The organism is Caballeronia sp. AZ10_KS36, assembly GCF_023631105.1.
GTDB lineage: Bacteria > Pseudomonadota > Gammaproteobacteria > Burkholderiales > Burkholderiaceae > Caballeronia.
Window position 1 is genome coordinate 1 of record NZ_JALQDQ010000014.1, and the last position, 113,311, is coordinate 113,311.

A 113,311-nucleotide genomic window follows, 5' to 3' on the forward strand; every position below is an offset into this window, starting at 1 on the left:
TCGCTGGTGGACTACGACTACACGCAGTCCGTCGTGAAGCTCACCGCGCAGCGCACGCAGCACAGCGAGAGCACGCAGGACAACGCCGAAGAGTACGCATGGGGCGACTACGCGCAACCGCTCGCGACGCCGCTCGGTGTCTCGGGCCGCCCCAACGATGCGATATTCGAAGCCGAGCATCTGGCGCAGGTCAAAGTCGAGGCGCATCGCGCGCAAAGTCGACTCGCGAGTGGCTCCGGCAATCTGCGCGGGCTGATGACGGGCTACAAGTTCCGGCTCGAAGGCTATCCGCTCACGCCCGGCGATGGCGAGTATCTGGTCGTCTCGACGGAGTTGGAAATCGTCAACAACGATACGGTCACCCATCGCGGCGCGCTCGAGCGCCGCTATCAGTGCCACACGCACTTCACGGCCGTGCCCGCCGACACCTTCTATCGCACGCCGCAGACGGCGGTCAAGCCGCGCGCCTTCGGCGAAATGGCGGTCGTGGTCGGCTTTGACGATCAGGACAAGATCCTCACCGACCCGTATGGGCGCGTGAAGGTGCATTTCGTCTGGGACCGCGTGAGTCCGCTCAACGACACGGCGAGTTGCTGGCTGCAAGTGGCCTCGCCCTGGCAAGGACCCGGCTACGGCGCGTTGTGGACGCCGCGCGTGGGGCAGATGGTGCAGATCGGCTATTTCGATAGCGATCCGGACCGGCCCTTCGTGATGGCGGCGCACAGTACGGAGAACCATCAACTGCCGTGGGAGTTGCCGCGCAATAGCGTGCTCTCAGGCTGGCGCAGCCGCGATCTAAACGGTCAGTCGACCAACAGCGTGCTCACCGACGATACGCCGGGCAAGCTTCAGGTTCAGGTGGCGAGCGATCACGCGCAGTCGCGGCTGGTGCTCGGGTCCAATACGCGCATCGACGGGCATAAGGGGCGCAGCGAGGCGCGCGGAGATGGCTTCGAACTGGCCACCGAGGCGCATGGTGTGCTGAGGGCCAACGCAGGTCTCTTGATGACGACCGAGGCGCGCGCCGGTGCGACATCGCCCGTCAAGGACATGGGCGAGACCGTGGCGCGGCTGACGCAGGCGCGCGGGCAGCATGAGGAATTGGGGCGGCTTGCCCAGCAGCATCTGGCGCAGACCGCCGATATAAGCCAGGCCGACGCGGCGCAAGCCATCAAGACACAGAACGAGGCGATCAAAGGCGGCGCGAAGGCGCACGACAATCCGTCGCCGGAGATGACGCGGCCGGATGCGGTGCTCGCGAGCAGCGCGGGGATCGCGACCACTGCGGCCGAGAGCACGCATCAGGCGAGCGGTCAGGATCATGCGATCACCGCTGGGCGAGACATGAGCGTGTCGCTCGGGCGCTCGTTGTTCGCGTCCGTGCGTGGAGCGATTTCGATGTTTGCATATCAGCTTGGGATGAAGTTGATTGCAGCGAAAGGCAAGGTCGAGATTCAGGCGCAAAGCGATCAGATGGCGCTCGCGACGCTCAAGGACGTCACGATTAGCAGCACGGACGGGAGAGTCGTGATTACCGCGTCGAAAGAGGTATGGATTGGCGCGGGGGGATCGTATGTGCAGATCAACGGCAGCGGGATCGTCAATGGATCACCTGGACCGATCTTGGAGAAAGGGGCGTCGTGGGACGTGCCGGGGCCGGATGCGAAGCTGGAGCCGGCTCCAGCCATGCCCCAAGGCAATTTGAGAACAACAGACATCTATCATCATTCGCGCTAAGCCATGATCATCAGCCCCCCCTTTCTACCGCAGTCCGCGCTTAATGCCCGGAACAATGCCGACCCCGATGCGATGATGACCGCAGTGGAAGCATATGAGGCGGCATATCACGGCTGCTTTCCGGTGACAGTCGACCGCCGCTGGCATTGCGGCATCCATCTTGTGCCTGCGTCGCAGTCAGAGCCGGTTCGAGCCATCGCAGACGGAGAGGTCGTCGCCTACCGTATCAGTCAAAACCCGATTTCCGATGGTCACGTCGACCAAACGACAGGACGCCAGGTGCCGAACACGAATACAGGATTCGTGCTTCTTCGCCACGTCACCGAGACGGGAGACGAACGCAAGCTCACGTTTTACTCGCTATATATGCACCTGCTCGATCTCACCGCGCAACGTGCGTTGATCTCACCGCAGGTCGGGAACCCGCCCGAAAAGACCTCGCCGACTGCACTTTCGTCTTGGTTGCTCGAGGCTGGGGACAATGTCAAGCCAGGAAACGGAAAGAAGGTGTGTCGAAAGGATATCCTCGGGTATCAAGGGCAGTCGCAAGGACTGCGGCACTTGCATTTCGAGATATTCATGACCGAAGAGGATTTCACCGCTTGGTTTCAGAAAACTGGTCACGAAGTGCAGTTGGGCGAAAAGAACCCTAGACAGCCGACATCGGACGATTGGTGGGGACATGCATACTTCGTCATTCCGGCGTCGGTTCAATTCGTCGATCGCCCCGGGACGCAACACGACGATGCCTGGTTTCCCAGGTTGGCCGCCGGTCGGTTGCCGAACGAAAGAAGTAAGCTCTACGTCGAGGCATATTTTCACTTCGGCCAACGCTATACACGTGCGTGGTTGGATGAACATGGTGATGGCAATTGCGTGCTACTCACCCATGATCCGATCAAGGATCGGTGCGACGACTACGAATACAAACTGTATGAGCGCGCTGTGGCCCTCTATCCAAAATGCGCGAGCGACGGCTACGAGCTACTACGGTTCGGGCGCATCCTTTCGCAAGCTCCCACGCTAACTTCCGCCGCCGATACAGCGACGTGGGTTGCGGTGCCGTTCGGTGCCGACGGCAGTCAGGGCTACGTGAATCTGGCTCAAACATCGATCGTCAAGCTGTCGGATGCTGACTTCCCGTTCTTCACTGGCTGGCAGAGAATCGACTCCGCAAATGCGCCCGTAGGCTCGGATGGCTTATTCGATTACCACAAGCTCTGCCGACTTCTTGACAATACACCTCGACCGGCAATCGCGGCGTCTGGGGCGTCCGATCCAAGGGCTCTTGATCGACAAGTCTCGAACTACGTACAAGGCACCGACGGTGTGCGAAGCGCAATGTCCAGGTTTGTATGTCACACGAAGAGCGAGTGGGACCCTGCCAACAACGCGGCCCGGTATCAAGATTTGAACAAACCTGACGGCTATTTCGGCCAGCGAAAGGCAACGGACCCGGACGGCTATGACAAATTCATTAGCTTCCTCAAGAAGCTTCAGTTTTTGGATCAGGTTCCGCAGTTGGCTGGCGGGAAGAAGTTTTGGTTTTTTCATCCGCTCTCTTTCATTCGGCATTTCAGGAAGTGTAAATGGGTTGGGCGGCAGGAAGCCGGGCAACTAATGCCGGCTCGCGCATGGTTCTCACAAGACGGGACGTTCCGAAAGCCGCTAGCCAATTCGATGACTTGGAGCCAGGTTGTCGAGCGCCTATCGCCGTACATGCGTAGCCTAAACGAAACTGTGCGAAAGTACGCACTGGACTGTTCTTCCGAGAGAATTGCCACCTTTCTGGCGCAGACATACATCGAGACTGATCGCTGGAAGACGCTGAGAGAGTACGGAAAGGGTGCACCGAACGACGCCATTCCCATGGCCAAGTATTATGCTGCTTTCTATGGCAGAGGGATCATGCAACTTACGTGGGCTGCGAACTATGAAGCCTACGGTGACTTCAAAGCGATCGCTAACATCTCAGGTGAATATTCAGGGGAGGGCAGGATTACTCAAACCTCGCTCCACTATTGGGATGACCCGACTAAGAGAGATGCGCGGGGAAAGGTTATCGGCGTCACAGGCATCCCCAGGAAATGGGCACCAAGGTATAACCCTGACCTGCTTGCAACCGATGCATCAATAGGATGTGACAGCGGCGGCTTCTATTGGGTCTGGAAGCATCACAGCGGGGCAAGGAATATCAGCAGGGTGGCTGATGACGGCATTCAAGAAAGAACGATCGACAAGGTCAATAAACTGGTCAATGGTGGATCGTTCGGATATTTCGAGAGGTTCGCTTTCTCTTGGTACACGAAGAACGTATTCACGGATTGGGTGCCGCCAGCGAACAAAATAACCATCACAACACCGAAAGCCGTTGTCGTGGAGATCGACTTAACTAAGCCTGCTTAAAGGGACATCTCATGAATCATCTCCTTCGAATTCCTTTGTTTCTTCTCATTGCAGGCATATGTCTCACCACGTTTGCAAGGCCATCAGACGTTGACATCTTTCAGGACTGTATGCACCGGACCGAACATAGTCGCCTGGCTTGCCAGGCAGGATGCGGGATGATAGTCCAACAGTGCTATGACGAAACGGTCGCCGACGCGGAGAATAGGATCAGTGTCATCTTGTCGAGCCTAGAAAGAACGAACGGTGGTCCATGTGCTGATTTGGCCAAACAATACGTAGACGACGCATCGCGCATGGAACAGCGGACTGCTAACGTTGCAGACCGTCTTCCAGGTTGGATCAGTAGCGACATGAAGTTGAATCTTGTGAAGCAACGACTAATCAACGTTCAACTGATAGCCGCTCGTTGTAATCGCTAGACCCGAGAGTCGGCCATCGGGTCCGTTTGACGCATTTGCCGCGACGCCATTTGACACTGGCCGCTAGCGACGGGCTGCCGTAGGTTTCCGCTCACCGCGAACGTCCACGCCCATTTGCCCCAAGGTCGTACCTCGAAATACCCCCCCGGACAATGAAACGCTTTGCAGGGTTGACCGTTGCCACTTTGTTTTTCCTTCCACCTGCTTGGGCCTTGGATGGCTTGATGAGTGTCGGTCTCACGCCGGCTATCGGGAACACTTCGCCGGGGTTGAAAAAAGCACTCCGCTCGCTAACCAGTCGCACAGAGTCCGACGGGCGGGAATGCCTCGACATTGCGCGAAATATGGAAACCAAAGGGAACTACGATGGGTCTCTAACCAAGATGGTCGACAACGAGAAGATACTTGGTCTTCAAGTCTCCGGGTCGAAGATGTGCGACGGAGTGCATTCCTCCACATACCGGTACGGCGTCGCTTTTGAGAAGGCAAGCGGAAAGCCGGTCGATTTAGCGCCGGTCTATCAGATTGCGATCCGCAAAGATAATTACTTGTTCCTTCGGCCCGAGCTTGTCGATTCCACAGCAGAGGTCTACAGACAAGTGAACGCCGGCAACCCGTCCTGCCTTGACAATCCAGATTTACTAGAAGGATTAGCGAACTTTTCCGCTGACATTCGCGCCGGAGTCAGATGGGTCAGTAGCTCTCTACTATTCTGCGCCGATGTCTCTACACAATGTTTCCCAATTCTTCACTTGCATGGGGCAAAGATAAAACGCTTCCGCGATGCCCTTAAGGCCGCCCGCTATGGCCTTCCATGAACCCCTGCAATAAAGCGAACTCGGAGATAAAGAAGAATCCACCTCCTTAGCTGGAGATTGGCCGCCCCTTGCCTGGAAAACTGAAAGTCACTGAATGATCCTATCGGTAGCACTGGGTCATGCGGATAACCATTCTTCGCCTATACCTATCCGGCTTCGCATTGAACGACGAGGTCAAGCCCAGTCCCGACTTCCTACCGACGTTGTGAGGATATATGAAACATGTATTGCTTTTCGCCGTGACTGTTATGCTGTCTCTCGGAAAGGCTGTAGCCGGCGAGCCGCAACGGATCACGCGAGCTGATTGTCGCCTGTCTTTCTCTGTTCCGGCAGAACTCAGTTACATCGAGGTAGCGGGAGCCCAGGTCTCGAATGACGAACTTTGTTATATAGCGTTCGACTATGCTTCATCTGCCGGAAACAAGCATTCCCAGAACCTTCCTCCAATTCCGGATGATTGGCGTACTCAGGTCGACTTCTGGGTAACAATCAAGAAAGTTCCGTTGGACAAGCAGATCGAAGCGATTGAATCAGCGGGCGGTGGAAGCCAAGGTGGCATCTTTAGCTTGGACTCGAAAGTTCGCGCGAACCCTGTCCGGGGCGATGGCTACGTTTTTACTTACTCCTATGTCAAGCCAACGGCGTCCATGCTCCAGCTTAAACAGTCGCGCGAGGTCGTCTTTGCTGTTGGCGACAGGTGGCACTCTGCCGTTTACTATCTATATCCCGTGGGAGCAGACAGCAAACAAAGAACAGAATTGTCGGTCCTCAAACGTTTGTTTTCATCCTTCGCTTTCGATACCGCAGGCTGATAAGGATTGGCTACGATCTTGCGGTACGTGCCTAGTTGATCGGAGCGTGCTCTCACGGAAGTGCGTGCGAAACTGGACGGAGCGGCATATATTTTCGCCACCCGAGAAGCTATCGCTCGTACAAAGGGCCGGGACATATTGCGACGCAGCCGGGAAACCTTACGAATACGTCGAGACGTATAGCAGCGGAAAGAGAGTCTCTTATACCGTGAGGCCTGCCCGGGGTGTCATCCGAGAGTCTGAAAGAACGCTTTAAGACGACTAACGGCCACTTCGTAGAAAGTGACAATCGAAAGTCATAGACTTCGATGCGCACTCTTGGCTTTCCGATCCGACGCGGATCCCGTAAATTCTGCCAAATGATCAATCTAATCAAGACAGCGGTATTCATTGTCCTCGGAGGAACCACTGTGGCGGTGCTGTCGAAGCCACCGGATTCGGACACCTTCCGAGAATGTGTACATCGGACCGAACAAAGTCGCTTCGCTTGCCGGGCAGGGTGCGGGATGATACTCGAACAGTGTTATGACGAAGCGGTCGCCGACGTGGACAGCAAGATCAGTATCATCTTATCGAGGCTACAGCAAACGAACGGTGGTCCGTGTGTTGATCTGGCCAGAAATTATCTAAAGAACGCTTCGCGCATGGAACAGCACACTGCTGACGTTGCAGACCGTCTGCCAGGCTGGATCGGTAGCGACATGAAGTTGAATTTTGTGAAGCAACGACTAATCAACGTTCAATTAATAGCCGCCCGTTGCAATCGCTAGACCGGAGAGTCGGCAACCTAGTCCGTTCGACGCATTTGGCGACGCCATTTGACATCGACGGCTCACGAAGGGCTGCCATAGGTCTTCCATTTCCTCTTTGCCCCGAGGCAGCGGCTTTGAGTCGCCACGTTTGCGTTCCTACCGGAAGCGAAACGACGTGCCCGATCGCGCCAGTACGGCGCGAGTGCGAGGGCCGGGTACACATAGCGCTTGCGCTATCGAATCAGTCCGCGAGCATATCGGAAGCGTTCGCTCGGTCCAATACGATGACGCAGACGTAGTTGCACCGAATCTGAAGGCAGCAACGCGTGTACTTTCTTGATGATGGAACGGCTAGCGGCGATTCAAGGGAGCGCGGCTTGGGGATCGGCATGTAATATCCACGCTCCAAAAGAGAACGCTTACCGAGCCGCAACCGCCTTCCTCACCGGCCCCCCCAGCGCCCGCAAAGTCTCCTTAACAGTAGCGATCCGCACAGCCAAATCCGGACTACGCGTCTCGATCCGCAACTTATCCTGCCCCGCAAGCTTGATGTGCTTGTTCTTCTGCACCATCTCGATGATCTTCATCGCATCGACGGGCGGATTCGGCACGAACTGCAACGCGATGGAAAGCTCGGCCGCGTCGATCTTGGAAATGCCGAGCGGTTTCGCGGCCAATCGCAGCCGATGCGTCTCCACAAGCGCATGCGCCTGCGGCGGCAGCTTGCCGAAGCGGTCAACCAACTCTTCGAGAATGCCGTCGATCGCATCGCTCGATTCGCAGTTCGCAAGCCGCTTATAGAGCGACAGACGCTCCTGCACGTCGCCGCAGTAATCGGCGGGCAGAATGGCCGGCGCGTGCAGATTGATCTCGGTCGTCGCGGCGAGCGGCGCGTTGAGGTCCGGCTCACGACCGTCCTTCAGCGCGCGCACCGCGTCGTTGAGCATGTCGGTGTAAAGCTGGAAGCCGATCTCGTGAATCTCGCCCGATTGCTTGTCGCCGAGCACTTCGCCGGTACCGCGAATTTCGAGGTCGTGCATCGCGAGATAGAAGCCGGAGCCGAGTTCCTCCATCTGCTGAATGGCTTCGAGCCGGCGCTGCGCCTGCTTCGTCAGCGACTGCGGATCATGCACGAGTAAATACGCGTACGCCTGATGATGCGAGCGCCCGACGCGTCCGCGCAGCTGATGCAATTGCGCAAGGCCGAACTTGTCCGCGCGATGCATGATGATCGTGTTCGCGCTCGGCACGTCGATGCCCGTTTCGATGATCGTCGTGCACAGCAGCACGTTCGCGCGCTGGCCGACGAAATCGCGCATCACGCGTTCGAGCTCGCGCTCATGCATCTGCCCGTGCGCAACCGCGATGCGCGCTTCGGGCACAAGCGCCTCCAGCATCGCACGGCGGTTGTCGATCGTCTCCACTTCGTTGTGCAGGAAGTACACCTGGCCGCCGCGCTTGAGTTCGCGCAACATCGCCTCGCGAATCACGCCGTCTTCCTCGCGGCGCACGAAGGTCTTGATCGCGAGACGCTTCTGCGGCGCGGTCGCGATCACCGAGAAATCGCGCAGGCCTTCGAGCGCCATGCCGAGCGTGCGCGGAATCGGCGTCGCCGTGAGCGTGAGGACATCGACCTCGGCGCGCAGCGCCTTGAGCGCCTCTTTTTGCCGCACGCCGAAGCGGTGTTCCTCGTCGATGATGACGAGCCCGAGCCGCTTGAACTTCACATCGCTCGATAAGAGCTTGTGCGTGCCGATCACGATATCGACCGAGCCTTCGTTGATCTGCTGCACCGACTGCGATACTTCCTTCGTGCTCTTGAAGCGCGACAACTCCGCGATGCGCACCGGCCAGTCCGCGAAGCGGTCCGTGAAGGTCTGCGTGTGCTGTTCGGCGAGCAGCGTCGTCGGCGAAAGAATCGCCACCTGCTTGCCCGCCATCACCGCGATGAACGCGGCGCGCAGCGCGACTTCCGTCTTGCCGAAGCCGACGTCGCCGCACACGAGGCGGTCCATCGGCTTGCCGCTCGTCATGTCCGCAATCACGGATGCGATCGCCGCCGCCTGATCTGGCGTCTCCTCGAAGCCGAAGCTCTCCGCGAACTTCGTGTAGTCGCGCGGATCGAGCTTGAACGCAAAGCCTTCGCGCGCGGCGCGGCGGGCGTACAGGTTCAGCAACTCGGCGGCGGTATCGCGAATCTGCTGCGCGGCCTTGCGCTTGGCCTTCTCCCACTGGCCGGAGCCGAGCGTGTGAAGCGGCGCGCTTTCCGGGTCCGCGCCGCTGTAGCGCGAAATCACATGCAACTGCGCGACCGGCACGTACAGCTTCGATTCATTCTGATATTCGAGGTGCAGAAACTCGGTCTCGCCTTCGCCGAGGTCCATCGACACGAGGCCCATGTATCGGCCGATGCCATGCTGCGCATGCACGACCGGATCGCCGACCTTCAGTTCGGCGAGATCGCGCACCATCGAATCGACGTTGCTCGCCTGTTCCTGACGCCGCCGCCCGGCGCGGCGCGCAAGCGGGCCGTACAGTTCGGTCTCCGTGATGATCGAAAGCTCTTCGGCGGGCAGCGCGAAGCCGTTTGCGAGCGGCGCGATGCCGAGCGTGAACTTCGCGTCGCTCGTGAGCCATTCCTGGAACGTGTCGTGCAACTCGCCGCGCAATCCGTTGTCCGCGAGCAATTGCTGAATGGTCTCGCGCCGGCCCGCCGATTCTGCGACGAGCATCACGCGGTTCGGTGTCTGCTCCAGATAGTGACGCAGCGCGAGCAGCGGCTCGTCCGCGTGACGGTCGATGGCAAGGCCCGGCAGCGGCACGGCCCAGCCGCCTTCGGGCGTCGGCGGAAACTTCAGTTGCGCGAACGGTTTGGCGAACGTGAAGAAGTCGTCGTCGGTCAGGAAAAGACGGCGCGGCTCCAAGAGCGGACGCTCGCGGTCGTGCGAGAGGAATTCGTAGCGCTGCTTCGTGTCGTGCGTGAAGCGCTTGATCGCGGCGTCGAGATCGCCGATGAACGCGAGCTGCGAGCCTTGCGGCAAGTAGTGAAAGAGCGTCGCGGTTTCATCGAAGAAGAGCGGCAGATAGTATTCGATGCCCGCCGACGGCACGCCGTTGCCGATGTCCTTGTAGATCTGCGAGCGGCTCGGATCGCCCTCGAACACTTCACGCCAGCGGCTGCGAAACGCAGTGCGCGCGGCTTCGTCGAACGGGAACTCGCGGCCCGGCAAGAGGCGCACGTCGCGCACCGGATAAAGACTGCGCTGCGTGTCGGGATCGAACGCGCGAATCGAATCCACCTGATCGTCGAACAGGTCGATGCGATACGGCAGCGGCGAGCCCATCGGATACAGGTCGATCAGCGAGCCGCGCACGCAGTATTCGCCCGGCCGCACGACCTGGCTCACGTGCTCGTAGCCCGCGAGCGTCAATTGCGCCTTGAGCTTGGCCTCGTCGAGACGTTCGCCTTGGGTGAACGAGAACGTGTAGGCCGCGAGAAAGGACGCGGGCGGCATGCGATACAGCGCCGTCGTCGCCGGCACGATGAGAATGTCGCAGCGTCCTTCGCCGAGATCGTGCAGCGTCGCGAGCCGCTCGGAGACGAGGTCCTGATGCGGCGAGAACGTGTCGTAGGGCAGCGTTTCCCAGTCGGGCAAGAGGCGCACGCGGGCGTCCGGCGCAAAGTAGGGCAACTCGGCCGCGAGGCGCTGCGCGTCGACGGCGCTCGCGCAAACCACCGTCAGAAGCGGCACCGCCTCGCGATGCGCCGCGAGGTAACGCGCGATGGCGAGCGCATCGGCGGAGCCGGAAGCGCCGTCGAAGACGAAACGCTGACCTGCCTTGACGAGCGCGATGGGGGAAGTGGATTGCGCGTTGACGGCTTTCGAAGACATAAGGTGTGCATTGAACCGCCCGCGCGCTGCCACTGAAAAGCCGCGCGCCGGACGTGGTCGCGAAAGACCTATTATAAAATCCGGGCTTCACTTTGACTCGGCCACATGATTCTCTCGTGACTTCGCCCGCCGCCCCGTCTACCACTGCGCGTCTTTTCGCGCTCATTCCCTGCGCCGGAACCGGCAGCCGCTCCGGCGCGCCGATGCCCAAGCAATACCAGACGGTCGCGGGACGGCCGATGCTCGGCTACACGCTCGCCGCATTCGACGCGTGCCCCGAATTCTCGCAGACACTCGTCGTCCTCGCACCGGACGATCATCACTTCGACGCGCGCCGCTTCGCCGGCCTGCGCTTCGTGGTGCAGCGCCGGGGCGGGGCGTCGCGGCAGGCGTCGGTTTATAACGGCCTCGTCGCGCTCGCGGAATTCGGCGCGCGCGACGACGACTGGGTGCTCGTGCACGACGCCGCGCGCCCCGGCATCACGCCCGAGCTGATTCGCAAGCTCGTCGCCGAAGTGCGCGACGATCCCGTCGGCGGCATTCTCGCGCTGCCGGTCGCGGATACGTTAAAGCGCGTCGCACCGACCATGCCCGATGCGCCGACAGGCGGCGCCCGCATCGCGCGGACCGAATCGCGCGACGGCTTGTGGCAGGCGCAGACGCCGCAGATGTTCCGGCTCGGCATGTTGCGCGAAGCGATCGATCGTGCGCGCCGCGACGGCCACGATCTCACGGACGAAGCCAGCGCCATCGAATGGCTCGGCCACTCGCCGAAGCTCGTGCAGGGCAGCCTGCGCAACTTCAAGGTGACTTATCCGGAAGACTTCGGTCTCGCCAGCGCGATCCTCTCGGCGCGCGCCTGACGGACCGCTCACTCTCTACTGCTAGGTGGCATCGATGGATTTCAGAATCGGACAAGGATACGACGTGCATCAGCTCGTCGAAGGGCGCGAGCTCATCATCGGCGGCGTGACGATTCCGTACGAACGCGGGCTGCTCGGCCATTCGGATGCCGACGTGCTGCTGCACGCGATCACCGACGCGCTGTTCGGCGCCGCGGCGCTCGGCGATATCGGCCGGCATTTTCCGGATACGGCCACCGAGTTCGCCGGCGCGAACAGCCGCGTGCTGCTGCGCGAGGCGGCCAAGCGCGTGTCGGAGGCAGGCTTCGCGATTGCGAACGTGGACAGCACCGTGATCGCGCAGGCGCCGAAGCTGAGTCCGCATATCGAAGCGATGCGCGAGAACATCGCCGCCGATCTCGATCTTCCGGTCGATCGCGTCAACGTGAAGGCGAAGACCAACGAGAAGCTCGGCTATCTCGGCCGCAAGGAAGGCATCGAAGCGCAGGCGGCCGTGCTGTTGCGGCGCACGTCGATCGACCACTGAGCGAGCGACGCCACGTTCGAGCGACGTGGCGTCTGCCCGCGTTTATCAGCGTTACTTCCCTTCGGCTTCGATCGTGAGCGCGACCGCGCCGATCACGGCGGCGATGCGGCCGACATCGCGCAGTTGCGTCGTCGACATGCCTTCGGTCACGAGATTCTCGTAGTGCGACTTCACGCAGAAATGGCACTTGCCGATGATCGACGCCGCAAGCGCATACATCTCGAAGCGCCGCTTGTCCACGCCGCCATGCGACGCGTACGCGTTCATGCGTAGTCCGGCGGGCTGCGTCTTCAGGTCGGCGTTGTCGGCCATCTCCAGATACGGATACCAGACGTTGTTCATGCCCATCAGCGCAGCCGCCGTGAGCGCCGCGTTCGTCTCTTCGGGGGAGAGCACGCCGGCATTGCGAATGATCGACACGAGCTTCGTCGCCTTGGCCGCGTAAGCCGCAGCGAGCGCGACGCCCACCGCGTCATTGCCTTCCAGCGACGAACGGGCGATCGTGCCGTCGACGTTCAGGCGAATGTCTTTCGCGTAATCGGGAACCAGCTCCTTGATCGACGACAGGAATTCCATTGATTTCTCCTATTCGATGGCGTTGAAAAAGCCCGCCGGCTCCCGAGTTTGCACTCGAAAGAAGGCGGGCTCACGCATGCGCTCGTGTGCCTTTGCTTTAGAGCGTCGCGCCGCCGACCGCGCGGTTGCACGGGCACAGCTCGTCGGTTTGCAGGCCGTCCAGAATACGTAGCACTTCTTCCGGATTGCGGCCCACGTTCAGGTTATTGACCGACACGTGCTGAATGACGTTGTCCGGATCGACGATGAACGTGGCGCGCAAAGCGACGCCCGCTTCCTTGTCCCGCACGCCGAGCTGGTCGATAAGTTCGCCCTTCACGTCGCCGAACGAATAGTGGTTCAGCTTGTTCAGGTCCTTGTGCTCGCGGCGCCACGCGAGCTTGACGAATTCGTTGTCGACGCTGCCGCCCATCAGCACGGCGTCGCGGTCTTCGAAGTCCTTCGCGAGTTTGCCGAACTCGACGATTTCCGTCGGGCACACGAACGTGAAGTCCTTCGGATAGAAGTAGATGATCTTCCACTTGCCCGGAAACGACTGCTCGGTGATTTCCTCGAAGGCGGACTGGCCGTTTTCCTCGTGGTTGTTGAAGCCGGGTTTTGCAGCGGTGACGGTGAATGCTTCGACTTTATCGCCAACGGTCTTCATGCAACGCTCCTGTGTTCGTTGAAAGGACAACTCAAGCCAAACTACCGGAAAGCGGTAACGCGCGCACGACAGCATGGCCGTGGATGCCGCGCGTCGAATCGGATCATCATAACCCCATGGCAGAACCGCTTCAAAAGGTTTGCCCAATGACGCGGATAGCTTTTTTCGAACGTGCGAGCGAGTCGCGGGCTGAACGCGCAGGTGAATACGTGGGCTAGTCGCGCGGGCCGTCGAAGCGCGCGCCCTTCATCTGCGGGAAGTCGATGGTCACTTCGAAGCCCGGCAGCGGCGTGCGATTGCGCAGCCTGAGCGCGCCGCGCTGCCGCGTGACGAGCCGCTGCACGATCGCCATGCCGAGGCCCGTGCCGTTGGCCTGCGTGCGCGCCGCGTCCACGCGATAGAAGGGCCGCGTGATGAGCGCCACCTGATCGTCGGGGATGCCGAGGCCTTCGTCCATCACGGACAGCTCGACGCGGCCATGCGCCACGCGCGTTTGCAGCGTGATGCGGGCGATATCGTCGCGCTCGCTGCGGCCGTATTTACGCGCGTTTTCGAGCAGATTGCCGACGACGCGCCGCGCATCGGTCGGATCGCCTTCGATGATCGCGCCCGGCGCGAGGTCCGTACGCATCACGACGCCTTCGTCCGCCTGGAAGCGCGCGGCCAGTTCGCTCGCGATCATCGAGAGATCGACGGCTTCGGGCATGCGCTGCATCGGCCGCGCGTAGTCCAGAAAGCGCCCGATGATCATGTCCATCTGCTCGATGTCGTCGATCATCGCGAGCTTGGTGGCTTCGTCCGACGGACTCATTTCCGTTTCGAGCCGCAGGCGGGCGAGCGGGGTGCGCAGATCGTGCGAGATGCCGGCGAGCATCAGCGCGCGGTCCGCTTCGAGCTGTTCGAGGTCCTGCACCATCTGGTTGAAGCTGCGGTTGGTTTCGGCGGCGACGCCCATGCCGCGTTCCGGCAGCGGTTCGGGCGACTGACCGGAACCGACCTTGCGCGCTGCGAGCGCGAGCCGCGCGAACGGCCGGTTCACGAGACTCGTGATGAACGCCGCGCCGAAGAGCGACAGCGCGAGCGCGAACACGCCCCAGCCGGCCCATTGCAGGCCCGTCACGGTGTCGAGTTGATCGCGGTCGAGCGCCACCCAGTAGTCGTCATCATCGATCTTGAAGCTGATCCAGACGCCCGGAATGTCGTTGACCGACTGCGCGATGATCGTATCGTTGCCGAGCCGCCCGCGCACGTCGCGCTCAATCAGCCGGTTGAGCGATTCGTCAGGCTGGAGCTTGTACTTGTCCGTGGTCTCGCGCGGATACACGCGCACGCCTTCGTTGCTTTCCAGGTCCTGGAGCAGCGCGCGGCGCAGATCGGGATCGGAATAGAGAAGGGCGGTGCGCGTGAGCTTCACGACAGCGACGAGCTGAAGCGCCACGCGCTGCGCGCGCGGCTCGCGTTCGATCACGCGAAAGCTCTGAAACCAGGCGGTGAGGCTGACCGCGATGAGCAGCGCGATCAGCGCGAAAGTTCGCCAGAACAGGCCGCCGAACGCAAGCGCCAGTAGCCGCCTGTCGATGCGCATGGGTCTATCGGGTTCCGCTCGGTGAAGGGGATAAAGCGTATCGGACTCGCTTGAAGTGCGTGGGACTAGGCGGCGCGACGTGCTTTAAGCTGCGCCGTCGGGAATGAAGACGTAGCCGAGGCCCCACACCGTCTGAATGAAGCGCGGACTGCTCGGATCCGGCTCGATCAGCTTGCGCAGACGCGAAATCTGCACGTCGAGGCTGCGATCGAACACTTCGTATTCACGGCCGCGCGCGAGTTCCATCAGCTTTTCGCGCGACAGCGGCTGGCGCGGATGACGCGCGAATACCTTGAGCACCGAGAACTCGCCGGTGGTCAGCGGAATCTCCTGGCCGTTCTTGGTCAGCGTGCGCGTGGCGAGATTCAGCGCGAATTCGCCGAACTCGAATACTTCCGTCGTCTCGGACGGCGCGCCGGGCAGCTCCGACGGCGTCTGACGCCGCAGCACGGCATGAATGCGGGCGACGAGTTCGCGCGGATTGAAGGGCTTCGGCAGATAATCGTCCGCGCCCATTTCCAGACCGACGATGCGGTCCACGTCTTCGCCCTTTGCCGTGAGCATGATGATGGGCGTGCGGTCGTTGCTGCCGCGCAGACGCCGGCAGATGGAAAGGCCGTCTTCGCCCGGAAGCATGAGATCCAGCACGAGCAGATCGAAACGCTCGCGCACCCAAAGCTTATTCATCGACGGGGCGTTTTCCGCGACATACACGTTGAAGCCCTGCTCGCCGAGATAACGCCGAAGCAGATCGCGCAGGCGCGGATCGTCATCGACTACCAGAATTTTCGAAGGATTTTTGGTTTCCATGGCGGCATCTTAGCGCGTTTGTTCAAACGCCGAGTTTGTAACAAAACCGAGTGTAACAGTTAGTTACAAAATTTACGGAGCCTGTGGCACGGCCCCTGACTTCTCTGCGTACACTGCTTTACCTAAGCCCGCCATTCGGTAGATACTCCATTAGACCAGCGGCCCCGTGCGGCGCGACCAGGCCGCGTGAGACGCATGAAAAGAATGAGGCTGTCCGGTTGTCGAGCAACGAAGGGAACAACATGAAGGGAGCGCGGCGGCGCGGACCTGTGCGCACCGAGCGCATTTTCAGAAAGACGTTAGTGGCAAGTGCGCTGTACGCTGTACTGAGCGCACAGCATGCCTATGCGCAACCTTCCCGACTCGCTGCGTTTCCGTCCTCGTCGGCGCCATCCAACGAGTTCGACCGCTCCGTTCACATGCCCGCCGGTCGCTACGACGGCCGCATGATCCGCGCGCAGGATCGCACCGGCCGAGGCTCGAACAAGCGCGAGCGCGACACCAAGCCCGCCGCGCTGCAACCCGTGCAGCAAGTCGACGACACACCGCCCGCGCGCCCACCGCGCCACACCGTCATGACGGCCGACGAGCGGCGGCTCTTGCGTCAGCACATCGAAGAAGCGGTACGGGACCTTTACAAACGCTGATTCACACAGGGACGAACGCGATGAACAGACGTGAGTTCCTGTCGATCGCAAGCGTCGTCGCCGTGCAGCCGGTCGCGCTCTGCCGCGCATCCGAAGCGCGCCGCTCGTCGACGCGGGCGCTCGTTCTCGTCGACTTCAACGGCGGCAACGACGGACTCAACACGGTCATTCCCATCGCCGATCCGCGCTACTACGCGCTGCGGCCCACGCTCGCCATATCGCGGGATCACGCCTTGCGCATCGACGAGCGCACCGGCCTGCATCCGTCGCTGTGTGCTCTGATGCCCGCGTGGCATGCGGGCGAATGCGCCATCGTGCAGGGCGTCGGTTATGCGCGGCCGAACCGCTCGCACTATCGCGCGCAGCAGATCTGGCACACGGCATCCGAGGCGGACGAATATCGCCGCGACGCGTGGCTCGCGCGCGTGCAGGTGCCGCAAACCGCGATGGTTCATCCGGCAAGCACGCCGTTCGACACGCGATCCTTCACGGCATCCTGTGAGGCGGCTGCGCACGTCATCGCGGCGAATCGCGCGCAGGGCGGCGTCGCGCTGATCAGACTCACGCTCGATGGCTTCGACACGCACCAGCATCAGGCGGCGCGACATGCGGCGCTGCTCGCGCAGTTCGCGGACGGGATTGCTTCACTGCGGGCCGCGTTGCTCGCGACAGACGATTGGCGCAGCACGCTCGTAATGACTCGTTCGGAGTTCGGACGATCGGCGCGCGAAAACGACACACGCGGCACGGATCATGGCGCGGCCGCGCCGCAGTTCGTGCTGGGTGGCGCGGTGCGCGGCGGTCTTTTCGGCGAAGCGCCGCGACTCGACGCACTGGACAAGGAGGGCGGGCTGACGGCCGCCGTGGACTTCAGGCGGCTTTGCGCCACGGCGCTCGACGCATGCTGGAACGCGAACGCCGCCGATGTTCTCGGGCGGCCGTTCGCGCCGTTGGCGGTTATGCGGGGGTGAGGTTCTCCTCAGCGCGTGCGCCAATTTTGAGCGGCCCTTCGCGCCGCTGCCATTGTCCGGGCGTGAGATTCATGCTCGCCAAGTTCGCCAATGTTCGCGAGCGGCCCTTCGCGCCGCTGCCGGTCGTGTGCGTGCGCATCGCACTTGGCGCGTGCGCCAAGCCTTTCGGCAGTAGTTGACGCCGCTGGTGATCATCTGCGCGGTTCGATGCTGACCGCGTGCGCAACGGTTGCTGGCCGGACGTTCGCGCAGCCGCTGCGCATGCGCGCATGAGGTTCTCGCTTAGCGCGTGCGCCGTTTTTGAGCGGCCGTTCGCGCCGCTGCCGTTATCCGCGCGTTCGATTCATGCTCACCAAGATCGCCAATGTTCGCAAGCGGTGGCCGCGCCGCTGCCGGTCGGGCACGCATGAGCATCCCACTCAGCGCGTGCGCCACGTGATCCAGAGCTTGCGGATCGGCGTGAGCGTAATGCGCTGGTGCAACACTTTGAAGCCTTCGCGCTCGATCTCGTCGAAGCGGGCCAGCGACAGCGCCGCCTGTGCCCGCAACGCGCGCTGCGAGGCACGCTCGGCGGGCGGGATGGCGGCAAGCGCCTCGTCGAGCGAGCGGCGCGCGCGCTCGGTCTGAAAGCGCATCAGTTCGGTGAAAGCGTCACTGTACTTGCGGTTGATGATATCCGCCGCCGTGACATTGAACCGCTGCAACTCGTCGATGGGCACGTAGACGCGGCCGTTGCGCGCGTCGTCGCCGATTTCCTGCACGCGTTCGGCAAGCAGCAGCGCTGAGCCGAGCGGCGCGGCCCACGACGACACGTCGTCACGCGCGGTCGGACGCGCGGTGGCACGCGCGACGGCGGTCGCGAACGCGCCGCCCGTCTGGTCCAGATAGCGCCGCAGGCCCGGCCAGTCCAGATAGCGCGCCTGATCCAGGTCCATCGAGAAACCGTCGACGAGCATCGCCAGCGCGGCGCGGCCTTCTTCGTCGAGCACGCCGCTCCCATCGGCATGAGCTTGCAGCGCCTTCGTGACCGGATGCGTCGGCTCGCCGAGATAGAGCCGCTCGAGTTCGCTCTGCCACCACACATGTTTGGTGCGGCCGATGGTCGGATCGCTCGTCTCCTTCACCGTTTCCTCCAGTTCGCGATAGAGCGCGTAGAGGGCGGTGAGAAGCGGCTGACGCGCGGCCGGGGCCCGGCGCAGCGCGTAGTAGGTGCCTGAGCCTTCGGGAGCGGCCTTTTGCTGGCAATAGTCGTCGAAATTCACGGACGGGAAGCTTGTGGTGGGGAAGGCGATAGGTTGTTCTGTGCTCGCGGTTTCACAAGGCGTCGAGCGAGGCGGGCGCTCATTTTATCGCGGCGCGCCATTAGCGGCCGCCCGCGCCGCGCTGCCATCGCGTGTGCGCCGACCCACCGACGCGGCGAACGGCCCGCGCAACACTGCGCGAAACACGCACAAGCGCGAGACCAACGGAGACAGCAGCCATGCCGCTCAGCAAAACGGAAAACAAACAGTTCGGAGACAAGTGCCTGCCGCTCATCGTGAGGAGCGTGGCAACGGGCCTCGGCTTCGATTTTCGCGTATGCCCGCGTCAGATGAGCGTCTCGCCGACGCCCGGGCTGCACATCACGGCGGCGCGTCGCGCGGACGCGAAAGCGTCGTATCCGCTCAACGTGTTCGTGTACTTGCCGCCGTCGAGCGTGCGCCAGTTTCTATCGAACCTTGACCGGCCGATTGCCGCGGCGCGTGCCAGCGAGCGCGTGCCGGAAGAGATCAGGAAGCTGATGAATCAGACGGGCGTGGACTTCGCGGGACGATCGCAGGAGAAGGGCGAAGTGATGATGGTCGAACTGAGCGACATCGCGCTGTAGGCGCTCTGAACGAGCGGTGGGGGGAGTGGTGCGAGGAGGGGGACTCGAACCCCCTCGGTGCCTTGCTGTGCTTGGGTTTACGCGGGATGGCTGGCGCTATGCTGTCATTCTGTCAGCACGCAATCTGCTGCTCGTACTTGGCGATTGCGTCGTCGACGGCCTTGTCGTAATCATCGGCGCGTTGCGCTTGCTGGGTGCGAAGCCACCGATACCGCGCGGCGTCTCGGTCTTGCTCCGCGCTCACAGCGGCGACAATTTGTCGAACGACATCGACCGGAACGGCGGTTCCTACCTGCTCGGTCCACTCGGACGTTCTGTTGATCCATTCGTCGATCTGCTCATCAGTCATCGTCTACTCCTATCCAGTCTTCCCGAGTTTCCCATTATCGCCCGCCGAGAACATGGCGACCGCTTTCCCGCCTGCATCCGGGTTCGACGACGGAATCCAGCGCCCGTAATTGCGCATGATCGACGTTGTATCGGAGTGCCCCATCTGCCGCGCGACCCACATCGGATGTTCGCCCGCCGACAGCATCATCGATGCGAACGTGTGCCGCGTCTGGTACGGGTTCCGATAGCGCACGCCCGCGCGTTTGAGCGTCGTACGCCACGCTTCCCATATCTGATCGTCGCCTTTCCATCGGCCCGACTCGCCGCCGCGCCAACCGGGATTGTGAAAGACCGCACCGTTCGCGAGCAGCGTGTGCGCCTTCTGCGCTTCGAGCGCGGCGAGCGCCGGCCCGAGTAGCTTCACGTCGCGGCGCCCGGCGAGCGTCTTTGTGTCCTCGGCCGTACCCTTCGCCGCGCGCGTCATCGCCTTTCGCACGCGCACGGTGCCGCGCTGCCAGTCGACGTCGGACCAGTCGAGCGCGATGAGTTCGCTCGTGCGCATGCCGGTCCAGAAGGCGAATCGAAACAGGTTCGCGATCTGCGGATCGCGCGCTGCGGCGATGACGGCCGCCTGCTCGTCGGCGTCGAGCGGATCAGCGTGATCCTGCTCGCGCGGCGCTTCGTTGCGCTCGAACGTGAACCCGGCGAGTGGATTGACGTCGAGGATTTCGTCGGCGACCGCGTCGGAAAGCGCGCTGCGCAGGCAGCTTTGAATATTCGCGAGGCGCTTGTTCGTCACCTTCTTTTTCTGCTGGTCGTCGATCGTCGCGAGCCATTCCTTCAGGTGCGCGCGGCGCAGCTCGGCGAGGCGCATCTTCCCGAACCGGGGGATGACCTGGCCGAATATGATGCTGTGATAACTGCGGTGCGTGCTGGCGGCGATCTGTGTCTTTTTGATTTCGAGCCAGCGTTCGAGATAGGCGGCGACGGTTTCGGCGGTCTGGCCGGCGAGTTCGGTCGTTGCTGCGCGCGGCGAGTTGGGAAAGACTTGCGCGTAATCGAATGTGCCGCGCGAGATTTCGTAAAGGATGGCGGCCCGGTGATGCTCGGCGCGCTTCAGGTTAGCGGCTGTAGGCGGCAGCGGGATTCGCTCCCGGCAGCGCTTTCCTTTGTAGATGAACGTGATTTCGATACTCGACTTCGAGATCGGTTTAACACCCCTCCCGTCACGACCCATTTATCGTATGCCTCTGTGTCAATAAGAATCCGGCCGTCGGGCGCTTTGTGCCAAACCACGCCTTCAGGCCAGATCCCGTCGTTGCATTTTTTATAAATGGCCCCCACGGTGTACCCCGTATCGGCCGCCATTTTATCTACGGTCACATGTCGAACCATGTGTGCTAACCCTCTTTAGTCGGCGCTTTCTCCTGCGCGGCGATTGCGGCGTCGATGTGCGAGTCCAGTTCTTCCCACGATCCCGCGTGAACCGTGATGAAGTGCTCTTTCCACAGTGACGCGCCGTGGCCGACGCTCTCGACCTTCTGGTTATAGCTGTGGTGCGCGAATGCCTTCAGCGCGCGATACCGCGCCGCGTCCCGCGCATCGCTCGACGTCGCAGCAGGTGGGACCGGCGCGAAGTCCTCGATAGCGTCGATCACTCCAGAACCGTAGATCTTTCTCGACGGCGCAGCAGGCGATGCTTGCGCCGAACGTGCGGCGAGAACGGCGCGGGCGAACGACAGAAAATCTCCGCAGTCGTCAAAGTTTTTGACGAACAGTTCTTTGATCTGCGCGTCAGTCAGCGCGCTCGGCTCTGCGCTCGGGGTGGCGGCTTCTACCGGCGATCGCAGGTAAAGCGCGCGCTGGCCTTCGTCGCTCAACGGGTCAATCTCTGCACCCGCGTCGAGAGCGGAGGATGCGAGAAGCGCGCGGGCGAAGCCGGCAATATCTGCGCGCTCGTCGTCAGCGTTGAACCCGGTAACTTGGAGCCACAATGCTTCGATCTCTTTGTCGGTCATGTTCTCTCCTATATCGTCTCTGGCGATCACGAGGCGGCACGCATGGCTTGCACAGCGCGCACAAGCGGCTCAAGACGCATCTTCGACACTTTGATTTCGCCGTTTGCAACCTTCAGGTATTCCGCTTCGAGTTCATCGGCCGCTTTCGAAAGATCAACCGTTGCGGAAGGCGCCGGCAACGCAGAAATCGCAACGTAGTTCCCATCGTCCACGAGGCAGGGCGCGCCGCATTCAGGACATTCACATTCGATGTGTTCTTGGCTCATGTTCTCTCGCAATAACAGTCTGTCCAATCATCACGCTGCACCGCTCGCCTGTTACCTGCGCGATCACCTCGGCGAACGAGGCTGATGCGCGATGGATAAGCGGTGTCGTGGCGGTCTGCGCTTTGCCGAGCGCGGCAAGGGAATCGAGCAGCGCGCGGAATGGGGAAAGGTGGCGGATCACCTAGTAGCTCGCCTTGCGCGACTCGAAAAGTTTTTTCCCGGCGGCCGTCATGCTGATGCCGGCCGGGTTGTACCAGCGTTGCGCGCCGCTCTGCCATAAGACGACGATGTTCGGCTCGTTGTACGAGTAGCAGCCGAATGCCGTCGGGCGACCGGCCGAGTCGACGATCACGCTCGTCAAGCCTTCTCGGCCGGCCAGTTGCGGGATGCCGTCGAGTTTGCTGCACGGCATGTCGGAGAATTGGATCGTCCCGCCGGCTTCGTTTTGCGTGTACATCAGGATCGTCGCGTGCGCGCTTGTCGCAAGCAGGGCGGCGCATGCCGCGAGAAAGAGGCGTTTCATTTTGTTGCTCCTGGGAGCGGCGCGCGCGGCGCCGCGGTGTGGATTACGCGCCGAGCAACACTTCGCGGCGGTCTTCGTATGCCTGTTCGAGCTTTGCGAGCTCGTTCGGCGGCAGGTCGCGTGCGCTATCCATCACGAGATCGAGCGAGTCGACCGTGTTCGCCTTCTGCACGAGCGCCAGCATGTCGGCATAGGTGATCGTCATCTCTTGCTGCTGCGCGCGCTGGTCGGTGATCTCGCCGGTCTGCTGGTCGACCGTCTCGCCTGCGAACCCGTCGGCATCGTCGCTCGGCGTGATGTAACCCTCGCCGTCGAGCACCGTGTCGAGCGCCTGCGACGTGCCGCGCGCGCCGACGTCATCGATCGCTGCGGCGGTCGCCAGTTCGATGCTGACCGGCAGATACTTGAACAGGCGGCGCAGCACCGTCTTGCGGCCCATTTCCTCGTAGTGCTGGCCCCACACCGTTTTCTCTTTGTCGCGCGCGAACTTGTAGTTCTGGCTCGCGTCGCGGATCTCGTTCACCTGCTCGGCGCTCATGACTTCGAACGCATGGCCGCCGCCGACGAGTTTCGCCACTGCATAGAACGCGATCACGCGGCCTCGGTTCGTCATGGCCGGCTTGTGTTCGAGCTTTTCGTCGAGGCCGTACGCGTAGTCGAACGTGTCGCCTTCGTGTACGGCATGCGCGGCGATGCTCACGACTTGGCCCGATCGGCGCGCGAGATCGATCAATCCCTTGTACCCGATCACGATCTGCGTCTCGACCTTGTCCGTGACCCACTGATTGCCCGACTTCTTCTTCTTCTCGAACGGGATCAGATAGGCGTGACCGAGCGGCGTGTTCGGTTCGAGGCCGAGCTGCGAGCACTGCACGACTGCGCCCATCAGAGACTCGACCGTGCATTCCATCAGTTTCGGCGTCGTGCGCAGCGCGCCGAGCGCGATCTTCAGCATCCGGTCGGGGCTGACATGCTTCGGCAGGACGGCCGCGAGCGTCGCCTTCTGCGACTCGAAAAACGTCTTGACGTTGCTGATTCCGGCGTCGCGCGCGACCATCTTCGACGTCTGCTTCAGGCTTGCAATGCTGGTTGTGTTTGCCACGTTTTTATTCCTCGTTGGTTAGCGCCCACTGAGGGAGCCGGATTAGAGTTATGCCGTCGGAAAAGCCCGGCCATGTGTTCGTTTTGACGCACTCGGCATAGGTGCGCAGGTTGCGCTTGTAGTGCCGACGTCCGGCTTCGAGACTGTCCTCGTCGAGCATCATCGCGGCGGCGGCATACGGCCATTCGTTACCGACCGCGAGAAAGATGAACCCACGCACCGTTTTGCCGCTCGCCTTCTCGTAACCGTCTGTGTATAGCGCCGCCTGCTTCGCGTACGCCTTGCGCCCGCATTGCCGCGCGAACTCGTTCGGGCTCGGGTCGGAAAAGGTCTTGACGTCGAGCAAGATGACCGAGTCGCTGGTCGCGTCATGCACGAAATCGGGACGACAGCGGCATTCGGCGCCGGTTTCCTCGTCGACCCAAAACGCCGACACTTCAGGCTGACCGCTCGCGAGCACGTCACCGATCTCGGGCAGCGCGCGCACTGATGCAGCCTGACGAATCGCCGCCTCGTACTGGTCATGCTGGATCGCGATGCGCTCGGGGTTCGCCGCGACGAACGCCTTCCATTCCTTCGTGTTGCGGTTGAGCGTCGGACCGATGACGTACCGCTTCTCGAACTCCTCCGGTTCGAGGATCGCGCAGTGCGCGAGGTGGCCTTCGAGTTGTCCGCTCTTTTCGCGCGACGGCGGCCGGTTCGGATCAAGGTGCCGCGCGTAGTAGATCGCGGGAGACAGGTCAATCGAGTCGAGGCCCGACTTACTGATCGCGGGCATCGCGTGGTACTCGTCGATATTGAGGCCGTGCACGATGCCGGGAATGAATTCGCGCTTCATGCGAATGCCCCACGCGCGAACGCCATGACGAAAACGGCGCTCAGAATCCAGACGATCAGAATTGCGCTCATACTGCTTGTCTCCCTGCTGTCATAAAAATCATGGGGTCGCGGAACGGTTGAATTTGTGCGGCGAGGTGTTGCAAGCGCTTGCGCTCGACATATTCCTCGTGCGTCATGTTTGCCGGCCGCCTCAGGCGTTTCACGGCGCTCGGCGCGCGGCGCGGACTCGGGCTCGGCGCGTCCGGCGCGTCGCCGATGCCGTACAGGCGATGCGGCTTGGTCTGTCCGATCTGCACGTATCCGGTGATGCGGATACCTTTCTTCTCCTGGCGGAACGTGCGCAGATGGTTGTCGATTCGCTTGTCGCTGATGCCGAACTCGTCGGCGATCTGGCGAGAAGTCATCGGCCCGCGCGCTTTCAGAAGCGCGATGATCTGTTCGATGCGTCCGCTCATCACGCCCTCGCCAGAACTGCGACGTACCAAATGACGCCGATCGCGACGCCGTATGCGATCGCCCACAGAACGGGCGCGATGCGCGAGCGGCGCGACGGAATGCTGATGACCGAATACGGTCCGAACTTCGACGTCTGGAGCGAACGCGGCGCCATACGGTAGTGGGCGGAATCTCGTGAGAACATGGGTTATCCCCGCAGGATGAAAACGGTAAGGAACGTCGTGAGGAGTGCGAAACCGCAAAGCGCGGCGTACATCAGCAGCGCGCGCATGTGGCCTACGAAAAGAATGCGGCGATCACGCCGACGAGGAACGCGGCGCCAGCGCAGGCCGCGAGATACGCGCCGAATGCGTGCGCGTCGTTCAGTTCTTGATCGGTGACGGTTCGCATCAGTGGCGCTCCCGGCTCGGCGATTCAGACTCCATTGCGCGCGCTTCGGTGACGGCGATCTCCATGCTGTTCCAGAGGAGCGCAGCGTCTACCATCGCTTTCAGCGTGAACGCGAGTTGCGTGTCTTCCGCGTACGTCATTCGCTGAAGGGTCGCGACCTGATCCCGGACCGTCGAGATGATTTCGAGCGCGAGAATGAAGTCTTCGGTGGTGATGTTTTGCATCCGGCGCTCGTGGATTTCGGCAGAGCGTTCGTTGATATATTTCTGCACCCGGATTTGCCGCGCTTCTTCAGCGTCCATCTCGGCGAGTCCGCGGTCGATCGCATAGTCGCCCATGCTCATGGTTCGGTTTAGGTTCATGGTCAGCACCAGCAGATGTCTTCGAGGTGGATGGTAAAAAAGGCTTCGTGAATTCTGTGTCCGTTCGTACAGACGAAGTCGACGCTGTGCAGAATCCCGTAACGAAGGTTCACGTAGGTATGCGTGCGCATGGCTTGTCCTGCGTGGGTGGCCCGGCGAACCGGGCGCGATTTTAGAAAACGCCGTATTTATCTTCGTGATGCTTTCGCACCTCATCAGCAGAAACAGCGCGCAAGCAGGAGCCGTTCGCGCTGTATCGCTTGACCATCGCATCGGCATCAAGCACTGAGTGGAAGCCTGCGGCCACTTGCCAGGTTTCTTCGTTGATTACGTAATATGGAAATTCCATGCTTTTCCTCGTTTCACGTCGTTCAGAAGTACCACCGAAGCAGGCGGTCGTTTTCGCTAATGTCGTCGCGTTTCGTGTAGCCCTGGACGAAAGCGATTGCATGGGAAAGGCGGATCGTTTCATGCACCTTTCTCCCGCTGACCTTGACAATGAATTTCTCAGCGCGAGCGTTGTATGCGACCTCGATTTTTCGCTTGCGTACCATTTTTCTTCTCTCCGGTTGGTGCGCGTCGTTCAGCGCGCCGTTTCGACGTGTCTCAATGGAGCGTCGACCCGCGGCGCTCTAGTGAAACTGCTTTCGGCTCTGTCGCGTCGCTGGCTCCGATTTCGCCAGGTCATCCGGTCGGCACCGATTGCAGCTCGGGCTAGGCATTCCCGACTCACGTTGCCGGGCTATCCGACGACCGCTGCGTTTGCTGCGACCGTGACTGAACGATACACAAGAAATACTTGCACTGCAAGACAAACTTGCATCGAAGGACGAAAAAAAACCCGCCGTAGCGGGTTATCCGACTTAGGAGCGAATCACTTCCGTTTTGGTGATTCAGGTAAGGGCACCGCAGCTCCGGCAAAAGTCCATGCGCCGTGACGAGCGATAGTAGTGGCGCCGACCACCTCGATCAGGGACATCGCAGGCCATTGTTCATTACGTCGGACTGAAATTACCTTGTATCTCGTATTGGGGTTGCTTATTACGCAGTCTGCGTCAGGGGATCCTGATTCCGCGAGCATTGCATCTGCTTTCGTGTCCTCGCCTTTAGCAAGACTGAGGGTTATGTCGTGAAGGCCTTCCAGGGATAGGCATATGGGTACCGCTTGGGCAAACTGGACCAGCGTCCCGGGCTCGATGTCCGCCGGATTTGCTTGGGATTGCGCAAGCGCAGGTAGGCACGCCAGGGCCGTTGCAGCAAATAGAGCGCTATTTCTCACTGTCTATCTCTTAATTTTTTTCGATGGGACTGGATGAGCGACATAGAACATCCAGCTGATCTCTTCCTCGGCGTGCAGGGTGGTCCCAGGTTCACTGTAGGCAGAGAGTTGCACTCCGCCGCGGCGCGACACGAGTCGTTTCAGCAATGTCTCTCCCGTTTTCAGTCGAACCAAGACGTCATCCTCTAGGTCGACCTCGATCGCAGGCTCGACGAGTGCAAACTCGCCAGGGTTGAACCTAGGAACCATCGACGTATCGACGATCGGTATCAAAAAGGCTCGCGGGTCAGACGTCGCGAGTACGGCAAATTGTTCTGTGGCTCCCACCAGTGTTTCCCCGTCCCATAGTCTCTCAGGCATTCCCTCCGGCGGCCGCTCGATGACGTAGACAGGACGGAATTCGTTTTTGTCTAGTGAATATTGAGGAATGTTCGAGACATTGCCTGTCTCGTTCTTGCCGCCTACGGCAATAGTATCTGCGGCTTGGGCAACATTTGAAGTCCCGAAGAGAAGGTATTCGACGCTCGTGTTCAGCGCTTTGGCCACGTCATCCACGCGCTTGCGGCTCGGCGCAGTTTTCCCTTTCTCCCACTGCTGGACTGTCTGGTACGAGACGCCAACGATCTCGCCTAGCGCTTCTTGCGACAGGCGCGACGCCGTACGCAACTGATAGATACGGTCATGGATTGTCATGCCCATGATGGTATTCGCAAGTTTCGCTTGCGCAAATGCAAGATCGACTTGCACTGCAAGAACTTCTTGCATAGAATCGGGCTCATGGACCAAATCATGACCACCGCCAACGAAGCCCTTGAGCGAGCCATCTCTCGCTTCGCTTCCCTGTCCGCAATGGCTGATGCCATTGGGGTTTCTGGTTACCAAGTCATCCAAGACTGGCGCAAGCGGGGCCGTGTTCCTCCCGCTCACTGCAAGGTCATTGAGCAGCTCACTGGTGAGCGTAGCGAACTGCTCAATGGGGATGTCGATTGGGCGTTCTATCGGAAGACCGGTGCTGTCGTTGATTCCGAGGCGGCGCCTGTTTGACATCGCCTGCCGAACACGCTTTTGAGTGAGCTTCATTTTTCTATTTTTGGACGGGCCGCGCAGTTGGATGGCAAGCCGGTGTCGATTTCGACGTGTTGGCGAAGTCTTTCCCTCTTAATGGCCTTCGCCTGATTCCCCGCAGGCGCTGACTCTGGAACTGATTATTCCTTACTGCGCCGCAACAAAACACGTTTGTTTGGAGCAGACATTGAACATCCTCGACACCGCCCATGCCGTCGCACACGAATACGACGGTGGTTGCGAGTCTCTGGCGCCGCGCATGGGTGTCAGTGCTCAGGTTCTTCGAAACAAGGTCAACCCGAATATCTCGACACATCACCTGACGCTTGTCGAGGCGGTTCGAATGGCCGATCTCGCCAATGACTATCGCGTGCTCGAAGCATGGGCGAAGCAGGCCGGAATGGCGCTCGTGAAGATCCCAATGCCTGAGGATTGCGCCGACCAAGAGGTTTGCGAGTTGATGGCGAAATCGCTAGCGACACATGGTGATGTAGGCGCTGAGATCGTCAAGACACTAGCGGATGGCCGCGTCGAGCCGCACGAGGCGAAGAAGGTAAACGACCGCGCCTTCGCACACATCACGACAGTTGTTTCGCTCACGAGCCGCATTGCTGGCATGGCCGAGAAGTGAGACGACCATGAACTTCTACGACAAGCACGTTGGCGACTGGATCAAAGACACGGTCAGTCTCTCGATGCTGGAAGACGGCGCTTATAACCGCCTGATCGATCAGTACTACCAGACCGAGCGCCCGCTGCCGGCCGACAAAAAGCTCGTGTACCGGCTTGCTCGCGCGATGAGCACAGCCGAGCGGAAAGCCGTGGACTTTGTTCTGGAGACGTTCTTCGTAGAAGGGCCGGACGGCTTTCGTCAGAAGCGCGCAGATGCAGAGATCGAACGCGTGAAAGAGAAGCAACGCAAGGCACAAGCATCTGCGAATGCACGGTGGGCGAAGACCGAACGCAATGCTAATTCCGATGCGAACGCATATGCGAACGCATCCGAAACGCATGCCTCCGAGCAATGCGAACGGAATGCTACCCAGTATCCATTACCCATAACCCAAGAAAAAACAAATACACAGGAACGCGGGCGCGAAGAAACGACGCCTGCAAGCGTCTCGGTCGTTATGCGTCGGTACTCGATCCCGGCGACGCCGAGCAATCCGAGCGTGATCGCTCTGGCGCAGCAGGGCATTGATCTCGCCACGCTTGAGGCTGCTTGCGCAGAGACGCGTGAGGCCAAGCCGAACGAAGCGATCGCCGTGAACTACATCGTCAAGAAACTTGAGAGTTGGGCGAAGCAAGCCAGCGCCGTTCAGGTGCGCGGTGCGCAGCGTCCTTCTCTCGTCCGAACCAATGGCGCAGGCAACAAGCAAGAGGCGCTTGAGCGCAGAAATCTCGAAATCGCAAACGAACTCGCGAAGGAGTACGCACATGGAGCAGGCTGATATCTCCCGTTTCACCGAAATGCTGTCGAACGTGTATGCGTTCTACCAGCGCGATTTCTCGCCGTTTGCCGGGCGTGTGTGGATTGAGGCAATGCGGCCGTTCGATTTCACCGCTGTGGCGGGCGCTATCAATCGCCACGTCGTGAATCCCGACTCGGGGCAGTTTCTGCCCAAGCCTGCCGACATCGTGAAGATGCTTCAAGGCTCGACGCAGGATTCCGGATTGGTGGCGTGGACGGAAGTCGACCGTGCTGTTCGGTGCAGCGGCCCGTATGGTGCGCCGAAGTTTGCAGACCCGATCATCGCGAGCGTCATTCTCGACATGGGCGGATGGGTAAGTCTCAACGAGAAGACCGAAGACGAGTGGCCGTTTATCCGAAACGAGTTCGTCAATCGCTACCGCGGCTACAAGCTGCGCAACGACTTCCCGAGCCGCGCGCCTCAATTAACGGGCATCGCCGACCATCACAACCGCCTCGAAGGCTTCCTAGCTGATGACGACAGGCCTCTGCTTGACCGAAAGATCGATCCGGACGAGCCGTGCCCGTTCGAGATCGCTGAGTCTGTCATCAAGCGCATTGGAGAAAAAGCATGATTCCCGCCGATTTCGACCCGTTCTACATCGTGACCGGCGTGAAGCGCCGCGATTGGACCAAGCCGGTGCAGCCGGCGAAGGTGCCGCAATGAGAAAAGAAATCATCGGCGACGCGACGCTGTATCTCGGCGATTGCTGTGAAATCCTGCCGACGCTTGATCGCGTCGACGCCGTTATCACCGACCCGCCGTATGGGATCAGCATCACAAAGAGCAACCGAATCAGCAAAGAGCGCGGCTTTGCGGCCGATAGTTGGGATGACGAGCCTATCGGCGAAGAGCACTTATCGCTGATGCAGGCAGCCGGCGCGAAACACTTGTACTGGGGTGGAAACTACTTTCAGCTCCCGCCAGCGCGCTGTTTCCTGATTTGGGACAAGCAGAACGAAGGCCGGGACTTTGCCGATTGCGAACTTGCATGGACCGACTTCGATGCAGTCGCACGCATCTTCCGCATGCGCCCGCAGAACATGGACGGCGGCAAGGTTCATCCGACTCAAAAGCCAATTGCGCTTATGGAGTGGTGCATCCAGATTGCCGGCATGCCTGAATCGATTCTCGACCCTTTCATGGGATCGGGAACGACCGGCGTCGCTGCCGCACGCCTCGGTCGGTCGTTCATTGGTATCGAGCGCGAGCCGAAGTATTTCGACATCGCCTGCAAGCGCATCAGTGACGCGCAGCGTCAGACGTCGCTATTCGAACCCGAAGCGCCGAAGGTCGAACAACTCTCGCTCATGGAGATGCCGCAATGAGATCGACGAATGTGCTGCCCGGCCAACTCGCCTACATCAACCGCGCGCCGGGCGTGCCGTTCGCGCTCGGGCTCGCGGTGCTCGTGTGTCATCGATCGAAAGACGTCGAAGGAAAAATCGCATGGGCGGTGCGCGTGAGCAAGCGCCTAACGGTCAGGGATGGAAAGACGGGTCAGCCGTGCCAGTACGTGAACGTCCCCGACGAGTGGATGACGACGATCGCTTATGTGGGAGTGAAAAACGATGCGTAACTGCATATGCAAAGCGTGCGGTGTGTCGTTCTCTTACCCGACCCGTCGCGCGTATTGCAATGACCATCGCGCCGAAGCGAGAGCGTCGCAGATCAGTTTCATAAAGGACGGTCGGCAACCGGTCGGCGCGAACGTAGTGAAGAAGTGCGGCCATTGCGGCGCGGATTTCAGTTCGTTCAGATCCGCGGATCGCAAGTATTGCAGCTACAGGTGTCACCTCGATTCGGGTGGCGCATTCAGATCAGGAAAAGCGGCGGGGAGTATGACCAGGAAATACGGTGCGAAGAAAGACGCGAACCATGCGGAATTGGTTAGCGCATTCAAACGTCTTGGCGTAGGGGTCATGGATCTGTCCGTGCTGGGCAGCGGCGTGCCAGATCTTCTCATCTGGTGCGCGAAAAGGTATTTGCTCGTCGACATCAAGAACCGCGGCACCGGATACGGACGGCGCGGACTCAATCAGAACCAAAAGGATTGGGCCGACGGATGGCGGGGCGGTCCGGTCTATCTGGTCTATGACCTCGACGACGTTGTCGCCCTTGCAAATGGTCACCTCGATTTCGTAAAGCGTTACCCAGAAGACCGCGCACATCCGGAGGAAGTTACGGACATTCCGGACGGCGTCGTTTATATCCGCATGGTTCAAAAGGAGGACGGCACTTTTTCGAAAGAACAGTTTGACCCGTTTGTTAAATCAAAAACTGCAACTCAAACCAAAAAGGATGAATTGTCATGACGCTCTTTTTCAATGCCTCGACGAAGATCATCACGGCGGGCGACGTCGCGCCCGATGGCGCGCATGAAATCTCGGCAGACGAGGTCGATACACTGAAGGCGGGTGGCGCGACCGTCGACGCGAGCGCGGATGCGGAGTTGGGAAACGTCACCGCTGCTGGTGGTGTCTCCGCCGATACTTCGGTGGCCGACATCTCTGCGCCCGATGCGACGCCGACGGCCGCGGATGACGCGGGAAACGATTCGACCGTGTCGACGACCTCATCGCCGCAGTCGCAACCGGATCAGCCTGCGTCGCAATCGCCGGACTCGTCCTCATCGTCGTCGGACTCTGGTTCGGGTGACGTGGGAAACCCCGTGTCGACGTCGAGCGAATCGCCCGCGGCATCCAGCGACGACTCGGCCGCATCTGACGCTGCTGTCCCTTTGGCCGATGGTGGTGCGCCCGTGCCTGCTGGTGACTCGGGAAACGTGCCTGCGGCTGTCGATGGCTCTCCGAGTGCGACAGCCGCGACGGATGCGAGCTCAGACTCGAACGCCAGTACGCAAGAGGGCTCCGACGCGAGTTCTACCGGCGTAACTACGGGGGATGACTCGGGAAACGTGGACAGTGGTGCGACGGATGCCGCGGCAGTGGGTTCCGATATCCCTTCGGATTCACCCTCGAATTCTGCTCCTGTCGACGAGGCCGCGAACTCGACTGCGCCGTCTTCGACTGACGTCGCGCCGGTCGCCACCGAAGCGCCCGCGCCGGACGCTGGCACCGATCAGGCGGTGACGTATGACACGCAGACGCCGGGGGCTGATGTGGGAAACGTCGGTGCGCCCGATGCGACGGGCGCGGCTACCGATGGGACGTCATCCCCGACTGCATCGTCATCTGCGGATGCGACGCCGGCCGTGGAATCTTCGACCGATACCGTCCCGGCGCCCGCGGCTGATTCGGCTGCTGCTGATGCCGCGACGCCCGTCGACCCGGTGACGCCGCCTGTGACCGACTCGGTGACGTCGTCGCCGACCGGTGGCCCGACCGCCGGCAGTGGTGCGACGCCGACGGCTCGCCAGCATCACGCGCTGCTCGATCGTCTCGAAGAAGATCTGCGCGGCTCGCTGATGGCAATCGCGGCGATCGACGCTGAGATCGAGCACATCCTCAGCGCCGTATTCGATCGTCATCACTCCGTGATCGACGTCGAAGCCGCGAGCTAACGGCGAAGGGCGGGGTTATTCGCGGAAGTACTGCGGATATTCCCGCCTGATCTTCGCAATCGCTTCGTTCATGTAGATCGCGCGGGCTAACTCGTTGCCGATGTCTCGCGCTTTGTCCGATGCCGCAACCAGTGCCTTACGTGCTGCGTCCGGCAAGACCGACGAGGTGAATTGCGTAGGAGCGTTAAGCATTTTGGTTTCTCCGGTGCGATACCCGGAATGTTAACTAAATATCGTACGAATGGGGCAATCATGAAATTAGTCGGCGTGAATGAGAAAGGCATACGCGTGGGCCAATACCATCAGCGCGCGAAACTCACGGACTTGGACGTCGAGCAAGTGCGCGAACTGCGCGTAAGCGGCCTCAGCTATCGAGCAATCGCCGAGAAGTTCGAGATCGGCATTCGGACGGTTCGCGACATCGTTTCGTATCGCAAGCGCGCGCAGTTCCCGGCGAAGTGGAAAAGCATCGCGTGAGTGCGCTTACTCGCGCGCACGCGCGGCAACAATCGGCCCCATCATGAACGTAAAACTGACACCTGAAAAAAAGACGGCGTTTCTTGCCGTGCTATCGCAAACGGCTAACGTCTCGGCGGCGGCTGAGGCGATCGGTGTTGCACGTCAGACCGTCTACCAATGGCGGGAAAACGACAGTGAGTTCGCTTCCGCGTGGGCGAAGGCTGAAATGCTCGGTGTGGAGGGCATGAAAGACGAGGTGAATCGGCGCGCATTCGCAGGATTCGATGAGCCCGTTTTCTACCAAGGCGCGATGTGTGGGTCTGTCCGGAAGTACAGCGATACGCTCGCGATGTTCCTCATCAAGGCGCGAGACCCAGCCTATCGGGACAATTCGAAGGTGGAGTTATCGGGACGCCTCGCCCTAAACGAGATGAGCGACGAAGATATCCGCGCCGAACTTTCAGCCATTGCGGCTTCTGGTTTGCTGAAGACTGACGATGGCAGCATTGAAGCCGGTTAATCGTATCGCCGCATTGCGAGCGATCGAACTGAAGCGTGAACTGGATCGGCGGCGGATATGGACCGCACTCGACGGCCCGCAGCGCAATGCGTTCGAATCCAAGGCCGATATCGTCGGCTTTGGCGGTGCGGCGGGCGGCGGGAAGACCGATCTCGCATGCGGGCTCGCGCTCACGGCGCACGAGAAGACGATCGTCCTGCGCGAGAACGGAACGGAACTGACCGGCGTGATCGACCGGCTGACCGAACTGCTGAAGGGGCGCGACGGATACAACGGCTCCGACAAGATCTGGCGCACGGTGACGCCCGACGGCAAGTTCCGACAGATCGAATTCGGTTCGTATCCCAATCCCGGCGACGAGACGAAGTACCAGGGTCGCCCGCACGATCTGATCGTGTACGACGAGGCGGCCAACCATCGCGAGAGCGCCGTGCGCTTCCTCATGGGCTGGCTTCGTACCGTCACGCCCGGCCAACGCTGCCGCGTGCTGCTCACGTTCAACCCGCCGACGACCGCTGCCGGCCGCTGGATCATCTCGTTTTTCGCGCCGTGGCTCGACCGTAGGCATCCGAACCCGGCCGCGCACGGCGAACTGCGCTGGTTCGCGACCGTCGCCGGCAAGGATATCGAGGTGCCGGATAACACGCCGTTCGTGCTCGTCGGCTCCCAACGGATCTACGACTTCGACCCGGCCGACTTCAAGCCGCAAGACATCATCACGCCCATGTCGCGCACGTTCATACCCTCGCGCGTGAGCGATAACCCGTACCTGATGGGGACCGGATACGTGACCACTCTGCAAGCACTGCCCGAGCCGCTGCGCTCGCAAATGCTCAACGGCGACTTCAACGCGGGCATTCAGGACGACGCGATGCAGGTCATCCCGACCGCATGGGTCGAAGCCGCAATGGCGCGCTGGCGCGAGCCTGACGTGAAACCGCCGATGGATTCGACCGGCACAGACGTCGCGCGCGGCGGCCAGGATAAGACGATTATCGCGCGCCGTCATGGCATGTGGTTCGACAAGCTGCTGCGCTATCCCGGCACCGCGACGCCCGACGGCCCGACCGTGGCCGGGCTCGTGATCGCCGCGACGCGCGACAGCGCGCCGATGCACATCGACGTAATCGGCGTCGGCTCCTCGCCGTATGACTTCCTGAACGACGCGCGGCTGCCGGCGATCGGCGTGAACGTCGCTGAAGCGGCGCGCGGCATGGACAAGTCCGGCAAGCTCGAATTCTTCAACCTGCGCACCGAACTCTGGTGGCGCATGCGCGAAGCACTCGACCCGGCGGCGAACACTGGCATCGCGCTCCCTGACGATCCCGAACTGCTCGCTGACCTGACCGCGCCGACATGGGAACTGCGCGGACGAAAGATCAAGGTCGAAGGGCGCGAGGAGATCGTCAAGCGCATCGGCCGATCGCCTGACGCGGCGTCCGCCGTCATCCTCGCGCTGATCGACACGCCGAAGATCGACGACCTGCGCCGCTCGCGTGCGCTTACCGGAATAGGGGCCGAATACGATCCGTACGCATATCAGCGCCCGGCCACGCGCCGCAGCGACCATAACCCGTACGCGTAGGAGTGTCCCGCAATGGCTACGGCCGCCGTCATTCGTAAATGCCAGTTCGACGAACTCGCGGCCGCTGCGAACTTCGACGCGCTCTGCGCCGAGTACGCGCGCGAGTCGGGCATCGCGGAATTCGGTGAGCACAAGGTCGACGGCAATGCCTATCGGGCGATGGAGTCGACCGGCATGGCGCAGTGCATCGGCGCATGGCACGGCGACGAGCTGATCGGTTTCGGCGTCGTCACGCTCTCGCCGCTGCCGCATTACTCGAAGCTGATCGGCTGCCTGATCTCGTTCTTCGTCGCCTCGCATGCTCGTATCGGCAGCGCAGGCACGCGCATCCGCCAGGCCGCCGAGCAATACGCGAGCGATCGCGGGGCAATGGGATTGATGATTAGCGCGCCGAGCGAAAGCCGTCTCGACGTCATCCTGCCGCGCGTGGGCTATCGCGCGACCAATCGCCTGTTCTTCCGGGCGTTCGCGCAATGAGCCAGCTAACGACGCCCGCGCCCGCACTGGTCGCTCCTGCGCCGCAGACGCTCGAATACCTGCGCGATCTCGACGCGGCAATGCTCGCGCTTCCGCAGACCGAGATCCGCATCGATCACCTGATTCACGGCGGCATGTACGCCCGCACGGCGCACGTGCCGGCCGACACGATCGTATCGGGTGCGCTTCTCTCGCGCGCGACGGTGCTCGTGCTGCATGGCGACGTCACGGTCTTCACGGGTGCCGAATCGGTGCGGCTGACCGGCTTTCATGTTCTGCCGGGCAGCGCCGGGCGCAAACAACTCTTTCGCACGCACGCCGAGACGCACATGACGATGGTGCTGCCGAGCGGCGCGCAAACGGTCGACGAGGCCGAACACGAATTCACCGGCGAGCCTGAACTGCTCAAGAAGTCAGCGGGACGCGTCACGATCACAGGGGAAAAATGATGAGCGGAGTTATCGCCGGAATCGGCGTTGCAGTCGCGGCGGCCGGCGCTGTCGCGGCGCACGTTCAAGCAAACCAGCAAGCCGCCAATGCGCGCGGCGCGGCCGACAAGGCCAAGATCGCCGCAGGCACGGCGCAGAAGGCGACCGCAGCAGACACGTCGGGCGTGAGTTCGACGGATGGCGCGGCAGCCGCAGGCGTGAACAGTGGCCCGGCATCGACGCTTCTGACCGGCTCGGGCGGCGTCTCGAACTCCTCGCTCAATCTCGGCGGCGGCGCCGGGCTCGGCGGCAATACGCTCCTGGGCTCGTAAATGGCGCGCACGCTCCTCACCGACGACACCGCAGAGAAGCCGCAGGCCGACAAGCCTGACCAGAACGGCGGCAATGCGAAGCCCGTCAAGACGCGCAAGGAACTCATCCTCCAACGCTGGCACGCGCTGAAGTCTGAGCGCTCGTCGTGGGTCGCCGAGTGGAAAGACATCAGCGACGTCCTGCTGCCGCGCGCTGGCCGGTTCTTCGTCGAAGACCGCAATCGCGGGAACCGGCGCAATCAGAAGATCTTCGATTCGACCGCGACCAAGTCGCTGCGCGTGCTCGGCGCCGGGCTCATGGCGGGTGCCACGTCGCCCGCGCGGCCGTGGATTGCGCTGAAGACGCCATACCGCGAGCTCAACGACAAGCAGTCGGTCAAGCTCTGGTGCGCAGAGGTGACGAAGCTCATCCTCGACGTCTTCAATCGCTCGAACGTATATCGGTCGCTGCATTCGATGTATGAGGAGATCGGCGCGTTCGGTACAGCCGTGTCGATCATCATGCAGGATTACAACGACGTGATCCGTATGTATCCGCTCACGGTCGGCGAATACTGCATCTCGACCAACCATCGGGGCGAAGTCGACACGCTGTACCGCGAGTTTCAATTGACGGTCGGCCAACTCGTGAAGCAGTTCGGCTACGAGAACGTCAGCGACAACGCGAAGAACATGTACGACCGCGGCAATCTCGACGTGTGGCGCACGGTGATTCACTGCATCGAGCCCAACGAAGACCGCGACCCGACCAAGTCCGACGCCGCCAACATGGCATGGACGTCGACGTATCTCGAAGTCGGCGGATCGTCCGACTCGCAGCAATCGACCAATCAAGGCACGACCGGCGGCGATAACGCGCTGCTCTCCGTCTCGGGCTTCCGCAAGTTCCGCGTCGTCGCGCCGCGGTGGGCGACGTTCGGCGGCGACATCTACGGCAACGGGCCGGCGATGGACGCGCTCGGCGACATCCGCCAGTTGCAGCACGAGCAACTGCGCAAGGCGCAGGCGATCGACAAGATGACGAATCCGGCGCTTCAGGTGCCGACGTCGATGAAGAACCACGATCTCGACACGCTGCCGGGCGGCATCTCCTACGTCGACAGCGCATCGCCGCAGGGCGGAATTCGCACGGCGTACGACGTCAATGTGCGGATCGACTATCTGCTGCAAGACATTCAGGACGTGCGCGCGCGCATCAAGTCGGCGTTCTACGAAGACCTATTCCTCATGCTCGCGAACAACGTCAACGCGAACATGACCGCGACCGAAGTCGCCGAGCTGCACGAGGAAAAGATGCTGATGCTCGGGCCGGTGATCGAGCGCCTGCACGACGAACTCCTTAAGCCGCTGGTCGACGCCGCGTTCGACATTCTCGCTGAGGCCGGCCTGCTTCCGCCGCCGCCGCCCGAACTGCAAGGCATGTCGCTGCAAGTCGAATTCATTTCGATCCTCGCGCAAGCGCAGAAGCAAGTCGGCACGAACGCGATCGACAAATTCACGATGGCGCTCGGCAGCATGGCCGTCATGCAGATCAACGCGCAGCAAGCGCCGACCGTGCTGGATAACTTCGACGTCGACGGCTGGTACAAGACCTACGCCGACGCGCAGGGTGTCGACCCGGCGCTATCGATCGACCCGGACCAGCGCGACCAAGCGCGTGCCGCGCGCGCGAAGGCGCAGGCGCAGGCCGCACAAGCCGCACAGATGCAGCAAGCCGCTGAGACGGCGAAGACAGCCGCGCAGGCGCCGACACAGGGCGGCGCAAGCAACGTGCTCTCCGATGTGATGAGCAACCTAACCGGGTACAGCCAATGAGCTATTACGAACCAGCGACCCGCGGGATCGCGGATAACGATCTGATCGCCGTCGTGCAGGACGGCACGCATCTCGTCTACATGACGGGTCTGCAATTCAAGACGTATTGCGGCGGCGGTGGCGGCGGCAGCGGCACGCCTGGCGTCGGCATTCAATCGTCGGCCGTCACCTATCAGGCGTCGGCGTCCGGTACTGCGGTGCCGACCGGAACATGGACGAGTTCGGTTCCGGCCGTCTCCGCGGGTCAATTCCTGTGGACGCGCACGATCCTCACGATGACCGACGCGTCGACCGCGACCGCGTATTCGATCGGCTACGTCGGGACGGACGGCAACACGATTCTGACCACGTCGGGCGCTCCGTCGAACTCGGTCGGGAAAGACGGAAACTACGCTTACGACCCGTCCGCAGCCGTGATGTACGGGCCGAAAGCGTCCGGCGTATGGCCGGCGGGCGTCTCGTTCATTCCGGCGACAAGCAATGTCTGGTTCAAGCAGAGCGGCATTTCGGTCACGCACAACGCGAGCGAAGGCCTCTCGACGACGTTCAATCTGCTGTCGCTCGTCATCCCGGCGAACACGATGGACGTGCAGGGCCTGCTCGAATTCCTGCCGGCGCTCACGATGGGCGATACGTCGAACCCGAAGACGATCACGATTGCGATCGGCGGCGTCACGCTCTGGACGTACAACGGCTCGGGCTCGACGAGTTTCGATAGCTATATCCAGATTCAGAACGCGAATTCGAAGACCGCGAACATGGTGCGCGCGAGCAACAACAACGCGCCGTTTCAGACCGGGATCATCGCCATGCAACAGACGGCGATCGACTTCACGCAGGACCAGACCCTGACGATCACCTGCAGTTTCACGGCCGGCACGAGCGCGACCCTCGTGACGCTGAACCACTGGCACGTTCGCGTCTGGAATCAATAATCATGGGCAAGCTATTCACGAAGGCGGCCTATCCGCTCTTGCTGCCCGCGCATTCGTCCGGCACGACTGCGGTCGTCAACAACAAGCGCATCGTCGACGCGAGCGGCAACGCGTGGAGTCTGAGCGCAGATCGCCGCGTGATGGTCAATGGCGCGGCGGCCGGCTATAGCAGTCAGGTCGTGATCCTGCTCTACTACAACGGCACGATTTACCAGTCGAACGCGGCGGGTAACTGGTGGTCGTGGAGCGGTTCGACGTGGGTGTCAGTCTCGGGCGATCCGCGCACGACCCCGCTGCTGCCGTTCTGGGGCATCAACGGACACGACACCTGGAGCCAACCCGCCTATACGTCGTCGAACTGGGGCAACAACGCGGCGGCGATTCGCGATCTCGGGACGATGGCGTATCGCAACGGATACAGCGCGAACTACGATTCGTCGACGGGCGCAATCACGTCGAGCGACGGGAATACGACCCTGTCGTTCATGAATGCCTATCCCGATATCACGATGGTGCCGGTCCTGCTGCCGCGGTGGAAGGTCGCTTACGACAATGTCACCACCGGCACCGAGACGACCGCGTACACGATGGGCTATAACCTGGGCGTCGACGCGGCGACCAAGCTCGGCGGGCGCGTGCCGTATTTCGGATGCGGCAACGAATTCGAGAACGGCTACGTCAGCAACTCGGGCAACTCCAAGACCGACTACGACAACGCGGCATTCCTGCGCGCGCGCGGCTCGATCCGCGGCATGATCGCCGGCATCAAGTCCGTGAACCCGGCTTATAAGATCTGCGCCCCCGCTATCTCGTGGGTGCATTTCGGTTTTCTAGACATGCTGGCGGACGGCTCGACGCCTTCTGCGCCGACGACGTACGACTCGACGAAGATCGTCACGTGGGACATTACCGACCTGCACGTCTACACGCAGAACAGCACGAGCTCGGATAACTTCGAGGCGCTGGTCGGTCAGCCGATCAGCAACGGCATCACGCGCGCCTGTGGCTACGGCAAGCCGATCGTGATCTCGGAGTACGGCGTCAACACGTACAAGCAGGTCAACAGCGTCTGGACGGCGCTCTATCCCGACGAGGCATCGATCTCCGCGGCGCTCACGACGCAGGGCTATCTCCTCGACAAGTGGTACGCGATCCGCAACAGCTATTCGCAGCCGATCCTCAGTTGCATGCTGTACCAGCTCGCCGATGCGGCGTCCGACGGATCGAACACGAACGAGACGAACTTCGGCCTGCTCGGAACGGACTCGACCACGAAGAAAGGGCGCTATACGGCCGTCAAGAACTTCATCGCGGCGCATCCGGTATGAGGTGCGCTTACCGGTTTGGCCCGCATTTATATTCGCGCTCACGATGAGCGACGACTTCAATCCTACCGATCTAACCGCGCTGGAACAGCAGCGCGACGCGCAGCGCGAACAATCGAAGTTCGAACTTTCGATCGAACTCGACGACTTGCGCTGGCTGATGAGCGGCAAGCGTGGGCGTCGTTTCATGTGGCGCGTTCTGAGTGACGCCGGCATTTACCGGCAGTCGTTCGAAGGCAATACGAACTGGTCGATTTTCAACGAAGGCAAACGCAGCATTGCGCTAAGGCTCGTCGCTCAGATCCATTCGATCGACAACGGTGCCGATCTCTACGCGCAGATGGCGACTGAAGCGAAGGTAAAGGACAAACCAAATGGCTGACCCCACCACTGAAGGCCAAGCGGTAACGGCGACGACGGCGAGCGACGCGGCAAGTCCCGCGACCGCACCGGCAAGCCAAGCAGCGACCCCGGCAACGCAACCGGCAGAGGGCGCAACGCTCCTCGACGGCGCGGCGAAGCCGACCGAAGGCGACGCACCGAAGGCGGGCGACAAGCCGGCCGACGCTGCGCAACCGATCGAGTACACCGATTTCAACGTTCCCGAAGGCGTGCAGTTGCAGGGTGAGGTCTTCGAGGAGTTGAAGGCGTTCGCGAAAGAGAAAGGGCTTTCGCAGGAAGACGCACAGAAACTCGTCGATCTTGGCGTAAAGCAGTCCCAAGGCTTCAACACGGGATTTACTGAGGCTGTCGCTAAGGCGGAAACCGAAGCATTCGGTTTGCCCCGTGGCGAATGGGAAGCGAAAGCCAAGGCAGACCCGGAATTCGGTGGCGAAAAGCTGGGTGAAAACTTGGCTGCCGCAAAGCTGGCGCTCGACAAATTCGGATCTGATCAACTCAGGGCCGCGCTTAACAAGAGTGGCCTTGGCAATTATCCGGAGATGATCCGGTTCATGGTCAAGGCTGGCAAGGCAATCAGTGAAGACGGGCGTCTCGTGACGGGCGCGGCGGCACAGAAAGACCGCAGCGCCACGCCGATCGAGAACCGCATCTATCCGGACCACAAATAAGGGGTATCAATCATGGCAGTTCTTGGCACCAAAAACCCGACCCTCCTTGATGTCGCAAAGTCGCTCGACCCGAGCGGCAGCACCGCCGACGTCGTCGAGCTGCTGAACCAGACGAACGAGATCCTGCTCGACGCATCCTGGATCGAAGGCAATCTGCCGACCGGACACCGCACGACGATCCGCACTGGCTTGCCGACCGTCGTTTGGCGTCGCCTCTACGGCGGCGTTCCGCCGAGCAAGTCGACCCGCGCGCAGGTGGACGAAGCGACCGGCATGCTGGAAGCGCGCAACGAGATCGACGTCGACGTCGCGAACTTGAACGGCAATACGGCCGCGTTCCGTCTGTCCGAAGCGCAGGCGTTCCTCGAATCGATGAACGAAACGATGGCCTCGACGCTGTTCTACGGCGACACGCAGGTCAACCCGGAGCGCTTCACCGGGCTCGCGCCGCGCTATGGCGCGATCGCTGGCGCACCGAACGCGAACAACATCATCGACTGCGGCGGCACCGGCTCGGCGAACACGTCGATCTGGCTGGTGACGTGGGGCGACAACACCCTGACGGGCATCTTCCCGAAGGGCTCGCGCGCTGGTCTGTTTCACGAAGACCTCGGCGTGCTCGACGCGTTCGACGCGAACAACAACCGCTTTCGTGCCGTGGCCGACCGCTGGCAATGGAAGTGCGGCATCGCGCTGAAAGATTGGCGCTATGTCGTGCGCGCTTGCAACATCGACACGAACGTTCTGACGAGCGGCACGGCTGCCCCGGCATTCCCCGGCACGTCGACCGCGCCCGTCGACCTGATTCAATTGCTCATCCGCATGACGGCCCGTATCCCGAATCCGGGCATGGGTCGCCAGGTGTTCTACGTCAACCGCACGATCGGCGAAATGCTGCGCGTGCAGGCGCTGAACAAGTCGCAGAACTCGCTCGGCATCAGCGAAGCGCAAGGTCAGATCACGACGTCGTTCCTCGGTATTCCGATCCGGATCGTCGATTCGATCCTGTCGACCGAAGCGCGCGTCGTCTAAGCGTATCCATAGAACGCGGGCCGCTTCGGCGGCCTGCACACCAGGGAAAAGAAACCATGATTCTCGATCAACAGAACCTGTTCTCGGATGCGCAGGCGATCACCGGCTCCGCGAATTCGAGCAACGTCATCGACACGCTGCCCGTCACCACGCCGAACACGAAGTCGGGCATCGGCGACGGTCAGGACATCAGCCTGTTCGCGCAAGTCGGCGCGGCGTTCGCTGGCGGCACGTCGTTGCAGATTCAGCTCGTCTCCGCTGACGACGCTGCGCTCACGACGAATGCGACCGTGCATTACGACACTGGCGCGCTCGCGCTCGCTGGCCTGACCGCTCGCGCGCGTCTCGTCTCGGTCGATCTGCCGTTCGGCAAGTACCGCCGTTATGTCGGCCTGAAGTACACGGTCGTCGGCACGATGACCGCAGGCACGATCACGGCCGGCCTCGTCGAAGACGTCCAGACGATCAACGGTACGACCGACTACGCGAAGGGCTTCAACGTCGCGTAATTCGCCGCCGGGCTTCGGCCCGGCTCTCTCGGGACATAGAACATGGGCATCAAGGTTATTGCGATCGCGAAGGGCTACTACGGCCAGTTCCGCGAAGTCGGCGACGAGTTCGAGATCGCCGACAAGCAGGCGTTCTCCGATAAGTGGATGGAGAGGGTCGACGGCCAGCGGACGCAGCGCATCGCGGGCGTGCAAAACAACAGCACCGGCAACAATCCGCTCGGCGGCGCTGGCCGCGATATCACGAGCGACCTTGTTTGAACGGCTCGCGACAGGTGAGTTTTAACGGGAGCCCGCGCGGTTCCCGTTTTTGTTTGAGGGCTTCGACATGGCATCAGCCGTAGACATTTGCAATCTCGCGCTCGGGCATCTCGGCGACGACGCGACCGTATCGAGTCTCAGCCCGCCGGAGGGCAGTGCGCAGGCGGAACACTGCGCGCGCTTCTATCCGATCGCGCGCGATCTCTGTCTCGAATCGCACGAATGGGGGTTCGCGACGCGCCGCGCCGATCTCGCGCTGCTGGCCGATACGCCGCCGCCGGGCTTCCAGTTCGTCTATGCGATGCCGTCGAACTGCCGAAACATCATCGATCTGGTCGACCCGGTCGCGCTCGACGATTACACCTATCACGGCCACGGCGAGCACTGGCGCAACGCGGCGCGCGACCCTGTGCCGTACGAGCTCGAAACGCGCGACGACGGCACGCAGGTCATTTACACGAACCTCGCGAACGCGAAGATCCGCTATGTCTACAGCGTGACGGATACGACCAAGTTCAGCGCGCAGTTCGTCGACGCGCTCGCGTGGCTGCTCGCGGCATATCTCGCCGGCCCGATCATCAAGGGCGACACCGGTATGCAGGTCGGGCAGGCAATGCTGCGCGCGTTCACGGCAAGCATCTCGCAAGCCAAGACGAGCGACGCGAATAACCGCCGACGTTCCCGCGCCGAGTCTGAGCGCAACCCTTCTTGGATCGCGAGCCGCTGATGCCGAACGTACGCAACCTCTCGCGCTCCTTCGCGGCCGGCGAGATCACGCCGGAACTGTTCGGGCGCGTCGATCTCGACCAGTTTCAGACCGGGCTCGCGACGTGCCGCAACTTCATCACCCTGCCGCACGGCCCCGCGGCGAACCGGCCGGGCTTCGCGTTCGTGTTGGAGACGAAGAACAGCGCGAAGAAAAGCCGCCTGATTCCGTTCTCGTACAGCACGACTCAGACGATGGCGCTCGAATTCGGCGACGGATACGTCCGGTTCCATACGGAGGGCAAGACGCTGCTCACGACCGACGGCAGCGCCGTCTACGAAGTGGCGACGCCGTACGCCGAAGCCGACCTGTTCGACCTGCATTACGTGCAGTCGGCCGACGTGCTCACGATCACGCATCGGAACTATCCGCCGAAGGAACTGCGCCGGCTCGGCGCGTCGAACTGGACGCTGACCGACATCAGTTTCGTCTCGTCGATGACGCCGCCGGCGAGCATCAACGCGGACGCGACACACGGCAGCACCGGCACGCCGAACTACGTCGATTATCAGTATTGCGTGACGGCGCTCGCGGCCAATACGCAGGAGGAATCGCCGCCGTCGCCGATCGTCACGGCCAATAACGACCTGACGCTTGCGGGCTATACGAACCGCGTCTATTGGCCGGCGGTCGCGGGCGCGGCGCTTTACAACGTGTACCGGAAATATCAGGGCAAATTTTCATTCATCGGGCAGACCGCCGACCTGTCGATCGTCGACAACAATATCGAGCCCGACACGTCGACGACGCCGCCGAATCTCGCGAATCCGTTCAACGGCGAGAACAACTATCCCGGCGCGGTCGGCTATCACCAGCAGCGGCGCGTGTTCGCGAGCACGGTCAACTTGCCGCAAACGGTTTGGATGACGCGCACGGCGACCGAGTCGAACCTGTCGTCGAGCATTCCGTCGCGCGACACTGACGCGCTGAACTATCGCATCGCCGCGCGCGAGGCGAACACGATCCGGCATATCGTGCCGCTGTCCGAGCTGGTGCTGCTCACGTCTAGCGCCGAGTGGGCGGTGACGGCGAACGGCTCGGCGACGCAGGCGATCACGCCGACGACGCTATCGGTGCAGCCGCAGGGCTATACCGGCGCGTCGAACGTCGTGCCGGTGACGGTCAGCAATTCGCTGCTCTACGCGATGGCGATGGGCGGCCACATCGGAGAGATGACGTACAACTATTACGCCGGCGGCTACGTCACGCAGGACATTAGCCTGATGGCACCGCACCTGTTCGACTTCAAGACGATCGTCGACATGGCGTACGCGAAGTCGCCGTATCCGGTCATGTGGGCTGTCTCGTCTGACGGCACGCTGCTCGGGCTCACGTATTCGCCCGCCAACAAGGTTTCCGCGTGGCATCACCACGACACCGACGGCGCGTTCGAATCCGTTTGCGTTGTGACCGAAGGCGACGAGTCCGTCCTATACGCGATCATCAATCGCACGATCAACGGCAAGCAGGTGCGCTACGTCGAGCGCATGCACTCGCGGCAAGTCGACGACCTGAACGACAGTTTCTTCGTCGACTGCGGTATTGAGCTGCGCGGCGTCTTCCAGTCGACGATTACCGGGCTCTCGCATATCGAGGGCAAGACGGTGAGCATTCTCGCGAATGGCGCGGTGCAGCCGCAGCAAGTCGTGAGGAATGGCTTGATCACGATCCCGCATGCGGCGTCGGTGATTGTCGTCGGCCTGCCAATCACGGCGGATCTTCAGACGCTGCCGTTCTCGTTCTCGACCGAAGGCTTCGGCCAGGGGCGCGCGAAGAACGTCAACAAGGTATGGCTGCGCGTGCATAACTCCTCGGGCGTCTTCGTCGGCCCGTCGTTCGACAAGCTCACGCAGTACAAGCAGCGACGCGCCGAGCCGTACGGGACGCCGCCGGCAATGGTGACGGGCGAGGTCGAGATCACGATCACGCCGACATGGCAGCAGGACGGAACCGTTTGCATCCGGCAGACCGATCCGCTGCCGCTCATCATCGCATCGATGACCATCGAAGCATCAATCGGGGGCTGAATGTCGAAACTGATCGTGCGCGAGGTTCGCGCGGGCGACCTGGAACACATCGCGGAATACATGCGCCCGGCCGACGTCGACGAGGTCGAGGCATGCACGGGTCAGCGTGACGCGCTGCCGATACTGCGCATGGGTGCGGAAATATCGCACCCGGTCTGGACGATCGAAGTCGCGGGCGAGCCGGCGGGTATATTCGGCGCGGTGCCGGCCGATGGCGTCGGAAGTGTCTGGATGCTTGGCACGCACATGCTCGAACGAGCGCCCAAGCAACTGACAAAACTCGGGTGCGCTTACGTGCGCCGCATGGCGGAACAATACGGCACGCTTGCGAACTTCGTCGATGCGCGCAATGCGAAGTCGATTCACTGGCTCGCGCGACTCGGCTTCACGGTCGAGAAGAGCGCGACTCAGCACGGCGCGCTTGGCCTTCCGTTCTATCGCTTCTGGATGAAAAACAATGTGCGTGTTTAATACGCCAAGCGCGACGACCGGCTCTGGCGCTCCCTATGGATTCGGCGGCTCCTCGCCGACGCCTTCGGTCATGACGGCCGGTAACGCGACGCTCGCGCTCGGCATCGCCGGGGGCGGGCTGAATCTGTTCTCGACGCTCGCTGGCGCGAATGCGACCCGCTCGGCCGACGAGTTGCAGGCCGACGCGGCAGCGACGAACGCGCTGATCGCCGAGCGCGCCGCGGCGAGTTCGATCGTCTCGGGACAGACGCAGGCCGACAACATCAACACGCGCGGCGCGCAGACGCTCGCATCGCAGCGCGCGGCGCAAGCGGCGAATGGCGTCGACGTCAATTCAGGTACGGCCGCGAACGTGCAGGCGTCGACGAAATACATCACCGAGCAGAACGTCAATCAGACGCTCGCGAACGCGGCGAACGCGGCGATGGGCTACACGACGCAATCGCAGAACTATGCGGATCGCGCGGGCCAGTTGCGCGCGGCGGCCGACTCGAACAGTTCGCTCGTCGCAGGCACGTCGTCGCTTCTCACGAGCGCGACGAGCGTCGCCTCGAACTGGTATCGCATGCAACGCGTGGGGGTTCAATAAATGCCGGTAGTGCCGACTCTCGACCCCTCGCAGCGCGTCACGGCGTCGCCAATACCTGATACGCCAGTTCAATCGTCGGCCAGCGCCGACCTGATGACGCAAGGCACGCGGCAGGTCGGTCAACTCGGCGATGCGCTCGGGCAGGCGTCGAACGCCGCGTCGCAGATGGCGATCGATGCGCAGAACCTCGCGAATCAGACGCGAGTGAATGACGCGCTCAACCAGCTCAAGACGACGCAGCAGGATCTCATGTACAACCCGCAGACCGGCGTGCAGGCGCAAACCGGTCTGAAGGCGATTCAGCGCGACAGCGGCATGTCGCTCGCCGACGAGTATGTCGGCAAGCTCAACGATTCGGCGTCGCAGATCAGCAGCCAACTCGCGAACCCTATCCAGCAGCGGCTTTTTCAGGAGCAAGCCGGGCAGATGGCGACGCAGTTTCACGGCGCGGCCACGCAATGGCAGGGGCAGCAGTTCAAGCAGTACGCGCTCTCGACGCAAGACGGCACCATCAAGCTCGCGACGAACCAGATCGGGCTTTCGTATAACGACCCGGATGCGATCGACGCCAATCTCAAGACGATCAAGGCGGCGGTCTATCAAGCCGGCCAGATCAACGGCAGCGCCGCGACCGAGATAGAGGCGAACCAGCGCACGATGACGAGTAACGCGCTGTCGGCCGCCGTCGACACGGCGCTTCAGCAGGGTCAGATTACCTACGCGAACGGGCTCGTCCAGAAGTACGGCAGGGATATTACGGCCGACGATCTGCTGAAGATCAACGGCAAGATGAACTCGTTCCTCGGCGCGCAGGCGGCGCAGAACGCTGTCGCGCGCGTCATGTCGAGCGCCGGCCCTGCGCTGTCGAACAGTCCATTCGATCGGATGGTGTCGATCACGGCGCAATCCGAATCGGGCGGTCACGAGACGAACGCGGACGGCTCGACGGTCACGTCGCCGAAGGGCGCGCAGGGCGTCATGCAGGTGATGCCGTCGACGAATGCCGATCCTGGCTTCGGCGTGCGGCCGGCGCAGGACAGCAGCCCCGCCGAGCGCGCGCGCGTCGGGCGCGACTATTTGCAGGCGATGCTCTCGCACTACGGCGGCGACCCGTCGAAGGCATGGGCGGCGTACAACGCTGGCCCGGGCGTGCTGGATGCCGCGATGCAGAAAGCGCAGGACGCGGGCGCACCGGGTAACTGGCTCACGTACATGCCGAAGGAAACGCAGGCGTACGTGCAGAAGAACGTCGCGCAGCTGCAGACCAACGGCGGCGCACAGCGCCCGTCGAAGCTCGACGTCATCAACGCCGTGCGCGCCGATCCGGTGCTTCAGCAAAAACCCGAATGGATGGCGCACGCGGTGACGCTCGCCGGGCAACAGTACGACGAACAGACCGCCGCGATCAAGCAGCAGGACGAGGGGAATCTCGCGAGCGTTTATCGAACGCTGGCATCTAATCGCGGCAATATCAATGCCGTATCGCCGGCCGATCTCGCGCGCGTGAACCCCGACGATCTGCCGAAGGTGATGATGTTCGCCAAGCAGATGAACGAGGGCGTCAACACGACGAACACGGCGCTCTATCAGACGTACATTACGTCGCCCCAGATCATGGCGAAAATGTCGCCGGACCAGTGGCAGACGCAGGCGCCGAACTTCAGCGAGGGCGATTTCAAACACCTGTCGCAGATCCGCGCCGATCTCATCAACGGCACCGGCTCGAACTCGCCGAACAGCCTGAACACTGGCGCGATGAACCAGACGCTCACGCAGCGCCTGACGTCGATCGGCATCAATCCGAACCCGAGCATGTCCGGCCTGAACAAAGACGTCGAAGGCGCGGAGCGCGTCGGCGCGATCCGCCAGTTCGTGACGAACTCGATCCTCGACGCGCAGAAAGAGGCGGGCAAGAAGTTCAGCGAGGCCGAGATCACCGAGCATATCGACAGCCTGTTCGCGAAATCGCTCACGTTCCGCAATCAGCTCGTCATCGGTCCGCTGTCGTTCAATCGTCCCGATACGACCGTGAACATGATGTCGATGACGAAAGACCAGATCCCCGACGACGTGCTGCCGCTGCTGAAAGCCGACTTCCAGAAGCGCGGCGTTCCTAATCCGACGCCCGGCCAGTTGCTCGGCGCGTATTGGACAATGAAGACCATGTCGCAAAAACTGTCGAGTAATTAATGGCCGACCTGACCGTTCCGAAGACCACTGGCACCGTAGACAATCCGTTCATGCCCGACGCCGCGCCGAGCACCGACGCGCCGCTCGCGCCGCGCGCCGCTCCTGCGCCTGCCACGCCGGCGGCACCGGTCGCCGCGCCTGCCGTCGATACGGGCGCGGCGGTCGACGGCTATCTGAAGAACACGGCGCAGGGCGCGCAGACGAATCTCGCGATCGCCTTCGGCGCCAACCCGGATTACGAGGCAGAGATCTCGCGCCTTTCGAAGCAGACGGGCGTGCCGATCGACAGCGCGCGCAAGTTCCCGGATCAGGTCAAGCAGCAGGCGGCGATCGGCGGCATCGACTTCCAGCGCATGGCGACGCAGTTCCCGAGCACGGCCGCCTTCTACCAGAAGCAGCAGAACGCGAACGTCGCGCATGACGACGTCGACGCGCTTCAGAATGTCGAGCGTTCGACGACCGCGCTCGGCCCGCCGGGGAACACGGTTCCGCTCGCGCCAGGAACGACGGGATACTTCCAGCCTGACAATTCGCCGCTGCCGTTCCGCACGCGCATCGTCGATTGGGCGCGCAATCTCTTCGGCATGGGGCCGGGCGAAGGCAACGCGCAGGGCGCGGGCGGTGCGCAGGCGTTTATCCAGCAGTACGCGAAAGACAATGGCGTGCCGGTGGGCGACATGCGCAACGCCGTCGGCGGCATGTCGGAAGTGCCGACGCAGTTCGCGCAGGGCTTCTATAACTCGTTCCTCGCCGGGCTCGCGCCGGACGCGAACGGTGAAGCGCAGACGACCGCGGGCGGCATCGCATCGGGTGTCGGCAATCTCGCCGGCTTCGTCGCGGGTGCGCCGCTGAAGGTGGCGGGCGCGGTCGCTGAACGCCTGCCGGGTGTCGCGCACGTTGCGGGCGAGTCGTTCGCGAAAGGGCTCACGCGCGACGTTGGCGCGCAGGCGACGACGCTCGGTATCGCGAGCGCGATCACGGCGACCGGTCAGGCGCTCGACCAGAGCACGCCGAGCGCGGCGCTCGCGACGCTCGGCATGGCCGGATTGCACGGCGCGGAGATGGGCGCGGTCTTCGGCGGCGCCGGGCGCGTGCTGCCCGACAATACGATTGTCCAGACGCTCGCGCGCGCCGTCGGCGTCAATACGCTGATGGATGCGATCCAAGGCACGAACCCGCTCGACAATCGGCCGACCGCACAGAAGATTTTCGACTACGGTCTGAACACGATTTTCGCGATGCACGGCGCGGGGCGGGCAACGGGCGGATGGCTGCGCGACGCGGCGCGCGCGGAGACGGCCGCGGCCGACGGCGCGAACCTCCAGAATCTCGCGGACGCCGCAGCGCAGTCAAAGCTGCGCGCGCGCGATCCCGACACGTTCCGCGAATTCGTCGCGCAGGCGAACGAGAATGGCCCGGTGCAGAACGTCTACGTCGACGGCAACGCCCTGACGAACGCGCTCGCGCAGTCTGGAATCAAGATGGCTGACATCGAGCGCACGATGCCGGACGTCGCGAAGCAGATCCCTGAGGCGCTGGCGATGGGCGGCGACGTGACGATTCCGGTCGCTGACTTCGCCGCGCACATCGCCGGCAGCAAGGCGCAAGAAGCACTCATGCCGCACCTGAAGACCGACCCGGACGGGATGACGTTTCAGGAGGCGAGCGAATTCCATCAGTCGGCCGTCGACCAGTTCACGCGCGCCGCGCAGCAGACGCTCGCCGACCGCGGCAATGATGACGCGGTCGCGCAGTCGTCGCAGGCTGTGCATGACGACGTGCTGCGCCAACTCGGCGAGGCGAACCGATTCACGCCCGACGTGAACAAGGTGTATGCCGCGCTCGTGCGCGACACGTACACGGCCGCCGCTGCGCGCGCCGGCACGACGCCAGAAGCGATGTATCAGCGGTATCCGCTGCGCATTGCGGCCGACGACGTGACGGGCGCGAATTCGCTGAATCAGGCGGCGACCGAGACGCCCGAGTTCAAAAACTGGTTCGGCGATTCGAAGGCGGTCGACAGCGAAGGCCGGCCGCTCGTGCTCTACCACGGAACCGGCGCGGATTTCACTGAATTCAAGCCGAGCGAGACGTATGAAAACGGGATCTACTTCACGCCCGACCCGCGTTACGCGGCGGGGCGCGCGCGCATAAACGCGCAGATGCGCGATGGTGCGGCGAACGTGATGCCGTCATTCGTTAAGATCGAGCGCCCGGCGCCTGAGGGAATGTCGGCGGCCGAAGCGGTCGCGCAGGGATACGATGGGCTCATTCGCGGCGAAGGCCGTTCGCTCGAATATGTCGTCTTCAACCCCGAACAGGTCAAGTCGGCGATCGGCAACCGTGGCACGTTCGATCCTCGCGACCCGAATATTCTGCATCAGGACTCTCGGCCCGCGGTTTCGACGCTTCACGGCGAGGAGATCGCGCCGAAGGGCACCGACATCAAGGCGCTGCGCGCTGCGGCCGCCGACTTCTACACGCGCAATCTTGCCGGCACGAAGGTGCACAACGGCGAAATCGGCGACATCGAACTGAACAAGAGGGGAATGAAAAAGGCGCTGTGGAGCAGCGCAAACCCCGACAAACTGAGGCTGTTCGCGGCGCTGCCCGATATCCTGCAGAACGGCCGACTGATGGGGTCGGCGGACAATCTAGACCTGGCACGTAAGCCGGACGTCGTGCGTTATCACTATCTCGAAGCGCCGGTCGAACTCGACGGCAAGCGCGTGACGGTGCGTGCGACGGTGGAGGAGCGGAACAATGGCAAGCTGTACTACAACCACACGTTGCCGGGGAACGAATATTTTCAGGAGGGGAAGAGTGACGCTCAGACTCGGGGCGTTACAAGGCCGGCGGAACCGTTGCCGGGTGAGCGTCATGAAGCCCCGGCAGGGCAACCCGTACCGGATCATAGCCCCGAGTCGCCTGATTCGAATCTAGCACAGTCGCGGGACAACATCAATCTGCGCATCGTCGACCAGGGCGAGCGCGGCAAACTATCGTTCGCCGACGACATCACCAGCGCGCCGAGCACGATCACCCTGACGAAGAATGCCGACCTGTCGACGTTCGTTCACGAGCTCGGGCATTTTCAGTTGGAGATGCTTGCGCATCTGTCGGGCGACGGCACGCTGCCGGAAGTGGCGAAAGACTTCGGCCACGTCATGGACTGGTTCGGCCTTAAGCCGGACGAGTGGCGCACGATGTCGCTCGAAGAAAAACGCGAGTATCACGAGAAGTTCGCGCGCGGCTTCGAGTCGTACCTGTTCGAAGGCAAGGCGCCGAGCGCGGAATTGCGCAGCGTCTTCCAGAAGGTGCGCGCGTGGATGGTGTCGGTTTATCAGTCGCTCAAGGCGCTGAACGTGCAGCTCTCGCCGGAAGTGCGCGGCGTCTTCGATCGCATGCTCGCGACGAACGATGCGATCCGCAGCGCGGAGGCCGAGCGCGCGTACATGCCGATGTTCGCCACGCCCGAAGAAGCGGGCATGACGCCCGAGCAGTTCGCCGATTATCACAAGCTCGCCCAAGAGGCGACGCTCGACGCGTCCGATGAACTGACCGCGCGCACGCTGCGCGACATGCGCTTCGCCGAGAACACGAAGATCAAGGCGCTGCGCGCTATCCGCCAGGACGTCGCCGCGAAGCGCGCGGTCGAGAAGCGCGCCGCGACGATCGAAGTGATGAAGCAGCCCGTCTACCAGGCGTGGCAGTTCCTGACGCTCAAGGGCGACGAGGCGGGCCGGGCGCAGCCCGAGCCGAAGGCCAAGAGCAACCCGGATATCGTCGACCCGTCGCGCGACAATCTGTTCGAGGCGATCGCCAAACATGGCGGCCTGAACCGCGACGAGATCGCGCGCAAGTGGGGCGTCGACCCGAAAGACGTGCGCGACTCTGGCGTCTTCGGCAAACCCGTTGCGCGCAAGGAAGGCGGCCTGTCGATCGACGCGATGGCCGAGCGACTGGTTCAAGACAACTATCTCGACGCGCACGATCTCGCGGAGTTCGAGGAGAAGTTCGACGCGCAGCGCCGCGGCGAAGACATTTTCTCGTGGCAAAAGCAGTACGAGATGCTGGACGACGCCCGGCCGCAAATGCTCGACCTGCTGAACACCTATCACGGCAAGCTCGACACGAACGATCTGCGCAACATGTACGGCGAGGGCAAGGATGCGCCCTGGCACGTGCTGTCTGATCGCCGGATGACCAGTGAGAAAAACGGCATCGATTCGGACATTCTCGCCGAAACGTTCGGGTTCTCGTCCGGTCGCGAGCTCGTCGAGGCGCTGATGAAGGCCGAGCCGCCGATTGACGTGATCCGCGGCATGACCGATCAGCGCATGCTCGAAAAGTATGGCGACATCACCGACACCGCCGCGATGAATCGCGCCGCGAACGAGGCGATCCATAACGAGGTGCGCGCGCGCTTTATCGCGACCGAACTGAAAGCGCTCGCGAAAGCGACTGGCCCGGTGCGCGAACTGGAACGCGCCGCGCGCGAGGTCGCCGAGAACACGATTGCCGGCAAGAAGGTGCGCGAGATCAGCGCGGCGAAGTATGCCGCGGCCGAAGCTCGCGCCGGCAGGCTCGCCGACGCGGCGCTGCGCAAGGGCGACATTGCTGAGGCGGCGGCGCAGAAGCGCAATCAGCTATTGAACAACCAGCTCGAACGCGCGGCGCGCGCGGCGGCGACCGAAGTCACGAAGGGCGTCGCGTACCTGCGCAAGTTTGACACGCCGAGCAAGACGCTGGATCCGGACTATCGCAGCCAGATCGAGTCGCTGCTCGACCGGTTCGACCTGCGCGCGTCGACGACCGGCAAGGACATTGCGCGCCGCGAGAGTCTGGTGAAGTGGGTCGAGGCGCGTACCGAAGAAGGTCTGATGCCGGTCATCCCTGAATCTCTGCTCAACGAGGCGTATCGCAAGTCTTACAAGGACATGACCGTCGACGAGATGCGCGGGCTTCTCGACTCGGTGCGCAACATCGAACACTTGGGGCGGCTCAAGCAGAAGCTGCTCACGCTCGCCGACAAGCGCGAATTCAATGCGTTCGTCGAGGAGGCCGTCGGCACGATCGAGGAGAACGCGAAGAAGACGCTTCCGGACAAGATCGAATCGAACCAGATCGGCGACAAGATCAAGGCGAAGGCGAATCGGTTCCTCGCGGATCACCGCACGCTCGCGAGCCTCTTGCAGCAGATGGACGGCAAAGACGGCGGCTTCCTGTGGGACAAGATCGTTCGCCCGATGAATGAGCGCGGCGACTGGGAGGCGCGGCGCCGCAGCGAGGCGACGAAGGCGCTGCGCGAGATCTTCGACCCGATCGTAAAGAAGGGCGATCTGCGCGCGAAGCTGTTCATTCCCGAGATCAACGACAGTCTTTCGAAAGAGGGGCGGCTCGCGGTCGCGCTGAACTGGGGCAACGAGACGAACCAGCGGCGGATTCTGACCGGCGACAAGTGGAGCCCCGAGCAAGTGCAGGCGATTCTGCGCACGCTCTCGAAAGACGACTGGCAGTTCGTTCAAAAGGTGTGGGACCACATCGACACGTACTGGCCGGAGATCGCCGAAAAGCAGTATCGCGTGACGGGCGTGCGGCCGGAAAAGGTCGAGGCGCAAGCATTCATCAACCCGCACGGCGACACGATGCGCGGCGGCTATTACCCGATCAAGTACGATCCGACGCGCTCGACGCGCGCGGAGGAGCACGAGGAAACGGCGACGCTTAAGCAGATGCTCGGCGGCGCTGTCACGCGCGCGACGACGCGCCGCGGCTTCACCGAAGCGCGTGTCGAGGATGTGAATCGCCCGGTGCGCAAGGATCTCGGCGTCGTCACGCAGCACGTCGAGGAGGTACTGCACGATCTCGCCTGGCACGAATGGCTGATCGACACGAACCGCGTGCTCGGCAGCGGCCGATTCGGCGACGCGGTGCGCGCGCACTACGGCCCCGAAGTGCTCGCCACGATGAAGGAGACGGCGAAGGCGATCGCGATCGGCGACGTCGCATCGAAACATGCGATGGATGCGGCGCTTGCGTTCCTGCGCAAAGGCACGATCGTCTCGCGGCTCGGCTTCAACGTCATCAGCGCGCTTAAGCAGTTCGGCGGTTTCGGCCCGACGGCGGCGCTGATCGGCGCGGGATACATGCGGCGCGGCCTGATCGAATACATGGGCTCGGCATTCCAGCGCGAAAGCGTCACGCGCTCGGTCTACGAGAAGTCGGATTTCATGCGCCTGCGCGGGCAGACGCTAAACCGCGACATTCGCGAGGTGCGCAACCAGATCGACGCGGGTTCGCATCCGATCATAGAGACGATCAGCAGCGCATTGCCGGCGGCGCAGCGCACCGTGCCGGTGATCGAGGCGGTGAAGGATAGCTACCTGTGGATGATCGAATACGCGCAGCGCCATGTCGACGTGCCGGCGTGGATCGGCGCGTACCGCAAGGGTATCGACGACTTCGCGGGCGACGAGGCGAAGGCGGTCGCGTATGCCGATCAGGTCGTGCGCGATTCGCAGGGCTCGGGCCTGATCGCCGATCAGCCGCAGATCATGCGCGGCGGCCAGTTCGCGAAGCTGTTCACGACGTTTTACTCGGCGCTGAACGCTCAATATAACCTGCTCGCGAAGGCGCAGGGGCAGGGCGGCGTCGCGCGGCTCGCGTCGGCGTTCACGATGGCGATCATCTTGCCGTCGCTCTATACCGCCGCCGTCGCGAATCTGCGCGGGCATCAGGGCGGCAATGACGATTGGCAAATGCAGATGGCCGGCGACTATTTCCAGGAGTTGCTCGGCAATACGATCGGCATGATGGTCGGCGTTCGCGAGTTGTCGGGGGTCCTGCAAGGCTTCGACTACACCGGGCCGACGCCGCTTACACCGATCGCGGACTTCGGCCAATTCTCTAAGCACGCAGTGCAGATGTGGGAGCGCAGGGAAGTCACAGAGGGAGGCCTGCGCGCGGCGAACAAACTCGCGGGCGACATCCTGCATTACCCCGCCGGCCTGCTCGACCGCGTCGCGGAGGGCTATCTCGCGTGGCAGAACGGGGACGCGAGCGCGGCCGCGCTGGTCGTCGGGAAGCCTGCGCGATGAGGTGCGCTTACTAACTAGGCAGGCGCTGACAATTGCGGGCATTCGATAGGGAGTGCCCGCAATTGACTATCCTCGACCAGAACCGCCGCGCCGGTCCATTCACCGGCAACGGGGCGACGACGATCTTCCCGTTCACCTTTAAGGTGTTCGACAAGTCGGATATTCAGGTCGTGCTTTCGGGTACGACCGACAGCGACCGTGTCCTGACGCTCGACTCCGATTATTCCGTCTCGCTCAACTCCGACCAGACCGAGTCGCCAGGCGGCTCGATCGCGTATCCGCTGATCGGCAATGCAATGCCGGCGGCGAATTCGCTCGTCATTATTGGCGACATCGAATGCACGCAGCCGACGCGGCTCACGAATCAGGGCGGCTTCTATCCTGAAGTCATCGAAGACGCGCTCGACCGCGCGACGATCCTGATCCAGCAACTGAACGAGATCGCGGCGCGCAGCGTTCATTTTCCGGTTTCTGAGGGTGTCGCGAGTGGCGAGCTGCCGCTCTCCGACGACCGCGCGAACACGCTGATCGGCTTTACGCCGTCGGGCGCGCTGACGGCTCTGCCGATCACGGCGTCGGTCGGCGCGGGCGATATGAAAGACGAGATCGGCGGCGATGGGAAACCGGGCTTCGTCGCGGGCATCGACTTCGCGCCGGGCGTCGACTCGTCCCTTCTGCTCTCGCGCGCGTACTCGTCGGTCGACAATCTGAGCGTTCACTTCGACGGCGTCTACCAGGGCGGCGATCAGATCGCGTCGCTGGTCGGCAAGACGCTCACGTTCGCGAGTCCGATCCCGGTCGGCGTGCAGCGCGTCTATGTGAAGGGCGGCACGACGCTCTCGATCTATTCGCCGTCGCTCGAAAGCATTCTCGACGCGATGATTAATCAGGGCTCGCGCCTGTACAACCGGACGTATGGCGTGGTCGATCCGCGCGATCCGCAGTTCGGCGCGAAGGGTGACGGCGTGCATGACGACACGGCGGCGATCATGGCGGCCGACGCGTTCGCGCGCGCGCAAAATCCGCCGTGGCGCGTCGAGTTCGGAAACGGCGTTTTCGCCGTGAGCCAACTCGTTTTCTATGCGTTCTCGCATTGGGAGGGGCGCGGCAAGAATACCGTCTTCCGCTCGATCCTCGGCGCGAACAAGACGGTTATCGTCGGCAGCAATTCGGCGGCGAACTGGGGCAAGACGGGCGCTGCGGCGACGGGCTTCCCCTACGCTTTCACGCTGAAGAACTTCGTCATCGACGGGAACTGGAACGGCGGGACCGCCAACAGCGCCGGCTCCGGCCTGGAGTTCTACGGCGACCATTTCCTGATCGAGAACGTCTATATCCAGAACTGCGCCGAGCACGGCTATCACTCCGAGTTTCAGGGCGACAGCCCGATCAATTACGCGGACTATTTCTTGGAGTCGACCGTTCGAAGCGTGTGGGTCGACTATGTCGGGAAAACCGGGTTCTGGGATAACGGCCCGCACGACATTCACACGTTCGACATTCACGTTCTCGACGCCGGCCAGCAGGCCGACAGCTCGTACGACGGGTTTCGGTTCGGCCCGAATTCGAGCGGCCGGCGCGTGATGGTTCATCCGGCCACGCGCAGCGGGCGCCTGCGCATGCGCTATTCGATGAATTGCGAGTACGGTTCGAGCGGCGAAGTGTGCGGCGGCTCGAACATCGAAGGCGGCGGCGTCGCGAATCTCGCGCTCATGTCGAACGGCTGGAAGTTCGACCCGTCGACGCGCTTCTATGCCGCATGGAACGGGACGAACATCCTGCTCGGTGGCCCGAATTGCAGTCTCAACAAACTGCGCGGCACGCTCGAAGGTGCGCCGGCCGGGCGGCCCGCGTGCGTCGGCCTGCAATTCAGCACGGTTAGCGGCGACTCCGTCCATAACAACGACATCGAGATTCAGATGATCGCGCAGGACGGCGGCAATATCGTGTTCACGCCGCAGGACGCCGGGCAAAACCGAATTCGCGTTCTGCATTACAACAATGCGAACGTGAACATGTTCGGCACGCCGAACCCGACGAACGACATCATCACGCAAGGCACGTTGCCGACCGGCACGCTCGAACAGAATTCGCGCGACCAGCTGTACAGCGCGTCGCTGCCGGCCAATGGCAATTACACGATCACCTACGATTTTCCGTTCCCGAAGGTTCCGATCGTCTCCCTTGTCCCGGTTTCCCCTGGCGCTCCGATGACGGCGCCGATGTGGCTGAGTTCCCGAACGGCGACCGGATGCACGATCGTCAATCCCAACTCCACGACCGTCGTTTGCGACGTGCGCGTACGCGGCGTCTACTGAAATGGCGCTGCCGGATTGGGCTCAGATCACAGGCTGCGCGACGCTCGGCGGCATCGGGCTGCGCATGCTCTGGCAAGAGGTCCGAGAACGGCGCAAGGATTGGAAAGCCGACCAGTCAGAGTCGGCCGCGATTCGAAACCTGAAGGAAGAGATGCAGCGCCAGTCGACGCGCATCGACTTGCTGGAAAAGAAATTGGACGAACGAGAGGCGGAGTTCGAAGCGGAGCGCACGCTCAGGCGCGCGGCCGAAGACGCGCTCGACAAGGAGAAGCGAAGAAGCGCGGCCCTGGAAGACCGAATAGTCGAATTGGAGCGCGATCTTGGCACGACTTAAACCTTGGTGGAAACCCGTAAAGCTCATCGTCATGGTGCTTCTGCTCGCATCGGTGGCGGGCTTCATCGGTGCGCAGTGGCAGCAGCGCGCAGACGCGGAGGAGCGCGCGACGCTGATCGCCCGATTTCCCGTCGTGCGCGCCGACGAGCGCAAGGCATGCGAACGCGAGTTCTTCGGCGAGATCGCCGGGCTTCAGCGGTTGAATCAGCAGGGCACGCAGGCGCTCGCCGACATTCGCGCACAGATGGAAGAGACGCACGAGCTCGCCGCGTACACGCTTCGCTTTCTCGGCGACCGCGCAAAGATCAACGACGCGCGGCAGAACACGATCATCAAGCAGGCGCGCGACGCGGCGGCGGCAGCATCGGCGGCAGCGAAGAAAAGCGAGGTCGTCGAACAGAAGATCAACGTCGCGACCGCGACCGCCGCAGAGGCGGCAAGTACGGCGAAGGCCGTCGACAGGAAGCTCGACAACGCAGTTCAACCCGCGCGCCCCGCGCAGCCGTGGATCGGCAACCGCAAGTAAGGAGGCATCATGCTCGGAACCATTCTTTGTATCGTCCTCGTCCTTTTGCTCGTCGGCGCATTGCCGAGCTGGCCCTATTCGTCGGGGTGGGGCTTCTATCCCGCGGGCGGCCTCGGGCTCCTGCTGCTGATCGTCGTCGTTCTCTTGCTGCTTGGGCGGCTGTGAGTCCATGAACGCGACCGACTACATCGACAAGGTCATCGGCCGAGAGGGCGGCTACTCGAACAACCCCGCGGACAAGGGCGGCGAAACCATGTGGGGGATCACGGCCGCGACCGCGCGCGCGTTCGGCTATGCCGGGCCAATGGCGCAGATGACGCGCGACACGGCGATCGCGATCTACCGCGCGCGCTACTGGACGCAGCCGCGCCTCGACCAGATCCAGACGGTCGACGGCGACATCGCTGAGAAGCTGCTCGATATCGGCGTGAACATGGGGCCGGCGACCGGCGTGCAGTTCATGCAGCGCGCGCTGAACGTCCTGAACCAGCAGGGAAAGGCGTTCCCTGATCTCGTCGTCGACGGCGGCGTCGGGGCGATGACGATCGCCGCGCTGAAGGCGTTCATCGAGCAACGCGGCAACGACGGCCGGCGCGTGCTGCTCGGCATGATCGCCGCGCTTCAGTCGGCGCGCTACATCGAGATCGCCGAGAAGAATCCGTCTCAGGAAGTCTTCGAATACGGGTGGCAACTCAACCGGGCCTTAGGGGTGGCAGCGTGATGGACTGGAAAAAGCTAATTGCGGGCGTGGCGCCGACGATCGCCGGGCTGGTGACGGGGCCATTCGCGCCGCTCGCGATGGGCGCGACCGCGGCGCTATCGAATCTGCTGCTCGGCAAGTCGGACGCGACCGACGACGAACTCGCCGCGGCGGTGCAGAACATGACGCCCGAGCAGCAGATCGCTGTGAAGCAGCTCGATATGCAATGGGAGAAGCAGCGGCAAGACTTTCTCCTGGCGCAAGGGCAGCAGGAACTCGACTCCGACAAGCTCGACACGCAGAACACGGCAGACGCGCGTGCGCGCGACATTGCGCTCGCGTCGCGCGGCGAGAACTGGCGCGCTGATGCGGCCGTCGTCTTCGTCTGTCTCGGCCTGATCTCGTGCCTGCTGTCGCTCGCGTTCTTCCGCGACAAGCTGCCCGGCGAAGCCGTCGGGATTATCAGCACGATCGCGGGCATCTTCGGCGGGTGCCTGAAAGACTACTTCAATTTCGAATTCGGATCGTCTCGCGAAAGCCGTCAGAAGGATGCGGTAATCGCGAACGTTGCGACAACCCCTGTTACGGTGGATCTCAAGAGATGAAAAAGCTATTCGCTGCGGCGCTCGCCGCAATCGCATCGATCGCGTTCGGCGCGACGACGACGCCCGTTCAATTGCTGAACCCGGCCGGCTCGGTTGCCGGGCAGGCGATTCTGTCGACCGGCCCGACCAGCGCTCCGGCATGGGGGACGGTTGCGCTCTCTGGCGTGACGGGTACGCTCGGCATCGCCAACGGCGGGACGGGCGCGACGAGCGCGAGCGCGGCGCTCGCCAATCTCGGTGGGCTCAGTACCACGTCGGCGGCCAGTACGTACCTGACCCAGTCGACCGCGTCGAGTACCTACCTCACGCAGACCAATGCCGCGAGCACGTACGCGACGATCACGAATCTGGCGCTGAAGGCGCCGCTCTCCTCGCCGACGTTCACCGGAACCGTCACGATCCCGACCGGCGCGAGTATCACGAAACCGAACATCGTCGGCACGGCCACGAACGACAACGCCGCAGCGGGCTCGGTCGGCGAGTACGTGAGCAATTCGGCGACGGGCGTCGCGCTCACGTCAGGGACGGCGGCGAATATCACGTCGGTCTCTCTGACGGCGGGCGATTGGGACGTGTCCGGCACGATCAGTTTCGTCCCGGCCGGCACGACCGTCCCTTCCGCTTTCAACTGCGGCACGAGCACGACGTCGGCGACGCTCGGCGCGCTCGGGACTCAGACGTTCTCGGCGTCGAGCGCCTTCCCGGCGGGGTCGGCGCAAGGCCTCGCCGCGCCGACGCAGCGCATCAGCGTGAGCGCGACGACGACGGTTTATCTCGTGGGCTCATCTGCGTTCACGACCAGCACGATGACGGCGAACGGCTTCATCCGCGCGCGGCGCGTGCGATGAAAAAAGCCGCCTCATGGGCGGCTTGTCGATGCTGGCGCAATGCTGTCTTTCTGGTGGCAAATAGAGGCAAATGCAGGCAAATAAATGACAGCCTTGCTTCCGTAAGTGATTGATTTTGCTACGTTTTGGTGGTGCGAGGAGGGGGACTCGAACCCCCACACCCTTGCGGGCGTCAGGACCTAAACCTGGTGCGTCTACCAATTTCGCCATCCTCGCAGCACGGGGGCTTTGCGAGGCAGCGGATTCGATCCTGCCGCACTTGACATACCCCGTGTCCGGCACTGGTCCACTGTGCCAAGCCGGGCATTCTAACGCATTCGTCAGGCGATGTCTGGGAATTTGCGTGACGATTGCATGGGTCGCTGCGCCATGCGGCGCGCGATGCTGGCGATATGTGCTTCGGCATTGCGGCGAGGCAGGCGTCTGCCTAGAATCTCGCTCAATCCTTCCGTTTCGCTTTCCCGCCCCTCAATGACCCGCAACGCGCGCAATCGCTTCGTCGCATGGCTCGGCATCGCCGCCATGTGGCTCGCCATTGTCGCGCCGGTCATCAGCCAGAGCACCGCCGCGCGCAACGCGGCGCTCGATCCCCAAGCCGCGCTCTGTACCGTCGATACGGTCGCCGGACTGCTCGCGCACGGCGGCGAGCACGCTGATCACCATGCCGTGCATGCGGACGCCGACGAGCACGCGGGCCATCACGACGCCGCTGGCCACTTCGAGGCCTGCGCGTATTGCGGGCTGCTCGCGCATCATCTGCCGGTCGCGTTGGCGGCGGCGCATGCGGTCACGCCTGTCGAGCGCGTCACGCGCGCGGTGCCCGTTGCCGCGGTCGACGCCGCCCGCTCGAAGTCATTTAACGCCGCGTCTGCGCGCGCGCCGCCCGTCCTTTCCTGAAGCCGTTCTCCGTCCGATCGCAGCGATTCTTGCCCGGCGCCTGAGCGCCCGGCGGCGCGCGCGTTCGCTCGTCAGCTCATTCAGGAACTCACCATGTTCACGCTCCTCACGCGAGCGCGCCGGCATTCGCGCCGTCGCGCCGTCGCGTCCGTGCACGCCGCATTGCCGTTGTCCTTGTTCGCTCATGCCGCATGGCCGGCCGCGCCGGCAACCGCAGCCGCTTCCGATACCGAGACCACGCTCGCACCCGTGTTGGTGACCGCGCAGTCAGCGCCCGTGAAATCGCCGCTCGATCCGAACCTGCCCGCGAGCGTCGCGACCGTCACCGCAGACGAGTCGCAGTACTGGAACGTCGTCACGCCCGAAGACGTGCTCAAGTACGCGCCGAACATGGCCGTGCGCAAGCGCTTCATCGGCGACGTGAACGCGCCGATCGCCGTGCGCGGCACGAGCAACGCCCAGACGGCGCGCGGCCTCGTGTATGCCGACGGCCTCTTGCTCAGCAACTTCCTCGGCAACACGTTCACCTTCGCGCCGCGCTGGTCGATGGTTTTCGCCGACGACATCGCGCGCACGGACGTCATCTATGGTCCTTACTCGGCGCTCTATCCGGGCAACTCGATCGGCGCGACCGTCGCGATCACGACGCGCATGCCGACGCAGTTCGAAGCCGACGCGAAAGTGCAGGCCTTCACGCAGCACTTCGATCTCTTCGGCATCAACCGCAGCTTCAACGGGGCGAATACGACCGCGACCGTCGGCGACCGTATCGGCAAACTGTCGTTTCTGATCGGCGTCGATCATCTGGAAAACACCGGGCAGCCGCTGCAATTCGCGACGCTCGCGCAATCGAAGACGCCCGCCACCGCCGCCGACCAGCCCGTGACCGGCGCGACGTTCTACAACGATCAGAACGGCGCGCGCACGGCGGTGCTCGGCACGGCGTCCGAGGGCATCGAGCGCACGTTCCAGGATCAGTTGCGCGTGAAGCTCGCCTACGACATCACGAACACGCTGCAAGCCGGCTTCACGCTCGGCTACTGGCATCAGAAATACAACAGCGATACGACGACCTTTCTGCGCGACACGGCCGGCAATCCGGTGTATAGCGGGCGCGTGAATATCGGCGGCTTTGAATACACGATTCCCGCCGCGACGTTCGCGCCGAGCATGGGATCGAGCGAGAACTTTCTCTACGCCCTCACGCTGCGCACGCACCACGACACCGGCTGGAACGCGGAAGCCGTCGCGTCGTACTTCGACATCACGCAGAGCATCGCGCGCACCGCGAATTCCGGCGTGCCCGGCGACGGCCCCGGCACGCTCACGGACGGCTCCGGCTCGGGATGGAAGTCGCTCGATTTGCGCACGAGCTGGACGCCGACCGTGCGCTCGGGAGTGGCCGCGCATGCGCTGTCGTTCGGCTATCACTACGACAACTACTTTCTCGACAATGTGAGCTCGAACACGGCCGCATGGCGCGATGGCGCGGGCATCTCGTTCGCCAACGCGTTCGGCGGGCGCACGCGCACGCAAGCGGTCTATGCGCAGGACGCGTGGCGCTTCCTGCCGCGCTGGGCGTTCACTTACGGTCTGCGTTACGAGAACTGGAATGCCTATGACGGCACGCGGGCTGTCGGCGCGACATCGCTCGATTACGGCGATGCGAGCCAGAGCCACTGGTCGCCCAAGGCGTCGCTTTCGTTCGACGCCACCAACGACTTGACGCTGCGCGCATCCATCGGGCGGGCGTACCGCTTTCCGACTGTCGGCGAGCTGTTCCAAGGGCAGATCAACGGCGTGTCGATCGTCAACAGCAATCCGAACCTCCAGCCGGAAGACGATCTTTCGAAAGAACTGACCGCGGAATGGGCGCACGGCAACGGCTTGTACCGCTTCACGCTCTTTCAGGACGACGTAAAGAACACCATCCTGAGTCAGACGAACACGACCGTCATTCCGAACGTCACCAACTTTCAGAACATCGACAAGGTGCGTTCGCGCGGCGCCGAAGCGAGCTACGAAGGGCAGGACGTGTGGCTGCGCGGCCTCGATCTCGCGGCGAACGTCGCGTACACGCAGTCGAAGATTCTCGCCAACAGCGGCAATCCGGCGTCCGTGGGCAAGTACTTCTATCGCATTCCGCTATGGCGGGCGAACGCGGTGGCGACGTATCGCGCGAACGCGAAAACCGCCGCGACGCTCGCGGTGCGTTATTCGGGACGCCAGTACAACACGCTCACCAACACGGACATCAATCCGGACACGTATGGCGGCACGAGCACCTACGCCGTCGTCGATGCCAAGTTCTCCTACAAGCCCACGAAGCGCACGGAGCTGGGCATCGGCGTCGACAACCTGTTCGATCGCCGCTACTACGTGTTTCATCCGTATGCGGGACGCACGTTCTATGTCGAAGGGCGCATCGGCATCTGATCTCCATTCATTCGCATTCGTTCGATTACAAAGGACACGTCATGCACGCACATTCCTCCACGCCCGCTTCGACTCAGAGCGACGCCGTCGCCGAGCGCCGCACGCTTTGGCGCTGGCACTTCTACGCCGGCCTCTTCGTGATGCCGCTTCTCATCGTGCTCGCCGTCACGGGCACGCTCTATTGCTTCCAGCCGCAGATCGAGCCGATGCTGTATCGCGACCGCATGGTCGTCGCCGATACGCACGGCCCGCGTCTTTCCACCGATGCGCTGCTCGCCAAAGCCGTCGCCCATGAGCCGCGCGGCGCCGTGCCGACGCTCGCGCAAATCGACACGCGTCGCACGCGCAGCGCGGAATTCGTGTTCCGCCTGCCTTCCGGCGAGAGTGAGAGCGTGTACGTGAATCCGTACGACGGCGCGGTGCTCGGCACGCTCTCCGTCGAGCATCGGCTGATGAAGCAGATCCGCAATCTCCATCGCGGGCTTATGCTCGGCAAGACCGGCGAACTCGCGATGGAACTCGCGGGATGCTGGACGCTCGTGATGATCGGCACGGGCGTCGCGCTGTGGTGGCCGTGGGGCGGCGCGGGCCGTCGCGCGGGCGGCGTGTGGCTGCCGCGTCTGACGCTCGAAGGCCGCGCGTGGTGGCGTGATCTGCACGCGGTGGGCGGCGTGTGGCTCGCGATCGGCGCGCTTTTCTTCGTGCTCAGCGGACTACCGTGGTCCGGATCGTGGGGCAAGCAGTTCAAGGCGCTGGCGACTTCGGCATCGCTCGGCTATCCGAAAGGCGCGTGGGGCGAGGCGCACGTCCATTCGAGCGTGCCCGCCGATCACGCGATGCACGCCATGCCGATGAAAATGGACGACCTCCCGCTGCATCAGACGCCGTGGGCCGTCGGCGCGACGGAGGTGCCGCAGACCGCGAAGGCGTCGGCAGCGGCGAGCCTCTCGCTCGACGATGTGATCGCGCTCGCCGCGAAACAGGGCGTGACGAGCGACTACGGCATCGCGCTGCCTACGTCATCGACGGGCGTCTACACGGTGTCGTATTTCCCCGCCGATCCGCGCTCGGAACGCACGCTGCACATCGACCAGTACAGCGGCCGCGTGCTGTCCGACATCTCGTACGGCACCTATGGCACGGTCGCGCGCTTCATCTCGTACGGCACGTCCTTGCACATGGGGCGCTATTTCGGCGTCGCCAATCAGATCGCGTGTTCGGCGATCTCGCTAGGGCTGGCCGCGCTGTCCGTCACCGGCTTCGTGGTGTGGTTCAAGCGCCGTCCGTCGCGCACGCTCGGCGCGCCGTCGCGGCCCGCGAAACGCCCGCCGATGCGCGCGTGGCGCGCCGGCCTCGCGCTCATCGGCGCGGTTTTCCCGCTGATGGGGCTGACGATGCTCGCCGTCTGGTGTCTCGACCGCCTCGCGTTCGGCGCGCGGGCACGAGCGCAGAGCTGACGCTTTTACGCGACGCCGAACTTCGAGCGCGTCAGTTGCTCGGCTTCGTTTGGCGTCGCGAATCGCGACATCGAGCGTGATCGGGCCGGGCTTGGGCGAGAATACGAGCGCGGTCGCAGGCGCAAATCTAGCGCCGCCTCTTTCTCATGCGACGCCGAACTTCAAGCGCGTCAGTTGCTCCGCTTCGTTTGGCGCGATTCGCGACATCGCGCGTAATGGGGCCGGGCGCGGGCGAGAATCGGAGCGCGGTCGCAGGCGCAAAGCTAGCGCCGCCGCTTTCTCATGCGACGCCGAACCTCAAGCGCGCCAGTTGCTCCGCTTCGTTCGCGAGCAGACGCGCGGCATCGCGAATGGCGACATCGAGCGTGATGGGGCCCGGCGCGGGCGAGAAGCATCCGCTGAAGAATTCAGACAGGCGCGGCAGCGCGGCCGGATCGACCGCGCCGGAGAGCAGCGACCCCGGCACGCCCGCCGCCCGCGCATGCTTGCACGCGATGAAGGGCGCCTTGCCGTGCAGCGTCTGCACGTCCGAGCGGCCTTCGCCCGTGATGAGCCAGTTCGCGCCTTCGAGCGCGGCATCCAGACCGATCTCGCGCGCGACGACTTCCGCGCCGGTCTCGAAGCGCGCGCCCAGCATGTGCAGCGCGAAGCCGAGACCGCCCGCCGCGCCGGCGCCCGGCTCGTTTCGTTTCACGAGACCCATCGCCGGTTCGAGCCGGTCCGCGAAATGGGCGAGGGCGGCGTCGATGGTGGCGATCTGCTCGGGCGTCACGCCCTTCTGCGGCCCGAAGACCGCGGTCGCGCCGTGCTCGCCGGTGAGCGGATTATCGACATCCGACATGCCGACGAACTCTGCTTCCTTCACGCGCGGATCGAGCCCCGATGCGTCGACCCGCGCGATCTTGCTGAGCGACGACGGCACCGGCGCGAGTTCGTTGCCATCCGCATCGAAGAGCTTCACGCCGAGGCCGACTAGCAGCCCGGCGCCGCCGTCGTTCGTGCTGCTGCCGCCGAGCGCGACGAAGAACCGGCGCGCGCCGGAGTCGAAGAGCGCGCGGATCGCCTCGCCCATGCCGAGCGTGCTGCGTTCGGCGACGGGCACGGCCATGCCGTCCGGGTCCGTGATGCCGACGACCTCCGCCGTCTCGATCATCGCGCTGCCGTCGGCGAGCAGTCCCGTCGCGGCGTCGCGGCGTGCTGCCGCCGCGCCGCGCACGTTCAGCATGCGGCGCTCGCCGCCGGCCGCGAGCATCGCGTCGAGGGTGCCTTCGCCGCCATCGGCCATCGGGCGAATGCGGATTTCCGCGTCCGGCCGCGCCCGCCTGATGCCTTCCGCGATAGCGTCCGCGACGCCTTGCGCAGAGAGCGATCCCTTGAACGAATCGGGCGCGATGACGACGACGGGAGCGGGCGTGGCGGACGTGGCGGACGTAGTGGGCATGGTGTCTCGAATGTTCTGTTTGAGGCGCGGCGTCGGACAACTGCGCGCAGGTTCGGTCAACGACGCGCGGCAAGCTTAGCAGCGCGCCGTCTCCGGCAAAATAGCGCGGCTGCGATAGCGGGAATTGTGCGCGGCCCCGACCGTCCGGAAAACGGGGATTTACGCCGTATCCGCGTCCTAAATCCGCCAAAACGCCCGAGAAACGCTCCATGCCGGTTCCCGCAAGCAGGCCCGCCTGATTTGTTTGCTAAAATGCTGGGCTCTGTTGGCTGACTCGCTCGGCGACGGTCCGGGCGTCTTCGAAACGCGCATGACATGCGCTTTCGCGAATCGGGCGTCGAAGCGTGGCGAGCGCCGGCAAGCTCACCGGACCCGCGCCTTTAGAACCGCGGAAGAACCGACCACCGAACGAACACCGAATCACTCTAGGACGATTGAAGCCATGGCTAACGTAGTTGAAAACCTCGGCAAGCTCGAACGCCGCCTGACCATTTCCCTGCCGAAAGACTCGGTGCAGAAGGAAGTGGATTCGCGCATCCGTCAGTTGGCCAAGAACGTGCGCATGCCGGGCTTCCGCCCGGGCAAGGTGCCGCTCAAGATGGTGACGCAGCAGTACGGCGGCCAGGTCGAGGCCGAAGTGCTGAGCGACAAGGTCGGCAAGGAGTTCTTCGATGTCACGCGCGCGGAAAACCTGCGCGTCGCGGGCCAGCCGAGCTTCGCGCCGAAGGCCGAGCCGGCCGCCGACGCGTATGCGTTCGACGCGACCTTCGAGGTCTATCCGGAAGTGAAGCTGGGCGATGTCGCCACCGCTGAGATCGAGCGCACCGTCACCACCATTTCGGAAGCCGAAGTCGACCGCACGCTCGAAATCCTGCGCAAGCAGCGCGTGCACTTCCACCCGCGCGGCGAAGGCGGCGAGCACGGCGACGGCGGCGCGGACACGGCGGCGCAGAACGGCGACCGCGTGACGCTCGACTTCGTCGGCAAGCTGGACGGCGTGGAATTCGAAGGCGGCAGCGCGCAGGACTTCGCGTTCGTGCTGGGCGAAGGCCGCATGCTGCCCGAGTTCGAACAGGCGGCGACCGGCCTGAAGGTCGGCGAAACGCGCGAGTTCGACCTGAAGTTCCCCGAGGACTATCACGGCAAGGAAGTGGCGGGCAAGACGGCGCAATTCACGATCACTGTGAAAAAGGTCGAATGGCCCCATATGCCGGCAGTGGACGCGGAATTCGCGAAGTCGCTCGGCATCGAAGACGGCGATCTCACGAAGATGCGCGCCGAGATCAAGGACAACCTGGAACGCGAAGCCAAGCGCCGCACGCAGCAGATCGTGAAGAACCAGGTCATGGACGCGCTGCTGAAGATTTCGGAACTGGACGTGCCGAAGGCGCTGATCGAGCAGGATCAGCAGCGCCTCGTGGAAATGGCGCGTCAGGACCTGCAGCAGCGCGGTGTGCCGAACGCAGCGGACGCGCCGATTCCGGCGGAAATGTTCGCCGAGCAGGCCGAGCGCCGCGTCAAGCTGGGCCTCGTGCTGGCCGAGCTGGTGAAGGCCAACGACCTGCAGGCGAAGCCCGAACAGATCCGCGCTGAAGTGGACGAATTCGCGAAAAGCTACGAAGACCCGAAGGAAGTCGTCCGCTGGTATTATTCGAACCAGCAGCGCCTCGCCGAAATGGAAGCGTACGTCGTGGAAAGCAACGTCGTCGAATTCGTGCTCGGCAAGGCCAAGGTGACCGACAAGGAAGTCAGCTTCGAGGAACTGGCCAGCGCAACGGCGCAAGCCTGACGCGGAAAGCCAAGGGGCGTGCGGGGTCGTCGGAGGGCGGCCCGCACGCCTTTTTTGCATTAAAGTTGTGCATGCACGTGCCGTTCTTTTGGATGTTCCTTCGTCGATCAGTACCCCTATTCCGAACAAGGAAATTGCATGACCTTTCGCGCTGAATTGCTCGATACGTTGGCGTCCCACGCTCCGCGGGACTTCGAAGCCCAGGCGCTCGGCCTCGTCCCGATGGTCGTGGAAACGAGCGGCCGTGGCGAACGTGCCTATGACATCTATTCCCGGCTCCTGAAGGAGCGCGTGGTGTTCCTCGTCGGCGAGGTCAACGACCAGTCGGCGAATCTCGTCGTCGCTCAGTTGCTGTTCCTGGAAAGCGAGAATCCCGACAAGGACATCAGCCTGTACATCAACAGCCCGGGCGGCTCGGTGTCGGCCGGCATGGCGATCTACGACACCATGCAGTTCGTGAAGCCGGACGTCTCTACGCTGTGCATGGGGCTTGCTGCCAGCATGGGCGCGTTCCTGCTGGCGTCGGGCGCGAAGGGCAAGCGCGTCGCGCTGCCCAACGCCCGCGTGATGATTCACCAGCCGCTCGGCGGCGCGCGCGGCCAGGCGTCGGACATCGAAATTCAGGCGCGGGAAATTCTGTACCTGAAGGAGCGTCTGAACCAGTTGCTGTCGCATCACACGGGTCAGCCGGTCGAGCGCATCGCGCGCGACACGGATCGCGACAATTTCATGTCGGGCGACGACGCGCAAGCCTACGGCATCGTCGACCAGGTGCTGCACAAGCGTCCCTGAAGGCGTCCGGAGCGGCGCCGCGCCGGCCCGGGAAACAGGGCCGGACAATGCGGATGGCGCATGCGGCGCAACGCCAAAACGCCTTTCGTGGCGGGCGCGCGGAGTCGAATCTGCGTGGCCGGATCGAAGGGCGTATCATGTAACAAGAGTGTCCGGAGGCTTACACATTTATGGCGGACAAAAAAGGTTCCAGCAGCGAAAAGCTGCTGTACTGCTCGTTCTGCGGAAAGAGCCAGCATGAGGTGAAGAAGCTCATTGCCGGCCCGTCGGTATTCATTTGCGATGAATGTATCGACCTGTGCAACGAGATCATTCGCGATGAAGCGGCCGGCGCGGCGGAAGAGGCCGGGCTGACCAAGTCCGACCTGCCGAGCCCGCAGGAAATCAGCGACATCCTGAATCAGTACGTCATCGGCCAGGAACGCGCGAAGAAAATTCTCGCGGTGGCCGTGTACAACCATTACAAGCGGCTCAAGCACCTCGACAAGAAGGACGACATCGAGCTGTCGAAGAGCAACATCCTGCTGATCGGGCCGACCGGCTCGGGCAAGACGCTGCTCGCGCAGACGCTGGCGCGCATGCTGAACGTGCCGTTCGTGATCGCGGACGCCACCACGCTCACCGAAGCGGGTTACGTCGGCGAAGACGTCGAGAACATCATTCAGAAGCTGCTGCAGAACTGCAACTACGAAGTCGACAAGGCGCAGCGCGGCATCGTCTATATCGATGAAATCGACAAGATCAGCCGCAAGTCGGACAACCCGTCGATCACGCGCGACGTGTCGGGCGAGGGCGTGCAGCAGGCGCTGCTGAAGCTCGTGGAAGGCACCATGGCATCGGTGCCGCCGCAGGGCGGGCGCAAGCATCCGAACCAGGACTTCATTCAGGTCGATACGACGAACATCCTGTTCATCTGCGGCGGCGCGTTCGACGGTCTGGAAAAGGTCATCACGGACCGCACGGAAAAGACCGGCATCGGTTTCGGCGCGAGCGTGAAGAGCAAGCAGGACCGCGACGCGGGCGAAGTGCTGCGCGAAGTGGAGCCGGAAGATCTGATCAAGTTCGGCCTGATTCCGGAGCTGATCGGCCGTCTGCCCGTCGTGGCGACGCTCGGCAAGCTGGACGAAGCCGCGCTCGTGAAGATTCTGATCGAGCCGAAGAACGCGCTGGTGAAGCAGTATCACAAGCTGTTCGCCATGGAACGCGTGGAACTGGAGATTCGTCCGGCCGCGCTGCAGGCCATCGCGCAAAAGGCGATTCGCCGCAAGACCGGCGCGCGTGGGCTGCGCTCGATTCTGGAACAGGCGTTGCTCGACGTGATGTACGAACTGCCGACGATGAAGGGCGTGTCAAAGGTGATCGTCGATGACAACACCATCGACGGCGACGGCAAACCGTTGCTCATCTACGAAGACGCACCGAAAGTAGCAGGGTCGAATTAAATCGGGCTGTGTGTCGGCGAAAGGCCGTTCATGGCGACGTGAACGGCCTTTGTTTTTATTTTTCGGTTTATCTTGTGGACGTTACTGACGAACTTGGACTACCGACTTTTCCCTTCCGATAAAGGCTTGCAATAGCTCTTAACGGCCTTACTTACGAACGAACCGATTCCATTAATGGGGAAATGAAATGTCAGGAACCCAACTCCTCCCGCAGGAACGCATCACGTTGCCGCTGCTCCCGCTGCGCGACGTAGTCGTGTTCCCGCACATGGTGATTCCGCTCTTCGTTGGGCGGCCCAAGTCGATCAAGGCACTCGAAGCCGCGATGGAAGGCGGCAAGCACATCATGCTCGTCGCCCAGAAAACGGCGGCGAAAGATGAGCCGACCGAAAAAGACATGTACGAAGTGGGGTGTGTCGCCAACATCCTGCAAATGCTCAAGCTGCCGGACGGCACCGTGAAGGTGCTCGTTGAAGGCTTGCAGCGCGCGAAAACGCTCTCGATCGAAGAGCAGGAAACCCAGTTCTCCTGCGACGTGATGCCGCTCGAACCGGACCACGCCGACAGCGCCGAGACCGAAGCCCTGCGCCGCGCGATCGTCTCGCAGTTCGATCAGTACGTGAAGCTCAACAAGAAGATTCCGCCGGAGATCCTGACCTCGCTGTCGGGTATCGACGAGGCGGGTCGTCTGGCTGACACCATCGCCGCGCATCTGCCGCTCAAGCTCGACCAGAAGCAGCACATCCTCGAGATGTTCCCGGTCATCGAGCGGCTGGAGCACCTGCTCGCGCAACTCGAAGCGGAAATCGACATTCTGCAGGTCGAGAAGCGCATCCGTGGGCGCGTGAAGCGTCAAATGGAGAAGAGCCAGCGCGAGTACTACCTGAACGAACAGGTCAAGGCCATCCAGAAGGAACTGGGCGAAGGCGAAGAGGGTGCGGATCTCGAAGAACTCGAGAAGCGCATCGCCGCCGCGCGCATGCCGAAGGAAGCCAAGAAGAAGGCCGATGCCGAGCTCAAGAAGCTGAAGCTGATGTCGCCGATGTCCGCGGAAGCGACCGTCGTGCGTAATTACATCGACACGCTGATCGGCCTGCCGTGGCGCAAGAAGAGCAAGGTCAACAACGACCTCTCGAACGCCGAACGCGTGCTGGACGAAGATCACTTCGGCCTCGAAAAGGTGAAAGAACGCATCCTCGAATATCTCGCGGTTCAGCAACGCGTCGAGAAGGTGAAAGCGCCGATTCTGTGCCTCGTCGGGCCTCCGGGCGTCGGCAAGACCTCGCTCGGGCAGTCCATCGCCCGCGCGACGAATCGCAAGTTCGTGCGCATGGCGCTCGGCGGCGTGCACGACGAGTCCGAGATTCGCGGTCACCGTCGCACGTACATCGGCTCGATGCCGGGCAAGATCCTGCAAAGCCTGGCGAAGGTCGGCGTGCGCAATCCGCTTTTCCTGCTCGACGAAGTCGACAAGATGGGCATGGATTTCCGCGGCGATCCGGCTTCCGCGCTGCTCGAAGTGCTGGATCCGGAGCAGAACCATACGTTCGCGGACCACTACATCGAAGTGGACTTCGACTTGTCGGACGTAATGTTCGTCGCGACGTCGAACTCGCTGAACATTCCGCCGCCGCTGCTCGACCGGATGGAAGTAATTCGCCTCTCGGGTTACACCGAGGACGAGAAGGTCAGCATCGCGCAGCGTTACCTGCTGCCGAAGCAAAAGCGCAACAACGGCCTGAAGGAAGGCGAGATCGAGGTGGCGGAGCAAGCCATCCGCGACATCATTCGCTACTACACGCGTGAAGCGGGCGTGCGTTCGCTCGAGCGCGAAGTGTCGAAGATCTGCCGCAAGGTCGTGAAGATGCTGCTCCTGAAGAAGGCGGATGGCGCGGTGAAGGTGGACGGTTCGAACCTCGACACGTTCCTCGGCGTGCGCAAGTACGACTTCGGTCTGGCCGCGAAGGAAAACCAGATCGGTCAGGTGACGGGTCTCGCGTGGACGGAAGTGGGCGGCGATCTGCTCACGATCGAAGCGGCGGTCATGCCGGGCAAGGGCGGCGTGATCCGCACGGGTTCGCTCGGCGACGTGATGAAGGAGTCGGTCGAAGCGGCGCGCTCGGTCGTGCGCTCGCGCTCGCGGCGTCTCGGCATCACGGATGAATCGTTCGAGAAGAAGGACATCCACATCCACGTGCCCGAAGGGGCGACGCCGAAGGACGGTCCGTCCGCCGGTATCGCGATGACGACGGCCTTGGTGTCCGTGTTGACCGGCATTCCGGTGCGCGCGGACGTGGCGATGACCGGCGAAATCACGCTGCGCGGCGAAGTGCTGCCGATCGGCGGGTTGAAGGAGAAGCTGCTGGCGGCGCATCGCGGCGGCATCAAGCTCGTGCTGATCCCGGAAGAGAACACGAAGGATCTGGCCGACATCCCCGACAACGTGAAGAACGCCATCGAGATCGTGCCGGTTCGCTGGATCGACCGCGTGCTGGAACTGGCGCTGGAACGTCTGCCCGAACCGCTGCCGGAAGAGGAAGCGAAAGCGACCCCGGTGGCAGCGGAAGCGCAGAAAGACCAGCCCGCTACGGGCGACGTCGTGAAGCACTGAGCGTCTTAAGGCATCAAGCGAAACCCGCGGCTTCGTCCGCGGGTTTTTTTTCGTCTGCCCGCTTGTAGATCACTTAAGCACGGTTCCAATCGGGCGCAACGATCAAGACGGGACTGATCGGCCATATCGCGCACCGGTCATCGACGGCGTGCGCGCGACGCTGGAGAACGGCGATTCGGTGACTCGTCGGATCCGGCACCTTCGTCGCAGGCGAGCGCGCCGCCTGCGGGCGCGGCGATCACCGTCGAAGCGGCAAAAATTCCCAAGTTGCGCGCTGGCAAAGCCCTGAAGGATGCGTTAAACTAGCTGACTCGCTGGGAACGGTGCAAATCACCGGTTCTTCTGTTCCAGCCGAACAGAAATCCGGGTGCTTAGCTCAGTTGGTAGAGCGGCGCCCTTACAAGGCGTAGGTCGGGAGTTCGAGCCTCTCAGCACCCACCACTTCCAGCAATGCAGTAGCTTCAGCAGCACCCAGGAGCGGTAGTTCAGTCGGTTAGAATACCGGCCTGTCACGCCGGGGGTCGCGGGTTCGAGTCCCGTCCGCTCCGCCAAGAACGACTGAAAATCCCGCAAGCTTCACGGCTTGCGGGATTTTTCTTTTCGGCGGCATTCGTTAATTATCCTAATGATCCTGGAGTTGCAGTTCGCGCAACGATTCGGGCTAGGATGAAACATCGCGCGTCGGATAAACGAAAGATCGCCGCATCAAAAAGCGCAAAACGCCGCCGGCTTTCGCCTTTTCCCCTCCCGCTGTTGTAATATCGAGCGTTTTGTCTAACCTCGCAGCGCAACGCATGCTCGACTTCTTCCGCAACCACCAGCGCCTGATGATGGCCCTGCTGATTCTCATCATCGTGCCCGGACTGGGTATCGTCGGGATTCAGGGCTTCAGCAACTTCTTCGACGAAAGCGCCTACGTCGCCAGCGTGAACGGTCACAAGATCACGCGCGCCGAATATGAAAGTGCCTTCCGGCAGCAAGTCGACCGCGCCCGCGCCATGCTCGGCGCGCAGTTCGACCCCAAGATGTTCGACTCGCCCGAGACGCGCAGCGCGATGGTCAACAGCCTCGTGCAGCAACGCGTCATGGCCGACGAAACCCAGCGCCTGCATCTCACGGCCTCGGACGACGCCGTGCGCCGCGCGCTGCTGTCCGATCCCGGCATTGCGTCGCTGCGCAAGCCGGACGGCACCATCGACCTCGACCGTTACAAGCAGCTTCTCGCAATGCAGGGCATGACGCCCGCGCAATACGACGAACGCATGCGTTACACGATCGCGAACGATCAGATTCCGTCGAGCATCCAGCAGAGCGCGTTCACGTCGAAGTCGCTCGCGCAGAACCTGACGGAACTGGCCGAGCAGCGCCGCTCCGTGCAGGGCCTGTCGCTCCGCACCGCGGACTACACCGCGAAGGTCCAGCCGACCGACGCGCAACTGCATGCCTACTACGACGCGCATCGCAACGCATTCGCGACGCCCGAGACGGCGACGATCCAGTATCTCGTGCTGTCGCCGGCCACGCTCGCGGCGGCATCGAGGCCGAGCGACGCCGACCTCAAGAAGTTCTACGACGACAACATCCAGCGTTATCGCACGCAGGGCGAAGTGCGCGCGAGCCACATTCTGATCAACGCGCCGAAGGACGCCAGCGCCGCCGACAAGGCCAAGGCGAAGCAGAAGGCCGAAGGTCTGCTCGCGCAAGTGAAGGCGCACCCGGACCAGTTCGCGGAGATTGCCAAGAAGAATTCCGATGACCAGGGCTCGGCCGACAAGGGCGGCGATCTCGGTTACTTCGCGCCCGGGCAGATCGCGGGCGGCAAGGCATTCGACGACGCCGCGTTCAGCCTGAAAAAGGGCGAGGTCAGCAACATCGTCGAATCGGACTTCGGTTATCACATCATTCAGGCGACGGATGTGAAGCCCGCCGCGACGAAGCCGTTCGACGAAGTGAAGGACGCCGTCGCAAAGGAGTACGCCGCGCAGCAGGGCGGAAAGGGCTTCGCGGACAGTGCGCAGGGCTTCACGGACCTCGTCTACGAGAAAGAGAAGTCGCTGCAGCCCGCCGCCGACAAGTACAAGCTGACGATTCAGACCGCCACGGTCGGACCGAAGCCGAATACGCAGTTGCCGCCGGACAATCCGCTCAACAACGCCAAGTTCCTGGCAGCCGTGTTCGCGCCGGATTCGGTAAAGCAGCACTACAACACCCAGGCGATCGATGTGGGCAACAACACGCTGATCGCCGCTCGCGTGACCGACTACAAGGCGCCTACGGTGCCGGCGTTCGACGCCGTCAAGGACGCCGTGCGCACGAAGGTCGTCGCGGAACAAGCTGCGGCGCTCGCCCACAAGGAAGGCGAAGCCAAGCTCGCCGAATTGCAGAAGTCGAAGTCGGCGGACGGGTTCACGTCGGCCGTCACGGTCTCGCGCAACGACGCGCAAGGCTTGCCGCCTGCCGCGCTCGCGGCGATTTTCAAGGCGGACGCATCGAAACTGCCGGCTTATGTGGGCGTCGATCTCGGCGCGGACGGCTACGCCATTTATCGCGTGAACGGCATCGAGAAGGCCGCCCCGGTCGCAGCGGATCGCCTCGCGGGCGCGCAGCAGCAGATAGCGCAGGTCTACGGGCAGGCCGAAATGGAAGCCTATATCGACTCGCTGAAGGCGCGCTCGAAGGTCAAGCTCAGCGCGGCGCCTGCGCCGTCCGCGAACGAGTAAGCATCTCAAGCGTCGCTCACGAAAAAGCCCCCGTATCCGGAAGGAGCGGGGGCTTTGTCTTGGCGGACATCCGCGTTCAGTCGCCTGCGATGTCTCGGCACATCACAGAGCGAACGCGGACTTACAGGCAGCCTTGAATGTCGCCGGTCGCGTCGCTGCCGGCTGCGCCCGAGGCGCGGAAGCCGACCCACGTACCCGGACCGGACCACGACGGACGCACCACGGCCGCTGCGCCGTTAGGCGGCTGCTGGCCCGGAACGAAGACGTCGACGGCCTGGTCGTTCGCGAGCGTGTCTTGCGAAATCACCTGTTGCTGCGACTTCGTCGCCCACTGCTGGGCGATGCATTGCGCGACCACCTTCGGCGCCTTCTGGCTCGTGCCGACTTGTTGCACACCGGCAGGCGGCTGCGCAGCACAGGCAGAGATCGCAACGGTCAATGCGAGCAAGGGGAAATATTTCACGTGACCTCCTTGTAGAGTCGCCCGATGTCGAGCGGGTTATAAGAGTGACGCGAGAGTCTGATGACTAATCGTGGCCGCGTTTCGCGTTTTTCCAGACACTACGGCGCTTGCGTTGCGCTATTGCGACGCGCTTGCGCCCAGCAAGGGTTTTAACGTCGGCCAGACGTTGTTCAATAGCAATGGCTGCGCCTGAGCCGTCGGATGAATCTGGTCGGACTGGAACATCGAGGGCTTGTCTTCGATGCCCGCGAGCAGGAACGGCACGAGCGCGGCGTGCTTGTCCTTCGCGATGCGCTCGTACACCGCGTGGAACTTTTGCGAATAGTCGGGGCCGTAGTTGGGCGGCACATACATGCCGATGAGCAGCACTTTCGCATGCGCCGCCTGCGACGCGTCGACGATGCCGCGAAGGTTCGCCTCCGTGGTCGCGAGCGGCACGCCGCGCAGCGCATCGTTGGCGCCGAGTTCGACGATGACGACCGACGGCTTGATGCGCGCGAGCACTGCGGTGAGCCGGGCGCGTCCGCCGCTCGTCGTGTCGCCGCTGATGCTCGAATTGGCGACGCTATAATCGAGACGCTCTTTGGCCAGCCGCTCGCGCAGCAGCGCGACCCAGCCGGTATCGCGCGGCAGGCCGTATTCCGCGGAAAGACTGTCGCCCAGCACGACGATGGCGGGCTTCGTCTGCGCATCGGCAGCCTGAGCATTCGAGAAAGCGGCCGCCGACAACATCATGCTCGCGATCGCAGCCTTCACGAAGCCGCGCGCGCTCCAGTTCTTATTCAAGGTGTCCATGCAAAACAATACTGAGCCGGTCATCGAAGTTCGGGGATTGAGCAAACGGGTGAAGGACGCCACGGGCGAGCTGACGATTCTGGACAACATCGACTTGTCCATCGCGAAGGGTAGCAGCGTGGCGATCGTCGGCGCATCGGGATCGGGCAAGTCGACGTTGCTCGGCTTGCTCGCGGGATTGGACAGCGCGAGCGACGGCTCGGTTCGCCTGCTCGGCAAGGAGTTGTCGGCGTTGAACGAAGACGAGCGCGCCGCGCTCAGAAGCGGCGCGGTCGGTTTCGTGTTCCAGTCGTTCCAGTTGATGCCGCACCTGACCGCGCTCGAAAACGTCATGCTGACGCTCGAGTTGCGCGCCGAGATGCCGCACGATCAGATCGCGCAGCGTGCGCGCTCGCTGCTCGATCAGGTCGGGCTCTCGCAGCGGACCGGGCATTATCCGAAACTGCTCTCGGGCGGCGAACAACAGCGCGTCGCGCTCGCACGCGCCTTCGTCACGCATCCCGCCATTCTTTTTGCCGATGAACCCACCGGCAGTCTCGACGCCGCGACCGGTTACGCGATCATCGACCTGATGTTCGAGATGAACGCGCGCAACGGCGCGACGCTCGTGCTCGTCACGCACGACACCGAACTCGCGCAACGCTGCGACGCGACGGTCACGATCGAAGCGGGGCGGCTCGTCAACGGTCTCGCCGTCTAGACGTGAAAACGCCCGCATCGGCGAGGATGCGGGCGTCAGCACGAACGGCAATTCAACGCTTGAGCGCCTTGCGCGCGCGCTCGATCAACGCGGACGTCGACGAATCGTGCTTGGCCGGATCCACGCTCGCTGCCGTGATATCCGCCTCGACGACCTTGCCGAGAATCTTGCCCAGTTCGACGCCCCACTGGTCGAACGAATTGATGTCCCACACCGTTCCCTGCACCAGCACCTTGTGCTCGTAAAGCGCGATCAGCGCGCCGAGCGACTGCGGCGTGAGCGCGTCGAGCAGGATGGTCGTCGTCGGCCGGTTGCCGGGGAAGCTCAGGTGCGTCGCGAGTTCTTCCTTGCCCGGACCCGCCACCTTCTTCGCTTCTTCGAGCGTGCGGCCGAGCATCAGCGCCTCGCTCTGCGCGAAGCAGTTCGCGAGCAGCTTCGCGTGATGATCGACGAGCGGATGTTCCGGCGTCAGCAGCGCGATGAAGTCGATCGGGATGATGGTCGGCCCTTGATGCAGCATCTGAAAGAACGCGTGCTGGCCGTTCGTGCCGGGCTCGCCCCAGATCACCGCGGCGGTCGGGTAATCGACCATGCCGCCGTCGAGCGTCGCGGACTTGCCGTTGCTTTCCATCTCCAGTTGCTGGAGATACGACGGCAGATAGTGCAGCGCCTGCGAATACGGCGCGACGAGATCGCTTTGCGAGCCGAAGAAGTTGCGATACCAGATGCCGATCATGCCCATCAGCACCGGCAGATTCTGCGCGAGCGGCGCGGTGCGGAAATGCTGATCCATCGCGTCGGCGCCTTGCAGCAGCGCCTCGAAGTTCTGCGGCCCGACCGACAGCATGATGGATAGTCCGACCGCCGACCACAGCGAGTAGCGCCCGCCGACCCAGTCCCACATCTCGAAGACGTTCTCCTTCGCGATGCCGAACTTCACGACCTCGGCCGTATTCGCCGACACGCCGACGAAGTGCTTCGACAGCTGGTCTTCCGGACAGCCCTGTTTCAGGAACCAGTCGCGCATGGAGTGCGCGTTGGTCATGGTTTCGAGCGTGGTGAAGGTCTTCGAGACGACGATGGCGAGCGTCTCTTCCGCGTCGATCTGCTGCAGCACGCTGTAGAGATCGGCGCCGTCGACGTTGGAGACGAAGTGCGTGTCCAGTTCCTTCGACGCGAGATGATGCAGCGCGTGCACGACCATCTTCGGCCCGAGATCCGAGCCGCCGATGCCGATGTTCACCACATGGCGAATGCGCTTGCCGGTATAGCCGGTCCACGAACCGTCGCGGACCTTGTCGGCGAACGCGGCCATCTTCGCCTTTTCTTTCTGCACCTGTTCGTGGAACGGCGCATCGGGCGACTGCGCGCGCAGCGCCGTGTGCAGCGCGGCGCGGCCTTCGGTGACGTTCACGGTTTCGCCGGCGAACATCGCGTCGCGGCGCTTCGTGACGCCGGCTTCTTCGGCGAGCTGGACGAGCAGTTCGAGCGTGGCGTCGGTGATGCGGTTCTTCGAGAAGTCGATCGTGAGGCCGCCGCCTTCGAACGTCAGGCGCTCGGCGCGCGTCGGCGCCGTGTCGTTTTGCGGCGCGAACCAGTCGCGCAGGCGCTCGCCGGAGATGGCATCGTAGTGCGATTGGAGCGCCGACCAGGCAGGGTGCGATTTGAGCGTCATAGCGGTCTGATAGTCCAGAGTGACAGTGGGAAACGTCCGTGCGGATGCGGTTTGCCGAGGCTGCGTACTGCGACCATCGAAGGTTCGTGAACGCGGTGCGTGCCGCCGCGGATGCCCGAATCGAAGCAACGAATCAAAGGGAGTATAGCGACGATGCGCGAATGAATGCTCGCAAGCCGTCACAAGCGCGGCGGCATTAGCCGTTCGGCGGATAAAAGAGGCGGTTGATGAGACCGCGCACTTCGGGCGCGAGTTCGCCCGCCGTCAGCCCCGCCGGTCCGATGCCGCGACCGGTCAGCGACTGCGCGGCGAGTCCGTGCAGATAGACGCCCGCGAGTGCGGCTTCGTACTGCGGCAGCTTTTGCGCGAGCAATGCGCCGATCAATCCGCCGAGCACGTCGCCTGTGCCGCCGGTGGCGAGTCCCGCGTTGCCGGTCGGGTTCACGGCGACGCGCCCATCCGGTGCCGCGATCACCGTGCCCGATCCTTTCAGCACGACAACAGCCGCGAAGCGCGCCGATAGCTGCCGGGCGGCGGCGATGCGATCCGCCTGCACGGCTTTCGCGTCGGATTGCAGAAGCCGCGCGGCCTCCAGCGGATGAGGCGTCAGCACGCACGGATCGCCCGCGCGGCCGCGCGCCGCCACTTCGCCCGCCAGCGCGTCGTCCGTCGCGACGAGGTTAAGCGCGTCGGCATCGAGCAGCTTGGGCATGTCGAGCTTGAGCACATCGGCGAGCACACGCTTCGCGCGATCCGTCTTGCCCATGCCGCAGCCGATGGAAAGCGCATCCGTCTTGTCGAGCGCGAAGCCGTCGACGTGGTGCAGCATCAGCTCGGGATGCGGCGGGTCGTAGGGCGGGCCGCCTTCGCCCAGAAATGCGACGTGGACCTTGCCCGCGCCCGCATAGAGCGCCATGCGCGCCGCGAGGATCGGCGCGCCGCACATGCCCGTGTCGCCGCCCACGACGGCCAGCGTGCCGAACGTGCCCTTGTTGGTCGCGAAGTCGCGCGGCGGCAGGCTCGCCCGGAAAAGCGCTGTCGCGTTGAGCATGATCGAAGGCGCGGCGGGCGGCTCCACGTCCAGCGTCGCGACGTGCAGCGTGCCGCACAGATCGCGGCCGAGCGCGGTGATGAGGCCCGGCTTCGCGCCGATGAAGGTGATCGTCGTGTTCGCGCAGAGCGCCTCGCCGCCGCCGACGGGCGCGCCGGTATCGCTGTCGAGGCCGCTCGGCACATCGAGCGCGAGCACCCGGCCGGACTCGCGCGCGCGACGCGACATGCGCGCGGCCAGCGTCGCGAAGACGCCATCGAGCGGGCGCGTGAGTCCGATGCCGAACATGCCGTCGACGAGCCAGCCGAAACCGTCGAAGGAAGCGGGCGGGTCGCTCTTGATCGGCACGCCGGCCGCCTGCGCGGCATCGAGCGCCCAGCGCGCGTCGTCGGGCTTCACGGCTATCGGCATGCAAACCTCGACGGCCACGCCCGCGCGGTGCAGATGCTCGGCGACCACGAGGGCATCGCCGCCGTTGTTGCCGGGGCCTGCCACGATCCACACCGGCAGCGCGCGGGCACCGGGATCGCGGGAGAGGGCATCGAGCAGATACTGCGCGGCGGCCGCGCCGGCGCGGGCCATCAGTGTGTGCGGCGGCAGCGCGGCGGCGGCTCGCGCTTCGAGGTTGCGCAGTTCCGCGAGCGTCAAGAGCGGGAGCGCGTCGTCGTCGGGCGTAAAGTAGGAAGCGGATGCGGTCATGTTCGCGTAGAAAGAATCGGCGATGGTCCGGCTCGCACCCTTCATGCCACGCCGCGTCAGGCGGGCGGCTCGCGCGTCAGACGCGCATCAGAAGCGTTCCATGCCGATGGCCGCGAGCGTCTCGGCGGGAAGATCGGGCGCGACACCGGAGACGAGATCCGCGACCACTTTAGCAGACCCGCACGCAAGGCCCCAGCCGGCGGGACCGTGCGCCGCGTTGATGAAAAGACGCGGATGCCGCGTCGCGCCGACGACCGGCAGCCCGTCCGCCGAAAGCAGCCGCAAGCCGTCCCACGAACGCGCAGCCGATACGCGCGCGGCACCCGGAATCCAGTCGTGCGTGCCTTGGCCGAGCACGTCGAAGGCGCGGCGCGCGAGCCCGGCGTGCGCGGGTTTGTCGGCTTTCGCGAAGCTCTGGAAAACGCCCGCGCCGCCGACGCGCAGCCGCTGATGCACCCGCGACATCGTGATGCGCTTCACCGAATCGATCACCGTGATATGCGGCGCGCGTTCCTCGTAGGCGACGGGCGCGGTCAGCGTGTGCAGGCGCAGCGGAAACAGCGAAGGCGTGGAGCGAAAGCCGCCGACGAGCGCGGGCGTATCCGCGCCCGCCGCGACGACCACCGCATCGGCGGATATGACTTCGGCGTCGGCGTGGCGCTTCCTGTCGTCCTTCGAGCGGGCAAGCTCGACAGCGGCGCGCCGGTCTTCGAGCCGCAGCGACGCCACTTCGCAATTCATGCGGAACTCGACGCCGGCTTCTTCCAGCAATTGCTTCAGTTGCTTCGTTAAAAGCGGGCAATTGGCGGTGCGTTCTTCGGGGAGCAGAACGCCGCCCGCGAATGCGGGATCGTCCGGCACCGAAGGCTCCGCCCGAACGCATTCGTCAGGCGCAAGCTGCCGGTGCGGCACGCCGAAGCGCTTCAGAAGGTCGATGGCGGCTTGCGCGTCGTCGAGTTCGCGGGCGTGCCGGAAGACGTGCAGCATGCCGACGCGCTGCTCGTAGTCGAGTTCGAAGCGCGCTTCGATATCGGCGAGCGCGCGCCGCGACAGTTCGACGAGCGGCTGCAAGCGCGCGTACTGCGCCTCGAACGCCTGCGGATCGCGCAACTCGCCGAGTCGCTTGAGAAAATCGCGCGCGGCGCCGTCGAAGCCCGTTTTCACGATCATGCCGCTTTGCTTCGCGCGGCTCGACGCCATGAATGTCGGCCCGAACCAGACGTCGAGCGGCGAGGGCAGAAGCGCGCCGCCCTGGCCGTACGTCGCGCCCTGCGCGACGGTCGCGTGGCGCTCGATCACACAGACGCGATGCCCGGCCGCGTGCAACTGATAAGCGGTGGCGATGCCGGCGATTCCTCCGCCGATGACGATGACATCCATGACTTTTTGTGCCCGAGGGCGGGAGAACGCACGCGCGGCGCGGCGCATCGAGCGCCCTGCGAGCCGCGTGTCCTGACGGTAAGACGGCAGGCGCGGCGGCAGGCCGCGCCCGAAGAAAGCGCGCCATGATAGCGCCAAATGCGCCGTCGAGGGACGCCCATTCCAGCACTGCTCACGTGTCAAAAAGCATGTCAGCAAGCCGTGCGACCGAGCCGCCAAATTTCAGGATGACGGGCGCCACCACGACGGCACTGCCCGGCCGGGCGCAGCCGATTTCGAGACGCATCCGGGTTATAATCGCGGTCTTCACTCCGCCTCACGCCGCTTTCCCGCACTCGGCGCGCCGAGTGCCATCGAGCGGCTCACAGACGTCATCGACGCACCGTCACAATGGCCCATTTCTCGTGTTTCCCCGGCGCTTCGGCCCTCTCCGATTTCCGTCAGACTCGTCTCCTCGAAACGCTGGCCCGCATCGACGCCAACATCGTCGGCGTGCGCGGACAATTCCTGCATTTCGTCAACGCGTCCGAGCCACTCAGCGACGAGGACACGAACCGCATCCACGCGCTGATGCACTACGGCACGCCGTTCGCGGACCAGAAAGAGCGCGGCCACGTCGAAACGTTCCTCGTCGTGCCGCGCTTCGGCACCGTGTCGCCGTGGGCGAGCAAGGCGACCGACATCGCGCATCACTGCGGTCTGACGCAGGTGCGGCGCATCGAGCGCGGCGTCGAGTATTCGGTCGTCATGAAAAGCGGGCTGCTCGGCGGCAAGAAGGCGCTGTCGGACGAAGCGCGCGCGCAGGTCGCGGCCGCGCTGCACGATCGCATGACCGAAAGCGTCGCGGCATCGCGCGATCAGGCACTGCATCTCTTCGATGAACTGCCCGCGAAGCCGCTGCAAACGGTCGATATCATCGGCACCGGGCGCGCCGCGCTGGAAGCGGCGAACGTCGAACTGGGTCTCGCGCTGGCGGACGACGAGATCGACTATCTGGTCAACGCGTTCCAAGCCCTCGGGCGCAATCCGACCGATGTCGAACTGATGATGTTCGCGCAGGCCAACAGCGAGCACTGCCGCCACAAGATCTTCAACGGCGAGTGGACCATCGACGGCGAGAAGCAGGACATGTCGCTCTTCCAGATGATCCGCAACACGGAGAAGCTGAATCACGAAGGGACGATCGTCGCGTATTCGGACAACTCGGCGATCATGCGGGGCGGCGTGGCGGAACGCTGGTTCCCGCGCGGCGAGAGCGAGCACTACGAGCGCCACGTCGAGCTGACGCACACGCTGATGAAGGTCGAGACGCACAATCACCCGACCGCCATTTCCCCGTTCGCGGGCGCGGCGACGGGCTCGGGCGGCGAAATCCGCGATGAAGGCGCGACCGGCCGCGGCGCGCGTCCGAAAGCGGGTCTCGCAGGCTTCACGGTGTCGAATCTGGATCTGCCCGACGCGCGTCAGAAGTGGGAAAACGCCCGCGACAGCGCCACGCCGCGGTCCGCGCGCAATCCCGCCGACACGCACGAGCCGTATGGCCGCCCGAACCGCATCGCTTCGCCGTTGCAGATCATGATCGACGGCCCGATCGGCGCGGCTGCCTTCAACAACGAATTCGGCCGGCCGAATCTCGGCGGCTACTTCCGCACTTACGAGCAGAACGTGGCGGGCCGCGTGCGCGGCTATCACAAGCCGATCATGATCGCGGGCGGCATCGGCAATATCTCGGACCAGCACACGCACAAGCACGACTTGCCGGCCGGCACGCTCCTGATCCAGATCGGCGGGCCGGGCATGCGCATCGGCATGGGCGGCGGCGCGGCTTCGTCGATGGCCACGGGCGCGAACACCGCCGAGCTCGACTTCGATTCCGTGCAGCGCGGCAATCCCGAGATTCAGCGCCGCGCGCAGGAAGTCATCAACGCGTGCTGGCAGATGGGCGAGCGCAACCCGATTCTGTCGATTCACGACGTCGGCGCGGGCGGCATTTCGAACGCGTTTCCGGAACTCGTCGACGGCGCGGGCAAGGGCGCGCGCTTCGAACTGCGCAAGGTGCAACTCGAAGAAAGCGGGCTGTCGCCGCGCGAAATCTGGTCGAACGAAGCGCAAGAGCGCTACGTGCTGGCGATTGCACCCGCCGATCTGACCGCGTTCGAAGCCATCTGCGCGCGCGAGCGTTGCCCGGTCGCGGTCGTCGGCGTGGCGACGGAAGAGCGTCAACTGAAACTGATCGACGACGAGAACGAAGGCCAGCAGCCGGTCGACATGCCGATGGACGTGCTGCTCGGCAAGCCGCCGAAGATGCATCGCGACGTGAAGCGCGAGCGCGCGCAGTTCGAGCCGGTGGACGTGACCGGCCTCGCGCTGTCGGAAGTCGCGCTCGACGTGCTGAAGCATCCGACGGTGGCGAGCAAGTCGTTTCTGATCACCATCGGCGACCGCTCGGTGGGCGGCACGACCGCGCGCGACCAGTTCGTCGGTCCGTGGCAGGTGCCCGTCGCCGACTGCGCGATCACGACGATGGACTACGCGGGCTTTCGCGGGGAAGCGATGACGATGGCCGAGCGCACGCCGCTCGCCGTGATCGACGCGCCGGCTTCCGGCCGCATGGCCGTCGGCGAAGCGGTGACGAACATCGCGTCCGCGCCGATCGAATCGCTGAACAAGCTGAAGCTCTCCGCCAACTGGATGGCCGCGTGCGGCAGCCCGGGCGAAGACGCCGCGCTCTATGCGACCGTGAAGGCGATCGGCATGGAACTGTGCCCGGCGCTGGGCATCAGCATTCCGGTCGGCAAGGATTCGCTGTCGATGCGCACCAAATGGCAGGACGCGCGCGGCGCGCAAAAGGAAGTGGTGTCGCCGGTGTCGCTCATCATCTCGGCGTTCGCGCCGGTCGAAGACGTGCGCCGGCATCTGACGCCGCAACTCGTCGCCGATACGAACACCGTGCTCATCGCGATCGATCTCGGGCGCGGGCGCAATCGCCTCGGCGGCAGCATTCTCGCGCAAGTCACGCAGCAGGTCGGCGACGCCGTGCCCGACCTGGACGACGCCGAAGACCTGAAGCGCTTCTTCGCCGCCATCCAGTCGCTCAATGCAGACGGCAAGCTGCTCGCGTACCACGACCGCTCGGACGGCGGCCTCTGGGCGACGGTCTGCGAAATGGCGTTCGCCGGGCACGTGGGCGTGTCGCTGAACGTTGACATGCTGACGCTCGACGCCGAGCACGAATCCGATTACGGCGACGCCAAGGACTGGGCAAAGCAGACGAGCGGCCGCCGCGACGACCGCACTGTTCGCGCGCTCTTCGCCGAAGAACTGGGTGCGGTCGTGCAGGTGCGCGCAGCCGACCGCGACGCGGTGCTCGCCGCATTGCGCGAACACGGTTTGTCGGCGTGCTCGCACGTGATCGGCAAGCCGAACGAGCGCGATGCCGTCGAGATTTATCGCGACGCGAAGAAGATTTTCGATGCGCCGCGTGTCGAACTGCATCGCGCATGGAGCGAGGTGAGCTGGCGCATCGCGCGTCTGCGTGACAATCCGGCCTGCGCGGACGCCGAGTACGACGCGCTGCTCGACGCGAGCGACCCGGGCCTTTCGCCGGTGCTCACGTTTGATCCGGCGCAAGACGTGGCCGCGCCTTTCATTGCGACGAACAAGCGCCCGCGCGTGGCGATTCTGCGCGAGCAGGGCGTGAACTCGCATCTGGAGACGGCGTACGCTTTCGACCGCGCCGGCTTCGACGCGCACGACGTGCACATGAGCGACCTGCTCGAAGGCCGCGCGACGCTCGCCGATTTCGCGGGCGCGGTGGCGTGCGGCGGCTTCTCGTACGGCGACGTGCTCGGCGCGGGCGAGGGCTGGGCGAAGACCATCCGCTTCAATCCGCGCCTCGCGGACATGTTCGCGGCGTTCTTCGCGCGCCAGGACACGTTCGCGCTCGGCATCTGCAATGGCTGCCAGATGATGTCGAGCCTCGCGTCGATCATCCCGGGCGCGGAAAGCTGGCCGAAGTTCACGCGCAACAAGTCCGAGCAGTTCGAGGCGCGCTTCTCGCTGGTGGAAGTGCAGAGCTCGCCGTCGATCTTCTTTGCCGGCATGGAAGGCTCGCGCATTCTGGTGGCGGTCGCGCACGGCGAAGGCTTCGCTGACTTCTCGCAACAGGGCGATGCAGCGAGCGCGCTCGTCGCGATGCGTTTCGTCGATCATCGCGGCAACGCGACGGAGCAGTATCCGTTCAACCCGAACGGGTCGCCGCAGGGCATTACGTCGGTCACGACGCCGGATGGCCGCTTCACGGTGCTGATGCCGCACATGGAGCGCGTGCATCGCAATGTGCAGATGAGCTGGACGCCCGCCGACTGGACCACCGACGCGAGCCCGTGGCTGCGCGCGTTCCAGAACGCGCGACGCTTCCTCGGCTGATCGCGCGTAAGCGCAGAGCCACGCCCCGGAGCCTCGGCTGCCGGGGCGTTTTTTTGCGCTACGCGGTTCCAAAAGCAACAAAGCCGCCCGAGGGCGGCTTTGTCGTACATCGCGCGAGTTCGCGGCGGGAAGGCGTTTTACTTGATGACCGCTTTCTTGCGCAAATTCTCTTCGAACGCCTGCAGCTTTTCCTGCTGCATTTGCTGCGCGATTTGCGCCTTGACCTGATCGAACGGCGGCGGCGCGACGTCGCGGCTGTCGTCGAGGCGGATGATGTGCCAGCCGAACTGCGTCTTGACCGGCGCGGCCGTGACTTCGCCCTTCTTGAGCTTCTCGGCCGCGGCGCCGAATTCCGGCACGTACGCCGACGGCGACGACCAGTCGAGATCGCCGCCGTTCTTGCCCGATCCCGGGTCCTTCGAGTACTGCTTCGCCAGATCTTCGAAGCTCGCACCGCCCTTGATCTTCGCGATCAGGTCCTTGGCCTGGTCTTCGTTCTCCACGAGGATGTGATGCAGATGCAGTTCCTTGCCGCCGCCTTGCTGCTTCACGAGCTGGTCGTAGCGCGCCTTGATCTCGGCGTCGGTCGGCTTGTTCTTCGCGAGGTAGTCTTCGATCATCGCGCGCAGCACGACGGTCTGCTGCGCGACGGCCAGTTGCGCCTTCACGTCGGGGCGGTTCGCCACGCCTTCGCGGGCGGCTTCCTGCATCAGGATTTCACGGTTAATCAGTTCTTCGCGCACGGCCTGTTGTAGTTGCGGCGAATCCTGCTGACCCTGCTGGACGAGTTGCTTCACGAGCGCATCGGCGCGCGACGTGGGAATCGGCGTGCCGTTCACGACAGCGATGTTCTGCGCGAACGCGGGAGCCGCCGCGAACGCAGCCAGCAACACCCAGACACGGGTTTTTTTCAAAGTCATCGGAGGTTCCTAACTGAACGAACAGACTGAACAAACAGACGCCTTCAAAGGCGGGTTTAGCGAGATCGGGCCGAACCGCGATTTATTCGAATTGTTCTGCGAACTGTTGCGGCGTATAAGCCCGGATGGCGAGCGCGTGCACGCCGCGCCGCATTTCTTCGGCCAGCGCATCATACACCAGCCGATGCCGCGCCACGCGCGCCTTGCCGGCAAAGCGTTCCGCGACGATCGTCACCGTGTAGTGGCTGCCTGACGCGGCGCCTGTGTGGCCCGCGTGCGCGGCGCTGTCGTCCTCGATATGGACGGACTGCGGATCGAGCGCGGCGTTCAGCCGCGCTTCGAGATGCGCGATCTTGCCCTGCGCGCTGGCGGCCATGAAATCGAACGGAGCGGTCATTGGTTGTCCTCCTTCATGTACTTCGCGAGCCAGAAACTCTGCGCGACGATGAACAGCACGAGGCAGCCGGTCGCGCCGAAGAGCTTGAAGTTGACCCACTGGTCGGTCGTGAAGTGATAGGCGACGAAGAGATTCACGATGCCGAGCAGCGCGAAGAACACCGCCCACGCGATATTCAACTGTCCCCATACGCGATGCGGCAGCACGATCTGCTTGCCCATCATCGCTTCGATCAGATTCTTCCTGAAGCCGAGTTGCGCGACGATCAGCGCGAACGCGAACAGCCAGTAAAGGGCAGTGGGCTTCCACTTGATAAACGTGTCGTTATGCAGCACGAGCGTCGCGCCGCCGAACACGACGACGACGCCAAGGCTTACCCACAACATCGGATCGACCTTGCGGTGCCGGAACGCGACCCACGCGATCTGCACGAGCGTCGCCGCGATCGCCACGGCCGTCGCCGTATAGATGCCCCATATCTTGAAAGCGACGAAAAAAAGGATGATCGGAAACAGATCGAACAGGAATTTCATTGGCGTTTCGGAGATGAGGCGAATGGTGCGATGCGGGGCGCGACGACGCTAAACGAACGCCCGCTCGGGAGAGCGGGCGCGGGTCGGGCGTCGGCCACGAGCGAGTGTGCTGGCCCGTGTCCGTTCAAGGCTGAACCCGGTTACTTGGGTTCGAATTGTAGCGCAGCCGAGTTGATGCAATACCGCAGGCCGGTCGGCGCGGGGCCGTCCTCGAACACATGGCCGAGATGCGCGCCGCAGTTCTTGCACTGCACTTCGATGCGCAGCATGCCGTGCGAGCGGTCGGTCTTTTCCTGGATCACTTCGCCGTTGATCGGCTTGAAGTAGCTCGGCCAGCCGCAGCCGGCGTCGAACTTGGTGTCGGATTCGAAGAGCGGCGTGCCGCAACACACGCAGTCGTACACGCCGCGCTCGAAGTGATCCCAGTACTCGCCGGTGAACGGCCGTTCGGTCGCCGCATGGCGGGTGACCTGATATTGCATTTCGTTGAGTTCGCGGCGGTAAACCGCGTCGTCCTTTTGCAGCGGATGCTCGGTGGCGCCGGGGGTGTCGTCTCGGTTCATGGTCTTCCTTTCGTTGCTCTGGGCTGTGTAGTTGGGGGCGGGCTCAGGAAGAACAACTCACTTCCAGATCGCTCGCCCAGTCCGGCGGCAGGCCGGCGTAAGCCTCGTTTTCGGGTTGCTCGTCGAACGGGCGGCGCAGCACGTCGAGCAGGCGCGCGACTTCCGAGAAATCCTTCTCGTTCGCCTGACGGATGGCCTGCTCGGCCAGATGATTGCGCAGCACGAACTTCGGGTTCACGCGATTCATCGCCGCGGCGCGGGACGCGTCGTCGCGCGGTTCGTGCGCGAGGCGCTCGCGATACTGCACGGCCCAGGCGTCGAAGGCCGCGCGATCGAGGAAAAGATCGCGCACGGGCGCATCGCCCGATGCATCTGCTTTCGAGAGCTTCGACAGATTGCGGAAGGTCAGCGTGAAGTCCGCGCGATTCGCATGCATGATTTCCAGCAGGCCGTTGGCGAGCTTGTCGTCGCCTTCGCGCGCGGTTTCGAGACCGAGCTTTGCGCGCATCTTGTCTTCGAGCGCGGGCGCGAAGTACGTTTTGTAGCGTTCGAGCACCTTCTGCGCTTCCTCGACCACGCGTTCCGCGCGGCCTTCTTCCGGCAGCTTCGCGCCGAAGAGCGGCACGAGCGCCTGCGCGAGACAAAAGAGGTTCCAGTACCCGACCTGCGGCTGCCGGCTATACGAATAGCGGCCTTGCGTGTCCGAGTGATTGCAGATGTGATGCGCGTTGAAGCCGTCCATGAAGCCGAACGGACCGTAGTCGATCGTGAGGCCGAGAATCGACATGTTGTCGGTATTCATCACGCCGTGGCAGAAGCCCACGCCCTGCCATTGCGCCATGAGTTCCGCCGTGCGTCGCACGACTTCATCGAGGAGCGCGAGATACGGATCGTCGGCGTCGCGGCACTGCGGATAGAAACGCTCGATGACGTGATCCGCCAGCGTCTTGAGATCGTCCACACGCTCGTTCGCATAGAAGTGCTCGAAGTTGCCGAAGCGCACGAAGCTCGGCGCGATGCGCGTGGCGATCGCCGCTGTCTCGATGGTCTCCCGGCGCACCGGCAGGTCGGAACCGATGACGCCGAGCGCGCGCGTCGTCGGAATGCCGAGATGATGCATCGCCTCCGAGCACAGGAATTCGCGAATGGACGAGCGCAGCACCGCGCGGCCATCGCCCATGCGCGAATACGGCGTGCGGCCCGCGCCTTTCAGCTGCACTTCGAGGCGCGCGTCGGCACGGTCGACTTCGCCGAGCGTGAGCGCGCGGCCATCGCCCAATTGACCGGCCCACACGCCGAACTGATGCCCCGAATAGACCGCGGCATAGGGCAGCGCCTCGGGCGGCCATTCGCGCGTGGGGTTGCCCGCGAAGTAAGCGGCGAACGCGGCTGCTTCCTCTTGTGCGATGCGCGCGTCGAAGCCGAGCAGTTCGGCTGCCTCACGCGACACGGCGACGACATACGGATCGGGAACGGGCGTGGCGGGAAGGCGGGTGAGAAACGCGGGACCGAGCGAGGCGAACGAGCCGGGGCGGTTGCTTTGGATCGACTCGGCGACTTCTTGCATCGACTGCGGCATCGACTGCGCGCCAAGTTCGGATTCGGCTGCGCCGGTCGTTGCGCGCACGGCATTGCTTGGGGAAAACGACATGTTGAGCGCCTCTGAGTTAAACGATATTGTAATTCCGCGCCCGCGGGCCTGCAGGGCGGCACTCGGGCAGCTGTCGGACCATCTATTCGTCGAGGACTTCACACATGGCGTCGCCGCTTTACGGTCAGATGATGGACATTCCGCTGCTCGCGTCGTCATTGCTCTCGCATGCGGCGCGCCACTTCGGCGATACGGAGATCGTGTCGAAGCGCATCGAAGGCGACATTCATCGCTACACGTATCGCGATTGCGAGAAGCGCGCGAAGCAACTCGCGCAGGCGCTCATCGCGCTCGGCGTCGAACAGGGCGAGCGCATCGGCACGCTCGCGTGGAACGGCTATCGGCATCTGGAGTGCTATTACGGCGTGAGCGGCATGGGCGCCGTGTGCCACACCATCAATCCGCGGCTCTTTCCGGATCAGATCGCCTTCATCATCGACCACGCGGACGATTCATACGTCTTCTTCGACATGACGTTCTGGCCGCTCGTCGAACGCATCGCGCAGCATTGTCCGAACGTGAAGGGCTGGATCGCACTGGGCGATGCGTCGTGCATCGCCGAACATCTCGGCGACATGAGCGTGCCCGTGATGAGCTACGAAAGCCTCATCGCGCCACAGGACGGCGTGTTCGAATGGCCGGTGCTCGACGAGCGGCAAGCCTCGTTTCTCTGCTACACGTCGGGAACGACCGGCAATCCGAAGGGCGCGCTGTATTCGCATCGCTCGACCGTGCTGCATGCGTACGCCGCCGCGCTGCCCGATGCGATGGGCGCCTCGTCGAGCGATGCCATTCTTCCCGTCGTGCCGATGTTCCACGTCAATGCGTGGGGCATTCCGCATGCCGGACCGCTCGTCGGCGCGAAGCTCGTGTTTCCGGGCAAGGACCTCGACGGCAAGTCGCTCCATGAACTGATGGAAGCCGAAGGCGTCACGTTTTCGGCGGGCGTGCCGACGGTTTGGCTCGGACTCCTGAATTATATGAAGCAGGCGGACAAGCGCTTCACGACGCTCAAGCGCACCGTGATAGGCGGCTCCGCGTGTCCGCCCGCGATGCTGCGCACGTTCGAAGAAGAGTACGGCGTCGAAGTGATTCACGCGTGGGGCATGACGGAGATGTCGCCGCTCGGCACGCTCGCGCGGCTGTCGTTCCGCCAGAAGCAGCGCTCGCCGGAGGAGCAGCGCGCATCGCGCGAGAAGCAGGGCCATGCGCTTTTCGGCGTGGATATGAAAGTGGTCGGCGACGACGGTCGCGAACTGCCGTGGGACGGCCAGTCGTTCGGCGATCTCTACGTGCGCGGGCCGTGGGTCATCGACCGCTATTACCGCCGCGACGAATCCCCGCTCGTCGACGGCTGGTTCCCGACCGGCGACGTCGCGACCATCGACGCCGACGGCTTCATGCACATCACCGACCGCAGCAAGGACGTGATCAAGTCGGGCGGCGAATGGATCAGCTCGATCGATCTGGAAAACATCGCGATGTCGCATCCGCAAGTGGCGGAGGCGGCGTGTATCGCGTGTTCGCATCCGAAGTGGACGGAGCGGCCGATCATCGTCGCCGTGCTGCGGCCGGGCGCGACGCTCACGCGCGACGAATTGCTCGCGTTCTACGAAGGCAAGGTCGCGAAGTGGTGGATTCCGGATGACGTCGTGTTCGCCGACGAGTTGCCGCATACCGCCACGGGCAAGCTCCAGAAGGTGCGGCTGCGCGAGCAGTATCGCGATCATGTGCTGCCGGTCGCGGAAGAAAAGGCCGTCTGATAAGCCTCGCGCCGCAGGGCGTTCCTGCTCGCAGCGCACTAGGGCACAGCCGAATTGCACGGTCGTTCGTCTTTGTGTATTTTTCCCCGATCGCCCACAATGAGCCATCACGCGAGAGGGAACATCCATGGCAGTCGACTATACGATCCGCGAAGGCGTTGCCGTCATCACGCTCGACAATCCGCCGGTCAACGGGCTCGGACATTCGACGCGGCTTGGCATCGTCGAGGGCATCGAGCGGGCGCGAAGCGATGCGTCGGTGCATGCGATCGTGCTGATCGGCGCGGGCAAGGCGTTCTCAGGCGGCGCGGACATCACCGAATTCAATACGCCGAAAGCGACGCAGGAGCCGACGCTTGCCACCGTCATCAAGGCCGTCGAAGGCAGCGAGAAGCCGGTCGTCGCCGCGATCCACGCGGTCGCGATGGGCGGCGGGCTGGAACTCGCGCTCGGGGCGCACTACCGCATCACGTTGCCGGGCGCGCAGATCGCGTTGCCGGAAGTGAAGCTCGGCCTGCTGCCCGGCGCGGGCGGCACACAGCGTCTGCCGCGCGTCGTCGGACTCGAACGCGCGCTCGACATGATCGTGTCCGGCACGCCGGTGCGATCGGAGAAACTCGCCGACACCGCGCTCTTCGATGAAATGGCGCAAGGCGATTTGCTTGATGCCGCCATCGGCTTCGCGCGGCGCATGGCCGAACGAGGCGGTGCTCGTCCGAAAGTGCGCGATCGCCCGATTACGCATCCCGACGCCGCGCGTTGCTTCGAGTCCGCACGCCAGGCGATTGCCGAGAAAGCCAGGCACTTCCCCGCGCCTCACAAGTGCATCGATGCCATTGAGATGGGCGCGAAGGAAGGCTTCGATCGCGGTCTCGCCTTCGAGCGCGAGTGCTTTCTCTTTCTCGTGCAGACGCCTGAAAGCCGCGCGCTGCGGCATGCGTTCTTCGCCGAGCGCGCGGCAAGCAAGATCGCCGATGTGCCGTCCAATACGCCGGTTCGAAAAATAGAACGCATCGGCGTGATCGGCGCAGGAACGATGGGCGGCGGCATCGCGATGAACTTCGTCAACGCGGGCTTACCGGTCGTGCTGCTGGAAACGAAACAGGACGCGCTCGAGCGCGGCCTCGCCACCGTGCGGCGCACCTACGAAGCGCAGGTGAAAAAGGGCAAGCTCACGCCGGAACAGGTCGAAGCCCGCATGCAGCTCGTGCATCCGACGCTCGATTACGCCGATCTCGCGCAAGCCGATCTGATCGTCGAAGCCGTGTTCGAAGACCTCGACGTGAAGGCGCAAGTCTTCCGCCAACTGGACGCGATCGCAAAGCCCGGCGCGATTCTCGCGTCGAATACGTCGACACTCGATCTCGACAAGATCGCGGCATTCACGCAGCGTCCGGGCGATGTGATCGGCATGCACTTCTTCAGTCCTGCCAACGTCATGAAGCTGCTCGAAGTGGTGCGCGGTGAAAAGACCGACAAAGACGTGCTCGCGACCGTCATGCAACTCGCCAGAAAGATCGGCAAGACGGCGGTGGTGGCGCGCGTGTGCGACGGCTTCATCGGCAACCGCATGGTCGAGCAGTATCTGCGGCAGGCGCTTTTCATGCTCGAAGAAGGCGCGCTGCCGGCGCAGATCGACCGCGCGATCGAGACCTTCGGCTTCGCGATGGGTCCATTCCGCATGAGCGATCTCGCGGGCAACGACATCGGCTGGGCGATTCGCAAACGGCGCTATCGCGAGCAGCCGGACATGCGCTATTCGGGCGTCGCGGACCGGCTGTGCGAATTGGGCCGCTTCGGGCAAAAGACCGGCGCGGGCTGGTACGACTACGAAGCCGGCTCGCGCGAGGCGAAGCCGTCGCAGGCAGTGATCGAGATGATCGTCGCGTATTCGAAGGAACAGGGCATCGCGCGGCGCGAGATAAGCGATGAAGAGATCGTCGAGCGGCTCGTGCTGTCGCTCGTCAACGAGGGCGCGAAGATTCTTGAAGAAGGCATCGCGGCGAAGGCATCGGATATCGACATCGTGTATCTGACGGGCTACGGCTTTCCGTTGTGGCGCGGCGGGCCGATGTTTCATGCCGACACGCTCGGCCTGCCGAACGTCGAGCGCGCCATGCGCAAGTACGCCGCGCAACGCAACGGCGAAGCATGGCAGCCGGCTGCGCGCATCATCGAACTGGCGGCCAGCAACGGCCGCTTCAATGCATGAGTGCCGAATGAAATCAGCGGAAGAAGTGCTTCTTGTCGTCGACGTGCAGTACGACTTCATGCCCGGCGGCGCGCTCGCGGTCGCGCGGGGCGATGAAGTGGTGCGCGTCATCAACCGGCTCGCGAAGGCGTTCTCGCATGTGGTGCTGACGCAGGACTGGCATCCGGCGTCGCATGTGTCGTTCGCGGCGAATCACGCGGGACGCGCGCCGTTCGAGACCATCGCGATGCCTTATGGCGAACAGGTGCTGTGGCCGCCGCATTGCGTGCAGGGCACGCAGGGCGCGGCGCTGCATCGCGATCTCGACGTGCCCCATGCGCGGCTCATCGTGCGCAAGGGGCATCACGAGCAGGTCGACAGCTACTCGGCGTTCGTCGAGGCGGATCGCACGACGCCGACCGGACTCGCCGGCTATCTGCGCGAAATGGGCGCGAAGCGCGTATGGCTCGCGGGACTCGCCACCGATTATTGCGTCGCGTGGTCCGCGCTCGATGCGCGCGCCGCGGGCTTCGAAGCGAGCGTGATCGAAGACGCGTGCCGCGCGATCGACCTGAACGGCTCGCTCGACCGCGCGTGGTCCGACATGCGCGCGGCGGGCGTCGCGCGGGTGCGGTCGGACGATGTCACCGGCTAAGGCTGCTCGCGATTTTTGCTACGCTTGGCGCTTCGTTCGTTCATTCGCATTACAGGAGCCGCCGTGCTACGTCACATCGTCATGTGGAAGTTGAAAGAGACCGCCGAGGGCGCCAGTCGCGCGGAGAACGCGCACAAGCTGAAGACTAAGCTCGAAACCTGCCGCAGCCTCGTGAAAGGGCAGGGACACTTCGAGGTCGGCATCGCGCAGCCGGGCTTCGACTGCACGTATGACGTCGTGCTCGTCTCGGACTTCGACGACACCGCTTCGCTCCAGGCTTATCAGGTCCATCCGAAGCATCTCGCGGTAAAGGACTTCGTGACGGCGGTTCACGAAGCGCGTCAATGCCTCGACTACGAAGTGTGATCGCGATGACCGATACGCAAAAACAGCCCGCGAACCACGCCATCGCAATCGAAAGCCCGTTCATCGACGCGCTCGGCGTGCAACTCGTGAAAGCCGTCGATGGCGAAGGCGAAGTGCGCCTGCCGCTCGGTGAAGCGCATCTGAACACGTGGGGCATCGCGCATGGCGGCGTCACGATGACGCTGCTCGACGCGGCGCTCGCCATTGCGGCGCGCAGTGTCGCGGGCGATGGCGTCGGCGTCGTCACCGTCGAGATGAAGGTGAACTTCATGCAGCCGGGACGCGGCGAGTTGCGCGGCTACGGCCGCGTGCTGCACCGCTCGACGACGATGGCCTACTGCGAAGGCGAAATCCGCGACAGCGAAGGGCACTTCGTCGCGAAGGCGCTCGGCACGTTCAAGTACATGAAGCGGCTCGCGGTGGGCCGCGACGTCGTGCGTCAGAAACTGCGTTCCGATCCGGCGGCCACGCCCGGACCGAGCGACGCCTGATCAGGAGACTTCCTATGGCAAACGCCAGCATCAATCGTCAGGTACTGCTCGTTTCGCGCCCGCAGGGCGAAGCGTCGGCGGACAACTTCAGGCTCGTCGAGACGCCGCTCGCGCCGCTCGGCGAAGGCCAGGTGCGCGTGCGCAATCACTATCTCTCGCTCGATCCGTACATGCGCGGACGGATGAACGACACGAAGTCGTACGCGCCGCCGCAACCGCTCAACGAAGTGATGGTCGGCGGAACGGTCGGCGAGGTGATCGAATCGCGCAACCCGGCGTTCAAGCCGGGCGACAAGGTCGTCGGCATGTTCGGCTGGCAGGAATACGGCACGTCCGATGGCAAAGGTCTGCAGATCGTCGATACGACGCATGTGCCGCTGTCGGCCTATCTGGGGCCGGTGGGCATGCCGGGCGTGACGGCGTGGTACGGGCTTAACCGCATCATCGAGCCGAAGGCGGGCGAGACGGTCGTCGTATCGGCGGCGAGCGGAGCGGTCGGCAGCGTGGTCGGGCAACTCGCGAAAGCGGCAGGCTGCCGCGCGGTCGGCATTGCGGGCGGCGAGGAAAAGTGCCGCTATGTGGTGGAGACGCTCGGCTTCGATGCCTGCGTCGACTACAAGGCGGGCAATCTGCGCGACGATCTCAAAGCGGCCGCGCCGAACGGCGTCGACGGCTACTTCGAGAACGTCGGCGGCGAAGTGCTCGATGCGGTGCTCGCGCGCATGAATGCTTTCGGCCGCATCGCGCTGTGCGGCATGATTTCCGGCTACGACGGCAAGCCCTTGCCGATGAAAGCGCCCGCGCTTCTGCTCACGCAGCGGCTGAAGCTGCAAGGGTTCATCGTCAGCGAGCACATGGACGTGTGGCCGCAGGCGTTGAAGGAACTGGGCGCTGCGGTCGCGAGCGGAAAGCTCAAGTATCGCGAGACGATTGCAGAAGGCATCGAAAGCGCGCCGGAGGCGTTCCTCGGCCTCTTGCGCGGCAAGAACTTCGGCAAGCAACTCGTCAAGCTGATCTAAGGACAGCAGAGGAAATCGCGTGGATCGTTTCGAAGGCAAGGTCGCCGTCATCACCGGCGCGGGCAGCGGCTTCGGCCGCGAGTTCGCGTATAAGGCCGCGTCGCTCGGCATGAAGCTCGTGCTTGCCGATATCGACAACGCCGCACTCGCGGCCACCGTCGACGCCGTGCGCGCGCACGGCAGCGATGCGCTCGGCGTGCGCACGGACGTCTCGGATGCGGCGCAAGTCGATGCGCTCGCCCAGTCCGCGCTCGATGCCTACGGCGGCGTGCATCTGCTTTTCAACAACGCGGGCGTGGGCGCGGGCGGCTTCGTCTGGGAGAACAGCCCGAAGGACTGGCAGTGGGTCTTCGGCGTGAACGTGATGGGCGTGGCGAACGGCGTGCGCGCGTTCACGCCGATCATGCTGAAGCAGGGCGAGCCGGCGCATATCGTGAACACGGCGTCGGTGGCGGGCCTGCTGGCCGCGCCCGCGATGGGCGTCTACAACGCATCGAAGCATGCGGTCGTCGCGCTGACCGAGACGCTGTATCACGATCTGCGGCTCGCGGGCGCGTCCATCGGCGTGTCGCTCTTGTGCCCGGCGTTCGTGCCGACCGGCATTGCAAACGCCGAACGCTCGCGGCCCGACGCGCTGGCCAACGACGCGCCGCTCACCGCATCGCAGAAGATGGCCGCGCGGCAGTTGACGCGCGCGGTGGAAAGCGGGCGGCTCTCGGCGCGCGACATCGCCGAGATGACGTTCGATGCGGTCCGCGAAGGCCGTTTCTATGTGGTCACGCATCCGGGCATCATGGCGTCGATTCGCCTGCGGCTCGACGATATCGCGCAACTGCGCAACCCGAGCGATCCGATGTCGGTCAAGGGCGAAGCCAAGCGGGGCGTTTGACGATGCCGCTCAATCCCAAGATCGCGCAGATCCTCGACATGGTCGCGCGCGCGAACCGTCCGCCGTATCACACGCTCACGCCCGGCAAGGCGCGCGCTGCCTATGCGATGAGCGCGCCCATTCTCGATATCGCGCCGTTGCCGCTTCATAGCGTCGAAGACATGCGCATCGCCACGCGCGATGGCGCCGAGATCGGCGTGCGCGTTTATCAGCCCGCTGCGCCGAGTTGGGCCGAGCCCGCGCCGGCGCTGCTGTATCTGCATGGCGGCGGCTTTACGGTGGGCAGCATCGCGACGCACGACGCGCTTTGCCGCAAGTTCGCTCACGACGCGCGCTGCGCGGTGGTATCGGTCGATTACCGGCTCGCGCCCGAGCACAAGTTCCCGGTGGCCGTGAACGACGCGTTCGACGCGCTGCAATGGCTCGCGCGCGAAGCGCCGATGCTCGGCATCGATCCGGCGCGGCTCGCCATTGGCGGCGACAGCGCGGGCGGCACGCTCGCCACCGTCTGCGCGGTGCTCGCGCGCGACGCGGGCATCGCGTTGCGGCTGCAACTGCTGATCTATCCGGGCACGAGCGCGCGGCAGCGAAGCGACTCGCATGCGCGGCTGGCCGAGGGCTATCTGCTTTCGGGCGAGACGATTCAGTGGTTCTTCGCCCAATATCTGCGCGACGACCGCGATCGCGACGACTGGCGCTTCGCGCCGCTCGATGCAGCGGGCGGCCAGCCGGATTTTGCGGGCATGGCGCCCGCGTGGATCGCGGCGGCGGACCATGATCCGCTCTACGATGAAGACGTCGCGTATGCGGCGAAGCTCGCGGCTGCGGGCGTGCCCGTGACGCTCGCGCGCTACGAAGGAATGATCCACGAGTTCTTCAAGATGGGCGGCTTCGTGCCGGAAGTGGCGCGGGCGCACGAGGATGCGGTGGCGGCGTTGAAGGGGGCGTTGGAAAGCTGAGGCGCAGCACTTTCGAGCGTCGCGCAACTCGACGATGCAAGCCGTCCGTTATCGCCGCGCTTGATCCACGTGTTCTCCAGGATGGGCGGCTCGTGCCGGAAGTGGCGAAGGCGTGCGCGGATGCGGTAGCGGCGCCGAAAGGCGCGTTCGAAACCTGAGGCGCGGCATGGTCGAACGTTCCCAACTCGATGCGAGCCGTCCGTCAGCGCCGCGCGTGATCCGCGCGTTCTTCATGGCGGCTTCGTGCCCGAAGTGGCGCAGGCGCATGGGGTTGCGCTAGCGGCGGTGAAGGGCGCGTGCGAGAGCTCAGGCGCGCAATTTCGAGCGTCTCCCAACTCGACGATGCGAGACGTCCGTTATCGCCGTGCTTGATCCACGCGTTCTTCCAGATGTGCGGCTTCGTGCCAGAAGTGCGGAAGGCGCGCGCGGACGCGGTAGCGGCGCTGAGAGGCGTATGCGAAAACACAGGCGCAGCATGGTCTAGCGTCCCCCAACTCGGCGACGCGAGCCGTCCGCTATCGCCGCGATGGGCCGTTTGGTCTCTGAAGCGGCGAACGCAGACACGGTGCGGACGCTAAAAGCCGCTCACGCAATCTCGAACGAAAACGCCCGCTCAACGTTCCCCGGCCTGACGACGCGATGCGAGCCGTCGTCATCGCTGCGCTCCTTGATCGCCAGCGACAAGCCGCGTGCAGTCGGCAGCACCCGCAGCGCGGTCGTGCTGCGCGTGCCGTATTCGGGCGTCTCGATGAACGCCGCCGACAGCACGCGCTCTCGCTCGATCGAAATGCCGGTGGACGGCAGATGTTCGTCGTCTGCGATACGCGGATCGCGCAGCGTGTCGATCAGCACGTCGAGCGCCGGATGCTCACCGGCATGAATCAGATCGGCGAGCGCCTGCCGCTGCGCGACGAGCTTCGGCCAGGGCGTGTTCAGCAGGCTGTTTGACAGACCGTGAACGCCGGCTTCGAGCAGCGCGGGCGGCGCGTCGGCGCGATTGCCGTACCAGCCGAGCTCGCGTCGCGCGAAATCGCCGCACAGCAGATTGAAGCCGTTATAGCGGTGCCCTTGCTCGGCCACGCGCCGCAGATAGTCCAGCGGCGCTTCGCGCTCGCCCGCGAGAAACGCGCTCACGAGCGTGCCGCGCGTGGGCGCGTCGGGGCGCATTTCGCTCGGCGCGCGATAGTTCGTCAGCGCAGCGAAGCGGCCGTCGCGGCTCACGCCGAGCCACGTGCCGCCGCCCGTCAGATCGCGGCCGGCCAGGACGCCGGGCGCGTCGTTCCACCAGTGCATCGGCTCGGCGTCGCGGCGGAAGAACTCGTCGCGATTCGCGGCGAGCGTCAGCAGCGCGCGACCGTCGCCGGCACGCGGGTCCCGGCGGGCGTCCGGCTGCCAGTCGAATACGATCAGGCACATGAGCGGTCAGACGTCGGACGGAAACGCATACGGCAGCGGCAGAAAGTCGAGGCGCGGACCGTCGACGGCGCCGACGTGCACCGAGCCGTTATCGAGCGCCGCGAGCTTGATTTCGACGAGACAATCGACGCCGCCGCCTTCGGCCGGCGCCGCATTGACGACCATGCCGCAGGGCTGGCCGGGATCGTCGGAATGAAAGAGCGCTGCGCCCGGCGCGGCCGTTTCGCCGTGCGCGAGCGCCGTGCGCCGCTTGATGGTCCCGCGATACTGACTGCGCGCCACCACTTCCTGACCCGGGTAGCAGCCTTTCTTGAAGTTGACGCCGCCCAGCACGTCGAAGTTGACCATCTGCGGGACGAACTGCTCGACGGTCGGCTGCGTGATGCGCGGCTCGCCCGCGTGAATGTCGAGCCAGTCCCACAGTTCGGCGGCCCCGCGCCGCAGCTTTTCGTCGAGCTTCGGCAACTGCGCCTCGATATCGGCTTTCGGGCCAACCCACAGAAAGCGCGGACGGCCCGCGGCGTCCGGCACGCGGATCAGCGCGCCGTGCGGACCTTCCACCTTGACGTGGATGCCATCGGGCAGCGCGTCGAAAATGCCGGAGAGCGCCGCGCGCACATCGCCCGCGAAACCGACGGCCGCGACTTCGGGCGTCGCGTCGGAGAGTTTGGCTTTCGCGCGCAGCACGAACATGGAAAGGCGCTTTTGCACGGGCGCCTGAATGTCCTGCGAGATCAGAAGACGCACGGCGTCCGCTGTGCGCCACATGAGGAACGAGCCGAGCAGGCGGCCCTTGGCCGAGCAATAGCCCGCGAGGCGCGCGGTGGAGGCGTCGAGATGCTGGACGTCGTTCGTCAACTGGTTATGCAGGAACGCGACGGCGTCATCGCCTTTCACGTCGATCACGCCGAACTGCGTGAGCGGCATGTGGACGCCCGCGGTCCTGACGGCTTCGAAATCGGCGGCGGCGAGGGAACTGGTCTGGGAATTCATAGGGACGATGTGTCGATGCGAAAGGCGCGGCCGGTCGATCCGGCCCCGCGCAGGTGGCAAGTCATTATATGGGGGTTGGGCGGGGCGTGTTTTTAGGGCGCACGCAGGGCGGGGGATCGGCGGGTTACAGCCTGATGGCGACGCATCGCGGCGCATGGCTATCGCGTTGGCGAAGGCAGCATGTCTGCGCAGGGCCACCGTAGTCGCTTCGCATGCGCGGCCAGTCGACGCTTCTCGCCATCGACCGATGCGTTGATCGTTCTGCCGAGACGGTCGCTCTTACATCGTGTCTGTGCGCGGCTGGGGGGCTTGGCTAAAGATGTGCCGGAACCCGCTTTTCGCAGGCCGTGCGTGCCGTGGCGATCGACCTCGCATTCCGTCGCGGAGTGGCGGCGCTAGTTGAAACGGCCGGCTATGCCCGCGCCGCGACGGCCGCCTGCCCGTCAGCGTGCGCTTGCTCGCGCTTGTTCGTTGGTTTCGGCGGCTGCAATCAGAGGCGGCGGGCGTTCCACCCGCCGCTGTGCTCAGAGCGCCGCGAAGCGGCAGCAGCGGCTTGTGCGGCCTTCCGTACTACCGCTTGCATAGATGTGGCGCGATCAACCGCGCCACACTTCCGTCTTAATCAGACTTAACCACCCGTCACTGCCCCGCCGGCGACCTCACGCTAGGCGTCGCGAGCGTGTTATTGCTCGTGGCAGGAGCCGTAGTGGTAGTGCCGTTCGTGGCGCTCGGCAGCCCCGAGTTCGGCGCGCCGCCGGACATGCCGCTGGCGGAGCCGGTCGCGCCCGGCGAGCCGTAGCCGCCCGTCCCGCCGTTGACCTGGTTGCCCTGGTTGACCTGATTCGCCGGGCTCGCCGTGCTGCCCGTCGAACCGCCGTTGGAACCGCCCGCCGAGCCGCCGCCGCCCGCCTGCGCGAACGCGCCGCCCGACAGCGTCAGCGCGGCGACCGCCGCGATCAATGTGCTCATTGCCTTGCTCATGATCTCTTCCTCCTTGGTCGTTCTCCAAAAATGAGGCAGACGCTCATCGCCTGCTTAATTGAATGGGTCGCAAGTGCCGTGCCGCGTTCGCCCGGTCGTTCGCATCCTGCAACCGGTCCGCTCTGACCGAAGCGTGGCCGCATCTATACAATACGGGTCGAAATCGGCCGAAGGGCTGCAAGAGGGAAGTCGCACGCTGACCCGATCGGCGCGCACCTCTCCGTCACAACTCCATTACTGCCTCTATTCGTCGTGTCTTTCCTGAAGAAATGCGTCGTGGCCGCGCTGCTCGTCGCGATACTCGCAGCGGCCGTCGCGGGCGGCGTCTATTACTGGGCCAATCGGCCGATGACGCTGTCCCCCGCCGAACTCGATGTCACCATCAAGCCGCACAGCAGCCTGCGCAGCGTGAGCGCCCAGTTGAATCGCGGCGGCGTGCCGGTCGAGCCCGAACTGTTCGTGCTGATGACGCGCGTGCTCGGCCTGTCCGCGCAGCTCAAATCCGGCAACTACGCGTTCAAGAGCGGCATCACGCCCTACGAGGTGCTGCAGAAAATCGCGCGCGGCGACGTGAACGAATACGTCGCGACCGTCATCGAAGGATGGACGCTGCAGAAAATGCGCAGCGAGCTGGACGGCAATCCCGCGCTCATGCACGACACGGCCGGCATGAGCGACATCGACTTGCTGAAAGCCATCGGCGCGACGGAAGTGGACAAGGCGTCCGCCGAGGGCCTGTTCTTCCCGGACACGTATCTCTTCGACAAGGGCACGAGCGATCTCGCCGTCTACAAGCGGGCGTATCGCACGATGCAAAAGCGCCTCGCCGAAGCCTGGGCGACGCGCGCGCCGAACCTGCCGTACAAGACGCCGTACGAGGCGCTCATCATGGCGTCGATCGTCGAGAAGGAGACGGGGCGGGCGTCCGACCGGCCGCTCGTGGCGGCGGTGTTCGCGAACCGGCTGCGCATCGGCATGCCGCTCCAGACGGACCCGAGCGTGATCTACGGACTCGGCTCGACCTACGAAGGTCATCTGAAGAAAAAGGACCTGCAGACGGACACTCCGTACAATACCTACACGCGCATGGGCCTGCCGCCGACGCCGATCGCGCTGCCGGGCGTGGCCGCGCTCAGCGCCACGCTGAACCCCGCGCCGAGCAGCGCGCTGTATTTCGTGGCGCGCGGCGACGGCAGCAGCATCTTTTCCGACAATCTGGGCGACCACAACAGGGCCGTCGACAAGTACATCCGGGGTCAATGATGGCGCGCGGCACTTTCATCACGTTCGAAGGCATCGACGGCGCGGGCAAGACCACGCATCTCGACTGGTTCCGCCAGCAGCTCGAAGAGAAAATCGCGCCGAGGGGCCACCATGTCGTCATGACGCGGGAACCCGGCGGCACCGCGCTCGGCGAAACGCTGCGCGGCATTCTGCTGAATCAGCCGATGGACCTCGAAACCGAGGCGCTCCTGATGTTCGCCGCGCGCCGCGAGCATCTCGCGCAGGTGATCGAGCCGGCGCTCGCGCGTGGCGACTGGGTGCTGTCCGACCGCTTCTCGGACGCGACGTTCGCCTATCAGGGCGGCGGGCGCGGTCTGCCGCGCGACAAGCTGGAAGCGCTGGAGCGGTGGGTGCAGGGCGGGTTCCATCCGGATCTGACCGTGCTTTTCGACGTGCCGACCGAGACCGCGAGCGACCGCCGCTCGGCCGCGCGGGCGCCGGACAAGTTCGAAAGCGAGTCGGACGCGTTCTTCGAGCGCACGCGCGCCGAATATCTGCGTCGCGCGGCGGAATCGCCGGAGCGTTTCGTCATCGTCGATTCGACCCAGCCGATCGACGCGATCCGCGAGCGTCTGAAAGACGTGATCGCGGGCCTTTGAGATTACGGCACAGAAGATGATCTACCCCTGGCAAACCGACGACTGGCAACGCCTCCAGCAACTGCGCGCGCACTGGCCGCACGCGCTCTTGCTGCACGGAGAGGCGGGCATCGGCAAGCTCGCGTTCGCGCAGCATCTTGCGCAGGGGCTCTTGTGCGAGACGCCCGCCGCCAACGGCGAGCCGTGCGGCACATGCCCCGCGTGCCTGTGGTTCTCGCAAGGCAATCACCCGGATTACCGCGCCGTGCTGCCCGAGGCGCTCGCCGCGCTAGCCGGACCGTCGGGCGCGGACGACGCATCCGCCGATAAAGCCGATGACGGCGAAGGCAAGAAGTCGCGCGCGCCCAGCAAGGAAATCAAGATCGAGCAGGTGCGCGCGCTACTGGACTTTTGCAGTCTCGGCTCGCATCGCGGAGGCTTGCGCGTGGTGCTGCTGTATCCGGCCGAGGCGCTCAACGTGGCGGCGTCGAATGCGCTTCTGAAAACGCTCGAAGAGCCGCCATCGGGCGTCGTGTTTCTGCTCATGTCGGCGAGAATCGACCGGTTGCTGCCGACCATCATCAGCCGCTGCCGTCAATGGCCGATGAGCCTGCCCGACGCTGACGCCGCGCGCGCGTGGCTCGCCTCGCAAGGCGTGGACGATGCCGCGAGCCTGCTCGCCGAAGCGGGCGGCGCGCCGCTCGCCGCGCTGGCGCTCGCGCACGACGAAAACCGCGCGTTACGCGATTTCACGCTCGCGCAACTCGCCGCAGGCCCGAACTGCGATGCCTTCGCGTGCGGCGAGAACTTGCAGAAGCTGCCCGTGCCGATGGTCCTCGGCTGGCTGCAACGCTGGCTCTACGACGTGCTCGCGCAACGCACCGCCGGGCGGCCGCGTTATTTCCCCGGCGCGGGCAAGGCGCTCGCGCGCTGCGCGCAAGCCGCCGATCCTGCCGCGCTTACCCGCTGCATCAAGGCCGTCACGCGTCAGCGCGCAGTGGAGAACCATCCGCTGAACGCGCGGCTCGTCTTCGAAGAACTGTTTCTCGCGTATCGCGGGATTTTCACCGCCTAATCCTTCGCTCCGTTCTCAACGCCATCGCCCATGAGTCTCACGTATCGCGACGCCACCCTCGACGACCTGCCCGCCATCGTCGCCATCTACAATTCGACGATCGCCTCGCGGCAGGTGACCGCGGACCTCGATCCGGTCAGCGTCGAAAGCCGCCTCGCGTGGTTCCATTCGCACGGCCCGAACGCGCGGCCGCTGTGGGTGGTCGAAGAGGGCGGCGCCGTGATCGCGTGGCTGAGTTTCTCGGATTTCTATGGCCGGCCGGCGTATGCGCGCACCGTCGAAGTGAGCATTTATCTGGACGAGCGCGCGCGCGGCAAAGGGCTCGGCAAGCAACTGCTGCGCGAAGCACTGGATAAGGCGCCGTCGCTGCAAGTGGATACGGTGCTCGGCTTCGTGTTCGGCCATAACGAGCCGAGCATGAGACTTTTCGCCAGCTTCGGCTTCGAAGCGTGGGGCACGCTGCCGCGCGTCGCGGTGCTGGATGGCGTCGAACGCGATCTCGTCATTCTCGGCTTGCGGCTGGAAACCGCGCCGCAACGAAAAAACGGCCTGAGTCAGAACCAGTAGCAAGGAGCACGGGATGTTCGTCGATTCGCACTGTCACATCAATTTCGAAGGCTTGGCCGACCGGCTGCCGGACGTGCTCGACAAGATGCGCGAGCACGCGGTCACGCATGCGCTGTGCGTGTCGGTGGATCTGGAGACGCTGCCCTCGGTGCTCGATATCGCCGAGCGATGCGAGAACGTCTATGCGTCGGTCGGCGTCCATCCGGACCACGAGGACGCGAAAGAGCCGAGCGTCGCGGAACTGGTCGAGTTGGCTGCGCATCCGAAGGTCTGCGCGATCGGCGAGACGGGGCTCGACTACTATCGGCTGGAAGGCCGCAGCATTGCCGACATGGAATGGCAGCGCGAGCGGTTTCGCAAGCATATCCGCGCCGCGCACGCGACGGGCAAGCCGCTCATCATCCACACGCGGTCGTCGTCGGACGACACGCTGCGCATCATGGAGGAGGAGCGCGCGAGCGTGCCGGGCGGCGTCATGCACTGCTTCACCGAGCCTTGGAACGTGGCGGAAGCGGCGCTCGCGCAGAACTTCTTCATCTCGCTCTCCGGCATCGTCACGTTCAAGAAAGCGACGGACGTGCAGGACGTCGCGCGGCGCGTGCCGCTCGACCGGCTGCTGATCGAAACCGACTCGCCGTATCTCGCGCCGGTGCCGTATCGCGGCAAGCCGAATGAACCTGCGTACGTCAGTTATGTCGGACGTTTCATCGCGCAGTTGCGCGAGCAGACGGACGAAGCGGTCGCAGAAGCGACCACCGACAACTTCTTCCGGCTTTTCAAGATCGCGCGTCCGGCTGCCTGAGCACGGTCAGGCGAGCGTCGCGATTCATCGTTTCATGGCAATTCGAAGGTCCACTATGAACAATTCCTCGATGATTTCCACTCAGTCCGCCACGAACGCACGCACGCAGATCAGCAGGCGCGCGGCGGTGCGCGGGCTTTTCGCGGGCGCGCTCATCGCCGCGTGCGCGTTCGCGCAGCCGGTCTGGGCCGCTTCCGTGGACTCGCTCATCAAGGCAGTCAAGTTCGACGACGTGTCCGAGGTCAGGAAACAGCTCGCGCAGGGCGCCGACCCGAATACGGTGGATAACACCGGCGCGCCGCTGCTCGTCATCGCCGCGCGGGAGAAGTCGGACAAGGTCGGCCAGCTGCTCGCCGACAACCCGAACACGGACCTCGAAAAGCTGGATTCCGCCGGCGAGAACGCGATGATGATCGCCGCGCTCAACGGCGACGCCACGTTCGTGAACCTGCTGATCGCGAAGGACGCCGAAGTGAACAAGAAAGGCTGGACGCCGCTGCATTACGCGGCGACCAACGGCCACGACGACATCGTGAAGATTCTGCTCGACCACTCCGCCTACATCGACGCCGGATCGCCGAACGGCACGACGCCGCTCATGATGGCGGCCCGCGGCGGCCATCTGTCGACGTGCAAGCTGCTGCTCGATCAGGGCGCCGATCTGCGCGTGAAGAACCAGATCGGCATGACGGCGGTGGACTTTGCCCGTAAATACAACGAGAAGGACGTCGCGGAAGGTTTGCAGGCGCGGCTCGACGCCATGCAAGGCGCTGCTCAAAGCGGCGCAAATGGGTCAAAATAACACCGCTACGCTCGAAACCGGGCGAGCGCGGTCAGGCGCGGCCGCCTCGCCCCAATACGCCGCCGCTCAACAGACAAGGAAGACCATGCTGCGGGAATTCGCCATCGCCTGTGTTCTTGCGACGCCCGTGTGCGCGTTCGCATTCACCGGCAACGATCTCAACAAGCTCTGCATCAAGACCGACCCGAACTCGCGTACCGCCTGTGCCGCCTACATAGAAGGCGCGGCCGACGGCGTGTACAACACGATCGAAGCCATCGGCGGCACCACGGGGCCGCAAGTCGGCCAGTACTTCTGCCTGCCGGCCGACGTGAAGCCGCAGCAACTGACGGACGCGGTGCGCAAGTACATCGCGGACAACCCCGACAAGGCGAATTTCAACGCCACGACGATGGTATCGCTCGGTCTCGGCAAGGCGTTTCCCTGCAAGGCGGAACGCTGAGCGGACGCCGACGCGCCTCTTGCAGCGGATCGGGTGATCGGACGCGGCGCGGAAACCCGCACGCCGTTTGCTAGTCGAACGTCGGACAGCGATCCAGCGATCCGCCCACATCACACAAGAAACGCAAGAGGAAAGTTTATGAGCCGTCTCGTCGTCGTATCCAACCGGGTCGCCACGCCGACCGAAACCAAGGGCTCGGCCGGCGGGCTCGCCGTCGGCGTGTTCGGCGCGCTGAAGGACAGCGGCGGCGTCTGGTTCGGCTGGAGCGGGGACGTGGTGAGCGAGAGCGTCGCGAATCAGGGGCCCACGCTCGTGCAGGACGGCGCCGTGACGTTCGCCACCGTCGGCCTGCCGAAGAAGGACTACGACCAGTACTACCGCGGCTTCTCGAACGCGATGCTGTGGCCCGTTTTCCACTATCGTAACGATCTCGCCGTCTACGACCGCGACGAATACGCCGGCTATCGCCGCGTGAATTCGTGGCTCGCGCACAAGCTCATCAAGCTGCTGGAGCCGGACGACGTCATTTGGGTCCACGACTACCATCTGATTCCGTTTGCCGAGGCGCTGCGCAGTGCGGGCATCACGAACCGGATCGGCTTCTTTCTGCATATCCCGTTTCCGTCGCCGCAGATTCTGCTCAACATCCCGCCGCATGAGGAACTGGTGCGGTCGTTGTGCTGCTACGACGTCGTCGGCTTCCAGACCGAAGGCGATCAGACCGCGTTTCACGACTACATCGTGCGGCACGCGCACGGCACGGCGACCGCGGACGGCCACGTCGAGGCGTTCGGGCGCAAGCTGAAGACGGGCGTGTACCGCATCGGCGTATTCCCCGACGAGATCGCGGAGCAGGCGCAGCGCGGCGAGGCGCGGCAGGACGTGATGGACCTGAAGCAGAGTCTCGAAGGCCGCAAGCTCATCATGAGCGTGGACCGTCTGGATTATTCGAAGGGGCTCGTCGAACGGTTTCGCGCGTTCGAGCATTTTCTGGAGAAATCGCCGGAATGGCGCGGCAACGTCACGCTCGTGCAGATCGCGCCGCCCACGCGCTCGGACGTCGAAACGTATCAGCAGATCCGCCAGAACCTCGAATACGAAGCAGGGCGCATCAACGGGCGGTACTCCGGCCTCGATTACACGCCGATCCGCTATCTGAACCAGCGCTATGACCGCTGGAAGCTGATGTCGCTCTTCCGCGAATCGCAGATCGGGCTCGTGACGCCGCTGCGCGACGGCATGAATCTCGTCGCGAAGGAATACGTCGCCGCGCAGAATCCGGACGATCCCGGCGTGCTCGTGCTCTCGCAGTTCGCGGGCGCGGCGGGGGAAATGACGGGCGCGGTGATGGTGAACCCGCACGATGTGGTCGGCATGAGCGACGCGCTCGCCCGTTCCCTCGCCATGCCGCTCGCCGAGCGCCAGCAGCGTTACCAGGCCAACATGGCGGCGCTGCGCAAGCACAATCTCGGCGTATGGCGCGACGATTTCCTCGCCGACCTTCGCGGCGTGCGACGCAAGTAACAGGCGCGCGAAACGGTTGTTTCCGGTCTGTAACAGAGCGATGAAAGTGCAAGAGAACGCCGGTTCCCGCCGCTTCGCCGTCGATAATGAATCGTCGCGCGGCGGCCGGCTTGCCGCATCCAACGATCGAGGGAAACCCTCGTTAGCCGGCTGACAGTCTGCTGTCATACTCGATCTCGCGCGACGTATTCAGAACACGAGCACACGCTCGCACGTCGAAGTTCGCATGGAGACGAGAACGATGAGAATTGCCCAGATTGCCCCGTTGACCGAGTCGGTCCCGCCCAAGCTCTACGGCGGCACGGAGCGCGTCGTGTCGTATCTCACGGAGGCGCTCGTCGAGCTCGGCCACGATGTGACGCTGTTCGCCACCGGCGACTCGCAAACCACGGCGAAGCTCGAAGCCGTCTGGCCGCGCGCGCTGCGGCTCGACCCGGCAATTCGCGACCGCATTGCGCCGCACATGCTGCTCATGGAACTGGTGCGCCGCCGCGCCGAGGAGTTCGACGTCCTGCATTTCCACATGGACTATTATTCGTTCTCGCTCTTCAACCGGCAGGACACGCCGTTCGTCACGACGCTGCACGGGCGGCTCGACTTGCCCGAGCAGCAGCCGGTGTTCGACACGTTCAACACCGCGCCCGTGATCTCGATCTCGGATTCGCAGCGCCATCCGTTGCCGCAGGCGAAGTGGGTTTCGACGGTCTATCACGGCCTGCCGGAGATGCGTTATGTGCCGCAGCCGGTCGAGCAGAAGTATCTGGCGTTCCTCGGGCGCATCTCGCCGGAAAAGCGCGTCGATACGGCCATACGCATCGCGGGGCGCTGCGGCTTGCCGATCAAGATCGCCGCCAAGGTCGATGCAGCCGACCACGAATACTTCGAGCGCGAGATCGCGCCGCTGCTGGAGTTGCCCTACGTCGAGTTCATCGGCGAGATCAACGACGCGCAGAAGGCGGACTTCTTGTCGGGCGCGCACGCGCTGGTTTTCCCGGTCGACTGGCCCGAGCCGTTCGGACTCGCGATGATCGAGGCGATGGCCTGCGGCACGCCCGTTATCGCGTTCAATCGCGGCGCGGTGCCGGAAGTGGTGGACGCGGGCGTGTCCGGCTTTGTCGTGGAAGACGAGATCGGCGCGGTGGCGGCGGTGAACCGGCTGCATACGCTCTCACGCGCGGGCGTGCGCCGGCGCTTCGAGGAGCGCTTCACGTCGCACCGCATGGCGCGGCAATATCTCGACGCGTATCAGGCCGTGGTGCGCGCGCAAAAGCGCTCGCGCTTCAAGCTGATCGATCGCGCGGCGACCTGAGTTCAAATCCAGGCACCAAAAAAATAGACCGCCGTGGGGGGGGGGGGGGGGGGGGGGGGGGGGGGGGGGGGGGGGGGGGGGGGGGGCGGGGGGGGGGCGGGGGGGGGGGGGGGGGGGGGGGGGGGGGGCGGGGGGTGTGGGGGGGGGGGGGGGCGGGGTGGGGGTGGGGGGGGGGGGGGGAGTGGG

Annotated in this window: 104 protein-coding genes, 3 tRNA genes and 2 pseudogenes; 74 read left to right on the top strand and 35 right to left on the bottom strand. The window is 63.6% G+C overall.

Translation table 11 applies throughout. The features are described 5' to 3' along the window. The 4 genes from NCR35_RS07955 to NCR35_RS07970 form a co-directional block, all read left to right on the top strand. Positions 1–1,737 (top strand): type VI secretion system Vgr family protein (locus tag NCR35_RS07955; RefSeq protein WP_250533936.1); only part of this gene is annotated, 1,737 nt, incomplete at its 5' end. A gap of 3 nt (positions 1,738–1,740) precedes the next feature. Further along, positions 1,741–4,143: a M23 family metallopeptidase gene (locus NCR35_RS07960; RefSeq protein WP_250533937.1), complete on the top strand. Its 2,403-nt coding sequence runs from the start codon at positions 1,741–1,743 to the stop codon at positions 4,141–4,143. Between the two features lie 574 nt (positions 4,144–4,717). After that, positions 4,718–5,383, top strand: a complete 666-nt coding sequence (locus NCR35_RS07965) for a hypothetical protein (protein ID WP_250533938.1) — start codon at positions 4,718–4,720, stop codon at positions 5,381–5,383. A 215-nt stretch (positions 5,384–5,598) separates the two neighbouring features. Further along, on the top strand, positions 5,599–6,195 hold the full coding sequence (locus tag NCR35_RS07970) for a hypothetical protein (RefSeq protein ID WP_250533939.1): 597 nt from the start codon (positions 5,599–5,601) through the stop codon (positions 6,193–6,195). Between the two features lie 1,171 nt (positions 6,196–7,366). Here the strand turns inward: NCR35_RS07970 and mfd are convergent. Further along, the gene (gene mfd / locus NCR35_RS07975; protein WP_250533940.1) at positions 7,367–10,840 is read right to left on the bottom strand and encodes a transcription-repair coupling factor; all 3,474 of its coding nucleotides are present in this window, start codon (positions 10,838–10,840) and stop codon (positions 7,367–7,369) included. 203 nt (positions 10,841–11,043) lie between these two features. Here mfd and ispD point away from each other — a divergent pair, with 203 nt between their 5' ends. Together ispD and ispF are read left to right on the top strand one after the other, a co-directional pair. Next, positions 11,044–11,703, top strand: coding sequence for a 2-C-methyl-D-erythritol 4-phosphate cytidylyltransferase (ispD, locus tag NCR35_RS07980; protein ID WP_250533941.1), 660 nt, complete (start codon positions 11,044–11,046; stop codon positions 11,701–11,703). 34 nt (positions 11,704–11,737) lie between these two features. Next, on the top strand, positions 11,738–12,229 hold the full coding sequence (ispF, locus tag NCR35_RS07985) for a 2-C-methyl-D-erythritol 2,4-cyclodiphosphate synthase (protein WP_206468103.1): 492 nt from the start codon (positions 11,738–11,740) through the stop codon (positions 12,227–12,229). A gap of 51 nt (positions 12,230–12,280) precedes the next feature. Here the strand turns inward: ispF and NCR35_RS07990 are convergent, their stop codons facing one another. The 4 genes from NCR35_RS07990 to ompR all read right to left on the bottom strand — a co-directional run bounded on the left by NCR35_RS07990 (position 12,281) and on the right by ompR (position 15,846). Continuing rightward, the gene (locus NCR35_RS07990) at positions 12,281–12,805 is read right to left on the bottom strand and encodes a carboxymuconolactone decarboxylase family protein (RefSeq protein ID WP_159836112.1); all 525 of its coding nucleotides are present in this window, start codon (positions 12,803–12,805) and stop codon (positions 12,281–12,283) included. A 97-nt stretch (positions 12,806–12,902) separates the two neighbouring features. Further along, positions 12,903–13,451, bottom strand: coding sequence for a peroxiredoxin (locus tag NCR35_RS07995; protein ID WP_175940269.1), 549 nt, complete (start codon positions 13,449–13,451; stop codon positions 12,903–12,905). 214 nt (positions 13,452–13,665) lie between these two features. Then, the gene (locus NCR35_RS08000) at positions 13,666–15,036 is read right to left on the bottom strand and encodes an ATP-binding protein (protein WP_250533942.1); all 1,371 of its coding nucleotides are present in this window, start codon (positions 15,034–15,036) and stop codon (positions 13,666–13,668) included. 84 nt (positions 15,037–15,120) lie between these two features. Then, a complete protein-coding gene (gene ompR / locus NCR35_RS08005) occupies positions 15,121–15,846 on the bottom strand; it encodes an osmolarity response regulator transcription factor OmpR (RefSeq protein WP_008349770.1) in 726 nt (241 codons plus the stop codon). 269 nt (positions 15,847–16,115) lie between these two features. On the opposite strand from ompR, the gene NCR35_RS08010 reads away from it, so the two are divergent. After that, the gene (locus tag NCR35_RS08010) at positions 16,116–16,493 is read left to right on the top strand and encodes a hypothetical protein (RefSeq protein WP_250533943.1); all 378 of its coding nucleotides are present in this window, start codon (positions 16,116–16,118) and stop codon (positions 16,491–16,493) included. Between the two features lie 20 nt (positions 16,494–16,513). Next, the gene (locus NCR35_RS08015) at positions 16,514–17,464 is read left to right on the top strand and encodes a DUF1501 domain-containing protein (protein ID WP_250533944.1); all 951 of its coding nucleotides are present in this window, start codon (positions 16,514–16,516) and stop codon (positions 17,462–17,464) included. A gap of 419 nt (positions 17,465–17,883) precedes the next feature. On the opposite strand, the gene NCR35_RS08020 is transcribed toward NCR35_RS08015, so the two are convergent. Further along, positions 17,884–18,726 (bottom strand): squalene/phytoene synthase family protein, encoded by an 843-nt coding sequence (locus NCR35_RS08020; protein ID WP_250533945.1) that lies wholly within the window; start codon positions 18,724–18,726, stop codon positions 17,884–17,886. Positions 18,727–18,944: 218 nt separating this feature from the next. On the opposite strand from NCR35_RS08020, the gene NCR35_RS08025 reads away from it, so the two are divergent. Further along, complete coding sequence (locus NCR35_RS08025; RefSeq protein WP_244848614.1) at positions 18,945–19,331, top strand: hypothetical protein; 387 nt, start codon at positions 18,945–18,947, stop codon at positions 19,329–19,331. Between the two features lie 112 nt (positions 19,332–19,443). Here the strand turns inward: NCR35_RS08025 and NCR35_RS08030 are convergent, their stop codons facing one another. From NCR35_RS08030 to NCR35_RS08075, 11 genes and pseudogenes are all read right to left on the bottom strand, one after another. Continuing rightward, positions 19,444–19,680, bottom strand: coding sequence for a hypothetical protein (locus NCR35_RS08030; RefSeq protein WP_250533946.1), 237 nt, complete (start codon positions 19,678–19,680; stop codon positions 19,444–19,446). A gap of 9 nt (positions 19,681–19,689) precedes the next feature. Next, a complete protein-coding gene (locus NCR35_RS08035) occupies positions 19,690–20,898 on the bottom strand; it encodes a site-specific integrase (RefSeq protein WP_250533947.1) in 1,209 nt (402 codons plus the stop codon). Positions 20,899–20,951: 53 nt separating this feature from the next. After that, positions 20,952–21,056, bottom strand: a pseudogene (locus tag NCR35_RS30075) (excisionase); the annotation flags it as partial. A 5-nt stretch (positions 21,057–21,061) separates the two neighbouring features. Then, on the bottom strand, positions 21,062–21,679 hold the full coding sequence (locus tag NCR35_RS08040) for a hypothetical protein (RefSeq protein ID WP_250533948.1): 618 nt from the start codon (positions 21,677–21,679) through the stop codon (positions 21,062–21,064). A gap of 26 nt (positions 21,680–21,705) precedes the next feature. Then, positions 21,706–21,945, bottom strand: coding sequence for a hypothetical protein (locus NCR35_RS08045; protein WP_250533949.1), 240 nt, complete (start codon positions 21,943–21,945; stop codon positions 21,706–21,708). A gap of 181 nt (positions 21,946–22,126) precedes the next feature. Continuing rightward, entirely contained in the window at positions 22,127–22,468 is a 342-nt protein-coding gene (locus tag NCR35_RS08050) for a hypothetical protein (RefSeq protein WP_250533950.1), read from the bottom strand. Positions 22,469–22,511: 43 nt separating this feature from the next. Continuing rightward, positions 22,512–23,570, bottom strand: a complete 1,059-nt coding sequence (recT, locus tag NCR35_RS08055; RefSeq protein WP_250533951.1) for a recombination protein RecT — start codon at positions 23,568–23,570, stop codon at positions 22,512–22,514. 4 nt (positions 23,571–23,574) lie between these two features. After that, positions 23,575–24,408, bottom strand: a complete 834-nt coding sequence (locus tag NCR35_RS08060; RefSeq protein WP_250533952.1) for a PD-(D/E)XK nuclease-like domain-containing protein — start codon at positions 24,406–24,408, stop codon at positions 23,575–23,577. Positions 24,409–24,475: 67 nt separating this feature from the next. Beyond that, positions 24,476–25,108: an ArsR family transcriptional regulator gene (locus NCR35_RS08065; protein ID WP_250533953.1), complete on the bottom strand. Its 633-nt coding sequence runs from the start codon at positions 25,106–25,108 to the stop codon at positions 24,476–24,478. A 147-nt stretch (positions 25,109–25,255) separates the two neighbouring features. Further along, positions 25,256–25,618, bottom strand: a complete 363-nt coding sequence (locus tag NCR35_RS08070; RefSeq protein ID WP_250533954.1) for a hypothetical protein — start codon at positions 25,616–25,618, stop codon at positions 25,256–25,258. Between the two features lie 172 nt (positions 25,619–25,790). After that, positions 25,791–25,967 (bottom strand): hypothetical protein, encoded by a 177-nt coding sequence (locus NCR35_RS08075; RefSeq protein ID WP_250533955.1) that lies wholly within the window; start codon positions 25,965–25,967, stop codon positions 25,791–25,793. Between NCR35_RS08075 and NCR35_RS08080 the strand changes: the two genes are divergently transcribed. Next, on the top strand, positions 25,966–26,556 hold the full coding sequence (locus NCR35_RS08080; protein WP_250533956.1) for a hypothetical protein: 591 nt from the start codon (positions 25,966–25,968) through the stop codon (positions 26,554–26,556). The genes NCR35_RS08075 and NCR35_RS08080 overlap by 2 nt on opposite strands. Before the next feature lie 344 nt (positions 26,557–26,900). Here the strand turns inward: NCR35_RS08080 and NCR35_RS08085 are convergent, their stop codons facing one another. Further along, positions 26,901–27,977 (bottom strand): helix-turn-helix domain-containing protein, encoded by a 1,077-nt coding sequence (locus tag NCR35_RS08085; protein ID WP_502801658.1) that lies wholly within the window; start codon positions 27,975–27,977, stop codon positions 26,901–26,903. Between the two features lie 172 nt (positions 27,978–28,149). On the opposite strand from NCR35_RS08085, the gene NCR35_RS08095 reads away from it, so the two are divergent. From NCR35_RS08095 to NCR35_RS08125, 7 genes are all read left to right on the top strand, one after another. Then, a complete protein-coding gene (locus tag NCR35_RS08095) occupies positions 28,150–28,593 on the top strand; it encodes a phage regulatory CII family protein (RefSeq protein WP_250533957.1) in 444 nt (147 codons plus the stop codon). A gap of 7 nt (positions 28,594–28,600) precedes the next feature. Further along, positions 28,601–29,413, top strand: a complete 813-nt coding sequence (locus NCR35_RS08100; protein ID WP_250533958.1) for a YdaU family protein — start codon at positions 28,601–28,603, stop codon at positions 29,411–29,413. Further along, entirely contained in the window at positions 29,400–30,008 is a 609-nt protein-coding gene (locus NCR35_RS08105) for a DUF6475 domain-containing protein (protein WP_250533959.1), read from the top strand. Before NCR35_RS08100 ends, NCR35_RS08105 begins: the two co-directional genes overlap by 14 nt. 88 nt (positions 30,009–30,096) lie before the next feature. Continuing rightward, positions 30,097–30,762: a DNA-methyltransferase gene (locus NCR35_RS08110; protein WP_250533960.1), complete on the top strand. Its 666-nt coding sequence runs from the start codon at positions 30,097–30,099 to the stop codon at positions 30,760–30,762. After that, the gene (locus NCR35_RS08115; protein ID WP_250533961.1) at positions 30,759–31,013 is read left to right on the top strand and encodes a hypothetical protein; all 255 of its coding nucleotides are present in this window, start codon (positions 30,759–30,761) and stop codon (positions 31,011–31,013) included. Before NCR35_RS08110 ends, NCR35_RS08115 begins: the two co-directional genes overlap by 4 nt. Before the next feature lie 262 nt (positions 31,014–31,275). Further along, on the top strand, positions 31,276–31,749 hold the full coding sequence (locus tag NCR35_RS08120; RefSeq protein WP_250533962.1) for a hypothetical protein: 474 nt from the start codon (positions 31,276–31,278) through the stop codon (positions 31,747–31,749). Beyond that, on the top strand, positions 31,746–32,957 hold the full coding sequence (locus NCR35_RS08125; protein ID WP_250533963.1) for a hypothetical protein: 1,212 nt from the start codon (positions 31,746–31,748) through the stop codon (positions 32,955–32,957). Before NCR35_RS08120 ends, NCR35_RS08125 begins: the two co-directional genes overlap by 4 nt. A 15-nt stretch (positions 32,958–32,972) precedes the next feature. Here the strand turns inward: NCR35_RS08125 and NCR35_RS08130 are convergent, their stop codons facing one another. Continuing rightward, complete coding sequence (locus NCR35_RS08130) at positions 32,973–33,149, bottom strand: hypothetical protein (RefSeq protein WP_250533964.1); 177 nt, start codon at positions 33,147–33,149, stop codon at positions 32,973–32,975. Between the two features lie 60 nt (positions 33,150–33,209). Here NCR35_RS08130 and NCR35_RS08135 point away from each other — a divergent pair, with 60 nt between their 5' ends. The 27 genes from NCR35_RS08135 to NCR35_RS08265 all read left to right on the top strand — a co-directional run bounded on the left by NCR35_RS08135 (position 33,210) and on the right by NCR35_RS08265 (position 62,179). Then, positions 33,210–33,434 carry a hypothetical protein gene (locus NCR35_RS08135; RefSeq protein ID WP_250533965.1) on the top strand — a complete coding sequence of 75 codons (225 nt, stop codon included), beginning with the start codon at positions 33,210–33,212 and terminating at the stop codon, positions 33,432–33,434. 43 nt (positions 33,435–33,477) lie between these two features. Beyond that, positions 33,478–33,936, top strand: a complete 459-nt coding sequence (locus NCR35_RS08140; protein WP_250533966.1) for a terminase — start codon at positions 33,478–33,480, stop codon at positions 33,934–33,936. Next, positions 33,914–35,521 (top strand): terminase, encoded by a 1,608-nt coding sequence (locus tag NCR35_RS08145; protein ID WP_250533967.1) that lies wholly within the window; start codon positions 33,914–33,916, stop codon positions 35,519–35,521. Before NCR35_RS08140 ends, NCR35_RS08145 begins: the two co-directional genes overlap by 23 nt. 12 nt (positions 35,522–35,533) lie before the next feature. Beyond that, positions 35,534–35,998 (top strand): GNAT family protein, encoded by a 465-nt coding sequence (locus tag NCR35_RS08150; RefSeq protein ID WP_250533968.1) that lies wholly within the window; start codon positions 35,534–35,536, stop codon positions 35,996–35,998. Continuing rightward, entirely contained in the window at positions 35,995–36,447 is a 453-nt protein-coding gene (locus tag NCR35_RS08155) for a hypothetical protein (RefSeq protein ID WP_250533969.1), read from the top strand. Before NCR35_RS08150 ends, NCR35_RS08155 begins: the two co-directional genes overlap by 4 nt. Continuing rightward, positions 36,444–36,758 (top strand): hypothetical protein, encoded by a 315-nt coding sequence (locus NCR35_RS08160; protein WP_250533970.1) that lies wholly within the window; start codon positions 36,444–36,446, stop codon positions 36,756–36,758. Before NCR35_RS08155 ends, NCR35_RS08160 begins: the two co-directional genes overlap by 4 nt. Next, complete coding sequence (locus NCR35_RS08165) at positions 36,759–38,573, top strand: portal protein (RefSeq protein ID WP_250533971.1); 1,815 nt, start codon at positions 36,759–36,761, stop codon at positions 38,571–38,573. Further along, on the top strand, positions 38,570–39,508 hold the full coding sequence (locus tag NCR35_RS08170; protein ID WP_250533972.1) for a hypothetical protein: 939 nt from the start codon (positions 38,570–38,572) through the stop codon (positions 39,506–39,508). The genes NCR35_RS08165 and NCR35_RS08170 overlap by 4 nt, the downstream gene beginning before the upstream one ends. A 2-nt stretch (positions 39,509–39,510) precedes the next feature. Next, positions 39,511–40,836, top strand: coding sequence for a hypothetical protein (locus tag NCR35_RS08175; protein ID WP_250533973.1), 1,326 nt, complete (start codon positions 39,511–39,513; stop codon positions 40,834–40,836). A 43-nt stretch (positions 40,837–40,879) separates the two neighbouring features. Beyond that, on the top strand, positions 40,880–41,215 hold the full coding sequence (locus NCR35_RS08180; RefSeq protein WP_250533974.1) for a Bbp19 family protein: 336 nt from the start codon (positions 40,880–40,882) through the stop codon (positions 41,213–41,215). After that, positions 41,208–41,903: a protease gene (locus NCR35_RS08185; protein WP_250533975.1), complete on the top strand. Its 696-nt coding sequence runs from the start codon at positions 41,208–41,210 to the stop codon at positions 41,901–41,903. The genes NCR35_RS08180 and NCR35_RS08185 overlap by 8 nt, the downstream gene beginning before the upstream one ends. Before the next feature lie 12 nt (positions 41,904–41,915). Next, positions 41,916–42,935: a major capsid protein gene (locus NCR35_RS08190; protein ID WP_250533976.1), complete on the top strand. Its 1,020-nt coding sequence runs from the start codon at positions 41,916–41,918 to the stop codon at positions 42,933–42,935. A gap of 56 nt (positions 42,936–42,991) precedes the next feature. Then, complete coding sequence (locus NCR35_RS08195; protein ID WP_250533977.1) at positions 42,992–43,444, top strand: Bbp16 family capsid cement protein; 453 nt, start codon at positions 42,992–42,994, stop codon at positions 43,442–43,444. Between the two features lie 42 nt (positions 43,445–43,486). Continuing rightward, positions 43,487–43,705, top strand: a complete 219-nt coding sequence (locus NCR35_RS08200; RefSeq protein WP_250533978.1) for a hypothetical protein — start codon at positions 43,487–43,489, stop codon at positions 43,703–43,705. Between the two features lie 67 nt (positions 43,706–43,772). After that, a complete protein-coding gene (locus NCR35_RS08205) occupies positions 43,773–44,432 on the top strand; it encodes a phage connector family protein (RefSeq protein WP_250533979.1) in 660 nt (219 codons plus the stop codon). Next, on the top strand, positions 44,432–46,498 hold the full coding sequence (locus tag NCR35_RS08210) for a phage tail protein (protein ID WP_250533980.1): 2,067 nt from the start codon (positions 44,432–44,434) through the stop codon (positions 46,496–46,498). The genes NCR35_RS08205 and NCR35_RS08210 overlap by 1 nt, the downstream gene beginning before the upstream one ends. Beyond that, positions 46,499–46,969 (top strand): hypothetical protein, encoded by a 471-nt coding sequence (locus NCR35_RS08215; RefSeq protein ID WP_250533981.1) that lies wholly within the window; start codon positions 46,499–46,501, stop codon positions 46,967–46,969. 70 nt (positions 46,970–47,039) lie between these two features. After that, positions 47,040–47,558: a hypothetical protein gene (locus NCR35_RS08220; RefSeq protein ID WP_250533982.1), complete on the top strand. Its 519-nt coding sequence runs from the start codon at positions 47,040–47,042 to the stop codon at positions 47,556–47,558. Positions 47,559–47,651: 93 nt separating this feature from the next. Further along, the gene (locus NCR35_RS08225; protein WP_250533983.1) at positions 47,652–49,748 is read left to right on the top strand and encodes a transglycosylase SLT domain-containing protein; all 2,097 of its coding nucleotides are present in this window, start codon (positions 47,652–47,654) and stop codon (positions 49,746–49,748) included. After that, positions 49,748–56,848, top strand: coding sequence for an LPD3 domain-containing protein (locus NCR35_RS08230; protein ID WP_250533984.1), 7,101 nt, complete (start codon positions 49,748–49,750; stop codon positions 56,846–56,848). Before NCR35_RS08225 ends, NCR35_RS08230 begins: the two co-directional genes overlap by 1 nt. A gap of 62 nt (positions 56,849–56,910) precedes the next feature. Then, the gene (locus NCR35_RS08235) at positions 56,911–59,166 is read left to right on the top strand and encodes a hypothetical protein (RefSeq protein WP_250533985.1); all 2,256 of its coding nucleotides are present in this window, start codon (positions 56,911–56,913) and stop codon (positions 59,164–59,166) included. A gap of 1 nt (position 59,167) precedes the next feature. After that, positions 59,168–59,500 (top strand): hypothetical protein, encoded by a 333-nt coding sequence (locus NCR35_RS08240; protein WP_250533986.1) that lies wholly within the window; start codon positions 59,168–59,170, stop codon positions 59,498–59,500. Then, complete coding sequence (locus NCR35_RS08245) at positions 59,487–60,026, top strand: hypothetical protein (protein ID WP_250533987.1); 540 nt, start codon at positions 59,487–59,489, stop codon at positions 60,024–60,026. The genes NCR35_RS08240 and NCR35_RS08245 overlap by 14 nt, the downstream gene beginning before the upstream one ends. A 9-nt stretch (positions 60,027–60,035) precedes the next feature. Next, positions 60,036–60,191: a DUF3309 family protein gene (locus tag NCR35_RS08250; protein ID WP_284502914.1), complete on the top strand. Its 156-nt coding sequence runs from the start codon at positions 60,036–60,038 to the stop codon at positions 60,189–60,191. Between the two features lie 4 nt (positions 60,192–60,195). After that, on the top strand, positions 60,196–60,747 hold the full coding sequence (locus NCR35_RS08255) for a glycoside hydrolase family 108 protein (protein ID WP_250533988.1): 552 nt from the start codon (positions 60,196–60,198) through the stop codon (positions 60,745–60,747). Continuing rightward, positions 60,747–61,331: a hypothetical protein gene (locus NCR35_RS08260; protein WP_250533989.1), complete on the top strand. Its 585-nt coding sequence runs from the start codon at positions 60,747–60,749 to the stop codon at positions 61,329–61,331. The genes NCR35_RS08255 and NCR35_RS08260 overlap by 1 nt, the downstream gene beginning before the upstream one ends. Next, a complete protein-coding gene (locus NCR35_RS08265) occupies positions 61,328–62,179 on the top strand; it encodes a hypothetical protein (protein WP_250533990.1) in 852 nt (283 codons plus the stop codon). The genes NCR35_RS08260 and NCR35_RS08265 overlap by 4 nt, the downstream gene beginning before the upstream one ends. A 129-nt stretch (positions 62,180–62,308) precedes the next feature. On the opposite strand, the gene NCR35_RS08270 is transcribed toward NCR35_RS08265, so the two are convergent. After that, positions 62,309–62,395, bottom strand: a tRNA-Leu gene (locus NCR35_RS08270). Positions 62,396–62,650: 255 nt separating this feature from the next. Here NCR35_RS08270 and NCR35_RS08275 point away from each other — a divergent pair. The 3 genes from NCR35_RS08275 (at position 62,651) to NCR35_RS08285 (ending at position 66,969) form a co-directional block, all read left to right on the top strand. Further along, positions 62,651–63,076 (top strand): DUF2946 domain-containing protein, encoded by a 426-nt coding sequence (locus NCR35_RS08275; RefSeq protein ID WP_250533991.1) that lies wholly within the window; start codon positions 62,651–62,653, stop codon positions 63,074–63,076. A 93-nt stretch (positions 63,077–63,169) separates the two neighbouring features. Continuing rightward, complete coding sequence (locus NCR35_RS08280; RefSeq protein WP_250533992.1) at positions 63,170–65,512, top strand: TonB-dependent receptor; 2,343 nt, start codon at positions 63,170–63,172, stop codon at positions 65,510–65,512. A 41-nt stretch (positions 65,513–65,553) separates the two neighbouring features. Further along, positions 65,554–66,969 carry a PepSY-associated TM helix domain-containing protein gene (locus NCR35_RS08285; RefSeq protein WP_250533993.1) on the top strand — a complete coding sequence of 472 codons (1,416 nt, stop codon included), beginning with the start codon at positions 65,554–65,556 and terminating at the stop codon, positions 66,967–66,969. Between the two features lie 280 nt (positions 66,970–67,249). Here the strand turns inward: NCR35_RS08285 and NCR35_RS08290 are convergent, their stop codons facing one another. Beyond that, positions 67,250–68,410, bottom strand: coding sequence for a glycerate kinase (locus tag NCR35_RS08290; protein WP_250533994.1), 1,161 nt, complete (start codon positions 68,408–68,410; stop codon positions 67,250–67,252). 442 nt (positions 68,411–68,852) lie between these two features. On the opposite strand from NCR35_RS08290, the gene tig reads away from it, so the two are divergent. The 8 genes and pseudogenes from tig (at position 68,853) to NCR35_RS08330 (ending at position 77,764) form a co-directional block, all read left to right on the top strand. Beyond that, entirely contained in the window at positions 68,853–70,199 is a 1,347-nt protein-coding gene (gene tig / locus NCR35_RS08295) for a trigger factor (RefSeq protein ID WP_248322202.1), read from the top strand. Between the two features lie 138 nt (positions 70,200–70,337). Then, on the top strand, positions 70,338–70,991 hold the full coding sequence (clpP, locus tag NCR35_RS08300) for an ATP-dependent Clp endopeptidase proteolytic subunit ClpP (protein ID WP_014191278.1): 654 nt from the start codon (positions 70,338–70,340) through the stop codon (positions 70,989–70,991). Positions 70,992–71,161: 170 nt separating this feature from the next. Then, positions 71,162–72,433 (top strand): ATP-dependent Clp protease ATP-binding subunit ClpX, encoded by a 1,272-nt coding sequence (gene clpX / locus NCR35_RS08305; protein ID WP_106855990.1) that lies wholly within the window; start codon positions 71,162–71,164, stop codon positions 72,431–72,433. A 187-nt stretch (positions 72,434–72,620) separates the two neighbouring features. Next, a complete protein-coding gene (lon, locus tag NCR35_RS08310; RefSeq protein WP_206468111.1) occupies positions 72,621–75,044 on the top strand; it encodes an endopeptidase La in 2,424 nt (807 codons plus the stop codon). 136 nt (positions 75,045–75,180) lie between these two features. Further along, positions 75,181–75,350: pseudogene (locus NCR35_RS08315) on the top strand (HU family DNA-binding protein); the annotation flags it as partial. A 59-nt stretch (positions 75,351–75,409) separates the two neighbouring features. After that, positions 75,410–75,485: transfer RNA gene (locus tag NCR35_RS08320), tRNA-Val, on the top strand. Between the two features lie 33 nt (positions 75,486–75,518). Continuing rightward, positions 75,519–75,595, top strand: a tRNA-Asp gene (locus tag NCR35_RS08325). Positions 75,596–75,838: 243 nt separating this feature from the next. Then, positions 75,839–77,764, top strand: coding sequence for a SurA N-terminal domain-containing protein (locus tag NCR35_RS08330; RefSeq protein ID WP_250533995.1), 1,926 nt, complete (start codon positions 75,839–75,841; stop codon positions 77,762–77,764). Between the two features lie 121 nt (positions 77,765–77,885). Here the strand turns inward: NCR35_RS08330 and NCR35_RS08335 are convergent, their stop codons facing one another. Continuing rightward, a complete protein-coding gene (locus tag NCR35_RS08335) occupies positions 77,886–78,227 on the bottom strand; it encodes a hypothetical protein (RefSeq protein WP_244848620.1) in 342 nt (113 codons plus the stop codon). Positions 78,228–78,344: 117 nt separating this feature from the next. Continuing rightward, a complete protein-coding gene (locus NCR35_RS08340) occupies positions 78,345–78,962 on the bottom strand; it encodes an arylesterase (protein WP_244849024.1) in 618 nt (205 codons plus the stop codon). Between the two features lie 58 nt (positions 78,963–79,020). On the opposite strand from NCR35_RS08340, the gene NCR35_RS08345 reads away from it, so the two are divergent. Continuing rightward, a complete protein-coding gene (locus NCR35_RS08345) occupies positions 79,021–79,722 on the top strand; it encodes an ABC transporter ATP-binding protein (RefSeq protein ID WP_250533996.1) in 702 nt (233 codons plus the stop codon). Positions 79,723–79,774: 52 nt separating this feature from the next. Here the strand turns inward: NCR35_RS08345 and pgi are convergent, their stop codons facing one another. From pgi to NCR35_RS08365, 4 genes are all read right to left on the bottom strand, one after another. After that, the gene (gene pgi, locus NCR35_RS08350; RefSeq protein WP_248322204.1) at positions 79,775–81,397 is read right to left on the bottom strand and encodes a glucose-6-phosphate isomerase; all 1,623 of its coding nucleotides are present in this window, start codon (positions 81,395–81,397) and stop codon (positions 79,775–79,777) included. Positions 81,398–81,593: 196 nt separating this feature from the next. Continuing rightward, entirely contained in the window at positions 81,594–83,147 is a 1,554-nt protein-coding gene (locus NCR35_RS08355; RefSeq protein ID WP_250533997.1) for an NAD(P)H-hydrate dehydratase, read from the bottom strand. A gap of 87 nt (positions 83,148–83,234) precedes the next feature. Continuing rightward, entirely contained in the window at positions 83,235–84,527 is a 1,293-nt protein-coding gene (locus NCR35_RS08360; protein WP_250533998.1) for an FAD-dependent oxidoreductase, read from the bottom strand. Positions 84,528–84,699: 172 nt separating this feature from the next. Continuing rightward, the gene (locus NCR35_RS08365) at positions 84,700–84,837 is read right to left on the bottom strand and encodes a hypothetical protein (protein WP_250533999.1); all 138 of its coding nucleotides are present in this window, start codon (positions 84,835–84,837) and stop codon (positions 84,700–84,702) included. A gap of 80 nt (positions 84,838–84,917) precedes the next feature. Between NCR35_RS08365 and purL the strand changes: the two genes are divergently transcribed. Beyond that, positions 84,918–88,955, top strand: a complete 4,038-nt coding sequence (purL, locus tag NCR35_RS08370) for a phosphoribosylformylglycinamidine synthase (RefSeq protein WP_250534000.1) — start codon at positions 84,918–84,920, stop codon at positions 88,953–88,955. 137 nt (positions 88,956–89,092) lie between these two features. Here the strand turns inward: purL and NCR35_RS08375 are convergent, their stop codons facing one another. The 5 genes from NCR35_RS08375 to NCR35_RS08395 all read right to left on the bottom strand — a co-directional run bounded on the left by NCR35_RS08375 (position 89,093) and on the right by NCR35_RS08395 (position 92,947). Continuing rightward, the gene (locus NCR35_RS08375; RefSeq protein WP_244848626.1) at positions 89,093–89,875 is read right to left on the bottom strand and encodes a peptidylprolyl isomerase; all 783 of its coding nucleotides are present in this window, start codon (positions 89,873–89,875) and stop codon (positions 89,093–89,095) included. Between the two features lie 82 nt (positions 89,876–89,957). After that, on the bottom strand, positions 89,958–90,272 hold the full coding sequence (locus NCR35_RS08380) for a BolA family protein (protein WP_250534001.1): 315 nt from the start codon (positions 90,270–90,272) through the stop codon (positions 89,958–89,960). Next, positions 90,269–90,805: a septation protein A gene (locus NCR35_RS08385; protein WP_244848627.1), complete on the bottom strand. Its 537-nt coding sequence runs from the start codon at positions 90,803–90,805 to the stop codon at positions 90,269–90,271. Before NCR35_RS08385 ends, NCR35_RS08380 begins: the two co-directional genes overlap by 4 nt. Before the next feature lie 140 nt (positions 90,806–90,945). Continuing rightward, positions 90,946–91,368: a peptide-methionine (R)-S-oxide reductase MsrB gene (gene msrB, locus NCR35_RS08390; RefSeq protein ID WP_175940290.1), complete on the bottom strand. Its 423-nt coding sequence runs from the start codon at positions 91,366–91,368 to the stop codon at positions 90,946–90,948. 43 nt (positions 91,369–91,411) lie between these two features. Next, positions 91,412–92,947 (bottom strand): protein adenylyltransferase SelO, encoded by a 1,536-nt coding sequence (locus NCR35_RS08395; RefSeq protein ID WP_502801660.1) that lies wholly within the window; start codon positions 92,945–92,947, stop codon positions 91,412–91,414. Between the two features lie 176 nt (positions 92,948–93,123). On the opposite strand from NCR35_RS08395, the gene NCR35_RS08400 reads away from it, so the two are divergent. The 8 genes from NCR35_RS08400 (at position 93,124) to NCR35_RS08435 (ending at position 101,352) form a co-directional block, all read left to right on the top strand. Beyond that, on the top strand, positions 93,124–94,782 hold the full coding sequence (locus tag NCR35_RS08400; protein ID WP_250534002.1) for a 3-(methylthio)propionyl-CoA ligase: 1,659 nt from the start codon (positions 93,124–93,126) through the stop codon (positions 94,780–94,782). A 127-nt stretch (positions 94,783–94,909) separates the two neighbouring features. Then, positions 94,910–96,994, top strand: coding sequence for a 3-hydroxyacyl-CoA dehydrogenase NAD-binding domain-containing protein (locus NCR35_RS08405; protein ID WP_250534003.1), 2,085 nt, complete (start codon positions 94,910–94,912; stop codon positions 96,992–96,994). Positions 96,995–97,001: 7 nt separating this feature from the next. After that, the gene (gene pncA, locus NCR35_RS08410) at positions 97,002–97,628 is read left to right on the top strand and encodes a bifunctional nicotinamidase/pyrazinamidase (RefSeq protein ID WP_250534004.1); all 627 of its coding nucleotides are present in this window, start codon (positions 97,002–97,004) and stop codon (positions 97,626–97,628) included. A gap of 63 nt (positions 97,629–97,691) precedes the next feature. Further along, complete coding sequence (locus NCR35_RS08415; RefSeq protein ID WP_250534005.1) at positions 97,692–97,994, top strand: Dabb family protein; 303 nt, start codon at positions 97,692–97,694, stop codon at positions 97,992–97,994. Positions 97,995–97,999: 5 nt separating this feature from the next. Continuing rightward, complete coding sequence (locus NCR35_RS08420; RefSeq protein ID WP_206468230.1) at positions 98,000–98,485, top strand: PaaI family thioesterase; 486 nt, start codon at positions 98,000–98,002, stop codon at positions 98,483–98,485. A gap of 14 nt (positions 98,486–98,499) precedes the next feature. After that, entirely contained in the window at positions 98,500–99,504 is a 1,005-nt protein-coding gene (locus NCR35_RS08425; protein WP_250534006.1) for an NADP-dependent oxidoreductase, read from the top strand. A gap of 19 nt (positions 99,505–99,523) precedes the next feature. After that, the gene (locus NCR35_RS08430) at positions 99,524–100,393 is read left to right on the top strand and encodes an SDR family oxidoreductase (RefSeq protein ID WP_250534007.1); all 870 of its coding nucleotides are present in this window, start codon (positions 99,524–99,526) and stop codon (positions 100,391–100,393) included. 2 nt (positions 100,394–100,395) lie between these two features. Next, complete coding sequence (locus NCR35_RS08435) at positions 100,396–101,352, top strand: alpha/beta hydrolase (RefSeq protein WP_250534008.1); 957 nt, start codon at positions 100,396–100,398, stop codon at positions 101,350–101,352. Between the two features lie 585 nt (positions 101,353–101,937). On the opposite strand, the gene NCR35_RS08440 is transcribed toward NCR35_RS08435, so the two are convergent. The 3 genes from NCR35_RS08440 to NCR35_RS08450 all read right to left on the bottom strand — a co-directional run bounded on the left by NCR35_RS08440 (position 101,938) and on the right by NCR35_RS08450 (position 104,742). Next, a complete protein-coding gene (locus NCR35_RS08440; RefSeq protein ID WP_250534009.1) occupies positions 101,938–102,768 on the bottom strand; it encodes an NRDE family protein in 831 nt (276 codons plus the stop codon). 6 nt (positions 102,769–102,774) lie between these two features. Then, positions 102,775–103,761 (bottom strand): CAF17-like 4Fe-4S cluster assembly/insertion protein YgfZ, encoded by a 987-nt coding sequence (gene ygfZ / locus NCR35_RS08445; protein WP_250534010.1) that lies wholly within the window; start codon positions 103,759–103,761, stop codon positions 102,775–102,777. A gap of 639 nt (positions 103,762–104,400) precedes the next feature. Then, positions 104,401–104,742 carry a hypothetical protein gene (locus tag NCR35_RS08450; RefSeq protein ID WP_250534011.1) on the bottom strand — a complete coding sequence of 114 codons (342 nt, stop codon included), beginning with the start codon at positions 104,740–104,742 and terminating at the stop codon, positions 104,401–104,403. Between the two features lie 252 nt (positions 104,743–104,994). On the opposite strand from NCR35_RS08450, the gene mltG reads away from it, so the two are divergent. The 9 genes from mltG (at position 104,995) to NCR35_RS08495 (ending at position 113,125) form a co-directional block, all read left to right on the top strand. Continuing rightward, positions 104,995–106,005, top strand: coding sequence for an endolytic transglycosylase MltG (mltG, locus tag NCR35_RS08455; RefSeq protein WP_250534012.1), 1,011 nt, complete (start codon positions 104,995–104,997; stop codon positions 106,003–106,005). Continuing rightward, positions 106,005–106,625 carry a dTMP kinase gene (gene tmk, locus NCR35_RS08460; protein ID WP_250534013.1) on the top strand — a complete coding sequence of 207 codons (621 nt, stop codon included), beginning with the start codon at positions 106,005–106,007 and terminating at the stop codon, positions 106,623–106,625. The genes mltG and tmk overlap by 1 nt, the downstream gene beginning before the upstream one ends. Before the next feature lie 16 nt (positions 106,626–106,641). Next, positions 106,642–107,679, top strand: coding sequence for a DNA polymerase III subunit delta' (locus NCR35_RS08465; RefSeq protein WP_250534014.1), 1,038 nt, complete (start codon positions 106,642–106,644; stop codon positions 107,677–107,679). A gap of 30 nt (positions 107,680–107,709) precedes the next feature. Further along, positions 107,710–108,246: a GNAT family N-acetyltransferase gene (locus NCR35_RS08470; protein ID WP_250534015.1), complete on the top strand. Its 537-nt coding sequence runs from the start codon at positions 107,710–107,712 to the stop codon at positions 108,244–108,246. A gap of 13 nt (positions 108,247–108,259) precedes the next feature. Beyond that, positions 108,260–109,048, top strand: coding sequence for a TatD family hydrolase (locus tag NCR35_RS08475; protein ID WP_250534016.1), 789 nt, complete (start codon positions 108,260–108,262; stop codon positions 109,046–109,048). A 55-nt stretch (positions 109,049–109,103) separates the two neighbouring features. After that, positions 109,104–109,850 (top strand): ankyrin repeat domain-containing protein, encoded by a 747-nt coding sequence (locus NCR35_RS08480; protein ID WP_502801659.1) that lies wholly within the window; start codon positions 109,104–109,106, stop codon positions 109,848–109,850. 85 nt (positions 109,851–109,935) lie between these two features. Beyond that, entirely contained in the window at positions 109,936–110,292 is a 357-nt protein-coding gene (locus tag NCR35_RS08485; RefSeq protein ID WP_175940309.1) for a Rap1a/Tai family immunity protein, read from the top strand. A 138-nt stretch (positions 110,293–110,430) separates the two neighbouring features. After that, the gene (otsA, locus tag NCR35_RS08490) at positions 110,431–111,816 is read left to right on the top strand and encodes an alpha,alpha-trehalose-phosphate synthase (UDP-forming) (RefSeq protein WP_250534017.1); all 1,386 of its coding nucleotides are present in this window, start codon (positions 110,431–110,433) and stop codon (positions 111,814–111,816) included. A 241-nt stretch (positions 111,817–112,057) separates the two neighbouring features. Next, positions 112,058–113,125, top strand: a complete 1,068-nt coding sequence (locus NCR35_RS08495) for a glycosyltransferase family 4 protein (RefSeq protein ID WP_250534018.1) — start codon at positions 112,058–112,060, stop codon at positions 113,123–113,125. Positions 113,126–113,311 lie beyond the last annotated feature (186 nt).

Bases quoted from the DNA above. Each gene is read 5' to 3' on its own strand.
- NCR35_RS07960 (WP_250533937.1), top strand. From the start codon at position 1,741: ATGATCATCAGCCCCCCCTTTCTACCGCAGTCCGCGCTTAATGCCCGG.
- NCR35_RS07965 (WP_250533938.1), top strand. From the start codon at position 4,718: ATGAAACGCTTTGCAGGGTTGACCGTTGCCACTTTGTTTTTCCTTCCA.
- NCR35_RS07970 (WP_250533939.1), top strand. From the start codon at position 5,599: ATGAAACATGTATTGCTTTTCGCCGTGACTGTTATGCTGTCTCTCGGA.
- mfd (WP_250533940.1), bottom strand. From the start codon at position 10,840: ATGTCTTCGAAAGCCGTCAACGCGCAATCCACTTCCCCCATCGCGCTC.
- ispD (WP_250533941.1), top strand. From the start codon at position 11,044: ATGCCCAAGCAATACCAGACGGTCGCGGGACGGCCGATGCTCGGCTAC.
- ispF (WP_206468103.1), top strand. From the start codon at position 11,738: ATGGATTTCAGAATCGGACAAGGATACGACGTGCATCAGCTCGTCGAA.
- NCR35_RS07990 (WP_159836112.1), bottom strand. From the start codon at position 12,805: ATGGAATTCCTGTCGTCGATCAAGGAGCTGGTTCCCGATTACGCGAAA.
- NCR35_RS07995 (WP_175940269.1), bottom strand. From the start codon at position 13,451: ATGAAGACCGTTGGCGATAAAGTCGAAGCATTCACCGTCACCGCTGCA.
- NCR35_RS08000 (WP_250533942.1), bottom strand. From the start codon at position 15,036: ATGCGCATCGACAGGCGGCTACTGGCGCTTGCGTTCGGCGGCCTGTTC.
- ompR (WP_008349770.1), bottom strand. From the start codon at position 15,846: ATGGAAACCAAAAATCCTTCGAAAATTCTGGTAGTCGATGACGATCCG.
- NCR35_RS08015 (WP_250533944.1), top strand. From the start codon at position 16,514: ATGAACAGACGTGAGTTCCTGTCGATCGCAAGCGTCGTCGCCGTGCAG.
- NCR35_RS08025 (WP_244848614.1), top strand. From the start codon at position 18,945: ATGCCGCTCAGCAAAACGGAAAACAAACAGTTCGGAGACAAGTGCCTG.
- NCR35_RS08030 (WP_250533946.1), bottom strand. From the start codon at position 19,680: ATGACTGATGAGCAGATCGACGAATGGATCAACAGAACGTCCGAGTGG.
- NCR35_RS08035 (WP_250533947.1), bottom strand. From the start codon at position 20,898: ATGGGTCGTGACGGGAGGGGTGTTAAACCGATCTCGAAGTCGAGTATC.
- NCR35_RS08040 (WP_250533948.1), bottom strand. From the start codon at position 21,679: ATGACCGACAAAGAGATCGAAGCATTGTGGCTCCAAGTTACCGGGTTC.
- NCR35_RS08045 (WP_250533949.1), bottom strand. From the start codon at position 21,945: ATGAGCCAAGAACACATCGAATGTGAATGTCCTGAATGCGGCGCGCCC.
- NCR35_RS08050 (WP_250533950.1), bottom strand. From the start codon at position 22,468: ATGAAACGCCTCTTTCTCGCGGCATGCGCCGCCCTGCTTGCGACAAGC.
- NCR35_RS08060 (WP_250533952.1), bottom strand. From the start codon at position 24,408: ATGAAGCGCGAATTCATTCCCGGCATCGTGCACGGCCTCAATATCGAC.
- NCR35_RS08070 (WP_250533954.1), bottom strand. From the start codon at position 25,618: ATGAACCTAAACCGAACCATGAGCATGGGCGACTATGCGATCGACCGC.
- NCR35_RS08080 (WP_250533956.1), top strand. From the start codon at position 25,966: ATGCTTTTCCTCGTTTCACGTCGTTCAGAAGTACCACCGAAGCAGGCG.
- NCR35_RS08075 (WP_250533955.1), bottom strand. From the start codon at position 25,967: ATGGAATTTCCATATTACGTAATCAACGAAGAAACCTGGCAAGTGGCC.
- NCR35_RS08085 (WP_502801658.1), bottom strand. From the start codon at position 27,977: ATGAAGCTCACTCAAAAGCGTGTTCGGCAGGCGATGTCAAACAGGCGC.
- NCR35_RS08100 (WP_250533958.1), top strand. From the start codon at position 28,601: ATGAACTTCTACGACAAGCACGTTGGCGACTGGATCAAAGACACGGTC.
- NCR35_RS08105 (WP_250533959.1), top strand. From the start codon at position 29,400: ATGGAGCAGGCTGATATCTCCCGTTTCACCGAAATGCTGTCGAACGTG.
- NCR35_RS08110 (WP_250533960.1), top strand. From the start codon at position 30,097: ATGAGAAAAGAAATCATCGGCGACGCGACGCTGTATCTCGGCGATTGC.
- NCR35_RS08115 (WP_250533961.1), top strand. From the start codon at position 30,759: ATGAGATCGACGAATGTGCTGCCCGGCCAACTCGCCTACATCAACCGC.
- NCR35_RS08120 (WP_250533962.1), top strand. From the start codon at position 31,276: ATGACCAGGAAATACGGTGCGAAGAAAGACGCGAACCATGCGGAATTG.
- NCR35_RS08125 (WP_250533963.1), top strand. From the start codon at position 31,746: ATGACGCTCTTTTTCAATGCCTCGACGAAGATCATCACGGCGGGCGAC.
- NCR35_RS08130 (WP_250533964.1), bottom strand. From the start codon at position 33,149: ATGCTTAACGCTCCTACGCAATTCACCTCGTCGGTCTTGCCGGACGCA.
- NCR35_RS08135 (WP_250533965.1), top strand. From the start codon at position 33,210: ATGAAATTAGTCGGCGTGAATGAGAAAGGCATACGCGTGGGCCAATAC.
- NCR35_RS08140 (WP_250533966.1), top strand. From the start codon at position 33,478: ATGAACGTAAAACTGACACCTGAAAAAAAGACGGCGTTTCTTGCCGTG.
- NCR35_RS08145 (WP_250533967.1), top strand. From the start codon at position 33,914: ATGGCAGCATTGAAGCCGGTTAATCGTATCGCCGCATTGCGAGCGATC.
- NCR35_RS08150 (WP_250533968.1), top strand. From the start codon at position 35,534: ATGGCTACGGCCGCCGTCATTCGTAAATGCCAGTTCGACGAACTCGCG.
- NCR35_RS08155 (WP_250533969.1), top strand. From the start codon at position 35,995: ATGAGCCAGCTAACGACGCCCGCGCCCGCACTGGTCGCTCCTGCGCCG.
- NCR35_RS08160 (WP_250533970.1), top strand. From the start codon at position 36,444: ATGATGAGCGGAGTTATCGCCGGAATCGGCGTTGCAGTCGCGGCGGCC.
- NCR35_RS08165 (WP_250533971.1), top strand. From the start codon at position 36,759: ATGGCGCGCACGCTCCTCACCGACGACACCGCAGAGAAGCCGCAGGCC.
- NCR35_RS08170 (WP_250533972.1), top strand. From the start codon at position 38,570: ATGAGCTATTACGAACCAGCGACCCGCGGGATCGCGGATAACGATCTG.
- NCR35_RS08175 (WP_250533973.1), top strand. From the start codon at position 39,511: ATGGGCAAGCTATTCACGAAGGCGGCCTATCCGCTCTTGCTGCCCGCG.
- NCR35_RS08180 (WP_250533974.1), top strand. From the start codon at position 40,880: ATGAGCGACGACTTCAATCCTACCGATCTAACCGCGCTGGAACAGCAG.
- NCR35_RS08185 (WP_250533975.1), top strand. From the start codon at position 41,208: ATGGCTGACCCCACCACTGAAGGCCAAGCGGTAACGGCGACGACGGCG.
- NCR35_RS08190 (WP_250533976.1), top strand. From the start codon at position 41,916: ATGGCAGTTCTTGGCACCAAAAACCCGACCCTCCTTGATGTCGCAAAG.
- NCR35_RS08195 (WP_250533977.1), top strand. From the start codon at position 42,992: ATGATTCTCGATCAACAGAACCTGTTCTCGGATGCGCAGGCGATCACC.
- NCR35_RS08200 (WP_250533978.1), top strand. From the start codon at position 43,487: ATGGGCATCAAGGTTATTGCGATCGCGAAGGGCTACTACGGCCAGTTC.
- NCR35_RS08205 (WP_250533979.1), top strand. From the start codon at position 43,773: ATGGCATCAGCCGTAGACATTTGCAATCTCGCGCTCGGGCATCTCGGC.
- NCR35_RS08210 (WP_250533980.1), top strand. From the start codon at position 44,432: ATGCCGAACGTACGCAACCTCTCGCGCTCCTTCGCGGCCGGCGAGATC.
- NCR35_RS08215 (WP_250533981.1), top strand. From the start codon at position 46,499: ATGTCGAAACTGATCGTGCGCGAGGTTCGCGCGGGCGACCTGGAACAC.
- NCR35_RS08220 (WP_250533982.1), top strand. From the start codon at position 47,040: ATGACGGCCGGTAACGCGACGCTCGCGCTCGGCATCGCCGGGGGCGGG.
- NCR35_RS08225 (WP_250533983.1), top strand. From the start codon at position 47,652: ATGACGCAAGGCACGCGGCAGGTCGGTCAACTCGGCGATGCGCTCGGG.
- NCR35_RS08230 (WP_250533984.1), top strand. From the start codon at position 49,748: ATGGCCGACCTGACCGTTCCGAAGACCACTGGCACCGTAGACAATCCG.
- NCR35_RS08240 (WP_250533986.1), top strand. From the start codon at position 59,168: ATGGCGCTGCCGGATTGGGCTCAGATCACAGGCTGCGCGACGCTCGGC.
- NCR35_RS08250 (WP_284502914.1), top strand. From the start codon at position 60,036: ATGCTCGGAACCATTCTTTGTATCGTCCTCGTCCTTTTGCTCGTCGGC.
- NCR35_RS08255 (WP_250533988.1), top strand. From the start codon at position 60,196: ATGAACGCGACCGACTACATCGACAAGGTCATCGGCCGAGAGGGCGGC.
- NCR35_RS08260 (WP_250533989.1), top strand. From the start codon at position 60,747: ATGGACTGGAAAAAGCTAATTGCGGGCGTGGCGCCGACGATCGCCGGG.
- NCR35_RS08265 (WP_250533990.1), top strand. From the start codon at position 61,328: ATGAAAAAGCTATTCGCTGCGGCGCTCGCCGCAATCGCATCGATCGCG.
- NCR35_RS08275 (WP_250533991.1), top strand. From the start codon at position 62,651: ATGACCCGCAACGCGCGCAATCGCTTCGTCGCATGGCTCGGCATCGCC.
- NCR35_RS08280 (WP_250533992.1), top strand. From the start codon at position 63,170: ATGTTCACGCTCCTCACGCGAGCGCGCCGGCATTCGCGCCGTCGCGCC.
- NCR35_RS08285 (WP_250533993.1), top strand. From the start codon at position 65,554: ATGCACGCACATTCCTCCACGCCCGCTTCGACTCAGAGCGACGCCGTC.
- NCR35_RS08290 (WP_250533994.1), bottom strand. From the start codon at position 68,410: ATGCCCACTACGTCCGCCACGTCCGCCACGCCCGCTCCCGTCGTCGTC.
- tig (WP_248322202.1), top strand. From the start codon at position 68,853: ATGGCTAACGTAGTTGAAAACCTCGGCAAGCTCGAACGCCGCCTGACC.
- clpP (WP_014191278.1), top strand. From the start codon at position 70,338: ATGACCTTTCGCGCTGAATTGCTCGATACGTTGGCGTCCCACGCTCCG.
- clpX (WP_106855990.1), top strand. From the start codon at position 71,162: ATGGCGGACAAAAAAGGTTCCAGCAGCGAAAAGCTGCTGTACTGCTCG.
- lon (WP_206468111.1), top strand. From the start codon at position 72,621: ATGTCAGGAACCCAACTCCTCCCGCAGGAACGCATCACGTTGCCGCTG.
- NCR35_RS08330 (WP_250533995.1), top strand. From the start codon at position 75,839: ATGCTCGACTTCTTCCGCAACCACCAGCGCCTGATGATGGCCCTGCTG.
- NCR35_RS08340 (WP_244849024.1), bottom strand. From the start codon at position 78,962: ATGATGTTGTCGGCGGCCGCTTTCTCGAATGCTCAGGCTGCCGATGCG.
- NCR35_RS08345 (WP_250533996.1), top strand. From the start codon at position 79,021: ATGCAAAACAATACTGAGCCGGTCATCGAAGTTCGGGGATTGAGCAAA.
- pgi (WP_248322204.1), bottom strand. From the start codon at position 81,397: ATGACGCTCAAATCGCACCCTGCCTGGTCGGCGCTCCAATCGCACTAC.
- NCR35_RS08355 (WP_250533997.1), bottom strand. From the start codon at position 83,147: ATGACCGCATCCGCTTCCTACTTTACGCCCGACGACGACGCGCTCCCG.
- NCR35_RS08360 (WP_250533998.1), bottom strand. From the start codon at position 84,527: ATGGATGTCATCGTCATCGGCGGAGGAATCGCCGGCATCGCCACCGCT.
- purL (WP_250534000.1), top strand. From the start codon at position 84,918: ATGGCCCATTTCTCGTGTTTCCCCGGCGCTTCGGCCCTCTCCGATTTC.
- NCR35_RS08375 (WP_244848626.1), bottom strand. From the start codon at position 89,875: ATGACTTTGAAAAAAACCCGTGTCTGGGTGTTGCTGGCTGCGTTCGCG.
- NCR35_RS08380 (WP_250534001.1), bottom strand. From the start codon at position 90,272: ATGACCGCTCCGTTCGATTTCATGGCCGCCAGCGCGCAGGGCAAGATC.
- NCR35_RS08385 (WP_244848627.1), bottom strand. From the start codon at position 90,805: ATGAAATTCCTGTTCGATCTGTTTCCGATCATCCTTTTTTTCGTCGCT.
- msrB (WP_175940290.1), bottom strand. From the start codon at position 91,368: ATGAACCGAGACGACACCCCCGGCGCCACCGAGCATCCGCTGCAAAAG.
- NCR35_RS08395 (WP_502801660.1), bottom strand. From the start codon at position 92,947: ATGCCGCAGTCGATGCAAGAAGTCGCCGAGTCGATCCAAAGCAACCGC.
- NCR35_RS08400 (WP_250534002.1), top strand. From the start codon at position 93,124: ATGGCGTCGCCGCTTTACGGTCAGATGATGGACATTCCGCTGCTCGCG.
- NCR35_RS08405 (WP_250534003.1), top strand. From the start codon at position 94,910: ATGGCAGTCGACTATACGATCCGCGAAGGCGTTGCCGTCATCACGCTC.
- pncA (WP_250534004.1), top strand. From the start codon at position 97,002: ATGAAATCAGCGGAAGAAGTGCTTCTTGTCGTCGACGTGCAGTACGAC.
- NCR35_RS08420 (WP_206468230.1), top strand. From the start codon at position 98,000: ATGACCGATACGCAAAAACAGCCCGCGAACCACGCCATCGCAATCGAA.
- NCR35_RS08425 (WP_250534006.1), top strand. From the start codon at position 98,500: ATGGCAAACGCCAGCATCAATCGTCAGGTACTGCTCGTTTCGCGCCCG.
- NCR35_RS08435 (WP_250534008.1), top strand. From the start codon at position 100,396: ATGCCGCTCAATCCCAAGATCGCGCAGATCCTCGACATGGTCGCGCGC.
- NCR35_RS08440 (WP_250534009.1), bottom strand. From the start codon at position 102,768: ATGTGCCTGATCGTATTCGACTGGCAGCCGGACGCCCGCCGGGACCCG.
- ygfZ (WP_250534010.1), bottom strand. From the start codon at position 103,761: ATGAATTCCCAGACCAGTTCCCTCGCCGCCGCCGATTTCGAAGCCGTC.
- NCR35_RS08450 (WP_250534011.1), bottom strand. From the start codon at position 104,742: ATGAGCAAGGCAATGAGCACATTGATCGCGGCGGTCGCCGCGCTGACG.
- tmk (WP_250534013.1), top strand. From the start codon at position 106,005: ATGGCGCGCGGCACTTTCATCACGTTCGAAGGCATCGACGGCGCGGGC.
- NCR35_RS08465 (WP_250534014.1), top strand. From the start codon at position 106,642: ATGATCTACCCCTGGCAAACCGACGACTGGCAACGCCTCCAGCAACTG.
- NCR35_RS08470 (WP_250534015.1), top strand. From the start codon at position 107,710: ATGAGTCTCACGTATCGCGACGCCACCCTCGACGACCTGCCCGCCATC.
- NCR35_RS08475 (WP_250534016.1), top strand. From the start codon at position 108,260: ATGTTCGTCGATTCGCACTGTCACATCAATTTCGAAGGCTTGGCCGAC.
- NCR35_RS08480 (WP_502801659.1), top strand. From the start codon at position 109,104: ATGAACAATTCCTCGATGATTTCCACTCAGTCCGCCACGAACGCACGC.
- NCR35_RS08485 (WP_175940309.1), top strand. From the start codon at position 109,936: ATGCTGCGGGAATTCGCCATCGCCTGTGTTCTTGCGACGCCCGTGTGC.
- otsA (WP_250534017.1), top strand. From the start codon at position 110,431: ATGAGCCGTCTCGTCGTCGTATCCAACCGGGTCGCCACGCCGACCGAA.
- NCR35_RS08495 (WP_250534018.1), top strand. From the start codon at position 112,058: ATGAGAATTGCCCAGATTGCCCCGTTGACCGAGTCGGTCCCGCCCAAG.